At 70.6% G+C, this 90216-nt stretch carries 93 protein-coding genes, 1 rRNA gene and 6 pseudogenes; 51 read left to right on the top strand and 49 right to left on the bottom strand.

Features of this window, described 5'->3' with window-relative positions; translation table 11 throughout:
- A 5S ribosomal RNA gene (rrf, locus tag ACIRU3_RS17060) occupies window positions 1-87 on the top strand; the annotation flags it as partial.
- A 95-nt stretch (window positions 88-182) separates the two neighbouring features.
- Here rrf and ACIRU3_RS17055 read toward each other — a convergent pair.
- Window positions 183-731, bottom strand: a complete 549-nt coding sequence (locus ACIRU3_RS17055) for a cysteine hydrolase family protein (protein WP_404056905.1) — start codon at window positions 729-731, stop codon at window positions 183-185.
- A gap of 83 nt (window positions 732-814) precedes the next feature.
- Here ACIRU3_RS17055 and ACIRU3_RS17050 point away from each other — a divergent pair, with 83 nt between their 5' ends.
- Window positions 815-1375, top strand: coding sequence for a GNAT family N-acetyltransferase (locus tag ACIRU3_RS17050; protein ID WP_404056904.1), 561 nt, complete (start codon window positions 815-817; stop codon window positions 1373-1375).
- On the opposite strand, the gene ACIRU3_RS17045 is transcribed toward ACIRU3_RS17050, so the two are convergent.
- The 7 genes from ACIRU3_RS17045 to ACIRU3_RS17015 all read right to left on the bottom strand — a co-directional run bounded on the left by ACIRU3_RS17045 (window position 1376) and on the right by ACIRU3_RS17015 (window position 9594).
- Window positions 1376-2923, bottom strand: a complete 1548-nt coding sequence (locus tag ACIRU3_RS17045) for a type VI secretion protein (protein ID WP_404056902.1) — start codon at window positions 2921-2923, stop codon at window positions 1376-1378.
- A gap of 10 nt (window positions 2924-2933) precedes the next feature.
- Window positions 2934-4346, bottom strand: a complete 1413-nt coding sequence (locus tag ACIRU3_RS17040) for an ATP-binding protein (protein ID WP_404056900.1) — start codon at window positions 4344-4346, stop codon at window positions 2934-2936.
- A 14-nt stretch (window positions 4347-4360) separates the two neighbouring features.
- Entirely contained in the window at window positions 4361-5902 is a 1542-nt protein-coding gene (locus ACIRU3_RS17035; RefSeq protein ID WP_404056940.1) for an SCO6880 family protein, read from the bottom strand.
- A 14-nt stretch (window positions 5903-5916) separates the two neighbouring features.
- Window positions 5917-7257, bottom strand: a complete 1341-nt coding sequence (locus ACIRU3_RS17030) for a hypothetical protein (RefSeq protein WP_404056898.1) — start codon at window positions 7255-7257, stop codon at window positions 5917-5919.
- Window positions 7247-8065: a hypothetical protein gene (locus ACIRU3_RS17025; protein WP_404056896.1), complete on the bottom strand. Its 819-nt coding sequence runs from the start codon at window positions 8063-8065 to the stop codon at window positions 7247-7249. The genes ACIRU3_RS17030 and ACIRU3_RS17025 overlap by 11 nt, the downstream gene beginning before the upstream one ends.
- A gap of 178 nt (window positions 8066-8243) precedes the next feature.
- Window positions 8244-8552 carry a hypothetical protein gene (locus tag ACIRU3_RS17020; protein ID WP_014673544.1) on the bottom strand — a complete coding sequence of 103 codons (309 nt, stop codon included), beginning with the start codon at window positions 8550-8552 and terminating at the stop codon, window positions 8244-8246.
- Window positions 8553-8970: 418 nt separating this feature from the next.
- The gene (locus ACIRU3_RS17015) at window positions 8971-9594 is read right to left on the bottom strand and encodes a TetR/AcrR family transcriptional regulator (protein WP_404056894.1); all 624 of its coding nucleotides are present in this window, start codon (window positions 9592-9594) and stop codon (window positions 8971-8973) included.
- Between the two features lie 90 nt (window positions 9595-9684).
- On the opposite strand from ACIRU3_RS17015, the gene ACIRU3_RS17010 reads away from it, so the two are divergent.
- The 4 genes and pseudogenes from ACIRU3_RS17010 (at window position 9685) to ACIRU3_RS16995 (ending at window position 12547) form a co-directional block, all read left to right on the top strand.
- A complete protein-coding gene (locus ACIRU3_RS17010; protein ID WP_404056892.1) occupies window positions 9685-10611 on the top strand; it encodes an oxidoreductase in 927 nt (308 codons plus the stop codon).
- A gap of 162 nt (window positions 10612-10773) precedes the next feature.
- On the top strand, window positions 10774-11025 hold the full coding sequence (locus ACIRU3_RS17005; protein ID WP_404056890.1) for a hypothetical protein: 252 nt from the start codon (window positions 10774-10776) through the stop codon (window positions 11023-11025).
- A gap of 11 nt (window positions 11026-11036) precedes the next feature.
- Window positions 11037-12221: a flotillin family protein gene (locus tag ACIRU3_RS17000; RefSeq protein ID WP_404056888.1), complete on the top strand. Its 1185-nt coding sequence runs from the start codon at window positions 11037-11039 to the stop codon at window positions 12219-12221.
- Window positions 12222-12452: 231 nt separating this feature from the next.
- Window positions 12453-12547: pseudogene (locus ACIRU3_RS16995) on the top strand.
- Window positions 12548-12560: 13 nt separating this feature from the next.
- Here ACIRU3_RS16995 and ACIRU3_RS16990 read toward each other — a convergent pair.
- Both ACIRU3_RS16990 and ACIRU3_RS16985 read right to left on the bottom strand, forming a co-directional pair.
- Window positions 12561-12902, bottom strand: a complete 342-nt coding sequence (locus ACIRU3_RS16990) for a DUF397 domain-containing protein (protein WP_404056886.1) — start codon at window positions 12900-12902, stop codon at window positions 12561-12563.
- A gap of 9 nt (window positions 12903-12911) precedes the next feature.
- Window positions 12912-13763, bottom strand: a complete 852-nt coding sequence (locus ACIRU3_RS16985) for a helix-turn-helix domain-containing protein (RefSeq protein WP_404056884.1) — start codon at window positions 13761-13763, stop codon at window positions 12912-12914.
- 191 nt (window positions 13764-13954) lie between these two features.
- On the opposite strand from ACIRU3_RS16985, the gene ACIRU3_RS16980 reads away from it, so the two are divergent.
- The 4 genes from ACIRU3_RS16980 (at window position 13955) to ACIRU3_RS16965 (ending at window position 17424) form a co-directional block, all read left to right on the top strand.
- Window positions 13955-14380: an ATP-binding protein gene (locus ACIRU3_RS16980; RefSeq protein ID WP_404056882.1), complete on the top strand. Its 426-nt coding sequence runs from the start codon at window positions 13955-13957 to the stop codon at window positions 14378-14380.
- Between the two features lie 83 nt (window positions 14381-14463).
- The gene (locus tag ACIRU3_RS16975) at window positions 14464-15234 is read left to right on the top strand and encodes a trypsin-like serine peptidase (RefSeq protein ID WP_404056880.1); all 771 of its coding nucleotides are present in this window, start codon (window positions 14464-14466) and stop codon (window positions 15232-15234) included.
- A gap of 253 nt (window positions 15235-15487) precedes the next feature.
- On the top strand, window positions 15488-16489 hold the full coding sequence (locus ACIRU3_RS16970; protein ID WP_404056879.1) for an NlpC/P60 family protein: 1002 nt from the start codon (window positions 15488-15490) through the stop codon (window positions 16487-16489).
- Window positions 16490-16719: 230 nt separating this feature from the next.
- Window positions 16720-17424, top strand: coding sequence for a phosphatase PAP2 family protein (locus tag ACIRU3_RS16965; RefSeq protein WP_404056877.1), 705 nt, complete (start codon window positions 16720-16722; stop codon window positions 17422-17424).
- A gap of 57 nt (window positions 17425-17481) precedes the next feature.
- Here the strand turns inward: ACIRU3_RS16965 and ACIRU3_RS16960 are convergent, their stop codons facing one another.
- A complete protein-coding gene (locus ACIRU3_RS16960; protein WP_404056876.1) occupies window positions 17482-19041 on the bottom strand; it encodes an FAD-binding oxidoreductase in 1560 nt (519 codons plus the stop codon).
- A 318-nt stretch (window positions 19042-19359) separates the two neighbouring features.
- Between ACIRU3_RS16960 and pstS the strand changes: the two genes are divergently transcribed.
- From pstS to pstB, 4 genes are all read left to right on the top strand, one after another.
- Complete coding sequence (gene pstS, locus ACIRU3_RS16955) at window positions 19360-20490, top strand: phosphate ABC transporter substrate-binding protein PstS (protein ID WP_404056938.1); 1131 nt, start codon at window positions 19360-19362, stop codon at window positions 20488-20490.
- 140 nt (window positions 20491-20630) lie between these two features.
- Window positions 20631-21635 carry a phosphate ABC transporter permease subunit PstC gene (gene pstC / locus ACIRU3_RS16950; protein ID WP_404056874.1) on the top strand — a complete coding sequence of 335 codons (1005 nt, stop codon included), beginning with the start codon at window positions 20631-20633 and terminating at the stop codon, window positions 21633-21635.
- Window positions 21632-22693 carry a phosphate ABC transporter permease PstA gene (gene pstA, locus ACIRU3_RS16945; RefSeq protein ID WP_404056872.1) on the top strand — a complete coding sequence of 354 codons (1062 nt, stop codon included), beginning with the start codon at window positions 21632-21634 and terminating at the stop codon, window positions 22691-22693. Before pstC ends, pstA begins: the two co-directional genes overlap by 4 nt.
- Before the next feature lie 76 nt (window positions 22694-22769).
- A complete protein-coding gene (gene pstB, locus ACIRU3_RS16940; protein ID WP_404056870.1) occupies window positions 22770-23546 on the top strand; it encodes a phosphate ABC transporter ATP-binding protein PstB in 777 nt (258 codons plus the stop codon).
- A gap of 450 nt (window positions 23547-23996) precedes the next feature.
- Here the strand turns inward: pstB and ACIRU3_RS16935 are convergent, their stop codons facing one another.
- Window positions 23997-24995, bottom strand: coding sequence for an anion permease (locus ACIRU3_RS16935; protein ID WP_404056868.1), 999 nt, complete (start codon window positions 24993-24995; stop codon window positions 23997-23999).
- A gap of 7 nt (window positions 24996-25002) precedes the next feature.
- Window positions 25003-25623 carry a DUF47 domain-containing protein gene (locus tag ACIRU3_RS16930; RefSeq protein ID WP_404056866.1) on the bottom strand — a complete coding sequence of 207 codons (621 nt, stop codon included), beginning with the start codon at window positions 25621-25623 and terminating at the stop codon, window positions 25003-25005.
- A gap of 206 nt (window positions 25624-25829) precedes the next feature.
- On the opposite strand from ACIRU3_RS16930, the gene ACIRU3_RS16925 reads away from it, so the two are divergent.
- The gene (locus tag ACIRU3_RS16925; protein WP_073901267.1) at window positions 25830-26135 is read left to right on the top strand and encodes a metal-sensitive transcriptional regulator; all 306 of its coding nucleotides are present in this window, start codon (window positions 25830-25832) and stop codon (window positions 26133-26135) included.
- A gap of 52 nt (window positions 26136-26187) precedes the next feature.
- On the opposite strand, the gene ACIRU3_RS16920 is transcribed toward ACIRU3_RS16925, so the two are convergent.
- The gene (locus tag ACIRU3_RS16920; RefSeq protein ID WP_404056864.1) at window positions 26188-26361 is read right to left on the bottom strand and encodes a hypothetical protein; all 174 of its coding nucleotides are present in this window, start codon (window positions 26359-26361) and stop codon (window positions 26188-26190) included.
- Window positions 26362-26456: 95 nt separating this feature from the next.
- Complete coding sequence (locus ACIRU3_RS16915; RefSeq protein ID WP_404056862.1) at window positions 26457-27326, bottom strand: hypothetical protein; 870 nt, start codon at window positions 27324-27326, stop codon at window positions 26457-26459.
- A gap of 144 nt (window positions 27327-27470) precedes the next feature.
- Here ACIRU3_RS16915 and ACIRU3_RS16910 point away from each other — a divergent pair, with 144 nt between their 5' ends.
- Entirely contained in the window at window positions 27471-27650 is a 180-nt protein-coding gene (locus tag ACIRU3_RS16910; protein ID WP_404056860.1) for a hypothetical protein, read from the top strand.
- Window positions 27651-27666: 16 nt separating this feature from the next.
- Here the strand turns inward: ACIRU3_RS16910 and ACIRU3_RS16905 are convergent, their stop codons facing one another.
- The 8 genes from ACIRU3_RS16905 to mshD form a co-directional block, all read right to left on the bottom strand.
- Entirely contained in the window at window positions 27667-28080 is a 414-nt protein-coding gene (locus tag ACIRU3_RS16905; protein ID WP_404056858.1) for an NUDIX hydrolase, read from the bottom strand.
- Window positions 28081-28099: 19 nt separating this feature from the next.
- Entirely contained in the window at window positions 28100-29278 is a 1179-nt protein-coding gene (locus ACIRU3_RS16900) for a CHAD domain-containing protein (protein WP_404056856.1), read from the bottom strand.
- Window positions 29259-31613 (bottom strand): RNA degradosome polyphosphate kinase, encoded by a 2355-nt coding sequence (locus ACIRU3_RS16895; protein ID WP_404056854.1) that lies wholly within the window; start codon window positions 31611-31613, stop codon window positions 29259-29261. Before ACIRU3_RS16895 ends, ACIRU3_RS16900 begins: the two co-directional genes overlap by 20 nt.
- Window positions 31614-31813: 200 nt before the next feature.
- On the bottom strand, window positions 31814-32674 hold the full coding sequence (locus ACIRU3_RS16890) for a hypothetical protein (protein WP_404056852.1): 861 nt from the start codon (window positions 32672-32674) through the stop codon (window positions 31814-31816).
- On the bottom strand, window positions 32671-33696 hold the full coding sequence (locus ACIRU3_RS16885) for an ABC transporter permease (RefSeq protein ID WP_404056850.1): 1026 nt from the start codon (window positions 33694-33696) through the stop codon (window positions 32671-32673). Before ACIRU3_RS16885 ends, ACIRU3_RS16890 begins: the two co-directional genes overlap by 4 nt.
- On the bottom strand, window positions 33693-34589 hold the full coding sequence (locus tag ACIRU3_RS16880) for an ABC transporter ATP-binding protein (RefSeq protein WP_404056848.1): 897 nt from the start codon (window positions 34587-34589) through the stop codon (window positions 33693-33695). The genes ACIRU3_RS16885 and ACIRU3_RS16880 overlap by 4 nt, the downstream gene beginning before the upstream one ends.
- The gene (locus ACIRU3_RS16875) at window positions 34586-34972 is read right to left on the bottom strand and encodes a GntR family transcriptional regulator (RefSeq protein WP_404056845.1); all 387 of its coding nucleotides are present in this window, start codon (window positions 34970-34972) and stop codon (window positions 34586-34588) included. Before ACIRU3_RS16875 ends, ACIRU3_RS16880 begins: the two co-directional genes overlap by 4 nt.
- 92 nt (window positions 34973-35064) lie before the next feature.
- Entirely contained in the window at window positions 35065-35991 is a 927-nt protein-coding gene (gene mshD / locus ACIRU3_RS16870) for a mycothiol synthase (protein ID WP_404056843.1), read from the bottom strand.
- Window positions 35992-36162: 171 nt separating this feature from the next.
- Here mshD and ACIRU3_RS16865 point away from each other — a divergent pair, with 171 nt between their 5' ends.
- Window positions 36163-37962, top strand: a complete 1800-nt coding sequence (locus ACIRU3_RS16865; protein WP_404056841.1) for a bifunctional metallophosphatase/5'-nucleotidase — start codon at window positions 36163-36165, stop codon at window positions 37960-37962.
- 196 nt (window positions 37963-38158) lie between these two features.
- Here ACIRU3_RS16865 and ACIRU3_RS16860 read toward each other — a convergent pair whose 3' ends face one another.
- The 9 genes from ACIRU3_RS16860 to ACIRU3_RS16820 form a co-directional block, all read right to left on the bottom strand.
- Window positions 38159-39283 carry a tetratricopeptide repeat protein gene (locus tag ACIRU3_RS16860; protein ID WP_404056839.1) on the bottom strand — a complete coding sequence of 375 codons (1125 nt, stop codon included), beginning with the start codon at window positions 39281-39283 and terminating at the stop codon, window positions 38159-38161.
- Window positions 39280-40566, bottom strand: coding sequence for an ATP-binding protein (locus ACIRU3_RS16855; protein ID WP_404056837.1), 1287 nt, complete (start codon window positions 40564-40566; stop codon window positions 39280-39282). The genes ACIRU3_RS16860 and ACIRU3_RS16855 overlap by 4 nt, the downstream gene beginning before the upstream one ends.
- 63 nt (window positions 40567-40629) lie before the next feature.
- Window positions 40630-41214, bottom strand: a complete 585-nt coding sequence (locus ACIRU3_RS16850) for a PH domain-containing protein (RefSeq protein WP_404056835.1) — start codon at window positions 41212-41214, stop codon at window positions 40630-40632.
- Between the two features lie 176 nt (window positions 41215-41390).
- Complete coding sequence (locus ACIRU3_RS16845) at window positions 41391-42836, bottom strand: ATP-binding protein (RefSeq protein WP_404056833.1); 1446 nt, start codon at window positions 42834-42836, stop codon at window positions 41391-41393.
- Window positions 42833-43567, bottom strand: coding sequence for a response regulator transcription factor (locus ACIRU3_RS16840; RefSeq protein WP_404056831.1), 735 nt, complete (start codon window positions 43565-43567; stop codon window positions 42833-42835). The genes ACIRU3_RS16845 and ACIRU3_RS16840 overlap by 4 nt, the downstream gene beginning before the upstream one ends.
- A 112-nt stretch (window positions 43568-43679) precedes the next feature.
- Window positions 43680-43910 (bottom strand): hypothetical protein, encoded by a 231-nt coding sequence (locus ACIRU3_RS16835; protein ID WP_404056829.1) that lies wholly within the window; start codon window positions 43908-43910, stop codon window positions 43680-43682.
- A 29-nt stretch (window positions 43911-43939) separates the two neighbouring features.
- Complete coding sequence (locus ACIRU3_RS16830; protein WP_404056827.1) at window positions 43940-45004, bottom strand: S1C family serine protease; 1065 nt, start codon at window positions 45002-45004, stop codon at window positions 43940-43942.
- A gap of 121 nt (window positions 45005-45125) precedes the next feature.
- Window positions 45126-46148 carry a LacI family DNA-binding transcriptional regulator gene (locus ACIRU3_RS16825; protein WP_404056825.1) on the bottom strand — a complete coding sequence of 341 codons (1023 nt, stop codon included), beginning with the start codon at window positions 46146-46148 and terminating at the stop codon, window positions 45126-45128.
- Window positions 46149-46245: 97 nt separating this feature from the next.
- Window positions 46246-47025 carry a winged-helix domain-containing protein gene (locus tag ACIRU3_RS16820; RefSeq protein WP_404056823.1) on the bottom strand — a complete coding sequence of 260 codons (780 nt, stop codon included), beginning with the start codon at window positions 47023-47025 and terminating at the stop codon, window positions 46246-46248.
- A 171-nt stretch (window positions 47026-47196) separates the two neighbouring features.
- Here ACIRU3_RS16820 and ACIRU3_RS16815 point away from each other — a divergent pair, with 171 nt between their 5' ends.
- The 8 genes from ACIRU3_RS16815 to ACIRU3_RS16780 all read left to right on the top strand — a co-directional run bounded on the left by ACIRU3_RS16815 (window position 47197) and on the right by ACIRU3_RS16780 (window position 52699).
- Entirely contained in the window at window positions 47197-48048 is an 852-nt protein-coding gene (locus ACIRU3_RS16815) for an alpha/beta hydrolase (protein WP_404056821.1), read from the top strand.
- A 49-nt stretch (window positions 48049-48097) separates the two neighbouring features.
- Complete coding sequence (locus tag ACIRU3_RS16810) at window positions 48098-48352, top strand: MoaD/ThiS family protein (protein ID WP_404056819.1); 255 nt, start codon at window positions 48098-48100, stop codon at window positions 48350-48352.
- A gap of 4 nt (window positions 48353-48356) precedes the next feature.
- Window positions 48357-49550: a hypothetical protein gene (locus ACIRU3_RS16805; RefSeq protein WP_404056817.1), complete on the top strand. Its 1194-nt coding sequence runs from the start codon at window positions 48357-48359 to the stop codon at window positions 49548-49550.
- A gap of 286 nt (window positions 49551-49836) precedes the next feature.
- Window positions 49837-50574, top strand: a complete 738-nt coding sequence (locus ACIRU3_RS16800; RefSeq protein WP_404056815.1) for a DUF2993 domain-containing protein — start codon at window positions 49837-49839, stop codon at window positions 50572-50574.
- Between the two features lie 210 nt (window positions 50575-50784).
- Window positions 50785-50865: an Ms5788A family Cys-rich leader peptide gene (locus tag ACIRU3_RS16795; protein WP_350751515.1), complete on the top strand. Its 81-nt coding sequence runs from the start codon at window positions 50785-50787 to the stop codon at window positions 50863-50865.
- A 127-nt stretch (window positions 50866-50992) separates the two neighbouring features.
- Window positions 50993-51838, top strand: a complete 846-nt coding sequence (locus tag ACIRU3_RS16790; RefSeq protein WP_404056813.1) for a sulfurtransferase — start codon at window positions 50993-50995, stop codon at window positions 51836-51838.
- Between the two features lie 44 nt (window positions 51839-51882).
- Window positions 51883-52170: a DUF1416 domain-containing protein gene (locus ACIRU3_RS16785; RefSeq protein WP_359068775.1), complete on the top strand. Its 288-nt coding sequence runs from the start codon at window positions 51883-51885 to the stop codon at window positions 52168-52170.
- Window positions 52171-52435: 265 nt separating this feature from the next.
- Window positions 52436-52699, top strand: a complete 264-nt coding sequence (locus ACIRU3_RS16780) for a DUF3099 domain-containing protein (RefSeq protein ID WP_404056810.1) — start codon at window positions 52436-52438, stop codon at window positions 52697-52699.
- A 10-nt stretch (window positions 52700-52709) separates the two neighbouring features.
- Here the strand turns inward: ACIRU3_RS16780 and ACIRU3_RS16775 are convergent, their stop codons facing one another.
- Window positions 52710-53072 (bottom strand): DsrE family protein, encoded by a 363-nt coding sequence (locus ACIRU3_RS16775; protein WP_404056808.1) that lies wholly within the window; start codon window positions 53070-53072, stop codon window positions 52710-52712.
- Between the two features lie 146 nt (window positions 53073-53218).
- On the opposite strand from ACIRU3_RS16775, the gene ACIRU3_RS16770 reads away from it, so the two are divergent.
- From ACIRU3_RS16770 to ACIRU3_RS16745, 6 genes are all read left to right on the top strand, one after another.
- The gene (locus ACIRU3_RS16770) at window positions 53219-53935 is read left to right on the top strand and encodes a hypothetical protein (RefSeq protein ID WP_404056806.1); all 717 of its coding nucleotides are present in this window, start codon (window positions 53219-53221) and stop codon (window positions 53933-53935) included.
- Entirely contained in the window at window positions 53932-54960 is a 1029-nt protein-coding gene (locus ACIRU3_RS16765; RefSeq protein WP_404056804.1) for a hypothetical protein, read from the top strand. The genes ACIRU3_RS16770 and ACIRU3_RS16765 overlap by 4 nt, the downstream gene beginning before the upstream one ends.
- 47 nt (window positions 54961-55007) lie before the next feature.
- Window positions 55008-55853: a hypothetical protein gene (locus ACIRU3_RS16760; protein WP_404056802.1), complete on the top strand. Its 846-nt coding sequence runs from the start codon at window positions 55008-55010 to the stop codon at window positions 55851-55853.
- A 227-nt stretch (window positions 55854-56080) separates the two neighbouring features.
- The gene (locus ACIRU3_RS16755; RefSeq protein WP_404056800.1) at window positions 56081-56656 is read left to right on the top strand and encodes an FABP family protein; all 576 of its coding nucleotides are present in this window, start codon (window positions 56081-56083) and stop codon (window positions 56654-56656) included.
- 32 nt (window positions 56657-56688) lie between these two features.
- Entirely contained in the window at window positions 56689-57126 is a 438-nt protein-coding gene (locus ACIRU3_RS16750) for a Fur family transcriptional regulator (RefSeq protein ID WP_404056798.1), read from the top strand.
- Between the two features lie 10 nt (window positions 57127-57136).
- Window positions 57137-58102, top strand: a complete 966-nt coding sequence (locus tag ACIRU3_RS16745; RefSeq protein ID WP_404056797.1) for a YgfZ/GcvT domain-containing protein — start codon at window positions 57137-57139, stop codon at window positions 58100-58102.
- Window positions 58103-58198: 96 nt separating this feature from the next.
- Here the strand turns inward: ACIRU3_RS16745 and dtd are convergent, their stop codons facing one another.
- Window positions 58199-58624, bottom strand: a complete 426-nt coding sequence (gene dtd, locus ACIRU3_RS16740) for a D-aminoacyl-tRNA deacylase (protein WP_404056795.1) — start codon at window positions 58622-58624, stop codon at window positions 58199-58201.
- Window positions 58625-58783: 159 nt separating this feature from the next.
- Between dtd and ACIRU3_RS16735 the strand changes: the two genes are divergently transcribed.
- The 3 genes from ACIRU3_RS16735 (at window position 58784) to ACIRU3_RS16725 (ending at window position 61900) form a co-directional block, all read left to right on the top strand.
- A complete protein-coding gene (locus tag ACIRU3_RS16735; RefSeq protein ID WP_404056793.1) occupies window positions 58784-59374 on the top strand; it encodes an aerial mycelium formation protein in 591 nt (196 codons plus the stop codon).
- A 67-nt stretch (window positions 59375-59441) separates the two neighbouring features.
- Window positions 59442-60683 carry a GNAT family N-acetyltransferase gene (locus tag ACIRU3_RS16730; protein WP_404056791.1) on the top strand — a complete coding sequence of 414 codons (1242 nt, stop codon included), beginning with the start codon at window positions 59442-59444 and terminating at the stop codon, window positions 60681-60683.
- A gap of 302 nt (window positions 60684-60985) precedes the next feature.
- Entirely contained in the window at window positions 60986-61900 is a 915-nt protein-coding gene (locus ACIRU3_RS16725; RefSeq protein ID WP_404056789.1) for a FadR/GntR family transcriptional regulator, read from the top strand.
- A gap of 21 nt (window positions 61901-61921) precedes the next feature.
- Here ACIRU3_RS16725 and ACIRU3_RS16720 read toward each other — a convergent pair whose 3' ends face one another.
- Window positions 61922-62110 (bottom strand): hypothetical protein, encoded by a 189-nt coding sequence (locus ACIRU3_RS16720; protein ID WP_404056787.1) that lies wholly within the window; start codon window positions 62108-62110, stop codon window positions 61922-61924.
- 130 nt (window positions 62111-62240) lie between these two features.
- Here ACIRU3_RS16720 and ACIRU3_RS16715 point away from each other — a divergent pair, with 130 nt between their 5' ends.
- From ACIRU3_RS16715 to ACIRU3_RS16695, 5 genes are all read left to right on the top strand, one after another.
- The gene (locus ACIRU3_RS16715) at window positions 62241-63119 is read left to right on the top strand and encodes a GntR family transcriptional regulator (protein WP_404056785.1); all 879 of its coding nucleotides are present in this window, start codon (window positions 62241-62243) and stop codon (window positions 63117-63119) included.
- Complete coding sequence (locus ACIRU3_RS16710; protein ID WP_404056783.1) at window positions 63119-63856, top strand: HAD family hydrolase; 738 nt, start codon at window positions 63119-63121, stop codon at window positions 63854-63856. Before ACIRU3_RS16715 ends, ACIRU3_RS16710 begins: the two co-directional genes overlap by 1 nt.
- A 255-nt stretch (window positions 63857-64111) precedes the next feature.
- Window positions 64112-66379, top strand: a complete 2268-nt coding sequence (locus ACIRU3_RS16705; protein WP_404056936.1) for a phosphotransferase — start codon at window positions 64112-64114, stop codon at window positions 66377-66379.
- A 9-nt stretch (window positions 66380-66388) separates the two neighbouring features.
- Window positions 66389-67015: a TetR family transcriptional regulator gene (locus ACIRU3_RS16700; protein ID WP_404056781.1), complete on the top strand. Its 627-nt coding sequence runs from the start codon at window positions 66389-66391 to the stop codon at window positions 67013-67015.
- A 40-nt stretch (window positions 67016-67055) separates the two neighbouring features.
- Window positions 67056-69095 carry a HelD family protein gene (locus ACIRU3_RS16695; RefSeq protein ID WP_404056779.1) on the top strand — a complete coding sequence of 680 codons (2040 nt, stop codon included), beginning with the start codon at window positions 67056-67058 and terminating at the stop codon, window positions 69093-69095.
- 23 nt (window positions 69096-69118) lie between these two features.
- Here ACIRU3_RS16695 and ACIRU3_RS16690 read toward each other — a convergent pair.
- Window positions 69119-69256 (bottom strand): annotated as a pseudogene (locus ACIRU3_RS16690) (nitroreductase family deazaflavin-dependent oxidoreductase); the annotation flags it as partial.
- Window positions 69257-69258: 2 nt separating this feature from the next.
- On the opposite strand from ACIRU3_RS16690, the pseudogene ACIRU3_RS16685 reads away from it, so the two are divergent.
- The 5 genes and pseudogenes from ACIRU3_RS16685 to ACIRU3_RS16665 all read left to right on the top strand — a co-directional run bounded on the left by ACIRU3_RS16685 (window position 69259) and on the right by ACIRU3_RS16665 (window position 72110).
- Window positions 69259-69890 (top strand): annotated as a pseudogene (locus tag ACIRU3_RS16685) (RraA family protein).
- A 12-nt stretch (window positions 69891-69902) separates the two neighbouring features.
- Window positions 69903-70406, top strand: coding sequence for an HAD domain-containing protein (locus ACIRU3_RS16680; RefSeq protein WP_404056777.1), 504 nt, complete (start codon window positions 69903-69905; stop codon window positions 70404-70406).
- Between the two features lie 75 nt (window positions 70407-70481).
- Complete coding sequence (locus tag ACIRU3_RS16675) at window positions 70482-70973, top strand: helix-turn-helix domain-containing protein (RefSeq protein ID WP_404056775.1); 492 nt, start codon at window positions 70482-70484, stop codon at window positions 70971-70973.
- Window positions 70974-71059: 86 nt separating this feature from the next.
- Window positions 71060-71656: a hypothetical protein gene (locus ACIRU3_RS16670; protein ID WP_404056773.1), complete on the top strand. Its 597-nt coding sequence runs from the start codon at window positions 71060-71062 to the stop codon at window positions 71654-71656.
- 106 nt (window positions 71657-71762) lie between these two features.
- The gene (locus ACIRU3_RS16665) at window positions 71763-72110 is read left to right on the top strand and encodes a DUF2516 family protein (RefSeq protein WP_404056934.1); all 348 of its coding nucleotides are present in this window, start codon (window positions 71763-71765) and stop codon (window positions 72108-72110) included.
- Window positions 72111-72158: 48 nt separating this feature from the next.
- On the opposite strand, the gene ACIRU3_RS16660 is transcribed toward ACIRU3_RS16665, so the two are convergent.
- From ACIRU3_RS16660 to ACIRU3_RS16645, 4 genes are all read right to left on the bottom strand, one after another.
- A complete protein-coding gene (locus ACIRU3_RS16660; protein WP_404056771.1) occupies window positions 72159-73466 on the bottom strand; it encodes a PP2C family protein-serine/threonine phosphatase in 1308 nt (435 codons plus the stop codon).
- A gap of 285 nt (window positions 73467-73751) precedes the next feature.
- Window positions 73752-74837 (bottom strand): NlpC/P60 family protein, encoded by a 1086-nt coding sequence (locus ACIRU3_RS16655; RefSeq protein WP_404056769.1) that lies wholly within the window; start codon window positions 74835-74837, stop codon window positions 73752-73754.
- Between the two features lie 383 nt (window positions 74838-75220).
- Window positions 75221-76009 carry a class I SAM-dependent methyltransferase gene (locus ACIRU3_RS16650; protein WP_404056767.1) on the bottom strand — a complete coding sequence of 263 codons (789 nt, stop codon included), beginning with the start codon at window positions 76007-76009 and terminating at the stop codon, window positions 75221-75223.
- 103 nt (window positions 76010-76112) lie between these two features.
- The gene (locus ACIRU3_RS16645; RefSeq protein ID WP_404056765.1) at window positions 76113-76820 is read right to left on the bottom strand and encodes an LAETG motif-containing sortase-dependent surface protein; all 708 of its coding nucleotides are present in this window, start codon (window positions 76818-76820) and stop codon (window positions 76113-76115) included.
- 369 nt (window positions 76821-77189) lie between these two features.
- On the opposite strand from ACIRU3_RS16645, the gene mshA reads away from it, so the two are divergent.
- From mshA to ACIRU3_RS16630, 3 genes are all read left to right on the top strand, one after another.
- Entirely contained in the window at window positions 77190-78527 is a 1338-nt protein-coding gene (gene mshA / locus ACIRU3_RS16640; protein WP_404056763.1) for a D-inositol-3-phosphate glycosyltransferase, read from the top strand.
- Window positions 78520-79020, top strand: coding sequence for a YbjN domain-containing protein (locus tag ACIRU3_RS16635; RefSeq protein WP_404056761.1), 501 nt, complete (start codon window positions 78520-78522; stop codon window positions 79018-79020). Before mshA ends, ACIRU3_RS16635 begins: the two co-directional genes overlap by 8 nt.
- A gap of 145 nt (window positions 79021-79165) precedes the next feature.
- Window positions 79166-80821, top strand: a complete 1656-nt coding sequence (locus ACIRU3_RS16630) for a glycosyl hydrolase family 28-related protein (protein ID WP_404056759.1) — start codon at window positions 79166-79168, stop codon at window positions 80819-80821.
- Here ACIRU3_RS16630 and ACIRU3_RS16625 read toward each other — a convergent pair.
- A pseudogene (locus tag ACIRU3_RS16625) lies at window positions 80800-81375 on the bottom strand (helix-turn-helix transcriptional regulator); the annotation flags it as partial. The gene ACIRU3_RS16630 and the pseudogene ACIRU3_RS16625 overlap by 22 nt on opposite strands.
- Here ACIRU3_RS16625 and ACIRU3_RS16620 point away from each other — a divergent pair.
- A pseudogene (locus ACIRU3_RS16620) lies at window positions 81359-81658 on the top strand (DUF2000 family protein); the annotation flags it as partial. The pseudogenes ACIRU3_RS16625 and ACIRU3_RS16620 overlap by 17 nt on opposite strands.
- 8 nt (window positions 81659-81666) lie before the next feature.
- On the opposite strand, the gene ACIRU3_RS16615 reads toward ACIRU3_RS16620, so the two are convergent.
- Complete coding sequence (locus tag ACIRU3_RS16615) at window positions 81667-82140, bottom strand: carboxymuconolactone decarboxylase family protein (RefSeq protein ID WP_404056757.1); 474 nt, start codon at window positions 82138-82140, stop codon at window positions 81667-81669.
- Between the two features lie 114 nt (window positions 82141-82254).
- Complete coding sequence (locus tag ACIRU3_RS16610) at window positions 82255-83535, bottom strand: MDR family MFS transporter (protein WP_404056755.1); 1281 nt, start codon at window positions 83533-83535, stop codon at window positions 82255-82257.
- A 162-nt stretch (window positions 83536-83697) separates the two neighbouring features.
- Between ACIRU3_RS16610 and ACIRU3_RS16605 the strand changes: the two genes are divergently transcribed.
- Window positions 83698-84459, top strand: a complete 762-nt coding sequence (locus tag ACIRU3_RS16605) for a phosphoglyceromutase (protein ID WP_404056754.1) — start codon at window positions 83698-83700, stop codon at window positions 84457-84459.
- 121 nt (window positions 84460-84580) lie between these two features.
- On the opposite strand, the pseudogene ACIRU3_RS16600 reads toward ACIRU3_RS16605, so the two are convergent.
- The 6 genes and pseudogenes from ACIRU3_RS16600 to ACIRU3_RS16575 all read right to left on the bottom strand — a co-directional run.
- Window positions 84581-84883: pseudogene (locus ACIRU3_RS16600) on the bottom strand (site-specific integrase); the annotation flags it as partial.
- Window positions 84884-85126: 243 nt separating this feature from the next.
- Window positions 85127-85525, bottom strand: a complete 399-nt coding sequence (locus ACIRU3_RS16595; RefSeq protein ID WP_404056932.1) for a hypothetical protein — start codon at window positions 85523-85525, stop codon at window positions 85127-85129.
- Window positions 85526-85787: 262 nt separating this feature from the next.
- Window positions 85788-86126, bottom strand: coding sequence for a cyclic-phosphate processing receiver domain-containing protein (locus ACIRU3_RS16590; protein WP_404056752.1), 339 nt, complete (start codon window positions 86124-86126; stop codon window positions 85788-85790).
- A gap of 289 nt (window positions 86127-86415) precedes the next feature.
- Window positions 86416-86640, bottom strand: a complete 225-nt coding sequence (locus ACIRU3_RS16585) for a hypothetical protein (protein WP_404056750.1) — start codon at window positions 86638-86640, stop codon at window positions 86416-86418.
- A 44-nt stretch (window positions 86641-86684) separates the two neighbouring features.
- Complete coding sequence (locus ACIRU3_RS16580; protein WP_404056748.1) at window positions 86685-86918, bottom strand: hypothetical protein; 234 nt, start codon at window positions 86916-86918, stop codon at window positions 86685-86687.
- Between the two features lie 358 nt (window positions 86919-87276).
- Window positions 87277-87486 (bottom strand): hypothetical protein, encoded by a 210-nt coding sequence (locus ACIRU3_RS16575; RefSeq protein ID WP_404056746.1) that lies wholly within the window; start codon window positions 87484-87486, stop codon window positions 87277-87279.
- 503 nt (window positions 87487-87989) lie between these two features.
- On the opposite strand from ACIRU3_RS16575, the gene ACIRU3_RS16570 reads away from it, so the two are divergent.
- Window positions 87990-88244, top strand: a complete 255-nt coding sequence (locus ACIRU3_RS16570) for a hypothetical protein (protein ID WP_404056745.1) — start codon at window positions 87990-87992, stop codon at window positions 88242-88244.
- A gap of 79 nt (window positions 88245-88323) precedes the next feature.
- Complete coding sequence (locus tag ACIRU3_RS16565) at window positions 88324-89538, top strand: cytochrome P450 (protein ID WP_404056743.1); 1215 nt, start codon at window positions 88324-88326, stop codon at window positions 89536-89538.
- The last annotated feature ends 678 nt before the right edge of the window (window positions 89539-90216 follow it).

Raw genomic sequence — 90216 nt, 5'->3', positions numbered from 1 at the left:
GGTTACATTCCGAACCCGGAAGCTAAGCCTCACAGCGCCGATGGTACTGCAGGGGGGACCCTGTGGGAGAGTAGGACGCCGCCGAACAAATTTTGAGAAAGAGCCCCAACTCCGGGTGAGAATCCGGAGTTGGGGCTCTTTCGCGTTCATAGCCCGGTCATGCGCACGTCAGCTGGGCCGGCTCAGAAGGTGACCTCGGCCGTCTCAACTGTCCCGCCCTGACGGCCGGGAGCGCTGTGCCATCTCCAGTAGAGGTTGGTGTGGGCGATCACCTGTTCCGGAGCGGGAGCGCCGTACTTGGACAGGTCCTCCGTGGTGTGGGCGTCGGCGACCAGCGTCGCGTCGTACCCGCGGACGATGGCGCCGTGCAGGGTCGAGCGGATGCAGACGTCCGTCTGCGCGCCCGTGACGATGAGCCGGCCCACCTTCCGCTCGGCCAGCACCGACTCCAGGTCGGTCTCCTCGAAGGAGTCCGGGTACTTCTTGTGGACAAGGGGCTCGCTGTCCTGGCGGGCCAGCTCCGGCACGTACTGCCAGGTCTCGCTGCCGTACTCCAGTTCCTCGTCGGAGTGCTGCACCCAGACGACCGGCACGTCCGCCGTGCGGGCCTTGTCGATCAGGGCGTTGATGTTCGCGACGACACCGTCGCGGTTGTGGGAGCTCGACACCACGCCGTTCTGGACGTCGATGATGAGCAGTGCGGTGTTCGGCCGATCGGTGAGCGTGGTCATGCGACCACAGTAGGACCGGGCACTGACAGTGGGGCGCCGGTATTTCGGGTGAGGGCTGGGGCGGCCGCGGCTACCGTGGCTGCATGAGCACCCCGACCGGCGACGAGCACACCGTTCGCCCGATACGACCCGATGAGTGGGCCGCCGTGAAGCAGTTGCGTCTGGACGCGCTGCGGGACCCGGCCGCGCCCATCGCCTTCCTGGAGACCTACGAGGACGCCCTGGGCAAGCCGGACTCCTTCTATCAGGAGCGGGCCATCGGGTCCGGTGACGGCTCCGGCTCGGCCCGGCAGTTCATAGCCGAGGCGCCGGACGGCACCTGGGTGGGTACCGTCACCGTTCTTCTGGAAGAGGCCGGGACGGTGGACTGGGCAGGGTATCCGGTCGAACGGCGGCAGGGGCATGTGGTCGGTGTGTTCGTCCGGCCGGAACACCGCGGGAACGGGCTGATCAAGGCCCTGCTCGACGCCGGTGTGGCGTGGGCGTGGGAGCGGGATGCCGAGCAGGTACGGCTGTTCGTCCACGCGGACAACGCGCGGGCGCAAGGGGCTTACCGCAAGGCCGGGTTCGGGCCGAGCGGCCTGGTCGTGGCCTTTGTGAAGGACGAGGCCGAGAACGAGCTGGAGTTCGTTCTGGAGCGCTGATCAGGCCGGTAGTTCCTGGTGGGGCCAGCGGGATCTGGCCTGTTCGCGGGAGCGGAGCAGGGCAAGGGTGGGCATTCCCCGGTCGGCTCCGGCGGCCAGCAGGTCCGGCAGCTGGGGGAGGGGAGCCACGCCCGCGATGTCGTCCAGGACCAGGGTGAGTGGTGGGTCGAGCCGACCGGAGGATGACCGTTCGGCCATGCGCCGGCCGCGCTCGACCACGCTGGAGACGAGGGCCGTCAGGAGGGGCATGGCACCGGGATTGGTCCTGGGGTCCTCGATGGATTCACCTACCACATAAAGCGTGCCCCCCTCGTGGATGAAGGAATCCAGGGCAAGCGCATCAGTTCGGTTTGGGGTGCAGGCCTCGCGGATGTTGACCGTGAAGAGAGCGGACAGCGCCCGGCTGGTCAACGCCTGTGCCATGTCGCGGCGTTCGGGGTGCGCCGTGAGGGCGGCCTCAAGTTCGCCCGCGGCGCCGGGGGCCGCCTTGGGATGCGTACGGAGGGTTCGTACGGCGTCCTGGATCTGGGTGCCCTGGGACCAGCGGTGGACGTGGCGGATGGTGCGGGTCTCCAGGGCGGCGGCGTGGAGGTAGCTCCGCAGGAGCGTTATCGCCGTGTCGGCAACTGCCTGGTCGATCTTGGCGGTGGGCTGGACCGGGCTGAGGAGGGCGGTGGCTCTCTGCAGGGCCGTCTGTTTGTCTTCGCAGCCCGTTGTCGGGGACCAGTGCAGACGGGCGGGAGTGTCGCAGAGGTGCGTGGGGTCGTAGAGGAGGGTGGGGCCCAGTTTGGCTCTGGCGTCCTTGGTTTCCGTCCAGAGGGCCGGGTTCGAGGTGACCACGAGGGTGGGGCCCGGTGCGTCCTGGATCGCTTGGACCGCGCTGGACCCGCGGCTTTCCCGGGTGCCGTAGCGCACCGCGCCTTCGGAGCGGTGCGTCTCCCATCCGCCCACCGGTTCGCCGTCGGCCGCGAAGTCGCCCAAGGGCTCGGGCTCGGCCGCCTCCTGAAAGGCCTCCGTCGGCCGGGGCTTCGGCTGCGGTTCCGCTCGGGGCACCGGGACCTCGTAGTGCTGTTCGGGTGCCGGCGCTGACCCTGCTGCCGGTGCCTGCTCTGCGTCTGTTGCCGACGGCCGGTTGCGCCCCTTCGCCGCACCCCTGTCGAACGCGCGCCTCACCTTCCCCGCCCGCCACCTTGCCACCGTGCCCATCACGAACAGGGCGAGGACGAAGAGGATCATCAGCTGGCCGATGAACAGGCCCCAGAACAGCCCCCAGCCGGAGAGCTGGGACTCGGGGGTGTCCGGCCAGGCGCCGGCGATGTCGTGCGGCCGGCCGATGAGGTGGCGCATGGCCAGGGCGGTGCGGGTGAAGGTGACGCCGTCGGGCCAGGCGCCCTTGGAGAAGAGGGCCGCCAGACCCGTGGCCGTCCACACCAGCAGGGTCATGCCGAGGAGGAAGGCGAGTATCCCGATCAGGAGGCCGTCGGGGATGCCGCCCTGGCCTTCCCGGCGGTTGTCACGGCGGTCGTCACGGCGATCGTCCGGTCTCACTGTTCTCCCCCTACGCCACCGTCGATTCGGAGTCGCCCAGGTGCTGCTCCACGAACGCCGCCGCCCGCTGTTCGGCCTCCAGCTCGGCCGCGCGCAGGGCGTCGTCAGCCGCCAGGTCGCTGGAGGACTCGGTCATCGCGCGGTCGGTGAAGACCAGCGGGCGTTCCGTCTCCGTGACCAGGTGTTTGACCACCTGGACATTGCCGTTGACGTCCCAGACGGCGATGCCGGGGGTGAGGGTGGGGATGATCTCCACGGCCCAGCGCGGCAGGCCGATTACCCGTCCGGTGGCTCTCGCCTCGTCCGCCTTCTGGGCGTAGATGGTCCTGGTCGACGCCATCTTCAGGATCGCGGCCGCCTCCTTCGCGGCCGCGCCGTCCACCACGTCGGACAGGTGGTGGACGACCGCCACGAAGGACAGGCCGAGCCGTCGGCCGAACTTCAGCAGACGCTGGAACAGCTGTGCCACGAACGGGCTGTTGATGATGTGCCAGGCCTCTTCGACCAGGAAGATGCGCTTCTTGCGGTCGGGGCGGATCCAGGTGTGTTCCAGCCACACGCCGACGATCGCCATCAGGATCGGCATGGCGATGGAGTTGCGGTCGATGTGGGACAGGTCGAAGACGATGAGGGGGGCGTCCAGGTCGATGCCCACGGTCGTCGGTCCGTCGAACATGCCGCGGAGGTCACCGTCGACCAACCGGTCCAGGACCAGGGCGACATCGAGACCCCAGGCCCGTACGTCGTCTATGGCGACGTTCATCGCCTCCGCCGACTCGGGCTCGGGGTGCCGTAGCTGCTCCACGATGTCGGTGAGGACCGGCTGGCGGTCCAGGATGGACTCGTTGACGAAGGAGTGGGCGACCTTGAGGGCGAAGCCGGAGCGCTCGTCCAGGCCGTGGCCCATCGCGACCTCGATGATGGTCCTCAGCAGCGCGAGCTGGCCGGTCGTCGTGATCGAGGGGTCCAGCGGGTTCAGGCGGATGCCGTGGTTCAGAGCCGCCGTCGGGTCCAGACGGATGGGAGTTATCCCCAGCTCCTCCGCGATGAGGTTCCACTCGCCGACACCGTCCTCGCCCTGCGCGTCCAGGACGACGACCTGGCGGTCCTTGAAGCGCAGCTGCCGTAGGACGTATGTCTTCTCCAGGGCCGACTTGCCGTTGCCGGACTCGCCGAGGACCAGCCAGTGGGGGGCCGGGAGCTGCTGGCCGTACAGCTGGAAGGGGTCGTAGATGTAGCCCTTTCCGGAGTACACCTCGCGGCCGATGATGACGCCCGAGTCGCCGAGGCCGGGCGCGGCGGTGGGCAGGTAGACCGCCTGGGCCTGGCCCGTGGAGGTGCGCACCGGCAGTCGGGTCGTCTCGACCTTCCCGAACAGGAAGGACGTGAAGGCGTCCGTGAGGACGGACAGCGGGTCCCGCATCAGCGCATCAGCCCCTACCTTCGAATGCCGGTGGCGAAGGGAAGTGTGTTCACGAAGGCCCGGTGGTGCTCGCGGTCGCACCACTCCAGCTTCAGGTACGACTTTCCGGCGGAGGCCCTTATCGTCCGCTTGTCCCGGTTGAGGGCCTCCGGGGAGCGGGCGGAGACGGTGATGTAGCCGACCAGGTTGACGCCGGCCGCGCCGCTGGCGAGGTCCTCGCCGCGCTGGTCGAGGCGGTTGTGGGCGGCGATGTCGCGCGGGTCGACGGTGCGGTTCATCTTGGCGGCGCGGGAGGCCTCGGCCTCGTCGTTGGTCTTCTCGGTCAGCATGCGTTCGATGGCTACCTCGGTGGGTTCGAGATCCATCGTCACGGCGACCGTTCGGATGACGTCAGGGGTGTGGACGAGCAGGGGCGCGAGGAAGTTGACGCCGACGGGGGTCATCGGCCACTCCTTCACCCAGGCCGTGGCGTGGCACCAGGGGGCGCGGGTGGCGGACTCGCGGGTCTTGGCCTGGAGGTAGGTGGGCTCCATGGCGTCCAGCTCGGCCGGCCAGGCGTTGCGCCGGGACATCGCCTGGATGTGGTCGATGGGGTGGTCCGGGTCGTACATGGAGTGGATGAGGGAGGCGAGTCTGCCCTGCCCGAGGGGCTGGCGGACGCGGATGTCGGCCTCCTGGAGGCGCGAGCAGATGTCGGTCAGCTCGCGGGCCATGACGACGGCGAGGCCCGCGTCACGGTCCAGCTTGCGCCCGGACTGGGGACGTGCGGCCCGGGCCATGGCCTGGGCCTCGGATGCCAGTTCGCGGGTGTAGTGCATACAGGCGACGAGGTAGGCGCGGTGCTGCTCGCTGCTGGTGGAGACCATGGACTGGAGCTGGTCGTAGGAGCGGGACAGCCAGTCGGGAGCCTTCTCGTCCCCGCGTACGGCGACGTCCTTGGCGTGGGCGTCGGGGTCGGCGGGCAGGGTGCGGGCGAGCATCTGGAGCCGGGTCACGAAGCCGTCGCCGTTGGCCACGTGCTTGAGCAGCGTGCCGAAGCGGTCGACGAGGGCCTCCTGGTCCTCGGAGTCGCGCAGACCGACGCCCGGGCCCTCGATCTCGATGGCGGCCGTGACCGTCTTGCGGTCGGCGTGCAGGAGTACGGCGATCTCGTCGGGTCCGAAGGGCGCGGCGAGCCAGTTGATCCGCCCGATCCCCGGCGGCGGACCCACCTCCACCTCACGCCCGTCGAGCCGGGTGCCGGCCTCGACGGCACCGGAGCGGTAGACGGCGGCGCGCTTGACCGTGCGCTTGTACGTGCGGTTGATCTCGAACCACTTGTAGAACGTGCGGCGTTTGTACGGCACGTAGACCGCGGCGAGCGCGATCAGCGGGAAGCCCGTGAGCAGCACGATCCGCAGGGACAGGACCGGGACGAGGAGGCCGCACATCATGCCGAGGAACGCGCCGGCGATGATCAGCGCGATCTCGCCGGACTCGCGGTTCCGGCCGACGATCGCGTTCGGCCGGGCGCGGCCGATCAGATACGTACGGCGGGGCGTGACCGGATGGGACATGTGGGACTCGGTCGTCAACGCCCTTCACCTCCCGAGCGATTGCTGCTGCTGTTACGGGTGTTGCTGGCATGCGGGGTGTTGGCCGGGCTTGGTGTGCGCGGCGCGGGCGCGGCGGAGGGGACTGCTCCGCCGCCTCCCTGGGGGCTACGGCTGCTGTGGGCGGCGACGCCGCCGGAGGCGGGGTTGGCGGGGCGGGGGCCGCTGCCGCCCTGGCCTCCGCCACTGTTGTTGTCGGCGCGGGAGCTGTGGGTCTTGATGCCCTGGGCGACGAGAGTGGCCGGGGAGCTGATGACGGCTGCGGCCTTGCCCTCGGCGCCCTGCATGATGCGGTTGTTGCGGCCGTTCGCGATCTCGTCGCCGAAGCCGGGGACGAAGCGGTAGATCATCGCGCTCGCGAAGATGGCGAGCAGGATGATGGCGAGGCCGGAGACGACGGCGGAGAAGGCGTCGGGGCCGCTGTCGCCGGACAGTGCGCCTGCGAGGCCGAGCACTATGACGATCACCGGCTTGACCAGGATGACGGCGATCATGATGCCCGCCCAGCGCCGGACGTGTCCCCACAGGTTCTTGTCCACCAGGCCGGCGTAGACGACCGTGCCGAGGAGGGCGCCGACGTAGAGCAGGGCGGCGCGGATGACCAGTTCCAGCCAGAGGACGCCGGCGGCGAGGATGCTGACCAGGGAGACGACGATCAGCATGATCGGTCCGCCGCCGATGTCGGTGCCCTTGTTGAGGGCGCCGGAGAAGGTGCCGAAGAAGGTGTCCGTCTGGTCGCCGGTGGCCTTCGCGAGGACGTCCGTCACTCCGTCGGCCGCCGAGACGACGGTGTACAGGATCAGCGGGGTGAAGGCGGAGGCGAGCACCGTCAGCCACAGGAAGCCGACTGCTTCGGAGATGGCGGTGGTGAGCGGGACGCCTCGTACGGCCCGCTTGGCCACGGCCAGCAGCCACAGCAGGAGCGTCAGGATCGTGGACGCGGCGAACACGACGGCGTACTGCTGCAGGAACTTCGTGTTCGTGAAGTCGACGTTCGCGGTCTCCTTCACGGCGTCACTGAGCTTCCCGATGGTCCAGGAGGCGGCGTCGGCACAGCCCTTGGACAGGGAGGAGAGGGGGTCGAGGGTGTCGGTGAGGGGGTTGCCGGGGGTGACGCCGGAGGAGCCTCCCTTGGAGCCGTTGTCCTTTTCGCAGAACTGTTTGGCTGCGCCGTGGATCAGGTCGCACGGGTCGTTGCTCTTCGTCGCTGAGGGCGAAGGCGTGGGCGCGGCGAAGGCCTGAGTGGCCAGGAGGACCGCTGCCGTCTGGACGGCCGTGACGGCGCCGGCCAGGGTGAGTACGCGTCGGTTAGCGGGCATACGTGAACCCTCCGTACTCCTCGACGGCCTTCGACATCTCGTCAGAGCTGGAGGCCTTGTCGTCGCCGGGAACAGGAGCCGGGCCCTCCTGCTGGGAATGCGTGATGATCTTCCAGTCGCCGGCGGTCCACTCGAGTTTCATCGTGATGGTGAACCAGCTGTTGGTGACCGGGTTGGTGGACTTCTCGCCTGCGAGGCCCAGGAGCCCGCTGCACCAGACCTCGACCGTGGCGGCGTCATTGGTGGCCTCGGTGACCTTGGTGCCGATCGGGCTCGTACGCGAGACGAACGTGTAGCCCTGTGGAGCCGCCCCGTCCGCGCTCAGGCCGAGGCTCCGGCTGAAGGCAGGCGTGTATGCCTTGTCCATCGCCGCCTCCGAAGGCTGCACCCTGGACGGTGTCATGATGGCCTGCAGGATGAAGTCACGATTGGCCTTGTTGAACATCTCGGCCGACCCCAGCACCACCGCATAGTTGGCCGCGGCGCTCTGGGCCCCCTGTTGCGTACGGGCGAAGCCCGAAGGGATCACCCCGGTCTTCGTCTCCACCGGCTTCGCCCCACTCGCCGCCGTGGAAGAAGCTTTCGGCTGGTCCTTCTTCCCCGTCGAACCGTCGGTGGACGAACCGTCTCCTCTGTTCGCGAAGGCGATTGCGGCGATGAGGAGGACGACCACGCCGACCACCGTGATCAGGCTCCGGGAGGAGGAGCGACCGGTTCTGCGGGGTGCGCCGCCGTAGGGGTCGCCGCCGGGCAGGCGGGTCCTGGTCTGGCCCGTTTCGGTGTAACCCTGCTCGTCTCCGGGACTCATGCCGCGTATGCCCCCTCCACCTCGTAGAGATACGACGGTAGCCGTGCTGGTTCCCGCGCGGGCGCGGTGTGGTGACTCGACATCAGGGAAACGCAACCTCAGCCGGTGGGCACGACGGGTGGGTGGGGGTGGAGGGGACGGCCGGGCGTGCCCGGGAGGGAACGGTGAAGAAGGGGCGTCAGACCGCCATGCCGTACACGATGGTGAACAGGGTGCCGAGGGAGCCGATGATGAAGACCCCGGTGAGGCCGGCGATGATCAGGCCCTTGCCCTGTTCCGCGCTGAAGGTGTCCCGCAGGGCCGTCGCACCGATCCGCTGTTTGGCCGCGCCCCAGACCGCGATGCCGAGGCAGAGCAGGATGGCCACGGCCATCACCACCTCGATCATCACCTTCGCCTCGTTGCCCAGGCTGCCGAAGGGGCCCCAGTCCGGAGCGATCCCGCCAATGATGGTGTTGATGTCTCCCTTGTCGGCCGCAAAGAGCATGTAAGTCACCGCCCCTGGTGGGTAGTTCCGCAAGGCCCCTGCGGTGTGCAGAGGTCAGGTCTAATTGTCGCCGACAACGTCGCCGTCGTATGTCGACTTGACGTCATTGACTGGCGGGTTTCGTACGAATGGCTCGTACGGTCACTCTGTGTATCACGGCAGGTCACGCCGGGCAACGAGGCCTGAGCGGAACCTGTCGTGTGGTTCCGTCGTTGACCCTCTTTACGACCTGGCACGGTTTCTGACGGCTGGTCGGGTGAGGCGTCGAGACGATGTTCTCACGGAAGGGCGGCTCGCGGATTTCTGACTGCCGCCTTGCCGACGGGGGTTGGAGCCTTGCTCGTCCGTGGCTCTGTGCCGGCGCTGTGCCTGCCTGCGCTCGACCCGGGGCGCGGAGGGAGCGCAGGTGCTCAGTGGCTCACCTGGGCTTGAGGCCGTGCAGCAGCAGGTGGACGTGTTCGTCCAGGCCCGCCAGCGCCTCGTCCGCGTCCAGGGCGCAGCCGGCGATGAGGGCGGCGAGGCCGTGCAGGCTCGCGGCGGCGACCATCGTGATCCGCTCGGGGTCGCCCTCGATGATCTCGCCCCGCTCCTGCGCCTCCGCGATCATCCGGGTGAAGGAGCCCAGTGAGCGGTCGACGGCCGAGGCGAGCTGCGCGGAGCTGTCGGGGTCGTGCTTGCGCGCGAACATCAGCTCAAGGAGTTCCGGGTTCTCGACGGCGAAGCCGAGGTAGGCGCGCGCCAGCGCCGCCATGTGCTCCTCGAAGGCCTGGCCGGGGCGCTCGGCGGCGGCGTGCAGGGCCTGGTTGAGGCGCTCGTACCCGTCCAGCGCGAGGGCGTCGAGCAGGGCCTGCTTGTCCTTGAAGTGCCGGCCCGGGGCGGCATGGCTCACCCCGATGTCGCGGGCCAGTTCGCGCAGCGAGAGGGCGCCGGCCCCCTTCTCGCGCAGGGTGCGGTCGGCGCTCTTGAGCAGGGCTGCGCGCAGGTCTCCGTGGTGGTAGGGGCGACTCGTGGACGACGGGGACAGACGCGGCATGCGGACCATCGTATCCCGATGTTGTCGCCGTCTATTTAGTTGTCGTTGGCATCATTGTTGTCATTGACAGCATTGTTGGCGTTGCCTACATTTGGCGGCATGGCTGATACGACCGAAGCGCGCGCTGCGCGCAAGTGGAACGCGACCCATCTCCCCGACCTCTCCGGCCGTACGGCCGTGATCACCGGCGCCAACAGCGGCCTCGGTTTCGCGACCGCCGAGGCGCTGGCCCGTGCGGGCGCGCACGTGGTGTTCGCCGTACGGGACCTGGAGCGCGGCGCCGCGGCCGCGGCGCGGGTGGGCGGCAGCACCGAGGTGCGCCGCCTGGATCTGGCGGACCTGGACTCCGTCCGCGAGTTCGCCGCCTCCTGGGACCGCCCGCTGGATCTGCTGATCAACAACGCGGGCGTGATGATGCTGCCGGAGCGACGCACCAAGGACGGCTTCGAGATGCAGTTCGGCACGAACCACCTCGGGCACTTCGCGCTGACCAACCTGCTGCTGCCGTACGTCACGGACCGGGTGGTGACGGTGTCCTCCGGACTCCATCGCTCGGGCGACGGGGTGATCCACTTCGAGGACGTGAACCTGAGGACGCGCTACTCCCCGACGCGTGCCTACGCCCAGTCCAAGCTGGCCAACCTCCTGTTCACGCTGGAACTTCAGCGCCGCCTGACCGAGGCCGGCTCACGAGTGCGCGCCCTGGCGGCCCACCCCGGCTACGCGGCCACCAACCTGCAGAGCCACACGGCGAACCCCTTCGTACGGGCGTTCATGTCCGTCGGCAACAAGCTCCTCGCCCAGGACGACAGGTCCGGCGCCCTCCCGACGCTGTACGCGGCCGGCCAGGACCTGCCCGGGGCGGCGTACGTCGGCCCCGACGGGCTGGGCGAGATGCGGGGCGCCCCCACGCTGGTCGGCCGCAGTGTGGCGGCCAGCGATCCGGAGTCGGCCCGGAGGTTGTGGACGCTGTCGGAGGAGCTGACCGGGGTCGCGTGGGGGCTCGCGCTGACGAAGGCGTCGTAGCCGGCGGTGCGAGGAGTTCGGCGGTCCGGGCGTGGCGCGGAGGGGGCGCGCCAGAGCCCGTCCGTCCCGGCGGTGCGGCAGTGTCCTACTGCCCGTTGGGTCCCCGGGCCCACTAGGTCTATCGTCGGAATCCTGGGGCCAGGACGAGGAGGACGGCCGGTGATGCCGCAGGACGAGGCCGTGATCGGCTGCACGGGAAAAGTACTCATCGGAACCCGCGGATCCGCGGGCCCCGGCGAGGTTCTGGTGCGGGTCAGAGGCGGCTCCGAGACCTTCCTCGCCTGGTCCGAGGATCCCCTGCCCACAGGCGCCACGGTGCTCGTGATCGAATCACGTGGATGCCGAGAGGTCGGCGTCATCGAGTGGGTGGATCCATTGGACGCGCTCGGCGGAGACGCCGTCGGCGCCGGCTGAGGAGTACAAGCATGTTCGGATACCGCGTTCCCGCTCCCGACGAGGCGATGCTGATCTCGGGGGGCCGGCGGGGACTGGGGGGCGCGCCGTTCCGAGTGGTGACGGGGCACGGCAAGTTCGTGATCCCGTTCTTCCGCAAGACCCGTTTCCTCACCCTCTCCATGTGCGAGTCCGAGGTCACGGAGACCTGTGTGACCCGGCAGGGCATCGCGCTGCACGTCCGCGCCGTCATCGCGTTCAAGGTCGGCAACGACCACGAGAGCATCATCAACGCGGGCCAGCGCTTCCTCTCCGACCAGGAGCAGATGTCGGTCCTGACCGGCCGGATCTTCGCCGGTCACCTGCGGGCGATCATCGGCTCGATGACCGTCGAGGAGATCGTCACCGAGCGGCAGAAGCTCGCCGCGGAGGTCCTGGACACCTCGAAGACCGAGATGGCGAAGATCGGCCTGATCGTCGACTCGCTGCAGATCCAGTCGATCGACGACGGCGACGCGGGCTACATCGACGCGATGTCCGCACCGCACAAGGCGGCCATCCAGCGGCAGGCGCAGATCGCCCAGGCGCAGGCCACTCAGGCCTCGGTCGAGGCGGAGCAGGAAGCGGCCCGTAAGCAGGCTCAGTACGCCCGGCAGACCGCCATCGTCAAGGCGGAGTACTCGGCCGAGGTGGACCGCGCCCAGGCGGAGGCCGCGCAGGCCGGACCGCTGGCGCAGGCGCACGCCCAGCAGGAGGTGCTCGCCGCCCAGACGGAACTGGCCCAGCGCCAGGCCAAGCTGCGCCAGCAGCAGCTGGTGTCCGAGGTCGTCAAGCCCGCCGAGGCCGAGGCCGAGCGGGTCAGGATCCTCGCCGCGGCCGAGGCGCAGCGGATGAAGATCCAGGCGGAGGCGGCCGCCTCGTACGACCGGGTCGCGCTCGACCGGATGCTGATCGACCAGCTCCCGCAGATCGTGAAGGAAGCCGCCGGCGGCCTTGCCGGTGCCAACGTCAACGTCCTCAACGGCGCGGACGGCCTCGGCGAGATCGCTGCCGGCCTGGTGTCCCAGGGCCTGACCATCCTCGACTCGGTCCGGCAGAACCTGAGCGGCCAGGACGCCGACGGCCGCCGCCCCGAGGAGAACAAGAACGACGGCCTGCTGCAGCTGCCCGTGAGCAAGGAGAAGCGGTCGAACGACGGTCCGGTGGACGTCGACTAGTCCTGTCCCGCGGATCATGTGACGGCTGTGCGTTCGGGGTGTCGGACGGTGCCCCGCGGAGGTGGACCGAGATCGGCCCACTTCCGCACCTCCGCAGGACGGGGGAGGCGGACACCCCCTGGACCCTGCCGGCGAGCGCGGCAGCACGTCAGCGGTGCGTCAGGGGGCGGTCAGCCCCTCCTGCCACTCTCATACCTGTGAACGGCAGGGGAAACCGGACGCCGGACACAGGGAGAGGTGCCCGGAGTGGTTGATCGGGGACCAGCGAGCACGCCTCAAGGTCGGGCCCCCCGGGGCCCACGCAGGTTCGAATCCTGCCCTCTCCGCCGGTACGGGTCGTCAGGCGATCGCCTGGAAGTGGTCGAACTCGCCCGCCCGAATGCCGAGTACGAAGGCGTCCCACTTGCGGCGGTCGGTGGTGACGACGGTGTCCGGGGCGCTGGTCTCGTGCAGATGGACGCTGCCCTCTTCACCGATGGTGACCTCGATGGGCGCCCTGCGCCGCGTCTCCTCCTTGAGTACGGCGATGAAGGTGCCGAAGGCGGCGGGGGTGGCCGTGAGTATCGCTCCGCCGGGGTCTGCGGATTCGGTGAGGTGGATCGTTTCGGCAGTGGCGGCCACGTGGACGCAGGACTCTCCCTCGCCGCAGTACGAGGACTTCTGCCAAGGGGTGGAGAACATGTCTGCCTCTCACATGGTCCGGACGATGTCGTGGATGAGGGTCCGTGACTCCAACTCGATGAGGCTGAGGGCCGTCAGACGGTCGAAGATCCGGCGGTACTTGTCGAGCTGGGCCGCCGCGTCCAGCAGGACGATCCCGTGCGACTGGTCGAGCTGGACGGTGTCGAGTTCCTGCACAGGGCCGTGGACGTAGTAGATGGGCTGGCCCGCGCCGGGGTATCCGCCGGCTGCGAACGGCACCACATGGAGGGAGATGTTCGGGTGCTCGCTCATCTTGAGCAGGTGCTTGAGCTGCTGCCTGGCGACGTCCCGGCCACCGAACCTCATGTGCAGCGCCGCCTCGTGGATGACTGCCCGATAGGAGACGGTGTCCTTGCGGAAGAGCACCGCCTGACGCTTGATGCGGAACGAGGCGCGGTGCTCCAGCTCCGGCGGTGAGAGTTCGGGCACGACCTGGCGGAACACCTCCCGCGCGTGGTCCAGCGTCTGGAGCAGACCGGGGATACCCGAGGTGTGGGCGGTGCGCAGCGCCGTGCCGTGGTGCTCCAACTCGGCGAGGTCCAGCAGTCGTGACGGCAGGATTTCGCGGTACTCCTCCCACCAGCCGCGTTTGCGCTCCCCGGTCATTCCGGCGATGGCCTCGACGAGGTCCTTGTCCGGGCAGTCGTACTGGCACGCCATGGTGCGTACGCGGTCCGCGCTCACGGCGAGGCGGCCCGTCTCCATGTTGCTGACCTGCGCCTGCTTGATGCCGAGGAGTCGAGAGGCCTCCGTCGACGTCAGGCCTGCGCGCTCGCGCAGTTTGCGCAGCTCAGCGCCGAACCGCAGCTGCCGTGCTGTCGGGTTGGTCCTCACGGGCATGCCCGTCGCTCCTCCGTACTGCCCGTCACCCACACAGGTGGTTGCAGCATTTATTGCTCTGAATGGGATGAAGAATATATTCCCAAGTCGCTACTTTGGGCTCGGCGCCGCATCGCCCAGAAGTGCACCGACCGACGGGGTGGCAGGCCACTGGGAGCACAGGCAACTCCCTTCAGCGATCGGAGACTTCCATGTCCACCGTATCCCCGCCCTGGACCTACACCCTTCAGCTCCCGCACGATCCACGCGCACCGGGGATCGCCCGGGCAACACTCCGAACCGTCCTCGCCGCACACGACCTCTCCGCCCTCACCCCCGCCGCGGAACTCCTGGCCGCCGAACTCCTCACCAACGCGCATCTGCACACCGCCGGCCCCTACGCCCTCCGCCTCCTCGGACGGGAACCGGGGCGGCTGCGTATCGCCGTCTGGGACACCGACCCCCGGGTCCCGCCCGGATTCAGCAAGGGCGAGGCCGCCTCCGTCGTCCCGGACGACTCCGAGGGCGGACGCGGGCTGCACCTCGTACGAGCCTGCGCCGACTCCTGGGGTGCCTCGGTGTTGCGGGAGCTGGGCGCGTCGAAGGGCGGGAAGCTGCTGTGGGCCGACTGCCGGTGACGGAGGCGGCGAGCCGAGTTCAGAGGAAAATCTCAGTGAAGTCGGGGCAGGTTTCTCACCTTCGTGGGAGAGAGTGAGGCCTGATGAAGCGCATCTCACGCATCTGGCGCACCTCACGCCCCGCCCTCGCGTGCGCCGTGGTGACGCTCGCCCTGACCTCGGCGTCCGTGGCTGCCGCCGATGACGGGCCGGGTCCTTTCGGGGTCACCGCCGCCATGGTCGCGACGCGGCAGAGCGTGCGGGTCGGCGCGTTGTTCGGTGCGGACCGGGCGGGCAAGCCGGCCGGCGGGCACTTCTGCACCGCCTCGGTCGTGCACAGCCGCCGGCGCGATCTCATCGTGACCGCCGCGCACTGCGTGGCCGGGGACGACGGGGATCTGCTCTTCGCGCCGGGGTACCGGGACGGGAAGGCGCCCTTCGGGGTGTGGAAGGTGGGGAAGCGGGTCCTGCCCGACGGGTGGGCCGAGGGGCAGCACGAGGACAGCGACATCGCCTTCGCCCACGTCGAGGAACTGCACGGGAAGCAGGTCGAGGACGTCGTCGGCGGCAATGGGTTCGCCACCGGGACGGACACGGGTGCCACCGCAGTGACCCTCACCGGGTATCCGGACAGGCGCGAGGCGCCCATCACCTGCACCAACAAGCCGACCCTGCACAGCAGGACGCAGCAGCGCATCGACTGCCCGGAGTTCAGCGGCGGCACCAGCGGCAGTCCGTGGGTGAACGGTGACCGGCAGGTCGTCGGGGTGCTCGGCGGACACGAGAAGGGCGGCGCCACCGCTGACACCTCGTACAGCGTGGTGCTGGGCGCGGAGGCCGCGGAGTTGTACAAGGACGCGACGGCCGGCACCTGAGCAGTCCGGCAGACGGCGACCGGCTGCCGTGGGGGCCTGAGGAGCGGTCCGGCACATCCCCGATGCGCTCAGTCGGCGCTCCGATCACGCCGAGCGGTGCACCGAGTTGCGGGCCGTCCCGCCGAAGGCGCCGCGCGGTTGGCCCGGATCCCTACTGGACAGGGTCCGACCAGGGCCGGTTACGACCGGCTGCGGGGGTCCCGGCCGTAGACTGACCCCCGGCGTACTCCCGGGCGGCGAGGGGCGGTTGACGGTGCGTAAGGCATGGATCGCGGCGGGGGCCGGTGTCGGTGCCGCGCTCGCGTTCGTGATGCTGCTCGTCGTCGGTGTCTACGTCGTCGCCGGGAACCTCGTCAACAGCGTCACCACGGGCGGCCGCGGGCTCGCGAAGGGAGCCGTACCTGCCGCCTACAAGGGGCTCGTGCAGCAGTGGGGCAACCTGTGTCCCGCGCTCAGCCCCGCCCTGCTCGCCGCCCAGCTGTATCAGGAGAGCGGCTGGAACCCGACGGTCGTCAGCCCCGCCGACGCGCGGGGCATCGCCCAGTTCATCCCGAGCACCTGGGCGACGCACGGAATCGACGGCAACGGCGACGGCAAGCGCGACATCTGGGACCCGGATGACGCGATTCCATCGGCCGCGTCGTACGACTGCGAACTCGCCAAGTACGTCAAGGACGTTCCCGGCAACGTCTCCGACAACATGCTCGCCGCCTACAACGCGGGTGCCTACCGGGTCATAAAAGCGGGCGGCGTACCGGCCATCAGCGAGACGCAGAACTACGTCGAGCGGATCCGCAGCCTGGAGCAGAGCTTCGCCGCGCCGGTCAGCCGGATCGATCCCACCCGGCAGGCCGCGGGCGCCATCGCCTTCGCCCAGAGCAAGCTCGGCACGCCCTATCTGTGGGGCGGCAACGGCACCTCCGACCAGGGCGGACGCTTCGACTGCTCGGGTCTGACCAAGGCCGCGTACGAGAAGGTCGGCATCGCCCTGCCCCGGGTCGCCAACGACCAGTACAACGCGGGCCCGCACCCCTCGCGGGACCAACTGCTCCCCGGCGACCTGGTCTTCTTCTCCGACGACCTCACCGACTCGCGGGCCATCCGGCACGTGGGGATCTACGTGGGCGGCGGGTACATGATCGACGCGCCGCGGCCGGGTGCCGTGATCCGGTTCGACCCGGTCGACACCCCTGACTACTTCGGTGCCACACGAGTCACCGAAGATGGCGCAAAAGCGCTCCCCACCAAGGTGTGAACCGAGCGTGAACCCACCACCTGAGCTGCGGCGATGAGTCTCTCTTCGATAACGTCTGAGTGATCATTCGGTGGAGGGTGGAACGTATGGATGGGGGCTGTGCGTTCCTGTTGACGTAGCCGAGCGGACGTCAGTGCGGCAGTGCAACGGAAGCGGATCTACGAACCACGGGGAGCTGGAGCGACGCACACGAGGTGCGTCCGGGAAGACGACGAAGGGGCCGCAGCACGATGGCTGTACTCGCCGAATCCGGATCGAACCCCGACGTCGACCTGCTCTACGACATCAATGGCCTGGCCAAGGACGCGCCGCACTGGTTCGACCGGGCCATGGAGTTCGTGGGCGAATACGGACTGCTGCTCGCGATGGTGCTGCTGGTCCTGTGGTGCTGGTGGTCGGTGCGTCGCCGGGCCGACAAGGACGCCGCATCCTCCGTGGCCGCGCTGGTGTGGGCCCCGCTCGCGGCCGGCATCGCGATCCTGGTGAACGTACCGATCCGGGGCTTCGTCGAACGCCCCCGCCCCTTTGTCGATCACCAGGGCCTGGACGTCCTCGTCTCCGGCAAGAGCGACTTCTCCTTCGTCAGCGACCACGCGACGATCACGATGGCACTCGGCGTCGGTCTGTTCGTCGCCAACCGCCGCTTCGGCATCGCGGGCATCGGCCTGGCCCTGCTGGAGGGCTTCTGCCGGGTGTACATGGGCGTGCACTACCCGACGGACGTCGTCGGCGGCTTCGCGCTCGGCACGGCGGTCGCCCTGCTCCTGTCCCCCCTGGCGATGGCGCTGCTCACCCCGCTGATGAAGGCGGTGGAGCGGTCGCGCCGGGCCGGCTGGATCGTGCGCCGCCGCCCGGCACCGGGCGAGCAGCCGGACGCGCTGGTCCCCGGCGCCCGCCAGGCACTGGAATCCGAGGAACGCGACCTGGCGGCGTAGGGCCTGATCCGCCGGCCAGGCCCAGGTCCGGTACGCCCTCGCCCCTGCGGTGCGCTCCTACAGACCCTGTGCGTAGGAGAAGAACTTCTGCGGGTCGTACTGCTTCTTCACCTTGCCGAGCCGGGTCGCCGCGTCCCCGTAGTACGCCGTGCGCCAGTTGGTCAGGGTCGGGTCCGTGTAGTTCTGGTAGGCCGCGCCGGAGGCGTACGGCTTCATCGCGTTGTGCGCCGAGGTGAGCCATGACTGGGCCGAGCTGCCGGAGGCGCCCGCGCCCCAGGATGCGATGTACTGGGCCAGCATGCGGGAGCGGCGGTGGACGAAGGCCGTCGCGGTGGGGGAGACCCGGTTGACCGCACCGCCGAGGGCCGTGAACGCGATGCTGCCCGCGCCGCCCCGGACGGAACCGATCTGCTTGAGCAGGGTCTGGATGCCCGCCGAGGACAGGGAGCGGTCGAAGAAGTCGGAGCGGGCCGCGTAGGTCTCGCGGCCCAGGGCGCCCTGCGGGGAGCGGCCCGGGGTGGAGCCGGGCAGATGGCACTGCGCGTCGGTGGAGAAGGAGGAGCAGCCGGCGTAGATCTCCATCGCCTCCTCGTAGCCGCGGCGCCGCAGGGTCACGGACCTGGCGTTCGCGCCGGCCTTGTGCGCCAGGCGGTCCACCGCGTTCTGGAGTTCGCCGTAGGTACCGAGGGAGAAGCAGGCCACGGAGATCGCGGGCGTTCCGCCCGGGGTGTTCGACAGGTGGAGCGAGGACCAGATCTCGTCCGGCTGGGTCGGGCCCCACTCCTGCCAGGCCTTGATCACCGCGGCCGCCTTGGACCAGGACCACGTCATGTACGCGGTGACCGCCTGCGGCGCCGGGTGGGTCTTGAACTGCAGCTCGGTGACGACGCCGAAGTTGCCGTTGCCCGCGCCGCGCAGCGCCCAGAACAGGTCGGAGTGGGACGTGGCGTTCGCGATCACCTGGGTGCCGTCCGCCGTGATCACCGTCGCCTGGGTGAGGCTGTCGCAGGTCAGGCCGTAGGCGCGGGAGGCGACGCCGTGGCCGCCGCCGAGGACCAGGCCGGAGACGCCGACCGTGGGGCAGGAGCCCGCGGGTATGGTCACGCCCTTCGCGGCCAGCGCCCGGTAGACGTCGATCAGCTTGGAGCCGGCACCGACCACCGCCTGTCCGCCGCTCGCCCGGACCCGGTTCAGCTTGGACACGTCGAGGATCAGCCGGTTGTCGCCCGAGGAGTAGCCGGCGTAGGAGTGGCCGCCGTTGCGTATCGACACCCGTATCCGGTGGGACTGGGCGTACGCCAGGGTCGTACGGATGTCGTCGGCGTGGGCGACATAGGCGACCGCCGCCGGCTTCAGGCCGTCGAATCGGGTGTTGTACAGCTGGTGGGCCGTCTTCCAGGCACCGTCCCCGGGGCGTACCAGGGTGCCGTCCAGGTCGCGGGCGAGGGCCGCCCAGTTGGCCGCGGCGGCCTGACTGGTGGTTTTCAGTGCGGTACCGGAGGATGAAAACGCGTGCGCCGAGGACCCGGCGGACGTGCCCGAACGAGAACTGCACCCGGTCAGGGCCGTCGCGGCCAGCGCGGCCGCGCCGCCCGAGATGAACGTACGCCGTTCCATGTTCGTCGCCTTTCCTCGGCTCTCGAGGAACCAGACGACGCCATGCGCACAAGGGTTCCCGCGAGCGGGGGAACGAGCATCGAATACGCGTCCGTGTAACCCGGCCGTCGGAACCTGGGTGTGCCCTCCCCGTAAGCATTCCGTGACCTAACCGGGCCGACGGCAGGGGTTCACCCACCGTTCACCTATGCCCATCGGCGGCTTCACCTGTTCTGCCTAATTTCGGCCCTGCACGGTGCGGAGCGGCCACAAATGCGCTCGCCCACCTCGACCTCGCACGCCGCCCACTGCGGCGGCTCCTGGAAGGAACTCCCGAAAGTGAAGCTTCAGCGCAAGAACCGGCTGCGCGCCCTGTCTCTCGGTGCTGTCGCCGTCTCCGGCGCCCTGGCCCTGACGGCGTGCGGCTCCGACGACAACGGCAACAACAACTCGGGTGGCAAGTCGACGGCCTCGGCCAGCGCGGGCTCCATCAAGTGTGACAACGCCAAGGGCCAGCTGCTCGCCGATGGCTCGTCCGCTCAGAAGAACGCCATCGACGCCTGGGTCAAGGCCTTCTCGCAGGCCTGTGGCGTGCAGATCAACTACAAGGGTGGCGGCTCGGGCGCGGGTGTCACCGCGTTCACGCAGGGTCAGGTCGCCTTCGCCGGTTCCGACTCCGCGCTGAAGCCCGAAGAGGTCACCGCCTCCAAGCAGGTCTGCAAGGGCGGCCAGGGCATCGACCTGCCGATGGTCGGCGGACCGATCGCCATCGGCTTCAACGTCCCGGGTGTGGACAACCTCGTCCTGGACGCGCCGACCCTCGCCAAGATCTTCGACAGCAAGATCACGAACTGGAACGACCCGGCGATCAAGGCTCTGAACAAGGACGCGAAGCTCCCCAACCTCAAGATCCAGCCGTTCCACCGCTCTGACGAGTCCGGCACCACGGACAACTTCACCAAGTACCTGATCGCCACCACCCCGGACAACTGGAAGTACTCCGGCGGCAAGGCCTGGCAGGCCAAGGGCGGCCAGTCCGCTCCGCAGTCCGCGGGTGTCGCTCAGCAGGTGAAGCAGACCTCCGGCGCCATCGGCTACTTCGAGCTGTCCTACGTCGGCGACGGCGTCAAGGCCGTCTCCATCGACACGGGCGCCAGCAAGCCGGTCGCCCCCAGCACCGACAGCGCCACCGCCGACATCGCCGCCGCCAAGGTCGTCGGCACCGGCAAGGACCTGTCGCTGAAGCTCGACTACAAGACCAAGGCCGAGGGCGCCTACCCGATCACCCTGGTCACGTACGAGATCGTCTGCGACAAGGGCAACAAGGCGGACACGCTGCCCGCCACCAAGGCTTTCCTGCGCTACATCGCCAGCGAGGACGGCCAGAAGGTTCTTTCGGGCATCGACTACGCGCCCGTTCCCGAGGAGATCATCGCCAAGGTCCGCACCACCATCGAGGGCCTGAGCTGACCTGATCCGAGAGTGCGGCCCGGTTCTTCCGAGACCCGGGCCGCACCGTCCGGTGCACCGCCGCCCGGAGCCGCGACTCCCCAGGGGAAGCAGCTCCACCGAGCCGCCCACCCCGCGGCTCCGCAGACCGGAGAACCCTGATGGACATATCGACCCAGACAACTGACGCATCTCCCCCGACGCCCGAGCCGACCGTGGCCCAGAAGCCCAACGCCCGCGGCGCGAGCCGCGCCGGCGACCGCATCTTCCTCGGTCTGTCCCGGGGCTCCGGCATCCTGCTGCTGGTGATCATGGCCGCGATCGCGGTCTTCCTCACCTACCGCGCCTCGCTCGCGATCAGCAAGGACCACGGAAACTTCCTGACCACGTTCGAGTGGAACACCAACCTCAACCCGCCGGTCTTCGGTATCGCGGTACTGGCCTTCGGCACGGTCGTCTCCTCGATCATCGCCATGGCCATCGCCGTCCCCGTGGCCGTCGCGATCGCGCTGTTCCTCACGCACTACGCCCCGCGCAAGCTGAGCGGTTCGATCGCCTATGTGATTGACCTGCTCGCCGCGGTGCCGTCCATCGTCTACGGCCTGTGGGGCGCCCTGATCCTCGTCCCGCACATGCAGGGCCTGTACGGCTGGCTGAACGACTACCTCGGCTGGACCGGCATCTTCTCCTGGGAAGACGGTGCCCCCCGCGCCATGCTCACCGTCGGCATCCTGCTGGCGATCATGATCCTGCCGATCATCACCAACGTGAGCCGCGAGGTCTTCCGTCAGGTTCCGCGGACGCACGAGGAGGCCGCCCTGGCCCTCGGCGCCACCCGCTGGGAAGTCGTCCGCATGTCGGTGCTGCCCTTCGGCCGCTCCGGCGTGATCTCCGCCTCGATGCTCGGCCTCGGCCGCGCCCTCGGCGAGACCATGGCCGTGGCCACCGTGCTCTCCCCGAGCTACGACATCCAGGCCAGCCTGCTCGACCCGGGCGGCGGCACCTTCGCCCAGAACATCGCCAGCAAGTTCGGTGAGGCCACCGAGCAGGGCCGTGACGCGCTCATCGCCTCCGGTCTCGTGCTCTTCGTCATCACCCTGCTGGTCAACGGCGCGGCCCGTGCGATCATCGCCCGCCGCAAGGAGTACTCGGGGGCCAACGCATGAGCACCGCAGCCGCCAGCCACAAGCGCGTCAGCACCCTGCGGGCCGCCAGCCTCCCGAAGTGGACGCCGTGGGCCATCGCCGCCGGCTCGCTCGCACTCGGGATCGGCATCAGCTTCGCCGCCGACCTGCACAGCAAGATCCAGTGGGGTCTGATCGCCGCGGTCCTCTTCATCCTCGGCACCTACGGCATCGCCGCCCGGGTGGAGGGCCGCCGGCAGGCCAAGGACCGGATCGCCACCTCGCTCGTGTGGGTCGCCTTCCTGCTCGCCGTCGTCCCGCTGGTCTCCCTGGTCTGGGTGACCATCTCCCGCGGCGTGAAGGTCCTGAACGTCTACTTCCTCACCCACTCCATGGGTGTCGTCGCCGACTCCGAGCCGGGCGGCGGCATCTACCACGCGATCATCGGAAGCCTGGAGCAGGTCGGCCTCGCCACGCTGATCGGCGCCCCGATCGGCGTGATGACGGCGATCTACCTGGTCGAGTACGGGCGTGGTCGCCTTGCGACGGCGGTCACCTTCTTCGTCGACGTCATGACGGGCATCCCGTCGATCGTCGCGGGCCTGTTCATCCTCAGCCTGATGCTCATCTTCGACATGCAGCCGTTCGGCTTCGCCGGTTCGCTGGCCCTGGCCATCCTGATGATGCCGGTCGTCGTGCGCTCCACGGAGGAGATGCTCAAGCTCGTCCCGAACGAGCTGCGCGAGGCGTCGCTGGCGCTCGGTGTGCCGAAGTGGCGGACCATCCTGAAGGTGGTCCTGCCGACCTCCATCGGCGGCATCACCACGGGCATCATGCTCTCCATCGCCCGTATCGCGGGCGAGACCGCGCCGGTCCTGCTGCTGGTGTTCGGCAACCCGTTCATCAACAACAACCCCTTCGAGGGTGCGCAGGCGTCGCTGCCGCTGTACATCTATCAGCAGTACGCGCAGAGCGCGGGTGCCAATGCGGCATACGACCGTGCGTGGGCGGCGTCCCTGACGCTGATCGCCTTCGTGATGATCCTGAACTTGGTGGCCCGCGGCATCGCCCGCTGGAAGGCCCCCAAGGCCGGTCGCTAGAGCAACGATGTGCGGCTACCGCCGCGTGGCGGCCAATCGGCGACCGATCAAGACTTATCTGGAAGTGAAGTAGACAATGGCCAAGCGAATCGACGTAAGCGGACTCACCGCCTACTACGGCTCCCACAAGGCGATCGAAGACATCTCGATGACCGTCGAGCCCCGCTCGGTGACGGCGTTCATCGGGCCGTCCGGCTGCGGCAAGTCGACGTTCCTGCGCACGCTGAACCGTATGCACGAGGTCACGCCCGGTGGGCGGGTCGAGGGCAAGGTGCTGCTGGACGACGAGGACCTGTACGGCGCCGGTGTCGACCCGGTGTCCGTCCGCCGCGAGGTGGGCATGGTCTTCCAGCGCCCGAACCCGTTCCCCACGATGTCGATCTACGAGAACGTGGCGGCCGGGCTGCGCCTGAACGGCAGCTACCGGAAGTCCGAGCTGAACGACATCGTCGAGAAGTCCCTCAAGGGCGCGAACCTCTGGAACGAGGTGAAGGACCGCCTGAACAAGCCGGGCTCCGGTCTGTCGGGTGGTCAGCAGCAGCGACTGTGCATCGCCCGCGCGATCGCGGTCGAGCCGAAGGTGCTGCTCATGGACGAGCCCTGCTCGGCCCTCGACCCGATCTCCACGCTCGCCATCGAGGACCTGATCGGTGAGCTGAAGGAGCGGTTCACGATCGTCATCGTGACGCACAACATGCAGCAGGCGGCGCGTGTCTCGGACCGTACGGCGTTCTTCAACCTGTCCGCCGTCGGGCAGCCGGGCCGTCTGATCGAGATCGACGACACCGAGCGGATCTTCTCGAACCCGTCGGTCCAGGCCACGGAGGACTACATCTCCGGCCGCTTCGGCTGAGCCGGCTCCTCTGGAACCCCTCGCGGTGCTGCATGGCGGTGCCACCGCGAGGATGCAAAAGGGCCCGCCCCTGGCTCCCGGGGGCGGGCCCCTGCGTGTTCACTCCGTGGGTCGGCGGGGAGACGGGGGCTCTGCCCCCAACCCCGCCGGGGCTGCGGCCCTGGGACCCGGCCAGCCCGTCTCGGTCGGCTGATCCACCCTCTGGGGCTCCGCCCCTCGCCCCCGCTTGCCCACCCGCCCAGCCCGTCTCGGTCGGCTGGATCACACCCTCTGGGGCTCCGCCCCTCGCCCCCGCTTGCCCACCCGGCCCACCCGGCCAGCCCGTCTCGGTCGGCTGAGGGGTGGGGGTGTTCGTGGGGCGGTCGGGCTGGAAAGTGAAACGCCCACCCTCTCGCTCAGGTCTGGAGCCGAGCGAGACGGGTGGGTGTGGTGGGCGACCCCGTGCCCCGGCTACAGCACCGTCAGGTCGATCAGACCGAACGCCAGCGCCGCTACCAGTGCCGCTGCCGGCATGGTGATGAACCAGCCCAGGACGATGTTCTTGGCCACGCCCCAGCGGACGGCGTTCACCCGCTTCGTCGCACCCACACCCATGATCGCCGAGGTGATCACATGGGTCGTGGAGATCGGAGCCTTGAAGATGAACGCCGTGGTGAACATGATCGACGCGCCCGTCGTCTCCGCGGCGAAGCCCTGCGGCGGGTCGAGTTCGATGATCTTTCGGCCCAGGGTGCGCATGATGCGCCAGCCACCTGCGTAGGTGCCGAGGGACAGCATCACGGCACAGACGATCTTGACCCAGACCGGGATCGGGTCGCCATACGTCTCGTGGCCGGAGATCACCAGTGCCATCACCACGACACCCATCGTCTTCTGGGCGTCCTGGAGACCGTGACCGAGGGCCATGCCCGCCGCCGAGACGGTCTGGGCGATGCGGAAGCCGCGCTTGGCCTTGTGCGGGTTGGACCTGCGGAACAGCCACAGGATCGCGGTCATGACCAGGTAGCCGACGATCAGGCCGACGAACGGCGACACGAACATCGGGATGATGACCTTGTCGATGACACCGTTCCAGAGCACCTCCGTGCCGCCCGCCAGCGCGGCGCCGACCAGGCCGCCGAAGAGGGCGTGGGAGGACGAGGAGGGCAGGCCGAAGTACCAGGTGATGAGGTTCCAGACGATCGCGCCGACCAGCGCCGCGAAGAGAATCCCCATCCCCTTCGAGCCCTGGGGCGTCTCGATCAGACCCTCGCTGACGGTCTTGGCGACCCCGGAGCCCAGGAAGGCACCCGCGAGGTTCATCACCGCGGCCATGGCGAGAGCCGCTCGCGGGGTCAGCGCACGCGTCGACACCGACGTCGCGATCGCGTTCGCGGAGTCGTGGAAACCGTTCGTGTACGTGAAGAAGAGCGCGACCGCGACGGTCACGATCAGGGCGAAGGTGTCCATCGACGCTTCAGGACTCCTTGACGGCGATGGTCTCCACCGTGTTCGCCACGTGCTCGAACGCGTCCGCCGCCTCTTCCAGGACGTCCACGATCTGCTTGAGCTTGAGCACCTCGATCGCGTCGTACTTGCCGTTGAAGAGGTGGGCCAGCAGCTTGCGGTGGATCTGGTCCGCCTGGTTCTCCAGACGGTTCACCTCGATCCAGTACTCGGTGAGGTTGTCCAGTGTGCGGAGGTTCGGCATCGCCTCCGCGGTCAGCTCGGCCGCGCGGGCCAGGACCTCGATCTGCTGCTCGACGCCCTTCGGCAGCTCCTCGACGTTGTAGAGGACGACCAGGTCGACGGCCTCCTCCATGAAGTCCATGATGTCGTCCAGGGACCCTGCGAGGGTGTAGATGTCCTCGCGGTCGAACGGCGTGATGAACGAGGAGTTCAGCTGGTGGAAGATCGCGTGCGTGGCGTCGTCACCTGCGTGTTCCGCGGCCCGCATACGCTCTGCGATCTCGGCCCGGGCGGAGGAGTCCGCCCCGAGCAGTTCCATCAGGAGTTTCGAGCCCGTGACGATGTTGTCCGCGGATGCGGCGAACATGTCGTAGAAGCTCGTCTCCCTGGGGGTCAGACGAAAGCGCACGTGTGGTCCTCGGGGTGCTTCGGTTTCGGTCAGGCTGATGCTAGGCGCATCATCCGGCCACGGCTATCGGGCCGTCCCCCAGTGTCGCCCATCGGACACAGTGATCAGCACGGGGGCGTACCAAGGGCCCCTTACCCAGCAAAATTCGTTACCATATACCCACCAGGGGTATGTATCCGCAGCTTGTCCCGAGATGGAGGCCCGCGATGACGACGACCGAGGCCGGCGCCACGCACGGTTACCACAAGCAGAAGGACGAGCACCTCAAGCGGCTGCGCCGGATCGAGGGCCAGATCCGCGGTCTGCAGCGCATGGTGGAGGAGGACACCTACTGCATCGACATACTCACCCAGGTGTCCGCCTCCACCAAGGCCCTGCAGTCCTTCGCCCTGCAGCTGCTGGAGGAGCACCTGCGGCACTGTGTCGCGGACGCGGCCCTCAAGGGCGGCGACGAGATCGACGCCAAGGTGGACGAGGCCACGAAGGCGATCGGCCGGCTCCTGCGCACCTGAACATCGGGCACCGCGTGCTTCGACACCCGCAAACCTCCGGTGCCCGCAGTCGTCAGACCTCGGCGGATTCCCGTTCCTCGGCGACCCGCAGCACCTCGTCGATGCTCTCCATGCTCAGCCGGTCCTCGGCGGCCGAGGCGGCGATGATCAGCTCTCCGCACAGCTCGATCTCGGCGAGGGCCACGTGGTCCTGAACTGCCGTACCGCCGACCGGAGCCACGTGCATCACCTCTTCTCTGCCGTCACCGACTTCCTAGAGTAGGCAGCGGTCTACACGCCGCGCATGGCACGGACGGGCTAGTTCGGGGGTGGCGTCCCGGACTAGTGCGCTGGCTGATTTTCGGCCCCGCTCTCGGCGATACGGCCCGCGTAGATGTCCTTCGGACTCGGCAGGCGCACGTCCACGGGGGCGCCGAAGTCGTACAGCAGTGTGGTCGAGGCCACAGCCACGGCGGTCTCCTCCCGGCCGTTGACGAAGCTGAAGCGCTGGCGCAGCTTGCGGATGCGGCCCTGGTCGTCCAGGTAGACGTCGAACGGCACCCGGGCCGTGGCGAACCCTTTCGCCGCCGCCGCGAGGGACGCCTGGTCGGCCGCCGAGGCGCGCCTCGACGCGCGGGACAGATCGGCCGTCCCCCGGTAGTGCCGCACCGGCGTGCCACCGACCTCGGTCCGCCCCACGTACGTCGCCGCACGGGTCCCGCGCAGCACCTCCGCGGCCGCGTACGGGTCCGTCACGCCGCCGGTGACGAGGTTGCCGTCGGACAGGCTCGCGGTCTCCACGCGCACCCACTTGTCGGCTGGTACCCCCGCGCCCCGGTTCTTCATGAACAGGGCGCCCGGGGCCAGCAGCTCGGTGATGGGCCGGTGCTCGGAGGCGCCCGCGGGATCCTCCGGCAGCACGACGGTCAGCTGCCCGAGCCGGCGCCGGTAGTCGTAGACGCCCTTGCCGCGGATGGTGACCCGGGTGCCGCCGGTCGCCATCTCCATGGATGTGGTGGCCTTGGAACTGCCCGCGCCGCGCAGGGTGTCGGCGGCGCGCTGCAGGGTGGTCACCGGGTCGCCGTCCGCGCCGTTCACACCCTCGGCCGCGGCTCCGCTGCCGGTACACGCCGTGGCGCCCACCCCGAGCCCGACCAAGATCCCCACCGCGACGACCGTCCTGCCTGCCCGCCTGTGCTGCCGCCGATCCATCGCCTGCCTACCCCCAGCCGGTACGTCCGTCACGGGCCCCCTGTCGTCTCGGTTAACGACGGGTAGGGAGTGCCGTCACGCACTGCCGAAGGCTGGGAAAGGGCATACAAGCCCTTTAACCGCGGTGTCGGTAACGTTGTCACCGTGGGAGAGCAGGACGGGCCGGGGCGACTCCGGCAGGGGCAGGGACAGGAACACCTCGCGACGACGATCGAGCAGGGCCGGTTCTGTGTGGCCCGCTGCACCTGCGGCTGGCGCGGCCCGGCCCGCCGGGCCCGCAGCCAGGCCAGAACGGACGCGGAGGGCCACACGGCGAACCTGTGACCGGGCGAACCTGTGACTACAGGTGCTCGAACGGCCGGACGAGGGCGTCCACGAGGTCGCGGTCGCGGGGCTGGGTCAGACGGCTTCGGGCCGCGGTGGGGGAGAGCCACAGGATCCGGTCCACCTCGGCGCTCGGGGTGAAGCGGCCGGAGACGGCCTCGGCCGCCCAGTAACGCACCTGTTTGGGGCGGCCGTTGGCCAGGTAGCGCAGGGTCGGCAGTTCGTTTCCGGGATCCGCGGTGTAGCCCGTCTCCTCGGCGACCTCGCGCAGGGCGCCCGGGAGCGGGGCCTCGCCCCGCTTGAGCTTGCCCTTGGGATGGGACCAGTCGTCGTACTTCGGCCGGTGGACCAGACAGACCTCCAGCTCGCCGTCGACCGGTGAGCGGCGCCACAGCACGCAGCCGGCTGCCTGGACCAGGGTGTCGTTCACACCGTCTCCTCGGGAGGGCTCAGGGTGCGTTGACCGTCTCTTTCTGCCATGCCTGCTGGAAGGCGAATCTGGCCGCCTCCACCTCGTGCCGCTGGTCGGCGTGGAGCACGCCGAGGGCGTACGCCGTCGCCGGCGCGATGCGGGGCGTACGGGCCGCCTGCGCGGCCGCGGCGGCCGCCTCCGAGGCGTCCCGGTGCCGGTTCAGGGCCTGTCCCGCCGCCAGCAGCCGTACGTCCACGGGCGTTCCCCCGGGTTCTCGGCCTCGCTCGGGGCGGGAGGTGTCCCCACCGCCGTAGAGCACCTCTAGGGCGTAGCGGTGCAGGCGCAGCAGCAGGCGGACCTGGTGCCAGGGGCCGTCCTGGGGGTGCGGGGACGGATCCGGGGAGAGGCCGTGGACCAGGGCCTCCGCGTTGTAGGGGTGGCCGGCGGTGAGCAGGGGGAGGGCGGCGACGGCGTCCGTGAGGCGTTCCTCGGCGGCCGCGGCGAGGGGGCGCAGGCCGGTGGTGGGGGCGGTGGGGGTCAGGGGGACTTCGCTGGCCAGTACGGCCACCTTGTCGGCGACCGCGTGGAAGCGGCTCGATCCCAGGGCCTGAAGAGCCGTCGAGTGGGCGCGGGTCCGGGCGAGGGTGAGCTGGCGCTCCAGCAGAGCCCCGGCTTTCGCCGCGCCCACGGTGAGGTTGCCGCGTTCCGGCGCGGCCACCGGGTGGGCAGGGCCGCCGGAGTGCGGAAGTGCCGCTTTCAGCGGGACGGGTGCCGTCCCGGCGGCACGACTGCCCGCACCCGGTTCGGCGGTGCCGACGGTCACCGAAGCGATGGCCTGTGCGGGCAGCGTCGTGGAACCCGACAACCGGTGCAGCGCCAGCAACAACCGTTCCAGGCGGGACTCGTAGGCGTGTTCAAGGCCCAACGTGCCGGACAGCCAGGCCAGTTCCGGACGCATCTCCTCGGACCAGTCCGTGTCGAGGAGGGGGCGGAACGTGTGCAGGCTGCCGCTGATGCGGCGGGCCGAGCGGCGCAGGGCGCGGGCCGCGTCGACGGACTGATCCGCGCCGTTCGCCGCGGGGCCACCTCCCGTCTCGCGGTGCAGGCGCAGCGCGCGCAGGAACTCCGTGGCCTGGGCGCGCAGATACCCCGCGAGGGCCTCCCCCGTGACCTCCGTGGCCGTGGGGTCCGTCGGGTCAAGGTGTTGCTGTGCCACGCCGGCGCCTCCGGGCGTCTATGAGCATCTCCTGAACGTTGCGCAGGGGCTGTCCGTCCGCGTCGGTCGCGTGCCTGGTCCACTCGCCGTCGGGGCCGAGGTGCCAGGAGGCGGTGGCGTCGGACATCCCGGTGTCGAGCAGCCGGTTCAGGGCCGCCCGGTGGCCGGGGTCGGTGACCCGGACCAGGGCCTCTATCCGGCGGTCGAGGTTGCGGTGCATCATGTCGGCGCTGCCGATCCACATCTCGGGCTCGCCGCCGTTGCCGAAGGCGAACACCCGGGAGTGTTCGAGGAAGCGGCCGAGGATCGAGCGGACCCGGATGTTCTCCGACAGGCCCGTGACGCCCGGGCGGACGGCGCAGATGCCCCGCACCCAGACGTCCACCGGCACGCCTGCCTGGGACGCGCGGTAGCAGGCGTCGATGACCGCCTCGTCGACCATCGAGTTGACCTTGATGCGGACGAAGGCCGGACGGCCCGCCTGGTGGTGCTGGGCCTCCTTGTTGATCCGCGCGACCAGGCCGTCCCGCAGGGACTTGGGGGCGACGAGGAGCCGGCGGTAGGTCTCGCGGCGGGAGTAGCCCGACAGCCGGTTGAAGAGGTCCGAGAGGTCCGCGCCGACCTGCGGGTCCGCCGTCAGCAGGCCGAGGTCCTCGTACAGGCGTGCCGTCTTGGGGTGGTAGTTGCCCGTGCCGACATGGCTGTAGCGCCGCAGCGTGTCGCCCTCCTGGCGGACCACCAGGGACAGCTTGCAGTGGGTCTTCAGGCCGACCAGGCCGTACACGACATGGCAGCCGGCCTCCTCCAGCTTGCGCGCCCACTTGATGTTGGCGTGCTCGTCGAAGCGGGCCTTGATCTCGACCAGGACCAGCACCTGCTTGCCGGACTCGGCGGCGTCGATGAGCGCGTCGACTATCGGGGAGTCGCCGGAGGTCCGGTACAGGGTCTGCTTGATCGCGAGGACGTCCGGGTCGCCGGCCGCCTGCTCCAGGAAGGCCTGCACGGACGTCGAGAACGAGTCGTACGGGTGGTGCAGCAGCACGTCCCGGCTGCGCAGGGCGGCGAAGATGTCGGGCGCCGACGCGGACTCGACCTCGGCCAGGTCACGGTGGGTGCCCGCGATGAACTTCGGGTACTTCAGCTCGGGCCGGTCGAGACCGTGGATGCGGAAGAGACCGGTGAGGTCCAGGGGGCCGGGGAGCGGGTACACCTCGGCCTCGGAGATCTTCAGCTCGCGCACGAGGAGGTCCAGCACCTCGCGGTCGATGGACTCCTCGACCTCCAGGCGCACCGGCGGGCCGAAGCGGCGCCGCATGAGTTCCTTCTCCAGGGCCTGGAGAAGGTTCTCGGCGTCGTCCTCCTCGACCTCCAGGTCCTCGTTGCGGGTGAGCCGGAAGGCGTGGTGCTCCAGCACCTCCATGCCCGGGAACAGCTCTTCCAGGTGCGCGGCTATGACGTCCTCCAGCGGGACGTACCGGCCGGGCGCGGCCTCCAGGAAGCGGGACAGCAGCGGCGGCACCTTCACACGGGCGAAGTGCTTGTGGCCGCTGACCGGGTTGCGTACGACGACGGCCAGGTTCAGGGACAGGCCGGAGATGTACGGGAACGGGTGCGCGGGGTCCACGGCCAGCGGGGTGAGGACCGGGAAGATCTGGTGCCTGAAGAGCGTGAAGAGGCGCGCCTGCTCCTTCTCGGTCAGCTCGTTCCAGCGGACCAGGTGGATGCCCTCCTCCGCGAGGGCGGGGGCGACGTCCTCGTGGTAGCAGGCGGCGTGCCGGGCCATCAGCTCGCGGGAGCGGGCCCAGATCATCTCCAGGACCTCGCGCGGCTGGAGGCCGGAGGCCGAGCGGGTGGCGACCCCGGTCGCGATACGGCGCTTCAGACCGGCCACCCGGACCATGAAGAACTCGTCCAGGTTGCTGGCGAAGATCGCCAGGAAGTTGGCGCGCTCCAGCAGGGGCGTGTTCGGGTCCTCGGCCAGCTCCAGTACGCGCTCGTTGAACGCGAGCCAGCTGCGCTCCCGGTCGAGGAAACGCCCCTGCGGCAGCGGTGCCCCCTCACCCGGTGCCTCCTCGTACGCGTCGAGGTCCGCATCGATGTCGGGCTCGAGGTCGGAGACGTTCGCCGCCACCGTGTGCGGCCGGTGCGCCGCGATGGAGCCCACGGAGGGCTGCACGTGCTGGACCTCTGCCTGGGTGTCTTGCTGACTCATGACCCCATTCTTCCGCGCCAAGGGCGAGACAGGCGCGTCGGAACGTGCGGGAGGGAGCTTCACTGGCCCTTTTCCCGCGAGCCCCTCGGGGGGCGGCGAAGGCTCTGGCACGGCGGGCTGCATTGGCCGAGCGTCGCAAGTCCGTCTGAATCGATGGTTACGGAGACATGACGTGCGGGATATCGGGGGGCGGCTCGAAGGGGTCCGCGTCGCACAAGTGACGATCCGGTACCCACGAAAGCGACGATCCCGTACGTCACTCCCCCCGTGGAAGGGACGTACGGGACCGAAGGTGCGTCCGGGATGCCCGGCCCGGCTCGCCGTCAGGCCGCCCGGCGGCGCAGCACCGCGTATGCGGCGGCGGTGGTCAGTGCCGCCACGGCCAGGACGATGCCGGTCTCCACCCACTGGAGTGGCCAGAAGTGGGACGCGGGATGGTAGACGGCGAAATAGCCGTCGGCGTTGCGTCCCCAGTTCACCCGCCAGGCTTCGGCGGGCGGCTCGAAGCGCCTGTCCGAGGTGCGGGTGAGGGCCGGCCACAGGTCGGCGCGGTAGCGGGTGAGCAGGAAGTCGAGCAGCCATGTCGCGGCGAAGGCGGCGCCGAGTGCGGGCAGGGTGCGGCGCAGCAGCAGTCCGGCGAGCGTGCCGACGGCGAGGGCGCACAGGCCGTACGCCACGGTGAGCGGGCCGCGGGCCACGAAGACGTCGCTCTGGTACCACTGGGCGAGGGGGAGCAGGTCCCCGTCGGCCGACCAGCCCCGGCGGAACACGAGGACCAGCGTCAGGCCGCCGGCCGCGACGGCCAGGGCCGGCAGGGCGAGCTTGGCGGTCAGCCAGCGCACCGGGGTGACGCCCTGTGTCCAGGCCAGGTGCGCCGTTCCGGACTCCAGTTCGCGGCCGATCAGCGCGCCGCCCGCGAAGGCGGCGACGGCGAGGAAGCTGCAGGAGACGAGGGTGGCGATCCAGCCGACCGTTCCGGCGTAGTCGTAGCGGTCGAAGGAGGCGGCGCACACCTCCACGTGGGCGCAGGCCCGCTCGCCGCTGCGGACGGCGGGCGCGGTGACCTCGTTCAGGTACACCAGCCAGCCGGTCAGGCCGGCGACGGCGGCGGCCCAGACGAGCAGGGCGGTGCGATGCAGCCGCAGCACGGTGCGGGGCAGGCCCTGGAGCGCGGCGGAACTCATCCGCGGGCCTCCTTGCCGGAGCGGAGCGCGCCGGTGCGGCTCCTGAGCACGAGGAACGCGGCCACCGCGAACAGGCCGGCCAGGGCCAGGGCGAGGGCGCCGGTGGTCAGCTGGAGCGGCCAGAAGTGCGTGTAGGGGTGGTACGTCTGGTAGAAGCCGACACCGCCCCGTTTCTCGAACATCCGGACGCAGTCCTCGGTCGTTCTCGCGTAGCAGACGGGCTCCGGGATGTGCCCGCCGCTGCCGGTGACCAGGCCCTGGGCGACTCCCATGTCGCCGCCGGAGTTGCCGTAACCGTGCTCGAGGCCGGTCACGCGCGTGACCGGTGGCCACAGATGCGGCATCAGCCGGTGCACCAGGCCCCAGACGCCCGCGGTGAGGACGAGGCCGACGGCCAGTGCGGGCAGGGCGCGGCGCAGGGCCAGGCCGGCGAGGGCGCCCAGGGCCAGGGCGGCCAGACAGAGGGCGACGGTGCTGGGACCGTTGGTGTGGAAGGTCCAGGGGTCCCACCAGCTCTTGGCGGTGTCGACGCGGCCGCGGGCGGCCGACCACGCCCGGTGGTGCAGGTACACCAGCAGGCTCGTGCCCGCGGTGATCGCGGCGGCCGGCAGGGCCAGCCGGTTCGCCAGCCAGCGCGCCGGTGCGACGCCCTGCGTCCAGGCCAGCTGCGCGGTGCCGGACTCCAGCTCGCGGCCGGTGAGGGCGGCGCCCGCCCAGGCGGCGACCAGCAGCGGCAGCGCGGCCAGGGAGAGCGTGAGGTAGTTGTACACGTCCTTGTAGCGCAGGATCGCGTCCTGGTCGTAGGCGCACTTCTGGGACCAGTTGCAGGCGTTGTACTGCCGCCAGCCGTCCGCCGCCGCGTCGGTGAGCGGTCCCGCGAGCCACAGCAGCAGCGCGGCGCAGAGGAGCACCAGGCACGCCCAGACGACCAGTGCGGGCCGGTGCAGACGCAGTACCCAGCGGGTCAGGTGCGGCCGGGCGGCCGGGTGCGGGACGGCGGCCGGGTTCGTCACGGCGCTCACGCGGCACTCTCCTGAGGGGTGGCCTCGGTGGCGCTGAGGGAGGGGGCCGTGGGGTTGCGCAGGTGGGCGAGGACGAGTTCCTCCAGTGAGGGCACCGAGGTGCGCAGGCCGGCGGGGAGCGGTCCGGACGGGCGGATCAGCGCGGTCAGCTGGCGGCCGGTGACCCGGGACTCGACCACGGTGTGGGCGCCCAGGTCGGTGGAGTCGGCGGCTCCGCTGATCCTCAGGTGGGCGGCCAGCAGGTCGTCGATCTCGCCGGCCAGCCGGATCCGGCCGTCGCCGACCAGCAGCAGGTGGTCGCAGGAGTCCTCCAGCTCGGCCACCACGTGCGAGGACATCACGATGGTGGTGCCGTGCTGCGCGGCATCGGCCATCAGCGTGCCCATCAGCTCGTGCCGGGCCAGCGGGTCGAGGTCGGCCATCGGTTCGTCCATCAGCAGCAGCTCGGGCCGTTTGCCGAGGGCCAGGGCGATGGCGACGCGGGTGCGCTGGCCGCCGGACAGGGACCGTATGCGGGATCTCGGGTCCAGGTCGCCGCTCGCCACGACCTGCTCGGCGGTGGGCGCGTCCCAGCGTTCGGGGTTGAGGTCGGCGCCCATCCGCAGCGTCTCGGCGACCGTGAGCTGCGGGTACAGCGGCTTGTCCTGGGCGATGCAGCCGACCCGGGCGCGGGCCCGGGCGGGCGCGTCGCCGAGCACTGTCAGCCGGCCCTCGGTGGGCGTGAGCAGTCCGGCGGCGAGCGCGAGCAGCGTCGACTTGCCGGCGCCGTTGGGCCCGACGACCGCGCAGACCCGCCCGGCCGGCAGCCGGAAGGCGCAGTCGCGCAGCGCCCAGGCTCCCCGGCGTCCGAAGCGTTTGCCGAGGCCCGTGGCCTCCAGAGCCGTGTCGCTCATGAACGTTCTCCCTGGAAGTGCTTGTCGAGTACGGCGGTGAAGAGTGCCGCCACGTCGTCCCGGTCCAGCCCCGCCTCGACGGCCTTCGCCGCCCACTGCTCCAGCTCCGTGCGCAGCGGGGAGTCGGCCGGAGCGGCGCCGAGGGACCGTCGTACGAAGGTGCCGAGCCCGCGTCGCGCCTCGACCAGGCCCTCCCGTTCCAGCTCGCGGTAGGCCTTGAGGACGGTGTTGGGGTTGATGGCGGTGGCCTCGACGACCTCGCGGGCCGTCGGCAGTCTGTCGCCGGGCTGCAGCAGGCCCAGGCGGAGGGCCTGTTTGGTCTGCTGGACGATCTGGACGTAGGTGGCGACGCCGCTGTGCCGGTCGATGCGGTATTCGACCACGCGCTGAACCACCCTTTCACTAATTGAGTAGTGAAAGGGTGGTGCAAAAGAGGGGCGGCGGTCAAGCCGGCCGCCCCTCTTGCGGGCCTACATCACGTTTCGGTGCGGTACATCAGATCGGTCTCGTGCGTCCCGAACCCCAGCCGCTCGTACACCGCCACCGCCGCCTTGTTGTCCGCGTCGACGTACAGCATCGCCGTCGGCAGTCCCTGCCCGGCCAGATGGCGCAGACCGATCGTGGTCAGGGTCTTGCCGAGCCCGCCGCCCTGCGCGCCCGGCCGGACCCCGAGCACGTACACCTCGCCGAGCCCCTCCTCGGCGTGCACCTTGGTCCAGTGGAAGCCGACCAGCTCGCCGCCCCGCTCGGCCAGGAAGAACCCGGCCGGGTCGAACCACGGCTGGGCCTTGCGGTCGTCGAGGTCGCGCTGGGTCAGCGAGCCCTGCTCGGGGTGGTGGGCGAAGGCGGCCGCGTTGACGGCGAGCCAGGCCGTGTCGTCCTTGCCGGGGACGAAGGTGCGCACGCTCACGCCCTCCGGCAGCACCGGCTCGGGCAGCTCCAGGTCGGTCAACGACCGCCGCATCTGGCGCAGTTCGCGGAACAGGGTCAGCCCCAGCACCTGGGCGAGGTGCCGGGCGGCGGAGTGTCCGCCGTGCGCCCACACCCGCAGCCGCTTGCCCGACGCGCCCAGCAGCGCCGAGCCGAGCGCCCGCCCGTGCCCGTGCCCGCGGTAGGCGGGATGGACGACCAGCTCGGCGGCCGGCGCCTCCACCGGGTCGGTGTCCTCCAGCTGGGCGTAGCCGACGAGTTCGTCCCCGACGGTCAGCAGCAGGTGGGAGACGCCCGCGCGGGCGCCCCCGCGCAGCTGCAGCCGCCCCTGCTCGGAGACCGGCTGCTGCCCGTCGACGCGGGCGGCCTCGGCGAGCAGTCCGAGCACGGCCTCGGCCTGGTCCGGGTCGAGTGCGGCGTAGGTCTCGATGGAGCGGGAGGGGAAGGGCCGTACGGCGTCGTCGCTGCTCATGCGTACGAGGGTAAGGGGCGGCCGGGGTGAAGTGCCGACAGCGCAGCAGGTAAAGGAATCGGCAGAGGGAAACCAGGATGTAACCAGGAACCCCCTGTTGCGCTACGCGCGTTGACCCTAGGCTGCGCCGCGCACGGGCCACGTGCCACAGTCGACCCACAGGGGGGTTCCATGTCAGCCGCGCCCCGGCGCACCAGACGTCGTACGTACGCGTTCCTCGGGACGGCCGCCGCTCTCGCCACGGCCGCCGCCCTGACCGCCGCGCTTCCCGCGCAGGCACACGCCGACAAGGGCGGTCACGGCCACGGACACCCGAGCCGCTACCAGGACGTCCAGCTCCTCTCCTTCAACGACCTGCACGGCAACCTCGAACCCCCGTCCGGTTCCGCCGGCCGGGTCGCCGAACTGCAGCCGGGCGGCACGACGAAGACGATCGACGCGGGCGGCGCCGAGTACCTCGCCACGCACCTCCGTCAGGCCCGCAAGGGCCACCCGTACTCGGTCACCGCGGCCGGCGGCGACATGGTCGGCGCCTCCCCGCTGCTGTCCGGCCTCTTCCACGACGAGCCGACCATCGAGGCGCTCAACAAGCTGAAGCTGGACGTCACCTCGGTCGGCAACCACGAGTTCGACGAGGGCGCGAAGGAACTCGGCCGTCTGCAGAACGGTGGCTGCCACCCGACGGACGGCTGCTACACCGACAAGAGGTTCAAGGGTGCGGACTTCCCGTACCTGGCCGCGAACGTCCTGAACGAGAAGTCCGGCAAGCCGATCCTCAAGCCGTACTGGGTCTGGAAGAAGAAGGGCGTCCGGATCGGCTTCATCGGCGTCACCCTCGAAGGGACCCCGGGCATCGTCTCCGCCGACGGCGTCAAGGGCCTGACCTTCAAGGACGAGGTCGAGACGATCAACAAGTACGCCAAGGTGCTGCAGCGCCAGGGCGTCCAGTCGATCGTGGCCCTGATCCACGAGGGCGGCTTCCCGGCCTCGGGCGCGTACAACTACGACTGCGACTCCCCGGGTGCGGGCGCCGGCATCTCGGGCCCGATCACGGACATCGCGAAGAACGTGACGCCCGCCGTCGACGCGCTCGTCACCGGTCACACCCACGCCGCGTACGTCTGCACGATCCCCGACCCGTCGGGCAGGCCCCGCATGGTCACCTCGGCGGCCTCCTTCGGCCGCCTCTACACGGACACCACGCTGACGTACGACCGTTACACCGGCGACATCGCGCGTACGGCCGTGAAGTCCGCGAACCACGTGGTCACCCGGGACGTTCCGAAGGCCACGGACATGACGGACCTGATCTCCCGCTGGAACACCCTGGCGGCCCCCATCGGCAACCGCGCCATCGGCTACATCTCCGCCGACGTCAACAGCACCGGCACCGAGTCCCCGATGGGCGACCTGATCGCCGACGCGCAGCTCGCCCACGGCCGGGAGCTGGACCCGAAGACCAGCCTCGCCCTGATGAACCCGGGCGGCGTGCGGGCGGGCCTGACCTACACGGCCAAGGGGGCCGAGGGCGACGGAGTCGTCACCTACGCCGAGGGCTTCACGGTCCAGCCCTTCGCCAACACCGTGAACCTCCAGGACTTCACCGGCGCCCAGCTGATCCAGGTGCTCAAGGAGCAGGTGAGCGGCGTCAACGCGGCGGCCCCGAAGATCCTCCAGCCGTCCGCGGGTCTCACCTACACCCTGGACCTGACCAAGTCGGGCGCCGACCGGGTGGTCTCCGACTCGATCCGGTTGAACGGGGCGGCGATCGACCCGGCGGCCACGTACCGCGTCGCCACGAACAGCTTCCTGGCGGGCGGCGGCGACGGCTTCCCCACCCTGGGGCAGGGCACCGGCGACCTGGTGGGATCGGACGACCTGGCCGCGCTGGAGAAGTACCTGACGGCGAACTCCTCTCCCACGGCACCGATCGCGCCGCCGGCCGCCGACCGGATCACGATCGTGCAGTAGAAGCCGCGGGCGTAAAACCTGTCTGCATACGGCTGTAGTTCCGGCATGACCCTGAGAATCGATCTCAGGGTCATGCCCTCCGGTCCTCAGGTGGCGGGAGGCGCCGGCCCGCCGAGGCCGGTGACGATGCCGCGCAGGGCCGCCACCTCGGCGTGCAGGTCGGTGTGGGCGCCGCTCCCGGCCGTACCGGACGCCGTCAGGAGTTTTTGCGCCGGTCGAACCAGATCGTGGCTGCCGTCGGCACCAGGCCCGCCCAGAAGATGATCTGCGGCACGGCCCGTTCCGTCCACGGCACCTGGGTGAGCAGCAGGGCGCAGAGCATGGCCCAGGCGGCCTGGCCCAGCACGATGCGGGGCCAGCGGCGGCGGTGGATCAGGGAGCGGAGGTTGTAGCGGACACCCCTGCGCAGCCGGCGGTAGCGCAGCAGGGCGCCCACGGCCCAGACGACCGCGAACGGGACGAGGTCCCACAGCCGTTGGCCCAGGGAGAGCGGCAGGGCGCGCTGGGCGTGACCGCCGGTGGCGAACAGGTCGAGCCCGGCACCGGCGAGGCCCACGCACAGCAGGGCGAGCCAGCGCACCCCGCGCAGCAGCCGGTACGAGGCGTCGTCCAGGCCCTGCCGCATGGACGCCGAGTCCGGGGCGGAGGCGAGAGCGTCGGCGTAGAGCGCGGCGGCCTCGGTGGCCTTGACGCCCGGTGCGGCGGCGGCCTTCCGGGTCTGCCGGGCCAGCGCCGCCCGGTGGTCGGGTTCGAGCCGGAGGATGGCCCGGTCCATCTGGTCGGCGACCGTGCTGTCGCCCGCCGTGTCGGCGATCAGCCACGCCACCTCGTAGGGGAACACCGCCTCGGGCGCCAGGCGGATGGCCTGCTGGGCCAGTTCGCCGGACTCCCGCAGGAAGCCGTCCATGGCCTCCCGGGTGACCTGCCCGCCGTTGGCCTGCCCGAACTGGACGATCCTGATGCGCCACAGCCAGTTGGCGAGCAGCGCGTACCCGTACCAGTAGTCGGGGGCGAGGCGGATGACGTCGCGCAGGACGCCCTCGGTCTCCGGGAACCGGCCGCCCACGGCCTGCAGGGCACGGGCGTGCTGGACGAGCGCGGCGACGTCCTCGGGGTCGAGCGCGAGGGCCCGTTCGGTCGCCTCCAGCGCCTTGCCGGGCTCTGTGTCCCCGCTCAGACGGCACCGGGCGAGCCTGACCCAGGCCCGGATGTCGTCCGGGTCCTCGGCCAGCCGCTGCCCGAGCAGTTCCTCGGCCTCGTCGTACCGCTGCAGTTCGAACAGCGCGTCGGCCCGCTCCAGGGCGGGGTGCACGGCGGTCACAGCTTGCGCCTCTTCTTCAGGTGGGCGATCAGATCGTCGTACATGCCGCCCTCGTTGGCGAACATCGCCACGTTCCGGGCGGAGGCGAACCACGGCTCGGCCGACGGGGCGACCTCCTTCGCCGCGGTCAGCAGGTCCTTCATCCCGATCAGGCGGACGGTGCCGGTACGGGCCGAGTCGAGCAGCGCGCGCTCGGCCGCCGCCTCGCACAGATGGGCCAGATCGGCACCGGAGAGTCCGTCGGTGACCTTGGCCAGCTTGGCCAGGTCGACGTTCTCGATGGGGCGGTCGCGCAGGTGGTAGCGGAGGATCGACTCGCGGGCCGGGGCGTCCGGCGGCAGCACGAGCAGGGTGCGGTCGAGCCGGCCGGGGCGGCGCAGCGCGTTGTCCACGTCCCAGGGGACGTTGGTGGCGGCGAGCACGAACACGCCCTCGTTGGCTGCGGAGTCGATGCCGTCCAGCTCGGTGAGCAACTGGTTGACGGTGTTGCGCATGCCGCTGTGCGCGGTACGGCTGCGCTTGGCGCCGAGCGCGTCCAGCTCGTCCAGGAAGACCACGCACGGAGCCTGCCGGCGGGCGGTCTGGAAGATCTCGTGCATGTTGCGCTCGGAGTTGCCCATCCACATGTCGAGCACGTCGTTGACCGACACGGACAGGAAACCCGCGCCGAGTTCACCGGCGACCGCCCGCGCGATGAACGTCTTCCCGCAGCCGGGCGGCCCGTACAGCAGCAGTCCGCCCCGCAGGCTCTTGCCGTACAGCTCGCGCAGCTCGGGGTTGCGCAGCGGTGCGAGGAAGGCGGCCTCCAGCCGGTCCTTCACCTCCTGCATCCCGCCGACGTCGGCGAGCCGCACGGCACCGGGCCGCTCCACGTCCCACGCCTCGGCGTCCCCGGAATCGTCGTCGCCGTCGGCCCGGACCGGAGCCTCGACGAACCGGGGCGGTACGACGTCCCCGACCTGTTCCTCGGCGGCCGTCCAGTCGAACCCGCCGCGTGCCCCTGGATCCGGGGCCGCCGCGGGTGCCGGACCCGGTGCGGCGGGCGGGGCGTCCGGGGCGGGCTGAGCGGATTGCTGCGGAACTCCCATGGCGCGGGCCATCAGCTGCCGCGCCTGTGCGTCTGCCGGCGCGTGCTGCAGGGCGACGGCCACCTCGGCGACGGCGGCATCCGGCAGCCCTTCGGTCAGCAGCAGCTCGGCGAGGTGCAGTCGCAGGGGTACGTCGGCAGGCGCGGCCTCGACTGCCCTGCGCAGGCTCTGGATCAGCGGGGAGTCTTCCGGCATGGGCCATACCCTACGGACCCCTCCGAGGGCGGGAAGCAGCGGGCGATCATCACGGCCGGCCCTCTAGGACACCATGATCACGAAACCGGCGGACAGGACCGCCACCACCCCCAGGACGCTCACCCACGTCCACACCTTGCGCTGTCCGGCCCGCCGCAGGATCCGCTGCTCGACCTCGGGCCGGGGCAGACAGGCCATACCGTGCCGCCAGGCGGCGGTGCGCAGGTCGGCGACTTCGGCGTAGGGATCGTCCAACTGCCAGTCGTTGAGGTGCGGGAGCAGGTGGCGGCGGCCGTCGAAGTCGTACAGGTAGGCCGGCCTGCGGGGAGCGGTGCTGCCGTTGCCGGTGGCCTCGATCCGGATGTCGTAGATGTCGGGCCAGGCCCAGGAGCGGGCCCGTACCGCTCCCCGTTGCGTGATCCCGTCGGCCGACACCAGGGTGTGTGCCCGCAGTTCGTACAGGGCCCGCCAGCCGACGCCCGCCAGGAGGGTCAGGGAGAACGCCGGCATCCACCAGTGGGGCATGACGTCCTGGCTGCGGACAGTCTGGAACACGGCGTTGCCCACGATCAGGGCGGACAGCAGCGCGGCCTGCCGGGGCCATTTCCTTCGTCTGCGGTACTCCCGGGCCAACCCGCTCTCGTACATCGAAAACCCCTCCCCCCGCGCACCGAACGGGTGCGCGACCGGGGAGAGGCTACTCCTGCTTTCGTCGAGGTCAGGAGGCGGTGGGCGGCCGGCCGCCCAGCCGGTCCGTGACGTCCTGGGCGGCCAGGATCCGGCCGTCCCGGTCTCCGTATTCCGTCACCGCCCGGGGCCGAACCTCACGGCGTCTCCGGCGGAGCCATGGGCGCCCCCGGCAGTCGTACCGTCGCCACCGTGCCGCCGCCCTCCGCGCGGGCCAGGGTGACCTCGCCGCCCGCCTGCTGGACCGTGCGGGCCACGATGGACAGACCCAGGCCCGAGCCCGGCAGGGCCCGTGCGCTCGGTGACCGCCAGAAGCGGTCGAAGACGTGCGGGAGTTCGTCCTCCGGGATGCCCGGGCCGTGGTCCCGTACCGTCAGCACGCCCTCGCTCAGCTGCACCTCGATCGTGCCGCCCTCGGGGCTGAACTTCACCGCGTTGTCCAGGATGTTGACGATGGCCCGTTCCAGGGCGGAGGGCTCCGCCCGTACGAACCAGGGCTTCAGGTCCGCGGTGATCGTCAGCTCCGGGCCGCGCAGCCGGGCTCGCAGCAGGGCCGCTTCGACGCTTTCGTCGAAGGAGACCACCTGAACCCGTTCGCCGCGCTGGCCCTCCGAGCGGGACAGCTCCTGCAAGTCGCCGATCAGGGAGGCCAGTTCCGTCACCTGCGCCTTGACCGAGGCGAGCAGGGCCCTGCGGTCCTCCGGAGGGAGCGGGCGGCCCGTCTCCTCGCTGCGGGTGAGCAGTTCGATGTTCGTGCGCAGGGACGTGAGGGGGGTGCGGAGCTCGTGTCCGGCGTCCGCGATCAGCTGCTGCTGGAGGTCGCGGGAGCTGGCCAGGGAGGCGGTCATCGAGTTGAAGGACCGGGAGAGCCGGGCGACTTCGTCCTCGCTGTCGTCCTCCACGGGGATGCGGATGGCGAGGTCCTCGGTCCGGGCGACGTGCTCGACGGCCTCGGTGAGCTTGTCCACGGGGCGAAGGCCCGCACGGGCCACGGCAAGGCCCGCGGCGCCGGCGCCCACGACTCCGATGCCGGAGACGAGCAGGAGGATGAGGGCGAGGTCGTTGAGGGTGTTCTGGGTGCTCTTGAGAGGTACGGCGACGACGAGCCCGACATTGGGTCCCCGTGCACCCGTGTTCTGATTGGTGGTGGGTCCCAGGGGCTGGACGAGTACGCGCAGTTCGTTGCCCTCCCCGTCGGTTCCGTTGCGGAAGTAGTTCTGACGGGTGTTCCCCTCCTTGATCTCGTCCTTGTCGGCCTGGGTGATCCTGATCTTGCCGGTGGAATCGGCGTAGAGGCAGGACCTGCCGTCCTCCGTGACCACCTGGGAGTACCTGTTCTGGTAAGGGCTGTTCCCCTGCGGCGTGTCGGCGCAGGTCTGGAGAACGGCGTTGACCGCCAGGGCCTGCGGGCCCCGCATCGCCTTCTGCAGATCGTTGTCGACCTGCTCGTACAGCTTCCGCTGCACGATGAACCAGCACGTGACCGATACCGCCGCCACGGCGAACGCCACCGCCGCCGCCACCAGCACCGCCAGTCGCGCCCTGATCGGCAGTGCCCGGTACCGGCGTACCAGTTTCTTCACTCCGCGCCGCCCTGTCGCAGGACGTATCCCACGCCCCGCACGGTGTGCACGAGGCGCGGCTCGCCGCCGGCCTCGGTCTTGCGGCGGAGGTACATGACGTAGACGTCCAGGGAGTTGGAGGAGGGCTCGAAGTCGAAGCCCCACACCGCCTTGAGGATCTGCTCGCGGGTGAGGACCTGGCGCGGGTGGGCCATGAACATCTCCAGCAGGGTGAACTCCGTGCGGGTCAGTTCGACCGGGCGGCCGGCTCGCGTGACCTCCCGCGTCGCGAGGTTCATGCGCAGGTCGGCGAAGGTCAGCGCCTCGTCCTCCGGGGCCTCGGCGGACAGGGCCGCCGCGTACGAGCTGCGGCGCAGCAGCGCGCGGACACGGGCGAAGAGTTCGTCCAGCTCGAAGGGCTTGACCAGGTAGTCGTCGGCCCCGGCGTCCAGCCCCGTCACCCGGTCGCCGACCGTGTCGCGGGCCGTGAGCATGAGGATCGGGGTGGTGTCACCGGAGCCCCGGATGCGGCGGGCGGCGGTCAGGCCGTCCATGCGGGGCATCTGGATGTCGAGAACGACCAGGTCGGGCCGGTAGGCCGTGGCCTTGTCCAGTGCGTCCGCTCCGTCGACGGCGACCTGCGTGTCGTACCCCTCGAAGGCGAGGCTGCGCTCGAGTGCCTCGCGGACGGCGGGCTCGTCGTCGACGATCAGGATGCGCTGGGGGTCACGGTCGCCTTCGGCGGGGCTCATGGCTCGCGATTCCTCGGGGTGCGGTGGGCGTGTGGTCGGGGTGGCTCTCAGCGTCGCATGTTTCCGCGCCGCCGGGCGCGCGCGCCGGGCCGGGCTCGGAGTCCGGGCGCGTTCAGGCTCCGAGCGCGCTCAGCTCGCGGATCGCCGTGAGGCGGTGCAGCGGCACCTTGCGGCGGTGCGGGCGGTCGGCGGAGGTGCGCAGGCCCATCATCTGGGGGACCGGCGCAACCTCCGGGGCGCGTGGTGCCGGGGCCGGCGCGTGCAGTTCGTGCGCGACCGAGAGGGCCAGCGTGAGGTCGGCCGGAGCGGTGCCGGAGACCTGGTGCGAAATCTGCTTGATCATGACGTACTCCTCTTGCCGTGTGCGGGGGTTCAGCTGGTGGATCCCGCCCGCAGCTTGGCCAGATCGGACTTGACGGTGTTGACGGGGATCGCGAAGCCGAGCCCGATGCTGCCCGCGTCCGAGGAGGACGAGGCCTGCGAACTCGACGAGTACATCGCGGAGTTGATCCCGATGACATGGCCGGCCGCGTCGATCAGCGCGCCGCCGGAGTTGCCGGGGTTGAGCGAGGCGTCCGTCTGGATCGCCTTGTACGTCGTCGTGGAGGAGCCGGTGTCGCCGTTGAACTCGCGGCCGCCGAACTGGAACGGCCACTGCCCGTCGCCGCCCTGTCCCTGTCCCTGGCCCTGGTTCTCGTCCGTGGGGACGGTCACGTCACGGTCGAGTGCGGAGACGATGCCGCTGGTGACGGTGCCGGTCAGGCCCTCGGGGGAGCCGATCGCCACGACCGTGTCGCCGACCTGGACGCCCGACGAGTCGCCGAGTGAGGCGGCCTTCAGACCGGAGGCGCCCTTCAGCTTGATCAGCGCGAGGTCCTTGGAGCTGTCGGTGCCGACGACCTCGGCGGTGTAGCTCCTGCCGTCGCTGGTGCGCACCTTGATCGAGGTGGCGCCGGAGACGACGTGGTTGTTGGTGACGATCTCGCCGCCACTGGTGATGATCACGCCGGAGCCGGTGGACGAGCCGTTGCTGAGCGTCGCCCGGACCTCGACCACGCTCGGGCTGACCGCGGAGGCGATCGCGGCGACGTCGCCCTTCTTGCTGGAGGGCACCGCGTTGGCGGTGGTACCGGTGGAGGCGACCGAGTCCTTGCCGGTCAGCTCCTGGAAGGCGTAGGCCGTGCCACCGCCGACCGCGGCCGCGACGATCGCCACCGCCACGAGCAGTCCGATCGGGCCGCGGCTGCGCTTCTTCCGGGGCGCGGGGCCGGGCTCGGGGGCGGGTGCGGCTGCCGCGACCGTGGCCGTCGGGGGCTGGTACGACGGCGGGGGCGGCCACTCGGGGTTCACGGGAGCGGAGTAGCTGTGCTGCTGAGCGTACGGACCCTGGGGGTTCTCGTACTCGTACTCGCCGCTGCGGCGGATGCTCTCGGTCATGACACAGAGCATGTCCCGCGACCATGAGAGCCGCCTGAGTGCTCCCTGAGAAGCCCGGCAGAAGCTCCTTCGCCCGATATGAAGATGCCGGCCGTGGCGGGAATCCCGGCCGGCGGGGATCTCAGCCGCAGCCGCAGCTGGTGCGGACCACCAGCCGGGACGGGAACGTCTTCAGCCGCTCCCGCCGTGAGCCCGCCACCCTGAGCCCGTCGTCCAGGACGAGGTCCACCGCCGCCCGGGCCATCGCCGAACGGTCCGAGGCGATCGTCGTCAGCGGCGGGTCGGCGAGCGCCGCCTCCTTGATGTCGTCGAACCCCGCCACCGCCAGCTCGCCGGGCACGTCGATGCGCAGCTCGCGCGCGGCCCGCAGCAGGCCGATCGCCTGGTCGTCGGTGGAGCAGAAGACCGCGGGCGGCCGGTTCGGGCCGGAGAGGACCTCCAGGGCCACCCGGTAGGCGTCGTAGCGGTTGTACGGCGCCTCGAACAGCAGGCCGTCGGTGGGGATGCCCGCCTCGGACATGGCCCGCTTCCAGCCCTCGACGTGGTCGGAGACCGGGTCGCCGACGGCCGGTGTCTCCGCCATACCGCCCATACAGGCGACGTACTCGTAGCCGTGCTCCAGCAGGTGGCGTACGGCGAGCTGGGCGCCGCCCAGGTCGTCGGTGACGACGGCGACGTCGTCGATGGCCTCCGGGCGCTCGTGCAGCAGCACCACCCGGGCGTCCCAGGCCTCGATCTCGGCGGCCGCGAGGTCGTTCAGGGCGTGACTGACCAGGATGAGGCCCGACACCCGCATACCGAGGAACGCGCGCAGATAGTGCACCTCGCGTTCGCCGATGTAATCGGTGTTGCCGACGAGCACCATCTTTCCTCGCTCGGAGGCGGCCTGCTCGACCGCGTGGGCCATCTCGCCGAAGAAGGGCTGACGGGCGTCCGGGATGATCAGGCCTATGAGGTCGGTGCGCCGGGACGCCATCGCCTGGGCGACCCGGTCGGGCCGGTACCCCAGTTCCTTGATCGCCGCGAGGACACGCTCGCGCGTGGCCGGGGCGACCGGCCGGGGTCCGTTGTTGATGACATAACTGACAACGGCGGTGGAAGTTCCCGCCAGCCGTGCCACATCATCCCGAGTCACCTTGGCCACGCGCGGAGTCTACGCGGATGGACCCGCTCTGGGCAGGGCGTATCGCATGCCGGCTGTGCGGAAGCAATGCCCCGCCCGAGCGGTTTCCATGCGACCGCTATACGTCCGCGTGGACCTCGGAGGTGTCCAGGGCGGCCGATGCGTCCGCATCCTCCGCCTTTGTCCGGTCCGCCTTGGCCTTGGCCTCGTCGCTGGACCGGTCGCCCTTCTCGGGAGTAACGAATCGATAACCGACGTTCCGGACGGTTCCGATCAGCGACTCGTGCTCGGGGCCGAGCTTGGCGCGCAGCCGTCGTACGTGCACGTCCACGGTCCGGGTGCCGCCGAAGTAGTCGTAGCCCCACACCTCCTGCAGCAGCTGGGCGCGGGTGAAGACCCGGCCCGGGTGCTGGGCGAGGTATTTGAGCAGCTCGAACTCCTTGAAGGTCAGGTCGAGGACCCGGCCCTTGAGCTTGGCGGAGTAGGTCGCCTCGTCCACGGAGAGGTCGCCGTTGCGGATCTCCATGGGGGAGTCGTCGTTGACGATCTGCTGGCGGCCCATGGCGAGCCGGAGGCGGGCCTCGACCTCGGCCGGGCCTGCGGTGTCGAGGAGTACGTCGTCGATGCCCCAGTCGGCGGTGACGGCGGCCAGGCCGCCCTCGGTGACGACGAGCAGGAGCGGACAGCCGGGGCCGGTGGAGCGCAGCAGCTGGCACAGGCTGCGGACCTGCGGCAGGTCGCGGCGGCCGTCGACGAGGATGACGTCGGCGCCCGGGGTGTCGACGAGGGCGGGTCCCTCCGCCGGGGCCACCCGCACGTTGTGCAGCAACAGTCCGAGCGCGGGCAGCACCTCCGTCGACGGCTGGAGGGCGTTGGTCAGGAGCAGCAGAGAACTCATATGTCTGGTTCCTCCTCGGTCCCTGCGAGGACGTGTGCGATGCGGCACTGCTCTGCGTTCCCGGTGGCCTCGTACACCTGCGGTTTCCCGCTTCGTATACAACGCTTCCGAAAGCACAAAAGGACCCGGGGGCTACGCTGCCCGAGTCCTCTGCCCAGCAGAATAGCCCACATGAGCAATCGTTCGGCAGGTCATGTGGGCCGTTCCACCGTTCGTCCGAATACCGAGACAGGCAGACGGGCAGCTATCCGGACGTTTCTGGCCACGGTCGACGGGGTTCCGGTCGATTCCGTATACAACCCGGGCGCGGTCGTATACGAAGCATCGTCGGACGCCTCCCGGCCACCTTCCCGTGACCTGGTGTTCGTGATCGCCCACGGCTTCACCGGGGACGTCGACCGGCCGCACGTACGAAGGGTGGCGGACGCGCTCGCCCGTTACGGCGCCGTCGTCACCTTCTCCTTCCGCGGCCACGGCGCCTCGGGCGGCCGGTCCACGGTCGGCGACAAGGAGGTGCTTGACCTGGCCGCCGCCGTGGAGTGGGCGCGCGGCTTCGGGCACACACGCGTGGTGAGCGTCGGCTTCTCCATGGGCGGCTCGGTGGTGCTGCGGCACGCGGCCCTGCGCCCGGGCACGGTCGACGCGGTGGTCTCGGTCAGCGCACCCGCGCGCTGGTACTACCGGGGTACGGCCCCCATGCGCCGTCTGCACTGGCTGGTCACCCGCCCCGCGGGCCGCCTGGTCGGCCGCTACGGCCTGCGGACCCGCATCCACCACCGCGACTGGAACCCGGTGCCGCTCTCCCCGGTGCAGGCTGTACCGAGGATCGCCCCGACCCCGCTGCTCATCGTGCACGGCGACCGCGACGGCTACTTCCCCCTCGACCACCCCAGGATGCTGGCCGAGGCCGCCGGCGAGCACGGCGAACTGTGGCTGGAACCCGGTATGGGCCACGCCGAGCACGCGGTCGAGGAGGCCCTGCTGGCCCGGATCGGGGACTGGGCGGCCGCACGGGCGGGCTAGCCTGACACCGTCCGCCTTGTTGTTCTCTTGCCGTCGATTGAGGAACCAGATGCCCAAGGTCACGGTCCGTTACTGGGCCGCTGCCAAGGCCGCGGCCGGAGTCGCCGAGGAGCCGTACGACGCGGCCACGCTCGCCGACGCGCTCGCCGCCGTGCGTGAGCGACACCCCGGTGAACTCACGCGCGTCCTGCAGCGATGCTCCTTCCTCGTCGACGGTCACGCCGCGGGGGCCCGGGCGCATGAGACGGTACGGCTGGCCGAGGGCGGCACGGTCGAGGTGCTCCCGCCGTTCGCAGGAGGATGAGGCGATGAGCGACCAGCCGTATCAGGGCGGGCCGTACGAGGGGTACGACCCGTACGGCCAGCAGCAGCACCAGCAACACCAGCAGCACCAGGCGTCGCAGGCGTGGCCCGAGCAGCCCCAGGCCGGCTATGACCAGTACCAGCAGGGTCAGCACGGTCAGTACGCGCAGCAGGGCGGGCACAACCAGTACGCCGACCCGTACGCGCACACCGGGCACGACCCGCAGCACACCCAGCAGTGGCAGGGCCAGACCTGGGAGACGCAGACCCACGCGCACACCCAGGCGCCGGAACCGGCGTACCTGCCGCCGCAGGAGCCGTACCCGCCGCAGGCACCGGCCGCACCGGCCCCCGAACCCCAGCGTTCCCAGCAGCCGGAGCCCGCTCCCGAAGCCGAGGCTGCGCCCGGCTACGGTCCCGCCACCCTCGCCGGGAACTCCCGCGTCACCGACGCCCAGCGGGCCCGCCTGGAGGGCCGCTCCCCGATCATCGAGCCCGGCATGCAGCCCGGGCTGCTCACCGCCGTGCTGGGCCTGCTCCTCGCCGCGACGGCCCCCATCGCCTCGTACGCCCTCGTCGTACCGCTGGTGCTGCTCCAGGCCGTCACGGCGGCCGGCTGGTTCCGGCTGAACGGCATGTGGCCCGCCCGGCAGGGCATCGCGCTGGCCTTCGCGGGCGCGCTCACCGCGGACGTGGCGGTCCTGGCGGTCGGCCGCGACCACGCGCCGGCCGCGATCCTCGGCCCGCTCGGCGTCTGGGTCCTGCTGGCCCTGGTCCTCCAGCTGCGCTCGCACGCCTCTCCCGACGAGCGGATGTACGGCCTGATGGCCACGGTCGCCGCCTCGGCCCTCGCGGTCCTGGCGACGGGCTACCTGGCCGCCGACCCGCACGCCGTGTCGGTGGGCGCGGCCGCGACAGCGGTGGCCGTCCTGGCCCGGGCCCTGCCCCTGCCCACCCCCGCCTCGGTCGTCGTCGCGCTGCTCGCGGCGGCGGGCGCGGGCATCGCGGTGGGCGGCATGACGGGCTTCGGCACGAAGGGCGCCGCCCTGGGAGCTGCGGCGGCGGTCTGCGCCCTGGTCGGCCACCGGGTCGCCGCCTACGACTACCCCTCCCGCTTCGTCCACTTCACGGCGGGCGTGGCACTGCCCCTGTCGGCGGCGGCCCCGGTGGTCTGGGTACTGGGACGCGCCCTCGGCTGAGCGCCGTCAGGGGGCTGCGTTGCCGGGTGCGGGTCCGTCGTGGCTTGGCGCGCAGTTCCCCGCGCCCCTGAGTCGGCTGGTCCGCAGTCTGCCCAAGGGGCGCGGGGAACTGCGCGATCAGTCCCCACGCACCCGCACCCGGCACGCACCCGCACCCCTACGGTGGAACCCCGCACCCCACCCACCCGCGCCCTGTCACAAGTGATCCACAATTCCCGCCCGGCCGAGCCCCGCGGGGTTACCGTGGCGTAGCCGTACACCACCGCCGACCCGGGGGAAACACCACATGCGCGCCCTGCGAATAATCCTGATCCTCGTCGTGATCCTGGGCGGCCTCTTCGTGATCGTCGACCGCGTCGCCGTGCACTTCGCCGAGGGCGAGGCCGCGGACAAGCTGAAGGCGACGGAGAACCTGGCGTCGACCCCGGACGTGAGCATCAAGGGCTTCCCCTTCCTCACCCAGGTGGCGGGCGGCTCCCTGGACGACGTCGAGGTCGGCATCGAGGACTACCAGGCGGCCACCGGAACGGGCGGCAAGACGATCCGCATCGACGACCTCAAGGCCGACATGAAGGGCGTCGACTTCTCCGGCGACTACAGCTCCGCCACCGCGGCCAGCGCCAGCGGCACCGCGACGATCGCGTACGACGAGCTGCTGAAGACCGCCAAGTCCGAGCCGACCCAGGTCGCTCCGGGCGTCACCGCCCAGGTCGTCGGCCTCTCCGACGGCGGCAACGGCAAGATCAAGGTCGCGGTGGACGCCACCGTCCTGGGCACCAAGCTGCCCAACCCGGTGTACGTCCTCAGCACGGTCACCGTCGAGAACGACCAGGTCAGGGTGCATGCGGACACTCTGCCCGCGCTCGGCGGCGCCGCCATCGCGGAGAGCCGCATCCGCCAGATCACCGACTTCCAGCAGGCCATCGACCAGCTGCCCGGCGGCATCAAGCTGGACAAGGTGCAGGCCGCCGAGGACGGCGTGGAGATCAGCGTGAAGGGTTCGGACGTCAAGCTGGCGGGGTAGTCGGCGGGGTAGTACGACAGCCGGTGAAACCGCGGGTGTCCGGCAGGCGAGACACCCGCGTCCGTACCGCAGATGCGTGACCCACGGAAAGCGCCCGGAGATCGTCCCACGACGCTCCGGGCGCTTTCTTGTCCCACAATCCGGACGATCGCATCTCAGGATCCGACACGCCGGTGACACGCCCGCCCGTACGTCCCTACGATCGGGGCCATGAAGCGACAGGCGGATCTCACGAAGCGGCGGGCAGTGGACCTGTGCCGCGTTGCCGCCATGCTCTGTCGCCCCTTCTGAGCGGAAGTCCGCGCACTTCCGCATCCCTCAGCCGCCCTGCTGGTAGGGCACCCGTGCGTCGCCCGGTCCCGGGCGCGCCCCTTCGCACTCGTACGCCTCGCCGTAACTGCCCCGGAGGAGAAAGAGCATGAGCCGCAGCGACGTCCTCGTAGACGCCGACTGGGTCCAGGAGCACCTGGACGACCCCACCATCGCCCTCGTGGAGGTGGACGAGGACACGTCCGCCTACGAGAAGAACCACATCAAGAACGCGATCCGCATCGACTGGACCAAGGACCTGCAGGACCCGGTCCGCCGCGACTTCATCGACCAGGAGGGCTTCGAGAAGCTCCTGTCGAAGAAGGGCATCGCCAACGACACCCTGGTGATCCTCTACGGCGGCAACAACAACTGGTTCGCCTCCTACGCCTACTGGTACTTCAAGCTCTACGGCCACGAGAACGTGAAGCTCCTCGACGGCGGCCGCAAGAAGTGGGAGCTGGACGCCCGCGAGCTGGTCGACGGCACCGAGGTGCCCGAGCGCGCGACGACGGACTACAAGGCCAAGGCCCAGGACACGTCCATCCGCGCCTTCCGCGACGACGTCGTGGCGGCCATCGGCTCGCAGAACCTCGTCGACGTCCGCTCGCCCGACGAGTTCTCCGGCAAGCTGCTCGCCCCGGCCCACCTCCCGCAGGAGCAGTCGCAGCGCCCGGGCCACGTCCCGAGCGCCCGCAACATCCCGTGGTCGAAGAACGCCAACGACGACGGCACCTTCAAGTCGGACGACCAGCTCAAGGAGCTGTACGCCGAGGAGAACGTGGACCTGGCCAAGGACACGATCGCCTACTGCCGCATCGGTGAGCGTTCGGCCCTGACCTGGTTCGTGCTGCACGAGCTGCTGGGCGTGCAGAACGTCAAGAACTACGACGGCTCCTGGACCGAGTACGGCTCCCTCGTCGGCGTGCCGATCGAGCTCGGCGCCAACAAGTAACCCCATCCCGACCGACCTCTGGTCAGACCCCTCTGGAGAAAGACATGTGTGGAGCGAAGGCCGGCGGCCCCGACGCCTCGACGATCAAGCCCGGCGAGACCACGATCCAGGGTCAGGTGACCCGCGACGGCGAGCCGGTGACCGGCTACGTCCGGCTCCTGGACTCGACCGGTGAGTTCACCGCGGAGGTCCCGACCTCCGCCACCGGGCAGTTCCGTTTCTACGCGGCCGAGGGCACCTGGACCGTCCGCGCCCTCGTCCCCGGCGCCACCGCCGACCGCACGGTCGTCGCCCAGCACGGCGGCCTTGCCGAGGTCGCGATCGCGGTCTGAGCAACCTCAGAACCGGCTGAAGGGCCGCACCCCCCGGGTTGGACGCCTGGGGTGCGGCCCTTCCGCCTGCCCGGACCTACCCTGGACTCATGTACGCACGGCGGCGTCATCCGACCCCTCTTTGACGCGCCTCTCGCACTGCTGCGCAGGCTTCGAGCCGCTGTGCCGGACTCCGTCCGTCGGCACTCGCCGGCCTTCGTTCCGGCCTCTTGCGCCTCCGTCCAGGGACCGCGCCGAAGCCCGTGCCCGGACCTACCCTGGACTCATGTACGCACGGCGGCGTCATCTGTACCTCGCCATGATGGGGACCTGCATCGGTCTCTTCGTCCTGGCGTGGGCCGTGGTGCGTCTCTGGTCGGTTCCCGCGGCGGTCGGGATGTGTGTGGTCGCCATGGTCATCCCGCCGGTCGCCGCGATGGTGGCCAACCGGCGCGGCCCCGAGGACCGCTGGTGGGACGACCCCTCGGGCGACCCGAAGTCCGACGAGTGGTGGGACGAGCTGGACGGCAAGAAACGCCCCCGCCCGTAGCGGCCGCGTCTCAGTAGACGAGCGCCTGCGTCTCGTCCCCCAGCGCCTCCTGTACGAAGACCTGCGCGCCCGCGATCCGTACGCCCTCCAGGACGTCCTTCTCGGTGATCTCGCGCCGGGCGGCGCACTGCGTGCACAGCGTGATCCGGCCGGCCGCGAGGATCGAGTCGATCAGGTCGGGCAGCGGCGCGGCATGCGGCAGCACGAACTCGGCGGCCCGTCCCGGCAGCGCGAACCAGGACGACTCACCGGTCAGCCACAGCGAGACCTCGACGCCGCTCGCCACGGCCACCGCCGCCACCGTGAAGGCCTGCGAGCAGCGCTCCGGGGCGTCGGCTCCGGCGGTCACCTTGATCACGAGCTTCTTCGCCATGGCCGAATCGTAATCCGTTCCCCTACAACTCCATGCACATGCCATGGGTCTTCTGTGCGGCGCGGGTGACGGAATCCGTGCTTCCCATTGTCCTGGGGGACGTCTTGGAAATACCAGAAGAGAGATCCGGCGCGCCGGACGCATCCGTGTCCGGCGCGTCTGACGCGTCCGCCGAGTCCCGGCCCCGCCGACGTGGCCGTACGACCGCGCTGATCGGAGCGGCCGCCCTGCTGGGCGTGGTCGCCGGCACCTGCGCCGGGTACGTCGTCCAGGCCGGTCGCGAGCCCGCGAAGCTGCCGTCGCTGTCCCAGCCGGTGATCAAGCAGGCCAAGGGCGACGTCGAGCCGCTCCCGGCCGCGCAGGACCGCAGGCTCAGGACGGACGGCGACCTGCGCAAGCTGTTGCTGAAGAAGCCGGACGGAGCGCGGGAGGCGGACTGGCTGCCCCGTGACGGCTGGATGGACCTGGCCACGTACGCCGACAGCTACGACAATCCGGGCGACAAGTTCAGCGCTCTCGTGACGGACGAGTTCCGCCGGGCGGCCGTCACCGGCTGGAGGGCCGGCAGCTCGTACAGCGCGGAGATCCGGCTGGTCCAGTACCGGCAGGACGACTCCCTGGCGGCCGTCGACGCCAGCCACAACCTCCAGGACTGGGCGGAGGCCGAGCCCGCGACCGACAGCTGGAGCATCCCCGGAACCGGGGACGGCAGGGCGTACGTCCACAACCAGTCGTCCCTCTACAGCGCCGAGGCGCAGGCCTGGCGCGGGGACATCTCGATGGAGATCTGGGTCTACAGCGACAAGCCGATCGGCAAGAAGGCGATCATGGACCTGGCCGAGCGGCAGATGGAGCGGCTGTGACCGAGAAGCAGAACGAGTCCCTGCCGAGTGAGCCGGCCGAATCGGGAGCCTCGGCCGAGCCCACCGCGCCCGTCGAGCCTCCTGTGCCCGTCGACACCACCGCGCCCGTCGAGCCCACCACGCTCGTCGAGCCTCCTGTGCCCGTCGACACCACCGCGCCCGTCGAGCCTCCTGTGCCCGTCGACACCACCGCGCCCGTCGAGCCCGCCGCGCTCGTCGAGCCTCCTGTGCCCGTCGACACCACCGCGCCCGTCGAGCCCGCCGCGGAGGCCTCGAAGCCCCGCCGTCGGGGTCGTATCCCCGCCATCGCCGGGTCCGTGCTGCTCGCCGGGGCCCTCGTCGCGGGGGTGGGCTACACCGTCGTGACCGTGGACGGGGCCGACCGCGACGCCGGTGCGCCCGCCTGGAAGTTCCCCGAGGTGACGGCCGACAAGGACAAGGCGGAGGCGCGGCACGGGCTCGCCGGCATGCTCGTGCCGTACGGGACCGGCACCTGGACCCACGGCCCCGACATCGGGGAGTTCGGCTCCGACGCACAGCTCAGCGGCGCCCAGGCCACGGCTCTGCGGAAGGAGTCGCTGAAGGGGCTGCCCCGGTCCCGGCGCCTGCAACTGGAGCGGCAGATCGACCGGCAGCGCGTCAAGGGCATGGCCATGCGCAGCTATTTCAGCGGGCAGTCAGAGGCCTATCTGTGGAACGAGGGCATCTACTCGGTGACCATCGTGCTGGCCCAGATGGAGGACAAGGCCGCGGTCCGCTCCATCTCGACGTTCCAGAACGCGTTCCTCGGCGCCCTGGGCGGCCTGCGGGCCGGGCCGGAGATCAAGGGCCACAAGAACGCCAAGTGTTTCCGGTCGCCCAAGGGGACCGAAGAGGACCTCGACAAGATGTTCTGCTCCGCGTATGTCGGCGACATCCTGGTCACGGTCACCGCCGACGGCGCGCAGCCGCTCGACACCGACGGAGTCGCGGGTCTCGTGCGCAACCAGCTCGACCGCATCGCCGAACCGGGGGTGGCCGTATGAGCGAGCAGGAGACAACACAGGAGACAGCACAGGAAATGGCGCAGGAAATGGCGCAGGACACAACGGCTGTGACCGCGCCGCAGCCCGCGGTGCCGGCTCTCCCCGAGGCCCAGCCGCCCGCCCCCGCCAAGGACCGCCGCGCCCTGCGGGCCGTGCTGCGCTGGACCGCGGCCGTCATGGTCTTCGCGGTGGCCGGGGCGGGAACGGCGTACGGGATCACCCGCATGGACCGGGCGGACGTCCCCGGGCTGGCCACCGAGTCGGACGGCCGCTGGGACTACCCGGAGCTGACCAGGCCGCCGCTGCCCTCCGGCAGTCCCGCGCCCTTCGCCGACACGAACCGGGCGGGCACCCACTACGCCGACCTGCGCGCCCTGCTCCTGCCCGCGCCCAAGGGGGCGGAGGAGGACAAGACGCTGCGCGGCTCGGACGGCTGGCTGGCGACGGAGGACTACCTGGAGGAGTACGCGCTCAAGGCGGAACGGGACGAGCTGCGGCAGAAGCTCGTCGACACCGGTCTGCGCCACATCGCGGCCCGCGGCTGGACCACCCGGGACGGCACCCGGACCCGCATCTACCTGCTGCAGTTCGACACGGCGAACTTGGTGGACACGAAGTTCGCGAGCGACAACGTCGCCTACGGCACCCCGGCCCGCCAGCTGCGCGGCTCCGGCGAGGCCGTCTTCGACGAGGGCTTCCCCGAGGCGGCCGCGGTCTCGGGGATCGAACGCACCGCCTACGTCGAGGCGAAGCCGTACGGTGCCGAGCAGGTCCGTCAGGCCTACCTCGCCGCGGGGGACGTGTACGCGGTGATCCTGCAGTCCCGGAAGGGCACCGCCGTGGCCGTCCCGTTCCAGCAGACGGTCACCCTCCAGGGCCAGCTGCTCGGCTGATCCCCCAAGGGCCCGTGAGGGCCCACCTCGCCAGGAGAGCCCGGTCCCGGACGCGTAAGCTGGGGCCCGGCTCTGTCGTACGCCCACCCTCGCTCAAGGAGCACCCGTGGAGATCTTCTTCGAAACCCTGCTGGTCCTGGTCTGCGTCGGCGTTCTCGCCTTCGCCGGACTGACCGTGAAGAAGCTGTACCAGGGCCAGCGCTGACCATCTCTAGGAACTTCCTCTCATGATCGAGATCCCGTCCGACCTCCACAAGGACCTTGTCCCCCTCGCCTTCCTGCTCGGCAACTGGGCCGGCGCGGGCGTCCACGACTTTCCCGGCTCGGCGAAGTGCAACTTCGGGCAGGAGGTCACCTTCACCCACGACGGCCGGGACTTCCTGGAGTACCACTCCCACACCTGGGCGCTGGACAACGACGGCAACAAGGTCCGCCCGCTGGAGTCGGAGTCCGGCTTCTGGCGGATCGACGCCGACCGCAAGGTCGAGGTGACGATGACCCGCGACGACGGCGTCATCGAGATCTGGTACGGCGAGATGGCCGCCAAGAAGCCGCAGATCGACCTGGTCACGGACGCCGTGGCCCGCACGGCCGCCTCCGCCCCCTACAGCGGCGGCAAGCGCCTGTACGGCTACGTCAAGAGCGACCTGATGTGGGTCGGCGAGAAGCAGACCCCCGAGGTCGAGCTGCGCCCCTACATGTCGGCGCAGCTGAAGAAGGTCGTCACCCCGGAGGACGTCGAGCGCTGGGCCAAGGCCCTCCCCGACGATCTGCCGGACGACGGGATCGCCTTCTTCAAGTAGGCCCGGCCGCCGGTGGCCCTAGACTTTCCAGTGTGGTGAGCACCGACTGGAAGAGCGACCTCAGGCAGCGCGGCTACCGGCTGACGCCGCAGCGGCAACTCGTGCTCGAAGCCGTGGACACCCTGGAGCACGCGACCCCCGACGAAATCCTCGGCGAGGTGAGGAAGACGGCGTCGGGGGTCAACATCTCCACCGTCTACCGCACGCTGGAGCTGCTGGAGGAACTGGGCCTGGTCAGCCACGCCCACCTCGGGCACGGCGCGCCCACCTACCACCTCGCCGACCGCCACCACCATCTGCATCTGGTGTGCCGCGACTGCGAGAACGTCATCGAGGCGGACGTGGAGGTTGCCGCGGACTTCACGGCCAAGCTGCGCGGAGAGTTCGGCTTCGACACCGACATGAAGCACTTCGCGATCTTCGGCCGCTGCAAGGACTGTTCTCTGAAGAGTTCAAGTACCACGTCGTAGGCTTGCCCGTATGAAGAGCCCCCTGCTGTCGCTGCCCGGCGCCGTCCCCGCCGAGGGTGTGGACGAAGGCGTCGCCGCCCACTACGGCGACCTGTTCCGCGAGCAGCGTGCCCTCGCCGACGGCACCGGATTCGTCGACCTCTCCCACCGCGGGGTGGTCACCGTGACCGGCGAGGACCGCCTCGGCTGGCTGCATCTGCTGCTCACCCAGCACGTCAGCGAATTGTCCGCCGGCGAGGCCACCGAGGCCCTGATCCTGTCCGCGCACGGCCACATCGAGCACGCGCTGTACCTGGTGGACGACGGTACGACGGTCTGGGCCCACGTGGAGCCCGGCACCCAGGAGGCGCTGATCGCCTACCTGGAGTCCATGAAATTCTTCTACCGGGTCGAGGTCGCCGACCGCACCGCCGACTTCGCGGTCGTCCAGCTGCCCGCCGGCTCGATCGCCGAGGTGCCGAAGGACGTCGTCGTACGCGAGACGCCGTACGGCCGTGATCTCTTCCTCCCCCGCGCCGGCCTGGAGTCCTTCGCCGCCGAGTCGGGTCCCGCGGCCGGACTGCTGGCCCATGAGGCACTGCGCGTCGAGCACCACCGCCCCCGCCTCGGCTTCGAGACCGACCACCGCACCATCCCGCACGAGCTGGGCTGGATCGGCACCGCGGTCCACCTCCAGAAGGGCTGCTACCGGGGCCAGGAGACGGTGGCCCGCGTACAGAACCTGGGCAAGCCGCCCCGCCGGCTGGTCTTTCTGCACCTCGACGGCAGCGAGGTCCACCTGCCGGTGCACGGCACCGAGATCCGCCTCGCGGACGAGGGCCCCGACGGCCGCAAGATCGGCTTCGTGACGACGTCCGTACGCCACCACGAACTGGGCCCGATCGCCCTCGCCCTGGTGAAGCGCAACGTGGCGACCGATGCCCGCCTGGTGGCGGGGGAGACGGCGGCCGCCCAGGAGACGGTCGTCGAACCCTAGGTCTCGCCGGCAGTCCCAGAGCCTCCGGAGTCCCAGAGCCCCGGAGTCCCAGAGCCCCGGAGTCCCAGAGCCCCCAGGAGTCCTAGTGCCGCGGCACTAGATCTCCAGCAGCACGGTGAACGGGCCGTCGTTCGTCAGGGAGACCCGCATCTGCGCCCCGAACCGGCCCGTCGCCACCGTCGCGCCCAGGGCGCGCAGCCGGGCGACCACCTCGTCGACCAGCGGTTCGGCGACATCGCCGGGCGCGGCCGCGTTCCAGGTGGGGCGGCGGCCCTTGCGGGCGTCCCCGTAGAGGGTGAACTGGCTGATGACGAGCAGCGGGGCGTCGATGTCGCTGCACGACCTCTCGTCGTGCAGCATCCGGATCGACCAGAGTTTGCGGGCCAGTTGGGCCGCCTTCTCCTTGGTGTCCTCGTGGGTCACGCCGACCAGGACGCACAGGCCCTCGCCCTCGATCGCGCCCACCGTCTCGCCGTCCACGACGACGCTCGCGCCGTCCACCCTCTGCACCACCGCACGCATGCGGACCATCATGCCGGGTGGCCCTGCCACGGTCACCAGCGGTCCATTAATGATCCTTAAGCCCCCATCTGGGGCCGTTCGGGGGCACTCGGTCACATAGCGGCCACTTGGGGTGGCACGATGCTTCCACACGCCGGTCGAGGGGACGGTCACACGCACATGAGCACACCGAGTACCGGGCGGCTGGGGACGCACCGGCCGCCCGCGCAGCGCGGCGACAGCCCACCCGGCCCGTCGCTGCCCGCGGAGCCGCCGGAGCACGACCTGGCCCTGCTGAGTCTGCCCGAACTGCGCACCCTGCGCCGTGACGCCCAGCGCGACGAGGCGGACCTCAGCTATGTGCGGCGGCTGCTGCAGGGGCGGATCGACATCCTGCGCGCGGAACTGGCCCGGCGCGGCCGGGCGTCCGTGCCGGCGCCCGCGGACGCCTCCGTGGTGGAGCGGCTCCCGGAGATCCTCACCGACGCCCCGGCCCGCCACCGCTCCTCGGCCCGCCATGTCACGCTCGGCACCCCGCACAACGAGGAGTACCGGCTGCTGGCTGCGGAGATGCTCGGCGAGGTCGAGCTGTCGGACCTGGAGGCCCGTACCGACCTGGAACTGACCACCGCCATGGGCCGCCTGGTCCGCTACGAGCAGGAGGTCTCCCGGCGCCGCCAGCGGCTGCAGCGCACCACCGACGAATGCAGCGGGGAGATCGCCCGCCGCTATCGGGTGGGCGAGGCGCAGGTGGACGATCTGCTGACCTGACGGGGGCCGCCGGCGGGCGGGAGAAATCCGCGCGACAGGGCCCGGGCCGCGTGCCTACGGTGACCTCATGACGATCGACGTCCGCACCGTCACCGAGGCCGAGTTCGCCGACTGGCAGCGCGCCGTGAGGACCGGGTTCCTGCACGAGCCGGTGCTGGCGGCCGAGCATCTGGAGGCACGGCGCCGGCAGTTCGTCGAGGGCCGTCTGCTCGGCGCCTTCGACGGTGGCCGCTGTGTGGCGACGTTCCGCTCCTTCGACCAGGAGATCACCGCGGTGGGCGGCACGCCGGTTCCCGCGGACGCCATCTCCAACGTCACCGTCACTCCCACGCACCGCCGCCGCGGCCTGCTGACCCGCATGATGAGCCGGGACCTGGCGGCCGCGAAGGAGCGCGGCGACGTCGTCGCCAACCTGATCGCCGCCGAGTACCCGATCTACGGCCGCTACGGCTTCGGCCCCGCGACCTGGACGACCGAGTGGACCGTCGACGTCCCGCGGGCCGGCCTCGACCCCCGCTGGTCCGGACCCGAGGACGGTGGCCGGATCGACCTCGTGGACGCCGAGGACGTCCGCAAGCTCGGCCCCGAGCTGCACGAGCGGGTCCGCCGCGCCCAGCCAGGCGCGGTCAGCCGGGACGAGCTGTGGTGGCAGCTGAACACCGGTGCCGTCCGCTTCGGCAGCAACTGGACCGAGCCGTTCTATGCCGTCCACCGCTCCGCCTCCGGCGAGGTCGACGGCCTGGTGTCCTACGAGTCCGACGACTCCTGGCACGGCAAGCAGCCGCACAACACCGCCGACGTCAACTGGCTGATCGCCGCGACCCCGGCGGCCGAGTGCGCCCTGTGGCGGTACCTGTGCTCGATCGACTGGATCACGAAGGTCAAGAGCGGCTGGCGCGGCCCGGACGATCTGCTGCCGTTCTTCCTGCCCGACCCGCGCGCGGCCCGGGTCACCGAGCAGGCGGACTGGCTGTGGGTGCGGATCCTGGACGTCGTACGGGCCCTCGAGGCGCGGACGTACGAGGCGGCGGGCGCGCTCGTGCTTGAGGTCGTGGACAAGGACCGGCTCGCCGGGGGGCGGTTTCGGCTGGAGGTCTCGCCGCAGGGTGCGTCCTGCACGCCCGCCGGCGGCGCCACGGCCGATCTCACGCTGCCGGTGGCCGAGTTGGCCAGGATCTGGCTCGGCGACGAGTCCCTGCTGCGGCTCGCTGCCCTCGGGCTGGTCGGGGAAGAACGAGAGGGCGCCGCCCGGAAGGCCGACGCCCTGTTTCGCACGTCCGGGCGACCGTGGTGCCCGGATCTGTTCTGAGGCTCCCCTTCTTCTGACGACGCCGACTGTTCATCCGTAGCGAGCTGTTCAGTTGTGGCTGTGCTCTGCCGATGTTCAGTTGTGGCTGTGCAGGCTGTTCAGTTGTGACTGTGCGCTCCGGTGGCCGCCCCCGGTACGGGCTCCCGGCTCCCCTCCGGAAGGGAGCCCGATCGGCCAACCACTGGGAAGCTCGACCATGTTGTTCAAGTTGGCTACCAACTTCACTGTACTTATCTCCGCTTGGAAGCGGCTCATAACCACCTTCCCGTGAACTGCCGGAAGATGGCGGGAAGTTGTAGTGTTTGTTCGTGGACCCGGAACACGTCTCCGCCAGTGGTCGGAAGAGGCCACAGCGGTCACGCACGTCACACCGAGAGGTGGCCGACGAGCTGCGCGCCAGGATCCGCTCCGGTGCGCTGCGCCCGGGTCAGCGCATGCCCACCCAGGCCAAGCTGGCCGACGAATTCGGCGTGGACCGCGGTGCCGTCCGGGAGGCGCTGCGCATTCTGCACTCGGAGCACCTGCTCACCAACGTGTCCAAGGGCAGCCCCGCCACCGTCGCCGCACCTCCGGCGCACGCCCGCCCCGCGGCCGGCCCCGCGGCCCCGCCGCAGCCCACCATGGTGGGCCTCGCGCCACGCATCGCGGCCGCCTTCGCCGCCCCGCACGTGGAGATAGACGCCCTCTGCCTGACCTCGGTCTCGCTCACGATGGCGATCGGAGAGCCGCTCAGGCAGATCCACGCCGGAAGGCTGAAACCGGCCAAGATCGACGTCCGGCTGCTGCTGCCCAGCCGGGACATCGACCTCGCCTTCCCGGCGCCGGTGGACGCCTCCGACGGCGGTCTGCTGCACCGGCGCTGGCTGGCCCAGCGCAACGCCCAGGGCCAGGTGCTGCGGCACAACCTGCTGGCCCTGCGCACCACGCACGGCATCGATGTGCGTGTCTCCTTCCGGGCGCTGCCGTTCACCCCGCCGGTCAAGCTGTACCTGCTCAACGGCGTGGAGGCGCTGTTCGCGTACTACACGCTCACCCGCCGCGAACGGCAGATCGACCACGAGCACCTGCAGATGTACGACGCGGAGGGCACGCGCTCGCTGCTGTTCCCCTTCGAGCAGGGCGCCGACCTGCGCGACACCACCTTCGTGGAGCAGTCCCACCTGTGGTTCAACGCGCTGTGGGAGACGATCAGTTCAGACCTGGTGCTGACGTCGTAGGTCCGCTCGGGGCGGGCCGGGTCACAGGGCGGGGCCCGCGAGGAGCACTGCGAGCAGTACGGCGCCGGCGGAGCTGACCGCCGGGCTCTTGGCCTTGATGCCCACGGAGAGCAGCAGCAGGCCGATGAGGCCGGCGGCGCCGTACTTCCACTGGACGAGCTGTTCGAAGCCGACGACGAAGACGGCGCAGAGGAGTGCGAGGGCGGGCATGGTGGTTCCCCCTTCCGGTCTGCCAACTTGACCAAGTTGGCAACCAACTCTGATTATGTTGTCCCCACTTGGTACCTACTCACAAACAACTTCACAACAACTCCCCTTAGATGGATCAGGGTTGTAGCGTTTGGTTGTGGCCCAGGAGAACGTGGCAGTGAACGGCAGCAGAAGGCTCACGGCCCAGCAGATCGCCGACATCCTGCGGGAACGCATCCGCGCCGGCGACCTGAGGGCGGGCGAGCGGCTGCCCACCCAGGCCGAGCTGGCCGAGGAGTTCGGTGTGGAGCGCGGCGCCGTACGCCAGGCCATCAGGGCACTCGCCGACGACGGTCTGCTCAGCAACGTGTCCAAGGGCAGCCCGCCGCGCATCGCCGAGCCGGTCCCCGCCCACGACGAACCCCAGCCGACGATGGTGGGCCTCGCCCCCCGGCTGACCGAGGCCTTCTCCGCGCCGCACGTGCGCATCGACGCGGCCTGCCTGACCGCGCAGTCCCTGCTCCCCGCCCTCGGTGAGCCGCTCCGGCTGATCCACGAGGGCCGTATCCGCCCCGACCGGATCGACGTGCGCATCCTGCTGCCGTCCCGGGACATCAACCTCGCCTTCCCGGTCTCGGTCGACGCCCGCGGCGACGACGACGTCGTGCACCAGCGCTGGCTGGCGATGCGCAACGCCCAGGGCCAGGTCCTGCAGTACAACCTGCAGGCGCTGCGCTCCACCCACGACATCGATGTGCAGGTCACCTTCCGGGCCCTGCCGTTCACCCCGCCGGCGAAGCTGTACCTGCTCAACGGCGCGGAGGCGCTGTACGCGTACTACATGATCACGCGTCGCGAGGAGCCGACGGACGGCGGAATGCTGGAGATGTACGACACGGTCGGCTCCGAGTCCCTGCTGTTCTCCTTCGAGAAGCGGGCCGGTCAGCGGGACGCCGCGTTCGTGGAGCAATCACAGAAGTGGTTCGACGCCCTCTGGGAAACCATCACGACGGACCTGACACTCTCCTAGTGACTTCTGATGCGACTTCTGATGCGAACGAGATCGAGAAGCTAGAGGAACTGATCACACCCGCCCACGTCGTCCTGTGGGACTTCGACGGGCCGATCTGCCGTCTGTTCGCCGGGCACAAGGCGGAACGGGTGGCCGCGGAGCTGGTGGAGTGGCTCGAGCTGCAGGGCCTGCGCGGGCTGCTCACCGAGACCGAGCGGGGCACGCTCGACCCACAGGTCGTGCTGCGCGCCGTGGACCGCCGGCACCCGGGCAGCGATCTCGTCGCCGAGCTGGAGGAACGGCTCACCCAGGAGGAACTGCGGGCCGCCGCCTCCGCCCTGCCGACCGCCTACGCCGACCCTCTGATACGCACCTGGAGGGCCGTCGGCTCCCGCCTGGCCATCACCACCAACAACTCGCCCCGGGTGGTCCGGGCCTACCTCGAAAGGCGCGGCACCGCCGTTTGCTTCGCCCCCCACGTCTACGGCCGCACCCAGGACCTGCACCGTCTCAAGCCGGACCCGCACTGCCTCAACCGCGCGCTGAACGCGATCGGTGCCGCGCCCTCCGCCGCCCTGATGATCGGTGACGCACCCTCGGACCTCGCCGCGGCGCAGCGGGCCGGTGTGGCGTTTCTCGGCTACGCGCGTAACGAGGAGAAGCGGAAGATCCTGCGCGAGGCCGGAGCCGAGTGTGTGGTGAGATCCCTTGAGCCGCTGCTGGAATTGTTGCGGAGGTGCGGTCACCGGGCCTGAGCCCGCCGTGCGCTAGCATGCCCGCACCGTCTGAGCGACCGCTCGGATTTCTGCGTATGGGACGGCGAACGAGCCGGCCTCGGCCGACCTGGCACGAATGAGTGGCCGGCCACCCGTTGGGCCGCTCGACCGGCCGCTCGTCGTGTCGTCCGTCAGCCGGGGAGATAGCGTTTCCCCGACCCGTTTCGTCCCCCTCCAGCGCAGCGCGATCGAACCCCGGAGCGGCCAGTGGGCGCACCACCCGTCCCCCGCGACATGACGGGGGGACGCGCCGGCCGAGCTCTGCCCCGTGCCGTGTGCCAGGCGTTCGTGGCTCGTGCCGCCGCGACCGGGCGGGAGATCAGCGGTTTCCACAACCGGAACTACGTGGTGCCGCTGGACGAGCCGATGGCCCGGCTGATCGGCCGCCGGCCGGGGACCGTCGTGACCGTGCGGGTCCCGCGCAAGGGCGCCGTGCCCGTGGTGATCCGGACGTGGCCGAACGAGGCGGCGGTCCTGCGGGCCGTCGGGGGCGTTCTGCCGAACGTCCCCGAATGCCTGGCCGAGGGAGCCGGCTTCGCCATCCACAGCTATGTGGAAGGGAAGCCGCTCTCCAGCGTCTGTGCCGACGGGAAGCCCGTCGACGGCCTGCTGATCAGGGCGCTGGCGGGCCTGCTCGCCGAGACGGCCCAGGTGCGCAGCAGTGCCGCGCTGCCGCCCCTGCCGCCCTTGTGGCCCCGGAACTTCACCGACAGCCAGGGCTTCCTGCGCGCCCTCGCCCGGATGGCCGACCTGCAGATCCGGCAGCCCAACCGGGCGTGTTTCGGCGGCCTGTTCGCCGCCCTGGGCATTCCCGAGGACGCCCTGACCCGGCTGGCCGACCGGGCCCCCGCCATGTCCCGCCGGCCCTACAGCCTGCTCCACACGGACCTGCACCGCGACAACGTGATCCTGCCCGACGGCGGTGCCCCGCCGCTGGTCCGCGTCGACTGGGAACTGGCCACCTACGGCGATCCGCTGCACGACCTCGCCACCCATCTGGTCCGGATGCGCTACCCGGAACACCAGCGCGACGAGGTCGTCGAGGCGTGGGTGCGCGCCATGCGGGAGGTCCGCCCCGCCGCCGTCAACGGTGTGACCAGGGACCTGCGTCACTACGTCGCCTTCGAGCAGGCCCAGTCGGTGTACCCGGACGTGATGCGGGCCGCGCTGTCCCTGGACGAGTCCTTCGACCAGCAGAGCCTGGACGAGGCGACGGCCCGGGTCCGGCGCGCCCTGGAGGCGGCAGCCGCGCCGCTGCGCCTCGGCCATGTGCCGGGGGAGCGGGAGATCGAGGGGATCCTGTTCCGCTGGCGTGCCTCCGTGCGGCCCGGCGTGCGGACGGGGACCGGTGGCGGAGCGCCGGCCGACGGCGGGGCGCGACCCGCACCGGTCGTCCGGGCGATCGACTGGAGGCCGGACCCGCGCGTCCCGGAGCACCCCGGCTTCCCCCGCTCCGCGGTCGCCGACGCCCTGTTGCTGGAGGGCGCGGCCCCGGCCGACCGGATCTTCAAGGGCACCGCGCACCTCAACTCGGTGCTGTGGGTCCCCGGCACCGCGTTTCCCGTCGTGGTCCGCCGCAAGGTCGTGAACGTCACCCGGCGCGAACGCAGCTTTCTCAGCGAGCACGCCGTGCTCAGGGCGATCGAGCGGTCCGGGGCGGCGGTGGCCGCGCCCCGGGTGCTGGCACTGGGGGAGAGTCACTCGAGGGGTCTCTCCGGCATCCGGACGTACTCCGGGGACCGCTTCGCCATCCACACCTACGAGGGCCCGCGCGACCCCGGCCGGGGGCCCGACCACCCGGTGGGCGGTCTGCTGCCGCACGAGGCGGACGGCCTCGTCGACCAGCTGGCCGCGCTCACCGAGGTCGACTACGTCCAGATCGACCCGGTGGCGGGCCGGCTCGGCTTCTACGGCTGGCTCAGCGACCAGCTCGTGGCGCTGGTCGCCGGCCTGCCCAGGGGCTCGCAGCAGCTGGCCCGCTTCCTCGGCCTGCCCGACGCACCGAGACTGCGCGAGATCCTCGCCCGGCACCAGGTCACCGCCCGGTCCCCCGCCCTGCTGCACGGCGACCTCAACCCGTGGAACCTGGTGCGCCGCGACGACGGGCCGGCCCTGACCATCATCGACTGGGAGATGGCCCTGGTCGGCGACCCGCTCTACGAGCTGGTCCGGCACATGCACCTCACCCCCACCCGGCCGGAGATCCGGGACCGCATGTTCCGCCGCTGGGAGAGTCTCCTGCCCGCGCGGTTCACCCGGAACTGGCAGGAGGACTGGCGGGTGTACCGGTGGGTCGAGATCGTCCGCTCGGCGTACGTCGACCTGGACCGGCTGGCCACCGGCGCGAGCCTGGACGCCCCCAACGTCCGCCGCGCGGTCGACTCCTACGCGATGACCCTGGCGGCGGCCACCGCTTCCCTGGGCTTGTCGTCCCGGCGCCGGACCGACCCGTACCTGGCCGGCGCCCTCGCGTGGTCCACCCGCCCGGGCGGCCCTGCGTAGGCTCCCCCCATGGGTGAGATGGGCCTGCGCGAGCGCAAGAAGCGGCAGATGTACCAGGACGTGTCCGACACCGCCGTGCGGATGTTCCTGGAGCGCGGCTTCGACGCCGTGTCGGTCGCGGAGGTCGCCGCCGCGGCCGGGATCTCCAAGCCGACGCTCTTCCGGTACTTCCCGGCCAAGGAGGATCTGGTCCTGCACCGGATCGCGGACCACGAGACGGAGGCCGCCCGGGTGGTGGCCGGTACGGCCGAGCCGCTGGACGCGCTGCGCCGCACCTTCCTGGACGGGCTGGAGCGGTCCGATCCGGTCACGGGGCTGAACGGCCATCCGGCGGTGCTCGCCTTCCACCGGCTGCTGTACGGGACTCCCGCCCTGGTGGCGCGGGTGTACGGATATCTGGAGCGGTCGGAGGCGGCGCTCGCCGAGGCGCTCGGGGGCGGTCTCGACGCCCGGATCGCGGCCGGGCAGATCATCGCCGTCCAGCGGATCCTCGCGATGGAGAACTGGCGCCGTATCGCGGCGGGGGAGGGCGTGGAGCAGGTCAGGCCGGACGCGGTGCGGGCGGCCGAGCGGGCGTTCGGGCGGCTGGCGGCGGGGCTTCCCGGGCTCACCGGCCGGACAGGTGAGACTCGGTAAGATATTTAACTCAGTTGCATTTTTTGGGTACGGTGGCGCCATGACGTCACTCCACCCCGCCCCCGAGGACATCGAGGCCACCCTCCACGGCGAACGCGCCTACCACGACGCCTGCCGCGCCGCTCTCGCCGCCATGGTCGACGGCGCCGCCGAACAGGTCGTCATCGGCGAGGACGTCTCCGCCTCCGGTGCCGACGCCGAGGTCCTCGGCCGCCGGCTGCGCAGCCAGGCCAAGGCCCTGCGCGAACTGCCCCGCGGTCCGCTGTTCTTCGGGCGGCTGGACTTCGCGACGGCGGACCCCGAGCACGGCGGGCAGAGCTACCACATCGGCCGGCTCCGGATCACCGAGGACCCGGCCGCGCCGCCCCTCGTCGTCGACTGGCGGGCCCCCGTCTCCCGCGCCTTCTACCAGGCCGGCGCCCGCGAACCGCAGGGCGTTCAGGTCCGGCGCCGGTTCGGCTGGGCGTCCGGCAGCCGGGGCGACTCCGCCGACCTCACCGGTCTGGAGGACGAGCGGCTCGGCCGGGGCGAGTCGCAGGTCAGCGGCATCGTCGCCCGGGAGATCGAGCGGCCCCGGGTCGGCCCGATGCGGGACATCGCCGCCACCATCCAGCCCGAGCAGGACGACCTCGTGCGCGGCGACCTCACCGTCTCCGTGTGCGTCCAGGGCGCCCCGGGCACCGGCAAGACGGCCGTCGGCCTGCACCGCGCCGCCTACCTGCTCTACACCCACCCCAAGCGGATCCAGCGCGCCGGACTGCTGATCCTCGGCCCCAACCGCACCTTCCTCTCCTACATCGCCGAGGTGCTGCCCTCCCTCGGCGAGACCGGAGTCCGCCAGGCCACCCTGCTGGAGGAGATCGCCCGCCACCCGGTCACCGGCACCGACCCCGTCCCGACGGCCGTCGTCAAGCACGACGCCCGCATGGCCGAGGTGCTGCGCCGGGCGCTGTACGAGCGGGTGTCCGCCGAGGGCGTGACCGATCTCGCCGTACGGGACGGCTCCTACTGGCTGCGGGTCACCGCCGGGCAGCTGACCGGCATCGTCGACGAGGTGCGCGCGGAGGAGCCGCCGTACGCCATCGGGCGCGAGCGGGTCCGCGCCCGGGTGGTGCGGCGGCTGCAGGAGCAGGTGGAGCGGCGGTCGGGACCGCCGCCGAACGCCTGGCTGCGCCAGATCGAGCGGATGCGGGCGCTCACCGCCCGGCTCGACACCATGTGGCCGAGGGTCCGGCCCGAGGAGGTCCTCGCCGGACTGCTCGGCGACGCCGGGGCGCTGGCGCGGGCCGCCGACGGGCTGCTGGACGCCGGCGAGCAGGCGGCGCTGCTGTGGCCGCGCCCGCCGCGCTCGTACAGGTCCGCCCGCTGGTCGGCCGCCGACCTCGTCCTCCTGGACGAGCTGTCGGGGCTGATCGAGCACCCGGAGGGGTACGGCCACCTCGTCGTGGACGAGGCGCAGGACCTCTCGCCGATGGAGTGCCGGGCGATCGCCCGCCGGGCCGCCTTCGGCTCGCTGACCGTCCTCGGCGACCTGGCCCAGGGCACCACCCCGTGGGCGGCCCGCGGCTGGGACGCCCAGCTGCGCCACCTCGGCAAGCCGGACGCGGCCGTGGTGCCGCTGACCACCGGGTTCCGGGTTCCCACCGCGGTGGTCGAGCTGGCCAACCGGCTGCTGGCCCGGCTGGACGTGGCCGTACCCGCCGCGAGGTCGCTGCGCGCGGACGGCGAGCTGACCCTCCGGCCCACCGACGACGTGCCCGGCACCACCGTGACGGCCGTACGCGAGGCGCTCGCCCACGAGGGATCGGTGGGTGTCGTCGCGGCGGACGCGGACGTGGGCCGGGTACGGGACGCGCTCATCGCGGCCGGCATCGAGCCGGCCGGACCGGAGGAACTCGGCGCCCGGGTGGCCGTGGTGCCCGCGAGCCTGGTCAAGGGCCTGGAGTACGACCATGTCGTCGCAGTCGAACCGGCCGCCGTCGCGGCGGCGGAGGAGCGGGGAGCGCACCGGCTGTATGTGGTGCTGACCCGGGCGGTCTCGCGGCTGGACGTCGTACACGGGCGGCCGCTGCCGTTCTGACGACCGCCCGCGCGAGGTCGGCCGGCGTCCAGCGCCGGCACCAACTGCTCCTCCTCGTACGTCAGATGTGCCTCCAGCTCGGCCGTCAGCCGGTCCACCTCGGCCCGGGCGGCGGCCGGGTCGGGGTGCACGCCCGAGACCGCGCGGCGCAGATCCTCGACTCCTGACTGATGCCGGCGAATTCCGGGACATCCCCACGACGACCCTCGCCGACCTGCCCGGCCACGACCAGGTCATGGACATCGGCATACGCCCGCTGTGGGCCCAGGTGCCGCGGATCGCCGGGCCGGCGTTCACCGTGAGCTGCCCGCCCGGCGACAACCTGATGCTGCACGCGGCGATCCACCGCGTGGAGCCCGGCTCGGGGATCGTCGTGGAGTCGGGGGACCGGGAGTGGGCGCCGGCCGGCGGCAACGTCCGCGCGGTGTCCCAGCGGCGCGGTGTCGTGGGCTTCGTCGCCGACGGCCTGATCCGCGACCTCGCCGAGGTCAGCGACAGGGGCTTCCCGGTCTTCGCCCGGGGCATGATCCCGGTCCCGGGCGCGAAGAAGGCCGTGCGGCCGCTGAACGAGCCCGTGCGTTGCGGGGGCGTACGGATCGAGGCCGGGACGTGGTCGTGGCCGACGAGGAGGGCGTGGTCGCCGTGCCGGCCGCCCGCCGGGCGGAGGTCCTCCGGGCCGCACGGGCCGAGCAGGCCGAGGTGGCCGAGGAGGCCGCCGAGAGCCTGGACGACTGGGAGGAGGCGCACCGCGCCCGGATCGACCGCATCCTCGCCGAGCGGGGCCTCGAAGGCTGATCCTGGTCGGTGATGCTGCTCTTTCTCGACGTCGACGGTCCGCTCATCCCCTTCGGGGCGGCGGACCGCGCCTACCCCTTGTACGACAGGGGCCGCGCCCTGCCGCCGGACGCCGTCGGCCACCCGCTGCTGAACCGCGTCGACCCGGCGCTCGGCGGCCGGCTCGCGGAGCTGGGCTGCGAACTGGTGTGGGCCACGACCTGGACGGACGACGCCAACACCTGCCTGGCGCCCTGGCTGGGCCTGCCCCCGCTGCCGGTCGTCCGGTGGCCGGACGAGGACGAGCCGCCCGGCCCGCTGCACTGGAAGACCCGGCCGCTGGTCGCCTGGGCGGCCGGCCGCCCCTTCGTCTGGATCGACGACGAACTGACCGAGGCCGACCGCTCATGGGTCGCCGTCTCCCACCCCCGACCGGCCCTCCTCCACCGCGTCGACCACCGGGACGGCCTGACGGAGGCCGACTTCGGCGCGGTCCGGGAGTGGCTCGGGTCGTACGGCTCTGCGGCGAGCGGGTGAAACCTCCGCGTGGCGCGGCACACTTTTGCAAGCGGGTGCTTGCAATTGTTAGCGGAGGTGCGGCACTGTGGGGGCATGGCATCGCTCAACGTCGGCAATCTCGGTGAGTACCTGCGCGAGCAGCGGCGGAACGCCCAGCTCTCGCTGCGGCAGCTCGCCGATGCCGCAGGGGTGTCCAATCCGTACCTGAGCCAGATCGAGCGCGGGCTGCGCAAGCCCAGCGCGGAGGTGCTCCAGCAGGTCGCCAAGGCGCTGCGCATCTCCGCCGAGACGCTGTACGTCCGCGCCGGCATCCTTGACGCCGAACGGGACCGGGACGAGGCCGAGACGCGTGCCGTCATCCTCGCGGACCCGTCGCTGAACGAGCGGCAGAAGCAGGTGCTGCTCCAGATCTACGAGTCCTTCCGCAAGGAGAACGGATTCGGGGTCGGCGATCCGGCGGAGGACCTCGGTGAGGGGGCCGCGGAGGAACCGCCCAGCGACACCGATGTCCCGAGCGACACCGCCGTACGCGGCACCCGCACGGCCGGCGGCAGTGATGCCGGTCCGCGGCGGACGGCCGGGTGAGCGGGCCCTCGACAAGTCAGCCCCCGGCCGCAGCACCGCGGACCACACCAACCTCAGCCGAACGCGAATCCGGGAGGACCACCACCATGGCCATCAGCGACGACCTGCGCAAGACCCTCAGCGACCCGACCCCGCTCTACTTCGCCGCCGGCACCGCCGACCTCGCCCTCCAGCAGGCCAAGAAGGTGCCCGGCCTGGTCGAGCAGCTGCGCGCCGAGGCCCCGGCCCGGATCGAGGCCGTGCGCAACACCGACCCGAAGGCCGTGCAGGAGAAGGCCGCCTCCCGGGCCAAGGAGGCGCAGGCGACCCTGCAGACCAAGGTCAACGAGTTCATCGGCACTCTCGACGTCGACCTGAAGAAGTTCGGCGAGAACGCCCAGGACCTCGCCCTGCGCGGCGTCGGCGTCGCCGCCGAGTACGCCGTCAAGGCCCGTGAGACCTACGAGAAGGTCGCCGAGCACGGCGAGCAGGCCGTGAAGACCTGGCGCGGCGAGGCCGCCGACGAGATCGAGGAACTGGCCGTCGTCGTCGAGGGCAAGCCCCAGCCGGTCGAGGTCAAGGAGGAGCCGAAGCCGGCCGAGGCCAAGTCCGAGCCCGCCTCGGCGAAGAAGCCCGCGGCGCGCAAGACCCCGGCCCCCCGCAAGGCCACCCTCACGAAGAAGACGACCCCGCCGGCGAAGTGACCGTGACCGACGAGGCGATCACGGGCCGGGCACCCCTGGGGTGTCCGGCCCGTTGTACGGGTACGGTGACGACGTACCGATCAGGAGAGAGCGGGCGGTGGGCAGCATGCTGATGTTGGGCTTCGCGGGGTTCCTGGGGATCTTGAAGATCATCCTGATGGCCCTCGCCGCGTTCGGGCTGTTCGACGCCGCGTTCCGGCGCGAGGACGCCTTCCGCGCGGCCGACAAGCAGAACAAGATCTTCTGGCTGATCATCCTCGGCATCGCGCTCGTGGTCAGCTATCTGTTCTCGATCCTGTCGATCCTGCCGATCGCCGGCGTGATCGCGAGCATCGTCTACATCGTGGACGTGCGCCCCGCGCTCAAGCAGGCCTCCGGCGGCAGCGGCTGGGGCCGCCGCCGCGGCGGAAGCAGCAGCGACGGGCCGTACGGGCCGTACAACGGCGGCCGCTGACGGCACAGGGCGCCCGCGGCGGGCGGTCCGGCAGGACCCCGCCCGGGCCTACGGAGTCCTGTCCAGCAGGACGACCGCCACGTCGTCCGTCAGCTCGCCGCCGTTGAGGTCGCGTACCTCGCTCACCGCGGCCCGCAGCAGATTCTCGCCGCGCAGGCCCTCGGCCAGCTGGCGGCGGATCATCTCCACCATCCCGTCCTGGCCGAGGCGCTCCCCGCCCGTGCCGACCCGGCCCTCGATCAGACCGTCGGTGTAGAGCATCAGGCTCCACTCGGCACCCAGCTCCACCTGCATCCGCGGCCAGCGGGCGCCGGGGAGCAGGCCGAGGGCGGGGCCGTTGTTGTCGTACGGCAACAGCTTGGCGGTGCGGCCGGGGCGGGCGATCAGCGGGGACGGGTGGCCGGCCAGGCACAGGCCCGCACGGCGGCCGTCCGGGGCGATGTCCACCGTGCACAGCGTCGCGAAGATCTCCTCGTCCGCGCGCTCGTGCTCCAGTACTTCCTGGAGCGTGCTCAGCAGCTCGTCCCCGCACAGCCCGGCCAGCGTCAGTGCCCGCCAGGCGATGCGCAGCTCCACGCCGAGCGCGGCCTCGTCGGGGCCGTGGCCGCAGACGTCGCCGATCATGGCGTGCACGGTGCCGTCGGGGGTGCGGACGGCGTCGTAGAAGTCGCCGCCGAGCAGGGCCCGCGAGCGGCCGGGACGGTAGCGGGCGGCGAAGCGCAGCGAGGAGCCCTCCAGCAGGGGCGTGGGCAGCAGCCCGCGCTCCAGCCGACGGTTCTCCTGGGCGCGCAGCCTGCCCTCCGCGAGGCGTCGCTCCGCCGTGTCGGAACGTTTCCGCTCCACCGCATAGCGGATCGCGCGGCTGAGCAGACGGCCGTCCAGTTCGTCCCGGAACAGATAGTCCTGGGCGCCGACGCGCACGGCCTCGGCGGCGCGCTCGGCGTCGCCGGAGGCGGTCAGGGCGAGCACGGCGTGCCGGGGCGCGAGCTGCAGCACGTGCCGCAGCACGGCCAGCTCGTCGGCGTCGTCCTCGCCGTGCGCCCGGCCGGGCGCGGGCAGCGCGAGGTCCAGCAGGATGCAGTGGACGTCGTCGGTGAGCAGCCGCTCGGCCTCGGTGAGGTTGCGGGCGGTGCGGATACGGATCGGCTTGCCGGAGGAGTCCAGCAGTTCGGGCACGATCGGAGAGCCGGCCGGATCGTCCTCGATCAGCAGCAGGGTGAGAGTGGCGGCGGTCGCGCCGCCGGTCGTGGCGTTGCGGTGAGCCTCTTCCTTGAGGGGACCGCCTTGGACGGCGGCCTGCGCCTGACCACTCTCCGCGGCCGGGATCGCTCTCTGCCGCGGTATGGGTACGGGCATCGTGTTGGTTTCCTTCCCTCCCCCCGAGGGCGGGCAGGGCGAGGGACCTCGACCTACCGTCGGGTGACCATAGCGGTACTGCCCACTCCGATGGAATGGTGTGAGCCGTGTCGCTCGGGCGCAGGCCCTTGTCATATGCCGCGATATGTAGCGCAGTTGGACAGGCCGCCTGGTGAGCAGGGATGACGAAGCTCACGTATCACCCCGGATGGGGCGGGGGTTGGGGTGCGGTGGGTCACATGGCCGGGTTTGTCATGAGACGTGCGGGCCGTCACATGACCTGGCTCACGCGTCCGGTCGTACGACGCCCAGGATCGGCATCGAACCCGCGCCCGCGACCGTCACCGTGCGCCCCGGCCGCGGGGCGTGGATGATCGCGCCGTCGCCCACGTACATCGCGACATGGCTGGCGTCGTCGAAGTAGATGATGAGGTCGCCGGGGCGCATGGCCTTGATGTCGACGTGCTTGAGCTGCTTCCACTGCTCCTGCGAGGTGCGCGGGATGGGGTGGCCGGCCTTCGACCAGGCCTGCGAGGTCAGGCCCGAGCAGTCGAAGGAGTCGGGACCCTCGGCACCCCACACATACGGCTTGCCCAGCTGGGAAGTGGCGAACCCGACGGCCTGTTTGCCCTGCTTGGAGGCCTTGCCGTTGACCTCCTCGAGGATGCCGGTGTCCAGCCACTCGGTCTGTGCCTTGTAGGCGGCCTGCCGCTCCAGCTCGGCGAGGCGCTCCTTCTCCTTCTTCTCCAGCCGGGATTCGAGCTTCTCGGCCTCGGTGATCTGCTTCTTGATCCGCTTCTTGGCGGCCGCCTTGGCCTTGCGGTTGGCCTCGAGCTTCTGCCACTGGGCCGAGGCGTCGTCGGCGTAGCTCCGCAAGTCCTTCTGGGTGCGGGTCATTTCGGCGATCAGCTTGTTGGTCGCCCGCTGGCCGTTCAGCACCGTCCCGGCCCCGTCGATGAACTGCTGCGGGTCGTCGCTGAGCAGGAACTGGGCGGTGGGCGGCAGCCCGCCGGTGCGGTACTGGGCGCGGGCGGCGGCACCGGCCTGGTTCTTGAGCCGCTCCAGCTTCTGCTGTCCCTCGACGATCTTCTTCGCCAGCTCGACGATCCGGGTGGACTGCTCCTTCGCCCGCTCCTCGGCCGCGTTGTAGGAGTCGGTGGCCACCGCCGCGTCGTGGTAGAGCTTGTCGAGCTTCGCGCGGACCTTCTCAAGGTCCTTGCCGGGCGGGGGAGTCGGGGACGCGCTCGGCGTCGCGCTCGTACTCGGTGTGGGTGTCGGGGCGGCGAACGCCGTGCCGGGCGCGGCCAGCACGGTCACCGCGCAGACCACGGTCACGGCGGCCGCGAGCAGGCCGCGCTTGCCCGTACCCATACTGGCCCCCAAAGCTGATTTACCGTCAGTAACTTAGCCGTCGCCTGAGGGATCGTGCCACGGACGCGCGCAAAGCGACAGAGGTCGTGGGAAGTCGGATTTTCGCCCCCGCCCGCTCGGCGCACGCACCCCCACACGCCTCACTGCGAACTTCCCCCGGTACCCGCCGTCTACGACGATCTCCCCACCGATGTGACGAACGACGCAGGGAGATCGTTCCCTGCGGTCTGCGGTCTGCGGTCTGCGGTCTGCGGTCTGCGGTCTGCGGTCTGCGGTCTGCGGTCTGCGGTCTGCGGTCTGCGGTCTGCGGTCTGCGATCGGCGACCGGTGTCCGGAACCCGGCCCCGGCGCCCGGTCCGGGATCCGGCGTCCGGTCCCGGCGCTCAGCCGGTGCGTGGCGCCAATGCCCGCCAGGCCACGGTCACTTCTCCCTGGCGCCAGCGTGACGGTGCGTCGGTCACCGGCCAGTCGGTGCGGAGGTCCCGGACCGTGCGGATCCAGCGCTGGCGGGCGCCGTAGGAGGCGTACGGTGCGGCGGCCGCCCAGGCGCGGTCGAAGTCGCGCAGGAAGGCGTGCACCGGCTCACCGGGCACATTGCGGTGGATCAGCGCCTTGGGCAGTCGCTCGGCGAGGTCCGAGGGTCGATCGAGGGAGCCCAGCCGGGTCGCGAAGGTCACCGTCCGCGGGCCCTCCGGGCCGAGCGCCACCCATACGTGCCGCCGCCCGATCTCGTCGCAGGTTCCCTCGACCAGCAGTCCGCCGCGCGAGCCGCCGCCCGCCGGTGCGAGCCGCGCGCACAGCCGCTCCCACACCGCGGCGACCTGGTCCTCGTCGTACTGGCGCAGCACGTTGGCGGCCCGGACGAGCGCAGGGCGCCCGGGGACCGGGAGCTCGAAGCCGCCGTGCCGGAAGGTCAGCCCGTCCCGCTCGTACGGCTTCGCGGCGGCGACCCGCTCCGGCTCGATCTCCACGCCGACGACGCGCGCGCGGGGCGCGACGGTCCGCAGCCGGCCGAGCAGCTCGACGGCGGTCCACGGCGCCGCCCCGTACCCGAGGTCGACCGCCACCGGATCCACGGCGCGCCGCAGCTCGGCGCCGTGGGTGGCGGCGATCCAGCGGTCCATGCGCCGCAGCCGGTTGGGGTTGGTCGTCCCGCGCGTCACCGTTCCCACGATGGGGGTCCCCCCGGTCGAGCGAAGCCGAGAGTGGGGGAGGGGCGTCGCGCGGGCTGTCATACGTACGAGGGTAGGCGGGTCGGCGCGGGCCGTGGGCGGGTCAGAGCGAGCGGTGAGCGGCCTTGCGGCGCAGGGCGACGACGATGCCGCCGCCGGCCACGACCAGGGCGGCCGCTGCGCCCGCGATCACCGTGGTGCCGTCGCCCGCACCGGTTTCGGCGAGACGGGTGCCGCCGCCGGCGGGCGACGGGGCGCCGCTCGCCGCCGGTGTGGGGGCCGCGCTGCTGCTCTGCGCGGGGGCCGGGGCCGCGGACGAGGGCTTGGACGTCGCGGAGGGGTGGGTGGAGGGGTGGGTGGACGGCACGGCCGAGGCCGGGGCCGTGGCGGAGGGGGAGGCCCCGCACGTCACGTCCGGCACGACCACCATCGGCTCGATGTCGTCGTCGACCTGGTCGCCCGCCTTGACGTGAACCCGGAACGTCATGCCGGGGTACCACTCCAGGGCGTCGTCGAAGTCGACGCTGACGCCCTCGGCGGTCGGGTGGTCGATGGTTCTGGTGGCGACCCACCGCTCCCCGCCGGGCATGCTCAGCTGCACATACACACTGATGGTGGCCGGGGTGCCGGACGGGTCCTTGTCGGTGACGCGGATGACGCCCTTGTCCTTCGCGTCGCAGCCGGCGGTGGCGGAGAAGTCGCCGATGCTGCAGGCGAGCGCGGTGTGGGCGGCGGCGACGGAGAGCGCGGCCGCGGCGGTCGAGGTGCCTATGACGCGGGCCGCCCTGGCGGCACGACGGGAGAGGGACACGCTTGTCCTTACGGTTGATGGGCCCAGGCCCGTCACGTCTACAAGCCCCGAAACTCCCCTGTCAAAGGTTGTATCGCCGCAGGTCAAGAACCGATGAAAGCGTGGTTGCCGACCGCTTTCCGGCTGGTCAAGCGATGGTCATGGGCATGTCTTCCCGGTCCCGACAGGTGTGCCGTTCGAGCCATCGGCCGGATCGCTCGGCGCACCGGTCGGCCACGCAGCAGGCCATCGAACGGTTGAGCGATCAAAGGTCATGATTGAGTAAAGCCGCTGGTTCGGGAAATGGCGGAACCCCGCCCGCTGTTGCATCCCTTCGGAGGGTGAGGTCGATCCTCCGTCAGGCATGCCCGCAGCAAGGAGGAACGCCACGTGAGCCAGTACGTCAGCAGGCTCGGGCGTCGATCCCAGGCGGCCCCCTCGCGGCTCAGGCTGCACCGCAGGCCCCGCCGCATCGCCATGCTCTCCGTGCACACCTCGCCGCTGCACCAGCCCGGCACCGGAGACGCCGGCGGCATGAACGTCTACATCGTGGAGCTGGCCCAGCGCCTCGCGGCGATCAACATCGAGGTCGAGATCTTCACCCGGGCGACGGCCGGCGGCCTCGCGCCCACGGTCCAGCTCGCCCCCGGCGTCCTCGTCCGGCACATCGACGCCGGCCCCTACGAGGGCCTGGCCAAGGAGGACCTGCCGGCCCAGCTGTGCGCCTTCACGCACGGTGTGATGCAGGCCTGGGCCGGCCACCGCCCCGGCTACTACGACCTCGTCCACTCCCACTACTGGCTCTCCGGCCACGTCGGCTGGCTCGCCGCCCAGCGCTGGGGCGTCCCCCTCGTGCACGCCATGCACACCATGGCGAAGGTCAAGAATGCCAATCTGGCCGACGGCGACACCCCCGAGCCCGCCGCCCGGGTCATCGGCGAGACCCAGATCGTGTCCGCCGCCGACCGGCTCATCGCCAACACCACCGAGGAGGCCGACGAGCTGGTCCGGCACTACGCTGCCGACCCCGCCAAGGTCGCCGTGGTCCACCCCGGCGTGAACCTCGACCGCTTCCGCCCCGCCGACGGGCGCGCGGCCGCCCGTGCCCGTCTCGGCCTGCCCCAGGACGCCCTGATCCCGCTCTTCGCGGGCCGCATCCAGCCCCTGAAGGCTCCTGACGTGCTGCTCCGGGCGGTGGCCGTTCTGCTGGACGAGCGCCCGGAGCTGCGCTCCCGGATCGTCGTACCCGTGGTCGGCGGCCCCAGCGGCAGCGGGCTCGCCCGGCCGGAGGGCCTGCAGAAGCTCGCCGCCCGGCTCGGCATCGCCGACGTCGTACGGTTCCGCCCGCCGGTCGGTCAGGAGCAGCTGGCGGACTGGTTCCGGGCCGCCTCCGTCCTCGTCATGCCGTCCTACAGCGAGTCCTTCGGCCTGGTCGCGATAGAGGCGCAGGCGACCGGCACGCCGGTGCTCGCGGCCGCGGTCGGCGGCCTCCCGGTGGCCGTGCGCGACAGCGCCACCGGCTTCCTCGTGCAGGGGCACGACCCGGCCGACTACGCGCGCGTGCTGCAGCGTCTCGCCGACGAGCCGTCCCTGTCGGCGAGCATGGGCGCGGCCGCCGCCCGGCACGCGCGGTCCTTCGGCTGGGACACCGCCGCGGCCGCCACCGCCGACGTGTACTCGGCCGCGACCCAGTCGCACCGCCGTCGCGTACGCTCCCCGCATGGGTGATGTGGAGAAGGCCGCGCAGGTCATCGAGGGTGTCCTGAAGGACGCCGAACTGGAGTGGGAGAGCCCGTCGCCCGGGAACTACGTGGTCAGGCTCCCCGGCACCCGCAAGCTCTCCACCACGGTCTCGCTCCTGGTGGGCCGCCACTCCCTCTCCCTCAACGCGTTCGTCGTCCGCCACCCCGACGAGAACGAGGCGGGCGTCCACCGCTGGCTGCTGGAGCGCAATCTCAAGCTGTACGGCGTCAGTTACGCCGTCGACCGGCTCGGCGACATCTATGTCACCGCCCGACTGCCCCTGACCGCCGTCACCGCCGAGGACGTCGACCGCCTTCTCGGCCAGGTCCTGGAGGCGGCCGACGGTGCCTTCAACACCCTGCTGGAGCTGGGCTTCGCCTCCGCGATCCGCCGGGAGCACGCCTGGCGGGTGTCCCGCGGCGAGTCGACGCGAAACCTGGACGCGTTCAAGCATCTGATCGAGCGCCCGACCAGCTGACCATCACCCCGCAGACCGGCCCCTCCCGGCTTCCGGCGGCTTCTCCCGCGCGACCCCTTCCCCGCCCAGGGGGGCCGTGGCATGCTCACCGCCGACGCATTCCTGAACGTCGTTCATATAGGTGAATATGAAGGGGCGGCTGGACATGAACCACGGGCACGTCAGCAGACGGACACTCCTCGCCGGCGCCACCGCCGTGGCCCTGGGTGCGGCCACCGGCACAGCGGCCGCGGCGCCGAGCGAAGCCGCCTCACTCTGGCGGGAGTTCACCCGCACCCCCGTCACCCACCCGCAGATCCCGTACGTCGGCAGGGCGGGCCATCGCGCCGGATCCCGCCGCTTCCCCCGCCCCCGCACCGTCGCCGACGTCACCGACCACGGCGCCGTACCCGACGGCGTCACGGACTGCGCCCCCGCGATCAACCGTGCCATCGCCGCCGCCGGAAGGGCCGGCGGTGGCACGGTCACCATCCCGCCCGGGACCTTCCGCATCGACGACGTGATCCGCATCGCCGACTCGAACGTGGTCCTGCGCGGCGCCGGCAGCGGCCGTACGACCCTGCACGCCACGAAGAACCTCACCGAACTGATCGGCGTCTACGGCTCCCGCTACGGCGGCGACAAGTCGTCCTGGTCCTGGGCAGGAGGCCTGATCTGGCTGGCGCCGAGGACCCGTTGGGACTCCCTGGTGGCGGCGATCCGGGCCAGGGCCTGGCCTTTCGAGGGCTGGACCGGCAACAAGCGGGACGAGTGGACGACCCTCACCACCCTCGAACCGGCCCGCCAGGGTTCATGGACGGTGACCGTGGCCGACCCGGGACGGCTCGAACCGGGACAGCTGGTCCTCCTCCGCCTGGCCGACGACCCCGCCCACACCCTTCTGCAGCACATGGCGGGCGGCGGCCCCGGCCCCGCCGCCTACTACTGGGACGACAAGACCAAACTGACCTCCTACGTCCCCTATGAATGGCCCGTCCGCATCACCCGCGTCCACGGCCGCCGTGTCACTCTCGAACGCCCGCTCCCGCTGGACATCCGCCCCGAGTGGGACCCCCGACTGACCACCCATGTCCAGGAGTTGACCGGTTCGGGCGTGGCAGCCCTGACCCTGGAGGCGGTGGAGACCCCGCAGTCCCCGCACCTCCTCGACAAGGGCTACAACGGGGTCGTCCTGCAGTGCGCCTACGACTGCTGGGTGGACGACGTCACGGTCCGTCATGTCGACAACGGCTTCGGGCTGGTCGCGGCCTCCGCCTGCACGCTGCGCCGCACCCGGGTCGCGGGCCGCGGCTCCCACCACCCGTACTTCTGCCGCGAGGGCTCGCACGACAACCTGATCGAGGACTTCACGATCGAGCAGCGGACGGTCCCCGCGCCCGCCGGCACCCAGCTGCACGGCATCAACGTGGAGGGCCTCTCCTCCCACAACGTCTGGTCGCGCGGCGAGATGCAGATGGGCACCTTCGACTCGCACCGCGGTCTGCCCTTCGCCAACGTGCGCACCGACATCACGGTGAACAACGACGGCCGCCACGGCGGAGACGCCAGCGCCGGTCCCCTCTTCGGCGCCCGCTTCACCCACTGGAACATCAGGGTCACCAACGGCCGCGCGGGCCTGATGAAGATCGACGGTCTGGCGCCGTACTCGGCGACGGTGGGCTTGAACGAGGTGCGCGAGTTCGACCAGATCGACGTCCCCGACTTCACCGGCGACCTGCACTCCCGCCTGGAGCTGTACGGCACCACGGACGCGGTGCGCCCGCGCAACCTGTACGACGCTCAGCGCGAACTGAGCCGGTAGCGCCCCGGAGTGACCCCCACCAGCTTCTTGAAGTGCCGGGTGAGATGGGCCTGGTCGCAGAACCCGGCCGCCACCGCCACCTCGCCCGGCGCCCGCCCGTCCAGCAGTAGCCGGCGGGCGCGGCCGACACGGCGGGACATCAGGTACTGGTGCGGGGGGATGCCGTAGGCGGCGCTGAACGCCCGTACCAGGTGGGCGGGATGGGCGTGCAGCACCCGCGCGGCCTCGGCGAGGGCGAGCCCCTCGACGACGCGCTCGTCGAGAAGCTCGCGCAGCGAACGGGCGAGGGCGGGGTCGGGGCGGCCGCCGCCGCTCCCCCGCCGCCTCAGACGGTCCCGCAACCGCTCCCCGACCAGCGCCAGCCGGCTCTCCGCCTCCAGCTCGTCACCGGGCCGCGACAGAGCGGTGTGCACCTGCCCGACCCGGCGTCGCAGCACCGGATCCCGGAGGTCGGGACCGTCGACCGCCGCACCGATCAGCTCGTCCCCGAGGTGGCTGCCGTCGAGGTAGAGCACCCGCTTCCGGAAGCCGTGCGGGGTGGCCGGGGACCCGTACGAGGACGCGGACGGCGTGGCCTGCATGCCGATGTTCCGCCAGCCGGTGCTGGTCTTCGAGGGCACGAAGGAGACCCTGAAGGCCGCCCACGCCCGGGCCCTGTCCCGCGCCCTGCCCCGTGCCCTCTTCACCGCCGACCTGTTCACCACGGGCAACGACCGCGACAACCGCGCGGCGGTACGAGCCGTGCCGACGGCGGACCTGGACCTGGTGGGCCTGGCCGTCTACGGGCCGCGGAACGGGGTGGACAAGGTGCTGAAGGGGGCGCGGATGCATCCGTGAGGGGCCGACTAGCCGAACATGCCGGGCTGGTAGTCGCCGGCGGGCTGCTGGACGACGACGTTCAGGCGGTTGTAGGCGTTGATCAGGGCGATGAGGGACACCAGGGCGGCGAGCTGGTCCTCGTCGTGGTGCTTGGCGGCATCGGCCCACGCCTCGTCCGACACACCACCGGCGGCGTCGGCGATCCGGGTGCCCTGCTCGGTCAGCTCCAGGGCCGCGCGCTCGGCGTCGGTGAAGACCTTGGCCTCGCGCCAGGCCGCGACCAGGTGGAGACGCTGTGCGGTCTCCCCGGCGTGGGCGGCGTCCTTGGTGTGCATGTCGGTGCAGAAACCACAGCCGTTGATCTGGCTGGCGCGGATCTTCACCAGTTCCTGGGTCGCGGCCGGCAGGGTCGAGTCCGAGACCGCCTTGCCCGCGGAGTTGATGTAGCGCATGAACTTGCCGGCGACCGGGTTGGCGAAGAGGTTCAGGCGGGCTTCCATCGTGGACTCCTGTGTGGTTGTCGGTGAGTACACCTTCTTGACGGAGCGGGCCGGCGAGATGTGACAGCCGCGAATGTGACCTGCGCCACCCTGTGCAGGGAGTGCGGGTCCGGGTCAGGCGGCCTGCTCCGGCGAGGGCTCCGAAGCCCGCGGCGGCTGCTGCCGCTGCGCCCCCTGTCGCGCGGGAGCCGGCGCGTCCTCCCGGGGAAGCCGCCGCATGAGCACCCCGTACCCCAGCCCCGCCGCCGTCCCGACGACGGCGCACATGCCCCACAGCCACTCCGCCCCGAACCGGTCGATGACCGCACCGGACATCAGCGGCGCGATCAGCGCGGCGACGGACCAGGACAGCGTGTACATGCCCTGGTAGCGCCCGCGCCCGTGGACGGGCGAGAGCCGGACGACGAGCCCGGTCTGGGTCGGGGCGTTGACGATCTCGGCGAGCGTCCACACGCACACGGTGAGCGCGAACACGCCGACCGACCCGGCGAAGACGGTCAGCCCGAAACCGTAGCCCGCGAGAAGCGAGGAGAGGACCAGCAGCGTGCGCGGATCGCGGTGCTCGATGAAACGCGTGACCGGGATCTGCAGGGCGACGATCAGGAAGCCGTTGACGGCGATGGCCAGGCCGTAGTCGGCGGGCGAGAACCCGGCCCGCCCCATGGCCACCGGCAGTCCGACCGAGCCCTGCTGGAAGACGAGGGCAACGAGGAAGGAGAGACCTACGACGGCCATGTACCGCCCGTCGCGCAGCACCGTCCCGAGGCTGACGTCGCCGTCCGCCTGCTTGGCGGTGGCCGTGGGCCGTGACTCGGGCAGCTTGAGGAAGACGACGATCGCGCAGGCCAGCGTCATCCCGGCCTCGATCAGGAACCCGGCGAGATAGCTGAACTCGGCGATGAACCCGGCGGCCATGGAGGAGACGGCGAAGCCGAGGTTGATGGCCCAGTAGTTGAGCGAGAAGGCCCGCACCCGGTCCTCGGGCCGCACGATGTCGGCCATCATCGCCTGCACGGCCGGCCGCGAGGCATTGCTCGCCATGCCGACGAGGAAGGCCACGGCGGCGATGGCGACGGGGTGGTGCATGAAGCCGAGCAGCGCGACGGACCCGGCGGTGGCGGTCTGCGCGATGAGCAGCGTCGGCCTCCGCCCCAGCCGGTCGGCCATCACCCCGCCCCCGAGCGAGGAGACGACCCCGCCGAGCCCGTGCAGCGAGGCGACGAGACCGGCGTACGAGGCCGAGTAGCCGCGGTCGAGGGTGAGGTAGAGCGCCATGAAGGTGGCGACGAAGGCGCCCAGCCGGTTGACGAGGGTGCTGGTCCACAGCCACCAGAACTCGCGGGGGAGCCCGGAGACGGACTCCCTGGTGGCACGTCTCAGACTGGCTACGGACACGACGGGACCCCCATGGATGTACGGCCGGGTAAGCGGCTCAAGCGGCATGCGCAACTTACAAGCACAGGGTTGGCCGTGGCCACTCGATTAACAGATGCCGTCAACTGTCCGGCTGCTGGGCGGGCGTCCTGGGGGGCGAAAGCGTGGATTACGCTCTGAGGCATGGCCGACGCACCGTACAAGCTGATCCTCCTCCGCCACGGCGAGAGCGAGTGGAACGCGAAGAACCTGTTCACCGGCTGGGTGGACGTCAACCTGAACGAGAAGGGCGAGAAGGAGGCGGTCCGCGGCGGTGAGCTGCTCAAGGACGCCGGCCTGCTCCCCGACGTGGTCCACACCTCGCTCCAGAAGCGCGCGATCCGCACCGCACAGCTGGCGCTGGAGTCCGCCGACCGTCACTGGATCCCCGTCCACCGCTCGTGGCGCCTGAACGAGCGCCACTACGGCGCCCTGCAGGGCAAGGACAAGGCGGCGACGCTGGCCGAGTTCGGCGAGGACCAGTTCATGCTCTGGCGCCGCTCGTACGACACTCCGCCGCCCCCGCTCTCGGACGACTCCGAGTTCTCCCAGGCGGACGACCCGCGCTACGCCTCCATCCCGCCGGAGCTGCGCCCGAGGACGGAGTGCCTGAAGGACGTCGTCGTCCGCATGCTCCCGTACTGGTACGACGGCATCGTCCCGGACCTCCTGACCGGCCGCACGGTCCTGGTCGCGGCCCACGGCAACAGCCTCCGGGCCCTGGTCAAGCACCTGGACGGCATCTCGGACGCCGACATCGCGGGCCTGAACATCCCCACCGGCATCCCCCTCTACTACGAGCTGGACGCCGACTTCAAGCCCGTCACCCCGGGCGGCCAGTACCTCGACCCCGAGGCGGCCGCGGCGGCGATCGAGGCGGTCAAGAACCAGGGCAAGAAGAAGTAACGCGACACCAGCAAGCCCCCGACCTGCGGTTTCTTCGCAGGGCGGGGGCTTTTTGGTGGGGCTGGGCCGTCTGTGGGCCGTCAGGCTTGGGACGGTCGACGCGTCAAGCGCATCCGTACCCCTTGAGTTGCTGGACTACGTGGAGCGTGTCCGACTCGAAGTCGATCGCGTCGACGGCCACGCCGAGGATCTCGCCCTGGCGCAAGCCGCAGCCGCCACCCAGGTCGACCATGGCCTGGAACCGCTCAGGCATGCCGGCCCGGACGGCGAAGACGCGCTCCGGTGTCCAGGGAGCCACGCGCCTGTCATCGACGGTCGGCGGCCGGACCGATCGAGCGGCACACGGGTTCCGGGGAAGGTGCCCGTCGTCCACGGCCGCGCTGAGGGCGGCACGCACGTTGGAGTAGATGGTGCGGGCGTACGAGGCAGAGCCGAGCAGACGCGGCCATAGCGGCACCGCCCAGCCGGCCGACGATTCCTCGAAAGGACAGCCCGAAGCGTCAATCGTTCGGTGGGTCAGGCCGCCGAGCGGTGCCGTGATCAATCCTCACAGTCGTTCGTACAGTGGCGCGCTCCACCCGGACGCCCTGAACCACGCCCGCTCCACGGTGTGTGGGTCGACGGCGGACGGGATGGGAGCTGGAGAGGTTGGTGGTCAGGCAGTCATTCAGGTGCTGCTCAGTTCCGCGGGGATGACCACGACTTGATCCGTGTCCTCGTAGATGACTTTGCCGGGGTTCGAGGACTCCAGCCGACGAGATTCGACGCCGTGGGAGGCTAGAAGCTCTAGGTACCCGTCCACGCGCTTGATGAGATGTTGGGCAGAGACCTTGAACCAGGCCACAGCACCGGGATTCACCCGCGGGTCGTAGATTTCAGGATCGACGTTGGTGGGGTTGGTGTAATTGGCGTCGTACCAGTCGTTGTTGCTCCGCCAGAACCGATACTGGTCGTCGGTCAGTTTTCCCTGGGCCGCCAGCTCATTGGCCAGCACGAAGACCCCAGGGAAGTGCCCCCGTGCATGCCTCTCCGTTCCCTCGAACCGGACGTATTTCGCATTCTCCATGAGAGCGCCCTTCACGCGGCTAGTGTGCGAGGCGGATCCTAGGGGGTAGCAGTGCGCTGTTGCCCTGCCCAAGCGACAGTCGGGTTTGTCAAGAGGGCACCCGGTGTCTGACATCAACGCCTGACACCAATAGGCACGAACTTCGGCGGGCAACGCTGGACCTCAGCGGACCATCGGCCGAGGGCTCCAGGGCATTGGCCGATGTTGCCGACATCCCATGATCGACCTGATAAGGATGAGGCCAGACCTCAAAATCAGATTCCTAGGCCGTCGCCCGCCGGACCTGGTAGTTCCAACGTGTGAGCGACCGGACGACGGTCTCGGCGCCAATGGGGTTGGCGCTGTGCACGAAGACCGTTCCGATTTGGAAGGGCCGTCCATTGAAAGCGGCTTCTTCCATGAGGGTCACCACGGGCAGGATGCTGTCGTCGCCGCCGAGGTCGTGGTCGAGCCAGAGTTCGTTGATGAAGGTGTCGCGGTGCTCTTGCAGGAGCTTGACACCTTCGCCGCTGGTGCGCGCGATCTGCGTGGCCCAGGGCAGCGGCCGGAGATCGTCAATGCCAAGGATGACGGGCCTCGGTGCGGGCGACTCTTCTTTCACCCGCCCATCATCACAGCAACGCCGCGGGGGGCCCAACAGCGAGGACGACGTAGTCGGCAGAGGGTTGCGCATCCGCTGCGGCAGCGCAGTCACAGGCTTGGCCGTCTCAGTTTCCGTCTCGTTCAGCGCCGTACACGGCCGTTCAGCCCGGACCACACATGGCGACTGAGTCATGGACCGGCCAGCCGTGAACGCGGGTGAACGGCACTGTACGGGCCCCGCGCCCCCACCAACAGACTTGGAAAGCGTGTTGGCCCAAGGTGCTGTCTCGGCTCGGCTCGGGCGGGAGTCAGTTGCTCGTCTCCGGGCCCCAGTGTTCAGGCCCCACTCCGCGCCAGTCGATCCACGGGGCCTCCGCGACCTCCTCCGGGTCGATCTCCAGCCCGGCTCGGCGGAGGAACTCGGCGACGTCGGCCACGTTGTGGGCCAGGCCGAGGATCTCGCCGTCCACGCGCACCCGTCGGCCGCCTGTGGGTGATGGCGGATGGACGATCACGCGAATCGGGCCGGACATGCCTTCAGCATCATCTGGGACATGCGGCCCCGCATTCCAGCGCGTCATGGATGAAGCCGCTCGCTCACGTGTACGTCCGGCCGTCCCAGGTCACGCAGCTCCCACCATGCTGCGGGACTTGGGCGCCGTTGCCGCCAGTAGGGATGGAAGTACAGCTGAGCCGACAGCCGGTACAGACGCCGGCGCAGCTCGGTACGGCCGGGCCGCTCGGCGAGCTGCCGGTAGGTGGCACTCCACTCCTGCTGCGCCTGGGCGAGGTCGTGGGGGAACGATCGCATGACCAAATTCAAGCATGTGTTCGATTTATGGGTCCATCGAAGATGATGCCGGGCGACGCTGTCGCGGCACGCCTCGGCGGGGAAGGCAAGCCGTGGACGATCAGGGGCAGCGAATCCGGGGTGAAGCTCGGGCCGCCTCTGGGCCGTCCGGGGCCGCTCGGTAGTGGCCGACGACGACCAATGACGACGACTCGGGCACACCGGAGCGCGGCCCCGACCAGCAAAAACCCCGCTCACGGAGACCAGGACAAGACCCAGGGCAAGAAGAGGTAGCTTTCGTGACAGTCCCTGGGACTCTCCCGGCTACCCTCGCGCGGGAGCGCCCCGCGGCGCGTGGCTGCGGGGCGCCTTGTGGGGTTTAGTCGATCTGCTCCCCGTCGTGCGTACCGCCCTTGCAGCGGTTGTCCGTCAGGTCGGCCGTTCCGCCGCCCTGCTTGCACTCAGAAGGAGTGACGTAGGAGGGGGCACCCTGTGACGTGGCGGCGGTGGCGGTGGCGGCGCCTGTGAGGCCGAGTCCGGCGAGGGCCGCCGTGGCGATGACGGCGGCGAGGATTCGTCGAATGCGCATTTGGTTTCCCTTTCACGGATTGCCGCGGTTGGGGCACTAGTCAGCCTGATCTTCACCCATGTGGGTGGCACGTCATGTTGCTCCATTCGGGTGACGCCTCGGCCCCGATCCACGCTTGCTCGCCGTCGGCGACCGTAGGCGGGGAGCAAGCGGGGAACGACAGCGATCAACCGGAGAACGTCCACGTCAGCGTTTCGTCGGCTCGGCCCAGGTCCGCATACGCGATCTTCCGAACTGGCTCCAGGACCACGCAACGCGCTTGCCCGGGTCATTGAGATTCCACCGACCGCGCGGTCAAGCTTCCTGCCTCAGAGCTTGCCGAACGAGCGCAGCAGCAGTAGCCCACTCTGTCGATCACGTGGGCCGGCTCGGAGCCGAAAGGATTGTGCGCGTGAAGAGGCGACGCCCGACCGCGCCGCTCTCACCTTGCAAGGCCCTCCCGCGGAGTTGATCCTGAAAGGGAGGCGTCCATCCAGTTCGGCGTCGACATCAAGTCGGTGGGTGTGCCCACGTCAGGCGATCAGTTGATCATCGCCCAGGGGGCGCTCACCGAGGAGCGGATCGTGGTGTACGGGTATCGCGGCCGGATCATCGCTGCGGCCTCCTTCGAGGCGGGGAGACGGCTGCGGTTCTACCGGCACCAGATCGTGACGGGAGCGTCGTTCCCGCGAGTTGACCGTCGCACCGACACACCGCAGCTCCTCGATCCGCATTCCCGGACCCCCACCCAGCCAGCCACGAGCCGATCGTCACCGTGACTCACCGACCGATCAACGTGTCCGGTTCGCGACGACCCGTACCCGACCATCACCCCGGACGTCGGCCCCGGGAGACACCATGAACCTCGACACCATCTCCGCACAGATCATCGACCCAGCGAATCGTGCCGATCCGTACCCGCTTTTCGCCGCACTGCGCGAGTCGCCGGTCACCCGCCAGGACGACGGCACCTACTTGGTCAGTACGTACTACGAGGTGCGCAGCCTGGCCAAGAGCCCGCTGCTCAGCAACGACCAGCGCAACCGCGACTCGGACGCCGGGGGCTCCGCCGCGACCGATGAGGACCCGAATCTGCCGCTCAGCTTCCTCCACCTCGACCCGCCCGAACACGACCGGATGCGCAATCTGGCGATGCGGCCCTTCGGTCCCCCGCACAGCCCCAGCTTCATCTACGACATGCGCGAAGACCTGGCCCGGGTGGTCGCCGAGCTGCTCGACGCGTTCGAGGGCAGGAACGAGGTCGATATCGTCGACGACTTCGCCTACCCCCTTCCGGTCACCGCCATCTGCAAGGTCCTCGGCGTACCCCGCGAGGACGAAGCACGCTTCCACGGCTGGGCCGACACGATCGCATCCGGCCTCGATCCCAGCGTCGGGCTGGAACAGATACGCGAGGCACGCCAGGAACTGGGCGCTTACCTGTCCGACCTGATCGAAACCGAGCGCCGCCACCCCGGCAACGGGATCCTCGGCCCCCTCGCCCGCGAATCCGGCCCCGGCGGCAGCATGTCGCACCCGGAGGTGGTGGCCACCGCGATACTGCTCCTGATCGCAGGCCACGAGACCACCGTCAACCTGATCAGCAACGCAACGCTCACGCTGTTGCGCCACCCCGACGTCCTCAAGCGGTTCCGGGACGAGCCGGCCCTGGCCGTCCCACTCGTCGAGGAGGTGCTGCGCTACGAGCCGCCGGTCCAGTTCGTGCCGTTCACCACCGCCCTGGCCGACATCGACATCGCCGGCACCACCATCCCCAAGGGCGCGCCCGTCTGGCTGATGCTGGCCTCGGCCAACCGCGACCCGCGGCGTTTCAAGGACCCCGACTGCTTCGATCCCGACCGCAAGGACAACCAGCACCTCGGGTTCTTCATCGGCATCCACTATTGCTTCGGCGCCCCGCTGGCCCGGCTGGAGGCGCAGATCGCCTTGACCCAGCTGTTCCGCCGAATCAAGAACCCTCGGCTGCTGGCGGACCCCCCGCCATACCGCGTCAACCCCGTCCTGCGCGGCCCCCGCCACCTCCCCGTGGCGATCGACGGCCTCACCTCCTGAACATCGCGTCGAGGGGGCGTGGCACGGTGCACGGGGTGTGCCACTTTCGTGCAAGAACAGACGGGGACTCACGGGGAACCGGGGTGCGCAGGGTGACATCGGCCGAACTCTGACCAAGACAGGGAATCGGCAGCTCACGCCCGTGATTGCCCAACCTCGCCTCTGAAGCGGTGATCGTGCACGCTCGCCGGGGTCACTTCATTGAGACTCCACCGACCTACCTGCGCGTGTGGCACGCGGGGTGAGCTGGACGTGGACACGGCCGAGGTCCAACGACCATGTCCTACCTCGCTCCACAGCCTCACGCCCCTCATCGAGGATTCGAGCCCGCATGTGGTCTGCCGAATCCCTCAGGCGCTCCCACGCCAGCTCATCGGAGCCAAAGGCCCGCCGTGACCGCTCCACAGAGTTGTCCAAGGCACGGACGGCCGCCGCGACATCATCCACTGTCTGGCCGGCGCTGCCTACGTCATCGAGCGTCCACGACATCCACAGACCCATACACACAGAGTCACACTGCTACCAGGTCGCCACCAGCTGATACTTCACGGACCCAGTAACCAAGGTCAAGATCATGCTGCCGCTGCCGCTGCCGCTGCCGCTGCCGCTGCCGCTGCCGCTGCCGCTGCCGCTGCCGCTGCCGCTGCCGCTGCCGCTGCCGCTGCCGCTGCCGCTGCC

Origin of the sequence: Streptomyces sp. NPDC101151, assembly GCF_044768335.1 — a bacterium.
GTDB lineage: Bacteria > Actinomycetota > Actinomycetes > Streptomycetales > Streptomycetaceae > Streptomyces.
This window is presented reverse-complemented; position numbering and strand designations above follow the sequence as displayed.

Bases quoted from the DNA above. Each gene is read 5' to 3' on its own strand.
- dtd (WP_404056795.1), bottom strand. From the start codon at position 58,624: ATGCGTGCGGTGGTGCAGAGGGTGGACGGCGCGAGCGTCGTCGTGGAC.
- ACIRU3_RS16855 (WP_404056837.1), bottom strand. From the start codon at position 40,566: ATGCCGGAAGACTCCCCGCTGATCCAGAGCCTGCGCAGGGCAGTCGAG.
- ACIRU3_RS16565 (WP_404056743.1), top strand. From the start codon at position 88,324: ATGAACCTCGACACCATCTCCGCACAGATCATCGACCCAGCGAATCGT.
- ACIRU3_RS17020 (WP_014673544.1), bottom strand. From the start codon at position 8,552: ATGCTCTTTGCGGCCGACAAGGGAGACATCAACACCATCATTGGCGGG.
- ACIRU3_RS16680 (WP_404056777.1), top strand. From the start codon at position 69,903: ATGCTGCTCTTTCTCGACGTCGACGGTCCGCTCATCCCCTTCGGGGCG.
- ACIRU3_RS16920 (WP_404056864.1), bottom strand. From the start codon at position 26,361: ATGCACGTGGCTCCGGTCGGCGGTACGGCAGTTCAGGACCACGTGGCC.
- ACIRU3_RS16985 (WP_404056884.1), bottom strand. From the start codon at position 13,763: ATGCCCGTGAGGACCAACCCGACAGCACGGCAGCTGCGGTTCGGCGCT.
- ACIRU3_RS16795 (WP_350751515.1), top strand. From the start codon at position 50,785: ATGAAGCGACAGGCGGATCTCACGAAGCGGCGGGCAGTGGACCTGTGC.
- ACIRU3_RS16840 (WP_404056831.1), bottom strand. From the start codon at position 43,567: ATGAGCCCCGCCGAAGGCGACCGTGACCCCCAGCGCATCCTGATCGTC.
- ACIRU3_RS17025 (WP_404056896.1), bottom strand. From the start codon at position 8,065: ATGAGTCCCGGAGACGAGCAGGGTTACACCGAAACGGGCCAGACCAGG.
- ACIRU3_RS16835 (WP_404056829.1), bottom strand. From the start codon at position 43,910: ATGATCAAGCAGATTTCGCACCAGGTCTCCGGCACCGCTCCGGCCGAC.
- ACIRU3_RS16665 (WP_404056934.1), top strand. From the start codon at position 71,763: ATGCTGATGTTGGGCTTCGCGGGGTTCCTGGGGATCTTGAAGATCATC.
- ACIRU3_RS16660 (WP_404056771.1), bottom strand. From the start codon at position 73,466: ATGCCCGTACCCATACCGCGGCAGAGAGCGATCCCGGCCGCGGAGAGT.
- ACIRU3_RS16605 (WP_404056754.1), top strand. From the start codon at position 83,698: ATGGCCGACGCACCGTACAAGCTGATCCTCCTCCGCCACGGCGAGAGC.
- ACIRU3_RS16925 (WP_073901267.1), top strand. From the start codon at position 25,830: ATGACGACGACCGAGGCCGGCGCCACGCACGGTTACCACAAGCAGAAG.
- ACIRU3_RS17030 (WP_404056898.1), bottom strand. From the start codon at position 7,257: ATGCCCGCTAACCGACGCGTACTCACCCTGGCCGGCGCCGTCACGGCC.
- ACIRU3_RS16735 (WP_404056793.1), top strand. From the start codon at position 58,784: ATGAGCACACCGAGTACCGGGCGGCTGGGGACGCACCGGCCGCCCGCG.
- ACIRU3_RS16745 (WP_404056797.1), top strand. From the start codon at position 57,137: ATGAAGAGCCCCCTGCTGTCGCTGCCCGGCGCCGTCCCCGCCGAGGGT.
- ACIRU3_RS16830 (WP_404056827.1), bottom strand. From the start codon at position 45,004: ATGACCGAGAGCATCCGCCGCAGCGGCGAGTACGAGTACGAGAACCCC.
- ACIRU3_RS16775 (WP_404056808.1), bottom strand. From the start codon at position 53,072: ATGGCGAAGAAGCTCGTGATCAAGGTGACCGCCGGAGCCGACGCCCCG.
- ACIRU3_RS16655 (WP_404056769.1), bottom strand. From the start codon at position 74,837: ATGGGTACGGGCAAGCGCGGCCTGCTCGCGGCCGCCGTGACCGTGGTC.
- ACIRU3_RS16615 (WP_404056757.1), bottom strand. From the start codon at position 82,140: ATGGAAGCCCGCCTGAACCTCTTCGCCAACCCGGTCGCCGGCAAGTTC.
- pstC (WP_404056874.1), top strand. From the start codon at position 20,631: ATGGACATATCGACCCAGACAACTGACGCATCTCCCCCGACGCCCGAG.
- ACIRU3_RS16915 (WP_404056862.1), bottom strand. From the start codon at position 27,326: ATGGATCGGCGGCAGCACAGGCGGGCAGGCAGGACGGTCGTCGCGGTG.
- ACIRU3_RS16965 (WP_404056877.1), top strand. From the start codon at position 16,720: ATGGCTGTACTCGCCGAATCCGGATCGAACCCCGACGTCGACCTGCTC.
- ACIRU3_RS16630 (WP_404056759.1), top strand. From the start codon at position 79,166: ATGAACCACGGGCACGTCAGCAGACGGACACTCCTCGCCGGCGCCACC.
- ACIRU3_RS16780 (WP_404056810.1), top strand. From the start codon at position 52,436: ATGTACGCACGGCGGCGTCATCTGTACCTCGCCATGATGGGGACCTGC.
- ACIRU3_RS17005 (WP_404056890.1), top strand. From the start codon at position 10,774: ATGCCGCAGGACGAGGCCGTGATCGGCTGCACGGGAAAAGTACTCATC.
- ACIRU3_RS17015 (WP_404056894.1), bottom strand. From the start codon at position 9,594: ATGGTCCGCATGCCGCGTCTGTCCCCGTCGTCCACGAGTCGCCCCTAC.
- ACIRU3_RS16865 (WP_404056841.1), top strand. From the start codon at position 36,163: ATGTCAGCCGCGCCCCGGCGCACCAGACGTCGTACGTACGCGTTCCTC.
- ACIRU3_RS16675 (WP_404056775.1), top strand. From the start codon at position 70,482: ATGGCATCGCTCAACGTCGGCAATCTCGGTGAGTACCTGCGCGAGCAG.
- ACIRU3_RS16975 (WP_404056880.1), top strand. From the start codon at position 14,464: ATGAAGCGCATCTCACGCATCTGGCGCACCTCACGCCCCGCCCTCGCG.
- ACIRU3_RS16800 (WP_404056815.1), top strand. From the start codon at position 49,837: ATGCGCGCCCTGCGAATAATCCTGATCCTCGTCGTGATCCTGGGCGGC.
- ACIRU3_RS16670 (WP_404056773.1), top strand. From the start codon at position 71,060: ATGGCCATCAGCGACGACCTGCGCAAGACCCTCAGCGACCCGACCCCG.
- ACIRU3_RS16700 (WP_404056781.1), top strand. From the start codon at position 66,389: ATGGGTGAGATGGGCCTGCGCGAGCGCAAGAAGCGGCAGATGTACCAG.
- ACIRU3_RS16980 (WP_404056882.1), top strand. From the start codon at position 13,955: ATGTCCACCGTATCCCCGCCCTGGACCTACACCCTTCAGCTCCCGCAC.
- ACIRU3_RS16695 (WP_404056779.1), top strand. From the start codon at position 67,056: ATGACGTCACTCCACCCCGCCCCCGAGGACATCGAGGCCACCCTCCAC.
- ACIRU3_RS16720 (WP_404056787.1), bottom strand. From the start codon at position 62,110: ATGCCCGCCCTCGCACTCCTCTGCGCCGTCTTCGTCGTCGGCTTCGAA.
- ACIRU3_RS17055 (WP_404056905.1), bottom strand. From the start codon at position 731: ATGACCACGCTCACCGATCGGCCGAACACCGCACTGCTCATCATCGAC.
- ACIRU3_RS16935 (WP_404056868.1), bottom strand. From the start codon at position 24,995: ATGGACACCTTCGCCCTGATCGTGACCGTCGCGGTCGCGCTCTTCTTC.
- pstB (WP_404056870.1), top strand. From the start codon at position 22,770: ATGGCCAAGCGAATCGACGTAAGCGGACTCACCGCCTACTACGGCTCC.
- ACIRU3_RS17040 (WP_404056900.1), bottom strand. From the start codon at position 4,346: ATGCGGGACCCGCTGTCCGTCCTCACGGACGCCTTCACGTCCTTCCTG.
- ACIRU3_RS16890 (WP_404056852.1), bottom strand. From the start codon at position 32,674: ATGAGTTCCGCCGCGCTCCAGGGCCTGCCCCGCACCGTGCTGCGGCTG.
- ACIRU3_RS16880 (WP_404056848.1), bottom strand. From the start codon at position 34,589: ATGAGCGACACGGCTCTGGAGGCCACGGGCCTCGGCAAACGCTTCGGA.
- ACIRU3_RS16595 (WP_404056932.1), bottom strand. From the start codon at position 85,525: ATGGAGAATGCGAAATACGTCCGGTTCGAGGGAACGGAGAGGCATGCA.
- ACIRU3_RS16760 (WP_404056802.1), top strand. From the start codon at position 55,008: ATGGCGCAGGACACAACGGCTGTGACCGCGCCGCAGCCCGCGGTGCCG.
- ACIRU3_RS16895 (WP_404056854.1), bottom strand. From the start codon at position 31,613: ATGCAGCCCGCCGTGCCAGAGCCTTCGCCGCCCCCCGAGGGGCTCGCG.
- ACIRU3_RS16810 (WP_404056819.1), top strand. From the start codon at position 48,098: ATGCCCAAGGTCACGGTCCGTTACTGGGCCGCTGCCAAGGCCGCGGCC.
- pstA (WP_404056872.1), top strand. From the start codon at position 21,632: ATGAGCACCGCAGCCGCCAGCCACAAGCGCGTCAGCACCCTGCGGGCC.
- ACIRU3_RS16580 (WP_404056748.1), bottom strand. From the start codon at position 86,918: ATGCGATCGTTCCCCCACGACCTCGCCCAGGCGCAGCAGGAGTGGAGT.
- ACIRU3_RS17050 (WP_404056904.1), top strand. From the start codon at position 815: ATGAGCACCCCGACCGGCGACGAGCACACCGTTCGCCCGATACGACCC.
- ACIRU3_RS16635 (WP_404056761.1), top strand. From the start codon at position 78,520: ATGGGTGATGTGGAGAAGGCCGCGCAGGTCATCGAGGGTGTCCTGAAG.
- mshD (WP_404056843.1), bottom strand. From the start codon at position 35,991: ATGAGCAGCGACGACGCCGTACGGCCCTTCCCCTCCCGCTCCATCGAG.
- ACIRU3_RS17010 (WP_404056892.1), top strand. From the start codon at position 9,685: ATGGCTGATACGACCGAAGCGCGCGCTGCGCGCAAGTGGAACGCGACC.
- ACIRU3_RS16785 (WP_359068775.1), top strand. From the start codon at position 51,883: ATGTGTGGAGCGAAGGCCGGCGGCCCCGACGCCTCGACGATCAAGCCC.
- ACIRU3_RS16990 (WP_404056886.1), bottom strand. From the start codon at position 12,902: ATGTTCTCCACCCCTTGGCAGAAGTCCTCGTACTGCGGCGAGGGAGAG.
- ACIRU3_RS16585 (WP_404056750.1), bottom strand. From the start codon at position 86,640: ATGTCCGGCCCGATTCGCGTGATCGTCCATCCGCCATCACCCACAGGC.
- ACIRU3_RS17000 (WP_404056888.1), top strand. From the start codon at position 11,037: ATGTTCGGATACCGCGTTCCCGCTCCCGACGAGGCGATGCTGATCTCG.
- ACIRU3_RS16815 (WP_404056821.1), top strand. From the start codon at position 47,197: ATGAGCAATCGTTCGGCAGGTCATGTGGGCCGTTCCACCGTTCGTCCG.
- ACIRU3_RS16805 (WP_404056817.1), top strand. From the start codon at position 48,357: ATGAGCGACCAGCCGTATCAGGGCGGGCCGTACGAGGGGTACGACCCG.
- ACIRU3_RS16755 (WP_404056800.1), top strand. From the start codon at position 56,081: ATGATCGAGATCCCGTCCGACCTCCACAAGGACCTTGTCCCCCTCGCC.
- ACIRU3_RS16575 (WP_404056746.1), bottom strand. From the start codon at position 87,486: ATGCGCATTCGACGAATCCTCGCCGCCGTCATCGCCACGGCGGCCCTC.
- ACIRU3_RS16790 (WP_404056813.1), top strand. From the start codon at position 50,993: ATGAGCCGCAGCGACGTCCTCGTAGACGCCGACTGGGTCCAGGAGCAC.
- ACIRU3_RS17035 (WP_404056940.1), bottom strand. From the start codon at position 5,902: ATGTCCCATCCGGTCACGCCCCGCCGTACGTATCTGATCGGCCGCGCC.
- ACIRU3_RS16850 (WP_404056835.1), bottom strand. From the start codon at position 41,214: ATGTACGAGAGCGGGTTGGCCCGGGAGTACCGCAGACGAAGGAAATGG.
- ACIRU3_RS16705 (WP_404056936.1), top strand. From the start codon at position 64,112: ATGACGGGGGGACGCGCCGGCCGAGCTCTGCCCCGTGCCGTGTGCCAG.
- ACIRU3_RS16820 (WP_404056823.1), bottom strand. From the start codon at position 47,025: ATGAGTTCTCTGCTGCTCCTGACCAACGCCCTCCAGCCGTCGACGGAG.
- ACIRU3_RS16960 (WP_404056876.1), bottom strand. From the start codon at position 19,041: ATGGAACGGCGTACGTTCATCTCGGGCGGCGCGGCCGCGCTGGCCGCG.
- ACIRU3_RS16730 (WP_404056791.1), top strand. From the start codon at position 59,442: ATGACGATCGACGTCCGCACCGTCACCGAGGCCGAGTTCGCCGACTGG.